Here is a 111,884-nt window from a genome sequence, read left to right as displayed (position 1 = left end):
TCAAGCTGCACGCCTTCCTGGCCCTGACCATCGGCTCGCTCGCGCTCGGCGCGTTCGCCGGGGCCCCGCTCGACAAGGCCATCGTCAGCTTCACGACCGGCCTCGGCTCCACCGTCGCCGGTGTGGGCGTCCTGATCGCGCTGGGCGCGATCCTCGGCAAGCTGCTGGCCGACTCCGGCGGTGCCGACCAGATCGTCGACACGATCCTCGCGAAGGCAGGCGGGCGGGCCATGCCGTGGGCGATGGTGCTGATCGCCTCCGTGATCGGGCTGCCGCTGTTCTTCGAGGTCGGCATCGTCCTGCTGATCCCCGTGGTGCTGATGGTCGCCAAGCGCGGCAACTACTCGCTGATGCGCATCGGCATCCCGGCCCTGGCCGGTCTGTCCGTGATGCACGGCCTGATCCCGCCGCACCCCGGCCCGCTGGTCGCGATCGACGCGGTCGGGGCCAACCTCGGCATCACGCTCGCGCTGGGGGTACTGGTCGCCATCCCGACCGTGATCATCGCGGGTCCGGTCTTCTCGAAGTACGCGGCCCGCTGGGTGGACGTGCCGGCCCCGGACCGGATGATCCCGGCCCGCGCCTCCGAGGAACTGGAGAAGCGTCCCGGCTTCGGCGCCACCCTCGCCACGATGCTGCTGCCGGTCGTGCTGATGCTGGCCAAGGCGCTCGTGGACATCGTCGTGGACGACCCGAAGCACATGGTGCAGCGCGTCTTCGACGTCATCGGCTCACCGCTGGTCGCGCTGCTCGCGGCGGTGATCGTCGGCATGTTCACGCTGGGCCGGGCGGCGGGCTTCACCAAGGAGCGGCTGTCGACGACTGTCGAGAAGTCTCTGGCCCCGATCGCCGGGATCCTGCTGATCGTGGGAGCGGGCGGCGGCTTCAAGCAGACGCTGATCGACTCCGGTGTGGGCCAGATGATCCTGGACATCTCCAAGGACTGGTCGATTCCCGCTCTGCTCCTGGCCTGGCTGATCGCGGTGGCGATCCGGCTCGCGACGGGCTCGGCGACCGTCGCCACCATCTCCGCGGCCGGTCTCGTCGCACCGCTCGCGGCCGACATGTCGACCACGCACACCGCCCTCCTGGTGCTGGCGATCGGCGCGGGCTCGCTCTTCTTCAGCCATGTCAACGACGCCGGGTTCTGGCTGGTCAAGGAGTACTTCGGACTGAGCGTCGGCGAGACCCTGAAGACCTGGTCGGTCATGGAGACGATCATCTCGGTGGTGGCCGGCGGGCTGGTCCTGCTGCTGTCCCTCGTGATCTAGGGAGTGCCCGCAGCGTCCCGTTGGCCGCCGACGACCGCGCGGGCAACCTCGTGGTCAGCCGTGAGATCGAGCTCCGTGGCGGGTTCCGCTTCGACACGGAGTTCGACGGCGCGATCGCGCTGCTCGCGGCGGAGCCCGCATCGACGCGCTGATCAGCGCGGTGGTGCCTCTTCGGGAGGCGGAGCCGGCGTTCGCGCCGGCCGCGGACCGGGGTCGTTCGTGCGAGGTGCTGCCGGACTTCGCGGCGTGGCCTCCGCGTCGGACGGGTCGGGGTGCGGCCGCCAGAGTGCGTGCTCGCGCTCCGCCCAGTCGCGGCTCACGGATCCGGTGCGCAGACCCCGGCGGGACTCCGGGTCGGCGAGGGCCATGCCGATGTGGCCGGCCAGGACGACACCGACGGTCAGCGCGAGCCAGTCGTGGACGAAGGTGGCCGAGGTACGCCACATCAGGGGCGTGAGGTGGGTGAACCACATCAGGAGGCCGGTGCCGAGCATGACCAGGCTCGCGCCGGCGATCCAGGCCGCGTAGGTCTTCTGGCCCGCGTTGAACTTGCCCGCGGGGCGGGAGGAAGGGCGGGCGTCGCGGCGCAGCGCCGCCCGCAGCCACGTACGGTCGTGCGGGCCCCAGCGGTTGAGGCGGCCGAGGTCGGCGCGGAACGCGCGGGAGGCCAGGCCGGCCAGGACCGGTACGGGCAGCAGCAGGCCCGCCCACTCGTGCACCCGCACCACGAGCTCACGCCGGCCGACGAGCTCCGCGAAGGTCGGCAGGTAGAGGCAGGCCGCGGTCACCACACAGACGCCCATCAGCGCGGCCGTGCTGCGGTGCACCCAGCGCTCGGCGGGGGTGAAGCGGCGGACGCGCGCGGCGAGGGCCGGGGCGTCAACTCGTAGGTTCATCGTCGCGTCCGTTCGAGCGGCCGACCCACGCGTCGACGTCGTAGCCCCGGTCCTCCCAGTAACCGGGACGGACGTCCTCGGTGACCGTGATGCCCGAGAGCCACTTGGCGGACTTGTAGAAGTACATGGGCGCCACGTACAGGCGGACCGGGCCGCCGTGGTTGTGGCCGAGGTTCTTGTCCTGCATGCGCAGGGCCACCAGGACGTCCCGGCGGCGGGCCTGGTCGAGCGTGAGGCTCTCGGTGTAGGCACCGTCGAAGCAGGTGAAGCGGATCGCGCCGGCCGACGGGCGTACTCCCGCGAGGTCCAGGAGCCGGGAGAGCCGGACTCCTTCGAAGGGGGTGCCGGGCACTCGCCAGCCCGTCACGCACTGGACGTCGTGCACCAGCCGGGTCTGCGGCAGGGCGCGCAGGTCGGCGAGGGTGTAACTCTTCGGGTGGTCGACCAGGCCGTCGATCGTGAGGCGGTAGTCCGTCGCGTTCTTGTGCGGGACCGACGAGGTCACCGAGTAGTAGCGGAAGCCGCCGCCGTTGGGGAGCAGGCCGGTCAGGCCGGTGGGGTCCTTGTCGGCGGCGCCGCCGAGGAAGCCCTCCATACCGCGCTGGAGTACCGGCGCGGTCACCACGCCCAGCGCGCCGAGACCGAGCGTGCCGAGCAGGACGCGCCGTCCGATGGGGGTTCCCCGCTCTTCCGGTGGCGTTTCCCGGCCTTCCGGTGGAGCTTCCCGGTCCTCGGGTCGTTCAGAGTTCACCTACTGATTCCAACACCCGTGACCCCCATCCGGCCAGGGCTCACGGGTGTCCGTCAGAATTCGGTAACCAGTCGTCCGCAGCGACGCGCTTCCTCAGGAAGCCGTCTCCGCCGCCTTGTCCAGCTGGAAAGCCTCGTTGCCCAGCCCGATCCGGGCGTGCGCCTCGGGCTTGCGCGAGCGCAGGACCAGTCCCTGGACCAGGCCGAGGACCAGGGCGGCCCCGATGATGCCGGGCAGCGCCCAGCTCAGTGCGGAGTCCGGCCCCGCGCCGACGAGCAGGTCGAAGTCCTTGACGGTGTAGCCGGCGATCACGAGGAGCGCGACGCCGGCGATCACGGAGGTGGCGAGCCGCCAGGCCTGGGCCCGGGCGGCGCCGCGCCGGACGAAGAAGACGATCACGGAGAGCGAGGCGGCCGCCATCAGCAGGATGACGCCGAGCGCGCCGACGTTGCCGCCCCAGGTGAACAGGTGCAGCACGGGTGCGGTCGGGTCCCCGGCCGGCTTGTCGTCGGCCACCGCGAAGGCGATCACGATGACCACGGACACGATCGTCTGGAGCAGCGAGCCCGTGCCGGGAGCGCCGCTCGCTCCGGTGGTACGGCCGAAGGCGGCCGGCAGCAGGCCCTCACGGCCCATGGCGAAGGCGTACCGCGCGACGACGTTGTGGAAGCTGAGCATCGCCGCGAACATGCCGGTCACGAACAGGACGTGCAGGACGTCCGTGAACGTACCGCCGAGCCGGGATTCGGTGAGGTTGAACAGCAGGCCCGCGCTCTGCTTCTGCGAGGCACCGACGATTCCCGAGGGTCCCGCGGCCACGGTGAGGGCCCAGCAGCTGAGCGCGAAGAACACGGCGACGCCGGCGACCGCGAAGAACATCACGCGCGGGACCAGAATGTGCGGCCTGCTGGTCTCCTCGGCGTACACGGGGGCCTGCTCGAAGCCGAGGAAGGCCGCGATGCAGAAGCAGAGCGCGGTGCCGACGCCCGCGCCGGTCAGCGTGTCCGGGTTGAAGGCGTGCAGCGACAGGCCCTCCTTGGCGGGGTCGGCGACAGCCGCGATGTCGAAGATGACGACGAGCGCCACCTCGACGATCAGCAGCACGCCGAGCACCCGCGCGTTCACGTCGATCTTCAGCCAGGCGAGCCCGCCGACGATCAGCGCGGCCAGCAACGCGGGTATCCACCAGGCGATCTCGAGGTCGAGGTAGGTGGCGCAGAGCCCCGAGACCTCGAAGCCGAAGATGCCGTAGATGCCGACCTGGAGCGCGCTGTAGGCGACCAGCGCGACCAGTGCGGCGCCCGCGCCCGCGGTGCCGCCGAGGCCGCGGGAGATGTACGCGTAGAAGGCGCCGGCGTTGTGGACGTGGCGGCTCATCTCGGCGTATCCGAAGGAGAAGAGAGCCAGCACCACACCGAGGATGACGAAGAGCAGCGGCTGCCCGACGATCCCCATCACTCCGAATGTGGTGGGCATGACACCCGCAACGACCATGAGGGGCGCGGTCGCGGCCAGCACGGACAGCAGGAGGCCCGCCGTGCCGAGCCGGCCGGCACGCAGCGCGCGGTCCTGCCCCTTGAAGGTGCTGATGCCGGATTCCGCGGTGGTTCTGCTGCGGCTCGTGCTCGAACTGCCCGTCGTCATGGCGGGGTTGTCCTCTCGGATGATGGCGGTCGGTCAGGCCGTGCCCAGCGCGCTCTCGCGTGCGGCACGGAAGGCTTTGTACGGGTCCCGGTCCGGATACGACCACGGCGCCGGGGTGGCATGCGGACCGATCCGGTGGAAGAGGGCGGCCGCCTCGGCGCCCCGGCCCTCGCAGAACTTGGCGTGGGCGAGGAAGTTCAGGTCGACCAGGCGGCGCGGGTGGTCGTCGTGCTCCCACTCCAGCCACCAGTCGAAGGCGGTCTTCATCACCTGGCGGGCGCGGCGCCCCACCCAGTGCCCGGAGGCGACCGGGTCGGCGGGCTCCACGCCGGCGGCGGCCAGCACGCGGTAGCGCTCGGCGTGCGCGACCACCGGGAGGATCGCCAACGGCGAGTCGGCGGGCGCCTGTTCCGCGGCCCAGTTGGCGAAGTCGTAGACCTCGTGCAGCGGGTCCTGGCCCGCGTCGGCCCGGCGCTCGGCGAGCCGGGCCACCATCAGATGGTGGGCGTGATGGTGGTCGGGGTAGCGGTGGCGGACCTCGTCGAAGAGCTGGACGACGTCCTCCTCGCTGCCGATCGAGCGCTCCAGCATCAGCAGAGCGAGCCACGGGGTGGGGTCGGCGGGCGCGAGCGCGGCCGCGTGCCGGCCTGCCTCGCGGGCCCGGTCGGGACGCTCCTTGCCGTCCAGCGCGCGCTGGACGGTGGCGCAGGCGAGCAGCACGGAGGCGCAGGCCGAATCGGGTTCGGCGAGCAGCCAGTCGCGGGACCAGGCCAGCGCGGTGGACTCCCGCGCGAGCACGGTGACGCGGTGGCCGCGACGGTCCCAGTCCTCTCCCGTCGCGGCGAGCAGCGAGCGGACGGCCGTCCACCGGCCCTGTGCCAATGCGCTGCGAGCGGCGACGAGTTCGGCGTCGTCGAGCGCCGCGTCGAAGGCCTGTGCCGCGCGCTTGCGGCCACGGCCCAGGGGTGGCGGGGGTGGGGCCACGCGGGTGGTCCTTATGTGGATTGGTCCGTACGAAGCGGCCCGTCAGAGCCCGATCACGCACAGCAAACCCGCAGCCAATGCTTGGCGTCAAGGGCCGCCTGAAATACGACACGTGTCAACTGCCCGTGGGGGCCCCGGGGTTGCCCCCTTGGCTCCGCTGGGCTCCCCATGGACCCGCTGGGCTCCCCATGGACCCGGTTGGCTCCACCGCGCTCCTGCCGCGCGCCCGGCGAACGGACGCCTCACAGGCCTCGACCGGCCCGCGGCCCGTGCACCCGGCCCAAGGAGTTGGGAGCGCGGACTCAACCCGTGGAGTCGGACCGCGGACCCAGCCGCCGGACCCGGCTCGCTCCTCAGTCCACGGCCTTCGCCGCCGCCCGGCCCGCCGTACGTCCCGAGAACAGGCAGCCGCCGAGGAACGTGCCTTCGAGGGAGCGGTAACCGTGGACACCGCCGCCGCCGAAACCGGCGGCCTCGCCTGCCGCGTACACGCCCGCCAGCGGGTCGCCGCCCTCCGTCAGCACCCGCGAGGAGAGATCGGTCTCCAGGCCGCCGAGGGACTTGCGGGTGAGGATGTTCAGCCGCACCGCGATCAGCGGGCCCGCCTTGGGGTCGAGGATGCGGTGCGGGGCCGCCGTACGGATCAGCTTGTCGCCCAGGTAGTTGCGGGCTCCCCGGATCGCCGTGACCTGAAGGTCCTTGGTGAACGGGTTGGCGATCTCGCGGTCGCGCGCGACGATCTCGCGGCGCAGGGCGGCCTCCTCGATCAGCGGCTCCTTGGTCAGCGCGTTCATGCCCCGGACGAGGGCGCTCAGGTCCTTCTCGACGACGAAGTCCGCGCCGTTGTCCATGAACGCCTTCACCGGCCCGGGGACATCGGCGCGCGCCCGCTCGAGGACTCCCCGTACGGATTTGCCCGTCAGATCGGGGTTCTGTTCCGACCCCGAGAGCGCGAACTCCTTGCCGATGATCTTCTGGTCGAGGACGAACCAGGTGTAGTCGTACCCGGTCCGCATGATGTGTTCGAGGGTGCCCAGGGTGTCGAAGCCGGGGAAGAGCGGCACCGGCAGCCGGTTGCCGCGGGCGTCCAGCCAGAGGGACGAGGGGCCGGGCAGGATCCGGATGCCGTGGTTGGCCCAGATCGGGTTCCAGTTCTGGAGGCCCTCGGTGTAGTGCCACATGCGGTCGCGGTTGATGAGGTGCGCGCCCGTCTCCTCGGCGATCGCGAGCATCTTGCCGTCGACGTGCGCGGGCACACCGGCGACCATCCGCTCGGGCGGGGTGCCCAGGCGCTCCGGCCAGTTGGCCCGTACGAGGTCGTGGTCGCCGCCGATGCCGCCCGAGGTGACGATCACGGCCTGGGCCCTCAGCTCGAAGGCGCCGGTGACCGTACGGCTGCTGGCCTGGCCGCGCTCGATGGCCGACGGCTCCAGCACCTCGCCGGTGACGGTGTCGACGGCGCCCGCGCTGCGGGACAGCCCGGTGACACGGTGGCGGAACCTCAGCTGTACGAGGCCGCGGTCGACGCCGGCCCGCACGCGCCGCTCGAAGGGCGCGACCAGACCGGGTCCGGTCCCCCAGGTGATGTGGAAGCGCGGCACGGAGTTGCCGTGCCCGTTGGCGTCGTAGCCGCCGCGTTCCGCCCAGCCGACCACCGGGAAGAAGCGGACGCCCTGCCGGTGCAGCCAGGGGCGCTTCTCGCCGGCGGCGAAGTCCACGTATGCCTCGGCCCACCGCCGGGGCCAGTGGTCCTCGGGCCGGTCGAAGGCGGCCGTGCCCATCCAGTCCTGGAGGGCGAGGGCGTGGCTGTCCTTGATCCGCATACGACGCTGCTCGGGCGAGTTCACGAAGAACAGGCCGCCGAAGGACCAGTGCGCCTGGCCGCCGATCGACTGCTCCGGCTCCTGGTCGAGAAGGATCACCGTGCGACCCGCGTCCACGAGCTCCGCGGTCGCCGCGAGCCCCGCGAGGCCCGCTCCGATGACGATCACATCTGCGTCGTAGGCCATGGGCCCGTCCTCTCGGCGTCCGGCCGGCCGGATCGGCGCATCACGGACCGGCGGCAGCGGCACAGGTTGGTGAGACAGTGGTAACAGTCGGCCAGCAGTCGTCAGACGTTGTTACTGGTCGGTCAGATCCTTCGGCAGAAGAGTGACCGAGTCAACTGCCCGGTTCCGGGTACTCCCATGGGCGGGGCACAGGTACGGACGCTACAGTCGGCGGGATACGCAGCCCGTGGCCCCGTCCGAGTTATCGAGGTACGCAGCGTGTCGGTTCTGGTTCTGGTTCTAGCCGTGAGTGCGGCCTGCTGTCTGGGCTTTGGCTTCGTACTCCAGCAGGACGCTGCCTCCCACGCGCCCCTCAGCGACTTCCTCTCCCCCCGGCTGCTGCTCGACCTCATCCGCGTGCCCGTCTGGCTCGGCGGCATCGGGCTCATGGTCGTCGGCATGGTGCTCGGCGCGGTCGCGCTCGGCCGCGGCGAGGTGTCCCTGGTGGAGCCGCTGCTCGCCACGAACCTCCTCTTCGCGCTCGCACTCTCGCGACGGCGGAGCAAACAGCCGTTGGGACGACAGGGCTGGGCCGGGCTCGCGCTGCTCGCGGGCGGTGTCACCGCGTTCATCGTGGCCGGTCAGCCCAAGGGTGGTGACGCGGTCACCGATCCGACGCGGCACTGGCTGATCATCGGGATCATGGTGGGGCTCGCGCTGCTGCTCACCACGTATGCGAAGCGGTCCCGGCTGAGCGCCGGGCCGGTACTGCTGGCGCTGGCCGCGGGGCTGCTGTACGGCGTACAGGACGCGCTGACGCGGGTCACCGGGCAGCGGTTCTCCGAGGGCGGCTGGACCGAGGTGGTCACCGGCTGGCAGCCGTACGGCGTGCTGGTGCTCGGTGTGACGGGCCTGGTGCTGGTGCAGAGCGCCTTCGAGACGGCCCCGCTGCGGATGTCCCTGCCCGGCCTCACCGCGGCTCAGCCGCTGGCCGGGATCGTCTGCGGGGTGGGTTTCCTCGGGGACCGGCTGCGCACGGACGTGGGGGCGCTGGCCTGGGAGGCGGCCGGGCTCGCGGCGATCGTGGCCGGCATCGTGCTGCTGGGCCTGCACCCGGCGATGCCGCGCGGCTCCGCGGACGTGGCGCGCACCCGGGATCTTCAGCCGCACTGAGGCGGGGCCGAGGGGCGTCGACGCGAGACTCCAGGGCCTCGGGCCTCGACCCAGGGCCTCCGGCAGGCCGGCCGCGCCGGTCGCGCGCTCCGGCGGGCTGATTGGATGGACCCATGAGCGCCGCCGACGAGATCCTCGACATCGTGGACGAGAACGACCAGGTCATCGGGCAGTCCCCCCGCGGGGAGGCCTATGCGCGGGGTCTGCGCCACCGCTGCGTGTTCATCCAGGCCCGCGACGCCGAGGGCCGGGTCTTCGTCCACCGCCGCACCCCCACCGAGCTGGTCTTCCCCTCGCTGTACGACATGTTCGTGGGCGGGGTCGTCGGTGCCGGTGAGACGTACGACGACGCGGCCCTGCGCGAGGCCGAGGAGGAACTCGGCGTCTCGGGCCTCCCCCGCCCCCGGCCGCTCTTCAAGTTCCTGTACGACGACGGGGCCGGGCAGACCTGGTGGTCGAGCGTGTACGAGGTGCGCTGCGACCTCCCGGTGCACCCCCAGGTCGAGGAGGTCGCCTGGCACGCCTTCCTCCCCGAGGACGAGGTCGAGCGGCACCTGGCCGACTGGACGTGGGTCCCGGACGGCGTGGCGGCGTACGAGCGTCTGAAGGCCCACCGCGCGCAGGGCTGAGCCCCGGTCCGCCACCGGCACCCGGCACCGGCCCCGCCCCCGGGTAGGGTCCATGACGTGATCGAATTCGTACGGAACGTCCGGCTGTGGTTCACGCCCGAGGAGATCCGGGAGGAGGGCCGGACGCCCGACTACCGGTTCTCGCTGGCCAACGAGCGGACCTTCCTTGCGTGGCTGCGCACGGCGCTGGCACTGATCGGCGGCGGGTTCGCCGTGGACCAGTTCCTGCCGGACCTGCGGTGGGGGTGGCGGGTCGGGCTCGCGTTCGCGCTGCTGGCAGCGGGGGTGCTGTGCTCGCTGCGGGCGGTCAACCACTGGGTGCGCTGCGAGCGGGCGATGCGGCGCGGCGACGATCTGCCGGTGTCCCGCTTCCCGGCCCTGCTCGGGATCGCGGTGGCGGTCGTCGCCGTCGCCATGGTCGTCGTCGTACTCGCCGGCTGGGAAGGGTGAGCGCGCCCGCCCGCGACCGGGACCCGGGCCTGCAGCCGGAGCGCACGCGGCTGGCCTGGCGGCGTACGACGCTGTCGAGCACCGCGGCGGCCGTACTCGCGGTGCGGGCCGCCGTGCACGGCGGTGTGTCGGCGCTCGGGGTGGTGGTCTGCGCACTGTGCTGCGCCCTCTGGCTGGGCTTCCTGGCCGTCGCCCACCTGCGCATTCGCACGCTCGCGTCGGACGCGGACCGGGCGCCGGCGCTGACACCCCTGCATGCCACGGCGGCGGCCGTGTGCACGATGGCACTCGCCGTGTGCGCGGTGGCCCTGCTGCTGTGACCGGTGGGGCACTCCGGCGGGCTCAGGCCCCGCCCCCGTCCCAGTCCACCGTGACGACGATCTTCCCGCGCGTAGGGCCCTCCTGGTTCAGCCGGACCCACGGGCTCAGGCCCCGCCCCCGTCCCAGTCCACCGTGACGACGATCTTCCCGCGCGTACGGCCCTCCTGGTTCAGCCGGTGTGCCTCGGCCGCCCGCTCCAGGGGGAAGGTCTCGGAGACGTGCACCGAGATCACGTCCTGCTCGGCGAGCTCCGAGAGGTGCCGCAGGTCGTCGGCGTCGGGGCGGACGAAGTAGTAGCGGCCGCCGTGACCGACGACGTCCGGGTCGGCGATGGACGCCAGCCGGCCCTCGGGGGCCAGCAGCTCCGCCGAGATCCGCAGGGTGTCACCGCCGATGGTGTCGAAGGCCGCGTCGACGCCCTGCGGGGCCAGCGCCCGTACGCGCTCGGCCAGGCCCTCCCCGTAGCTGACGGGCTCGCCGCCCAGGGAGCGGACGTAGTCGTGGTTCGCCTCGCTCGCGGTGCCGATGACACGGGCGCCCCGATGACGGGCGAGCTGGACGGCGATCGAGCCGACACCGCCCGCGGCCGCGTGCACCAGGACGACTTCGCCCTCGCGCACGTCGAGGACCTTGGTGAGCACCTGGTACGCGGTCAGTCCGACCAGCGGCAGTCCGGCCGCCGCCTCGAAGGAGAGGTTGCGGGGTTTGCGGGCCAGCGTGCGCACGGGAGCCGCCACGTATTCGGCGAAGGTGCCGCGCGAGAGGAAGTCCTCACGCACGTATCCGATGACCTCGTCGCCGACCGCGAACTCCGTGACGGAGGCCCCCGGCTGGACCACGACGCCGGACACGTCCCAGCCGGGAACGACCGGGAACACGGATTCCAGGAGCCCGTCGAGGTAGCCCTCGCGGCACTTCCAGTCGACGGGGTTCACGGACGCCGCCCGCACCTTCACCAGGACCGAGTCGGGCCCGACCTTGGGGTCGCGTACCTCCCCGTACTCCAGGACGTCGGGCCCGCCGTACCGGCTGTAGCTGATCGCCTTCATGCCCTCGACCCTCCGGGGTAGCCGTGCGCCACGCAAGCCGAAAGCACTGGATTAGCCGGGAATAGGATGGTTTGTACCGCTAGCCTGAGCCGTCATTCCCCGCACTTCGAAGGTGAGCGCCATGACCACCCTCCACCAGGAGCACACCAGCCACGAGCACGCCCACGGCCCCGCCTGCGGCCATGCCGAGGTGCCCCACGGGGACCACATCGACTACGCCCACGACGGTCATCTGCACCGCGAGCACAGCGGCCACTGGGACGAGTGCGAGCCGGGCGGGCACACCGCGCACCAGGAGCACGAGCATCGGCACGGCGACGACTGCGGCCACCAGCGGGTCCAGCACGGCGACCACGTCGACTATCTGCACGACGGCCACCGGCACGCGGAGCACGACGGCCACTGGGACGACCACTGACCGCAGCGGGTCCGGCCGACCCCCCAGCCCCCTGAGTACACGTCAAATGGCAAGCTGACACACGTCAGTTGACGACTACTCAGGGGGCCGCATGACCGCGGAAGATCCTTACACCGTCCAGCTCGCCGACGACGTGTACGCCTATGTGCAGCCGGACGGCGGCTGGTGCCTCAACAACGCCGGGTTCGTCAGCGACGGTTCCTCGACCCTGCTCGTCGACACCGCGGCGACCGAGCGGCGGACGCGGGCCCTGAGCGCCGCGGTCGCGGCCACCGGCACCCCGGCACCGCGCTTCGTCGTCAACACCCACCACCACGGCGACCACACCTACGGCAACGGGTTCTTCGCGCCGACGGCGACCATCGTCTCGCACGCCGACTGCCGCAAGGAGGCCCTCGCGGTCGGGCGGCAACTGCATCTGATCTGGCCGCAGACGGACTTCGGGGACATCAGCATCACCGCGGCACACCTGACGTACACGGACCGCACGACCCTTCATGTCGGTGACATCGAGGCGGAGGTCATCCATCCGGGGGTCGCGCACACCGTCGGGGACTCCGTCGTGTGGCTGCCGCACCGGCGGGTGCTGTTCACCGGGGACCTGGTCTTCGAGGGCGGCACGCCGTTCGTCCTGATGGGCTCGCTCAGCGGCTCCCTGCGGGCGCTGGACAGGCTGCGCGCCCTGGGCGCCGACACGGTGGTGCCCGGGCACGGGCCCGTCACCGACCCCTCGGCCTTCGACCGGACCGAACGCTATCTCCGCTTCGTCGGCGAGATCGCGGAGAAGTTCCACGGCGCCGGGCGCACACCGCTGGAAGCGGCCCGCGCGACGGACCTCGGGGAGTTCGCCGCACTGCCCGAGAGCGAGCGGCTCGTGGCGAACCTGCACCGCGCGTACGCCGAGCTGGACGGGCTGTCCGAGGGCGGGCCCGTGGACGTGAGTGCCGCGATAGCGGACATGGCGGCGATGAACGGCGGGAGGATGATGGCCTGCCACGCATAGGCTCCGTGTACGGCGCCGTGGCGAGGCCGGTCACCGTGGCGCCCGTCACGTTCTGCCCGCACACTGGACGACATACCGACCGGTCGGCATCATATGACTGGGCCTGTTTCCGAGTGCGTAGGAGCAATGATGAGCCAAGACCATCCGCCAGGTCTCGATCTCGACCGGCTGCGCGGCCTGCTCGACAGCGAGCGGCCCGGTCTGGTGAACGGCCCGCTGACCGGCCGGCTGATCGAGGGCGGACGGTCCAATCTCACGTACGTGGTCACCGAGGGGACCACGAAGTGGGTCGTACGACGGCCTCCGCTGGGGCACGTCCTGGCCACCGCGCACGACATGAAGCGCGAGCACCGGGTGATCAGCGCGCTGCATCCGACGGCCGTGCCGGTGCCGCGTCCGGTGCTGCTGTGCGAGGACGCCGCGGTGCTCGGCGCCCCCTTCTACGTCATGGAGTTCGTGGAGGGCACCCCGTTCCGCACCGCCGAGCAGCTCGCCCCGCTCGGCCCGGAGCGCACCCGGGACGCGGTGCTCGGCCTCGTCGACACGCTGGTCGAGCTGCACGCCGTGGATCCCGCCGAGGTCGGCCTCGGTGACTTCGGCCGGCCCGAGGGCTTCCTGGAGCGGCAGCTGCGCCGCTGGGGAAAGCAGCTGGCCGCCTCCCACACCCGTGAACTGGCCGGGATCGACGAGCTGCAGACCGCGCTCGCCCGCGCACTGCCCAAGTCCCCGGCACCGGCGGTCGTCCACGGTGACTACCGGCTGGACAACGTGCTGATCGGGCCGGACGACCGGATCAACGCCATCCTGGACTGGGAGATGTCCACGCTCGGCGATCCGCTCACCGACCTCGGGCTGCTGGTGATGTACAGCGCGCCGCTGGAGTCGCTCAACTCCCCCATCAGTACGACCGCTTCGGCTGCCGGGCACCCGGCGCCGGCCGAGATCATCGAGCGGTACGCCGCGCGCTCGGGGCGCGACGTGTCCGCCGTCTCCTGGTACACGGCGTTCGCCTGGTTCAAGCTCGCCGTGATCCTCGAGGGCATCCACTACCGCTACACGCTCGGTCAGACGGTCGGCGCCGGCTTCGACCGCATCGGCGAACTGGTCCCCGTCTTCATCGAACACGGCCTGACCACTCTTCAGGAAGGCTGATCCGCAATGGACTTCGCATTCGACGCCCGCACCGAGGAGCTGCGCCAGAAGCTGCTCGCCTTCATGGACGAGTACGTCTATCCGGCGGAGGCCGTGGCGGAGGAGCAGCGCGCGCTCCTCGACTCGCCGTGGGACACCCCGGCCGTGGTCGGCGAGCTGAAGGCCGAGGCCCGCCGCCAGGGGCTGTGGAACCTCTTCCTGCCGGACGCCGAGTACGGTGCCGGGCTCACCAACCTCCAGTACGCCCCGCTCGCCGAGATCACCGGCCGCAGCCCGCACCTGGCGCCCACCGCGCTGAACTGCGCGGCCCCGGACACCGGCAACATGGAAGTGCTCGCGCAGTTCGGCGACGACCAGCAGAGGAAGCAGTGGCTGGAGCCGCTGCTCGCGGGGGAGATCCGCTCGGCGTTCGCGATGACCGAACCCGAAGTCGCCTCGTCCGACGCCACGAACATCACCACGCTGATCGAGCGGGACGGCGACGACTACGTCATCACCGGCCGCAAGTGGTACATCTCCGGGGCGATGAACCCGGACTGCAAGATCTTCATCGTGATGGGCAAGACGGACCCCGAGGGTGCCGATCCGCGCCGCCAGCAGTCGATGGTCCTGGTCCCGCGCGACACCCCGGGCGTGAACGTCCGGCGCGCCATGCAGGTGTACGGCTACGAGGACCACTCCCACGGCGGGCACGCCGAGGTCGTCTTCGACCGGGTCCGGGTCCCCGCGGGCCATCTGATCGGCGAGGAGGGCGGCGGGTTCGCCATCGCCCAGGCGCGGCTCGGTCCGGGCCGGATCCACCACTGCATGCGGCTGATCGGCATGGCCGAGCGGGCGATCGAGCTGATGTGCCGGCGGTCGGTGACCCGTACCGCCTTCGGCAAGCCGCTGGCCCAGCAGGGCGTCGTGCAGAACTGGATCGCCGACGCCCGGGTGGCCGTCGAGCAGCTGCGGCTGCTGGTCCTGAAGACGGCCTGGATGATGGACACCGTCGGCAACAAGGGCGCGCACACGGAGATCCAGGCCATCAAGATCGCCACTCCGCGTACGGTCGTCGACATCCTCGACAAGGCGGTGCAGCTGCACGGGGCCGGGGGCGTCAGCCAGGACTTCCCGCTCGCCGAACTGTGGGCCGCCGCGCGCACTCTGAAGCTCGCGGACGGCCCCGACGAGGTCCACCAGCGGTCGCTGGCGCGTCGGGAGATCAAGAAGTACGTGTGACCGTGCGGTCGGTAGGGCGGTGGCGGGAATTCCTCGCCCCCGCCGCCGCTGCCCGTCCCCGGGGCTCCGCGACGGACCCCGTTCGCGCGGTTCCCCGGGCCGCCCCTACGGGCGCAGCGCGCGCAGCAGCAGGTCCGCCAGATGGTCGGCGACCTGCTGCGGGGTGAGCGGGCCGTCGGGGCGGTACCAGGTCGACAGGTGGTGCACGGACCCGAAGTGATAGTCGACGACGAGGTCGGCCGGCGTGGCCGTGGAGAAGACGCCCTTCTTCTGGCCCTCCTCGACCAGTGCCCGGAACCGCTCGTGATAGCGACGCCGCTCGGCCCGCACCTGCTTGTCCTTCTCGGGGCTGAGGTGATGCATCGAGCGGAAGAAGATCGACGCGTCGTCGAGGTTGTCGATCGTCGTGACGACCACGTCGGCCGCCGCGCCCCTCAACCGCTCCTCGACCGGCGCGTCGGCGTCCGCGAAGGCGTCCAGCCGCTCCTGCTGGAGACGCAGCACGCGCGCGTACACCTCGTGCAGCAGGTCGTCCTTGGAACCGAAGTAGTGGTACAGCGCGCCTTTGGTGACGCCCGCCGCCTCGACGATCTCCTGCACGGAGGTGCGGTCGTAGCCCTGCTCGGCGAAGAGCCGGGTGGCGGCGGCGAGGAGCCGCTGCGGGACGGGCGTGCCGTCTCCGTCCGTAGTCCTGGGCACTGCCGCCACCTGCCTTCCGATTCGCGGTATCTGCCGAGTTGCGTCGCCTTGCTGTCGCGCCGCCCGGCTGTACCTGTTGTCACGCGTCGTTCTGGCGAGAACGCAACTCCCGCCGGAGGATCTTCCCACTTGCCGTCTTCGGCAGATCCGGCAGGATCTCGACCTGCCGCGGATATTTGTAGGCGGCCAGTCTCTCCTTGCAGTACGCGGCGAGCGCGCCGGGGTCCGTCTCGCTGCCCGGGCGCAGGCTGATGTAGGCCTTGACGGTCTCTCCGCGGTAGCCGTCGGGTATCCCCACGACGGCCGCCTCGCGGACCGCGGGGTGGGTGTAAAGGACGTCCTCGACCTCGCGCGGCCACACCTTGAATCCGGACGCGTTGATCATGTCCTTCTTGCGGTCGACGACGTAGAGCCAGCCCTCGGGGTCCATGAAACCGATGTCGCCGGTGCGCAGCTCGCCGTCCGGGAACGTCTCGGCGGTGGCCTCGGGGCGGCGCCAGTAGCCGGGCACGACCTGCGGGCCGCGGACGAGGATCTCGCCCTGCTCCCCGAAGGGCACCTCCTGGCCCAGTTCGTCGACGATGCGCACCACCGTGTCGGGGCCCGGCACGCCCACGGCCAGCGTCCCGGAGGCCGGGTCCACGGGTGCCTCGCGGCCCGGCGGCACGGACGCGCAGGGTGCGCTGCACTCGGTGAGCCCGTAGCCGTTGTGGATGTACGGCCCGAAGCCGGCCCGGAACTTCTCCACCAGCGCGGGCGGCAGCGGCGCCCCGCCGGAGGAGATCATCAGGAACGACGAGAAGTGGCCGGGGGTGACGGAGGGGTGCGCGGCCAGCGCCATGAAGGCGGTCGAGGGGCCCACCGTGTACACGGGACGGTGTTCCGCGAAGGCGTCGAGGACCACGCCCGCCTCGAAACGGTAGGCGAGCACGAGGGTGCCCGCGCTGTTGAGGCACCCGGCGAGCTGGGCCACCATGCCGGTGATGTGGAAGAGCGGCGCCATGGCGAAGTACACCGGCGCCTCGGGCAGGGGCAGACCGCGGCGCTGCCGTTCGGCGTTGTACATCAGGTTGGCGTGCGTGTTGGTGGCCCCCTTGGGGGTGCCGCTCGTGCCCGAGGTGTAGCTGATCAGCGCGATGCCGGACGGGGCCGGGTCCCGGTCTCCGGGGGCCTGGTGGCCCTGCCGGGCGACGGTCACCAGGTCGTCGGCGTCCTCGGCGAGGGGCTGCCGCTCGAAGCCGAGCACGCGCGCGTCGTTGCGGGTTTGGAGGTCCAACTCGCAAGCCGTGAGGGCGATCCGTACCGGCGAGCCGGCAGTCGTCTCGCGCAGATACGACTCCCACGCGCGGTCGGAGCAGACAAGGGCGCTCACCTCCGCGTCATGCAGGACGTGACGGACCTCGCCCGACTTGTACATCGGGTTGACCGGGACGACGACCGCGCCCGCCTTCCACGCGCCGACCAGGGCGAGCACGAAGTGCGGGGAGTTCTGCAGCAGGATCGCGACCCGGTCGCCGCGCTCCAGGCCGCGGGCGGCGAGGTACCCGGCGACGGAGTCGCTCAGCTCGTCCACCTCGCGGTAGCTCAGCCGCCCGTCGAAGTAGGCGAGGGCGGTGCGGTCCGGGGTGGTCGCAGCGGCCCGGCGCAGGGCGTGCACCAGTGAGTCGACCGGGCTGACCGGAGCACGCTGGGCCTCACTCAGCAGGGCCAGCCAGGGGCGGTCCGCGTAGCGGGAGGCGGTCACTGGGACGCCTCCCACTTCTGCTGGATGTGGTTCATGTTCGTCAGCCAGCGGTCGGGGTCCGCGGCGCGCGCCTGGTAGTACCCGCCGACCTCGGGGTGCGGCAGGATCAGGAAGCGGTCCTCGGCCATCCCGGCGAAGAGGGCGGTCGCGACGTCCTCGGGCTCGATGGCCGTCGGCTGGAGCACCAGCTCGCCGGCGCTGCCGGTGGCGGCGAGCATGTCCGTGCGGACGCCCTGCGGACAGATCGCGTGGACCTTCAGTCCGCGGTGGCGGTAGGTGAGGGAGAGCCACTCGGCGAAGGCGTACGCACCGTGCTTGGTGACGCTGTACGGGGCGGCGCCCACCATGGTGAGCAGCCCGGCGGCCGAGACGGTGGAGACGAAACGGCCGCTGCCGCGCTCCAGCCAGGCGGGGAGCAGCTCCTGGGCCGCGCGGACGTGTGCCATCACGTTGACGTCCCAGGCCTGCGCCCAGACCGTCTCGCCGGCCGCCTCGGTGCCGCCGGAGCCGAGGCCCGCGTTGGCGCAGTAGGCGTCGACCGTGCCGCCGAGGGCGTCCCTGGCCTCGGCGACGATCGTGGACGCGTCGCCCGGGACGGCGATCCCGCCGATCTCGTCGGCCACGGCCTTCACCTTGGCGGCGTCCAGGTCGTTGACAACCACCCGGGCCCCTGCGGCGGCGAAACGGCGGGCCAGCGCGGCACCGATGCCGCCCCCCGCTCCGGTGACGACGACTCCGGCATCCTGCACGGCTTCCACCATCGGTCTCCTTCGACGCGACGAGAATCGGCTCTGCTGCGACATCAGACTAACCGGTCGGTATGTAACGACGGAAGGGCGGCCCCGCCGGTGCCGCACCGGTCAGGGCACCGGCCGCCCCGCGGCAGAAGCGTACGTCCGCGCGCCGGGAACGAAGCGGGCGCGACGAGCCCGGTCCGGTTCGTTCCGCGGCGCGCGCCCGAGCGCTAGCGTGCGTGACCATGACAGTTCCGTCGATCACGGGGGTCACCGCATGAAGCTGTCCCGACGCGGCCTGCTCGCCGCCACCACGGCCACGCTCGCCGGCTCCGCGACCCCGGCGGCCGCCGCGCCCGAGGGCGGCGGACGGCTGCGGACCGGCTTCGAGCGGCTGGCCGCGGACGGCTACGCCCTGCTCGCCGGCCGGAAGGTCGGCATCGTGACGAACCCGACCGGGGTCACCCGGGACGTACGCCACATCGTGGACGTGATGCACGCCGACGACCGTGTGAACCTGACCGCCGTCTTCGGACCCGAGCACGGATTCCGCGGCACCGCCCAGGCCGGCGGCTCGGAGGGCCGCTACGACGACCCGGCGACCGGACTGCCCGTCTACGACACGTACTTGAAGAGCGGCCGGCCGCTGGCGGACGTCTTCACCGCCTCCGGTGTCGACACCGTCGTCTTCGACATCCAGGACGTGGGCGCACGCTTCTACACGTACATCTGGACCCTGTACGACTGCATGGAGGCCGCGCAGCTCGCCGGCAAGCGCTTCGTGGTGCTGGACCGGCCGAACCCGGTGACCGGGCGGGCGGCCCTGGGGCCCGTCCTGCACAAGGAGTTCGCGACCTTCGTCGGACGGCAGCCCATCGCGCAGGCGCACGGGATGACGGTGGTGGAGCTGGCGCGGCTGTTCAACGCGGAGTTCCTGACGACGCCGGTGCCCTTGGAGACCGTCCTGATGACCGGGTGGAAACGGTCGGAGTTCTACGACGCCTCGGGGCTCCCCTGGGTGCCGCCCAGCCCGAACATGCCGACGCCCGACACCGCGCTCGTCTACTCGGGGACGTGTCTCTTCGAGGGGACGAACCTGTCGGAGGGGCGCGGCACGACCCGGCCGTTCGAACTCCTCGGCGCCGAGGGCATCGACCGGCGGTGGGCGTCGGAGGCAGCGCAACTGGGGCTGCCGGGCGTGCACTTCAGAGAGGCGTACTTCGCCCCCACGTTCTCCAAGTTCCAGGGAAAGACCGTCGGCGGGGTGCAGATCCACGTCCACGACCGGGCCGCGTTCGACCCCGTACGCACCGGCGTCGCCCTGCTGGTGACCGCCAAGAAGGCCTGGAGCGGCTTCACTTGGCGCTCCGACAACTGGATCGACAAGCTGACCGGTTCCGCGCTGGTCCGCACGATGATCGACGCGGGGGCGACGGCCGACGAGGTCGTGGCGGCCTGGCAGGGCGAACTGGCGGCGTTCCGGCGGATGCGCAGGGAGTATCTCGTCTACCGATGAGTCGTGACGCAGGCCAACTCCCGGCCCCCGCAGGGCGATGCGCCCGGCGCAGCGTCCCACGACCCACCCGCCGGCCTCGCGGATGGCTGGTGCCGGCGGCGGACCGTGGTCATCGGCCCGCCGCCGTTCAGGAGTTACGCATGCCCGCGGTCAGCGGTGCGACGTGTACTCCACCACCTGCTGGAAGGTCGGCCGGTTCTGCCAGCTGATCTTGCCGTGCTTGATGCCGCCGAGCGCCCGCTGGACGATCGAGTCGGCACACCACTGGTCACCCGCCGAGCACTGGTCGTCGCCGGGGTAGACCTCGGCCGCGGTCTTGCCCGCGGCCTCCTTGAGCGTGCTGATCAGGGCGTCCCGGCAGGCGGTCAGGCTGCCGTTGCCGCAGTACTTCTGGGACAGACCGCCCTGCACGGACTCACCGAGGACCGCCCGGATGTCCTTGTCCACATAGCTCCACCAGCCGTACTGGAAGGAGCTTCCCGCGTGCGAGCCGGTCGGACCGTGGCCGGCCGAGGGCGCCTCGTCGACGGGAAGGTTGTTGGTGAAGGCGGTGTAGAGATCACTGCCGAGTCCGGGTGCGAACTCGGCCTTCACCAGCAGCGGCCACCAGGCGTCCAGGATGCGGACCGCGTCGGCATTGGCGTAGGTGTGCGAACCGGCCGCGGTCTCCTTGCGCTGGGCCCCGGCCGTCACCCACTCCGACAGCTTCGTCACGGCAGCGGCGGCGGTCGTGTCCGTGACCGGCTGGCTGTTGACGACCTTCAGCAGGTCGGGCAGCACATCCTCGGCCCGCAGATCGGCCAGGGCCGCGTCGGCCATCGCCTTGACGAGCGCGGACCTGGTCACCCCGCCCGCTGTCACGAGCTTCTTGACGCGGTCCTCCAGCAGGTTGCCCCGGTGGACCGAGCCGTCGCCCCAGGAGGCCGTGGTGTAGTCCTTGGCCTGCTTGTTGTTCCAGGAGATGTAGTAGTCCTGGTCGATGGAGTTGGGGTGCGCGGACGCCGGTGTGTAACTGGCGGTGTTGGTGCTCGCGTCCCAGCCCTTCCACTCGTACGCGGCCTGCGCCCACACCGGGAACTCGGCGTCGACGCCGGTGGCCCGCACCGGGTTGTTGCCGCTGTTGTAGTACGCCGTGTGCGAGGAGTCGGCATAGAACCAGTTGAAGGTGTAGTTGATGTGCTGCGCCGCGCTCTGGAACGTCTGCGGACTCTTCACGTAGTCCGGGTCGTTGAGCATCATGAAGCCGATGATCGAGTCGGCCTCGTGCATGTAGGAGGAGCGCAGGGTGGTGTACGCGACCTTCTTGCCGCCCACCGTGGCGCGGTACTCCACCGGGCCGTACTTCGTCCGGTAGACCTGCATGCGGTAGGAGCCGGCCGCGGTCGCGTCGGCGACGGTCGGCTTCCAGGCGTTGGTCTGCTCGATCTTGTCCATGGCGGTGCAGGCGCCGTGGTAGAGGTAGTGGTAGTCGTCCTGGCACAGCTCGACGGCGTAACTGTCGATGATGTCCTGGCCGGACGTCGTGGCACTCCAGGAGTAGTCCTGGCCGCGGCCCAGTTCGACGTACATGCTCAGGCCCGCGAACGAGGCGCCGCGGGCGCTGATGCCCGGGCCCTGGATCTCCTGGAGCAGGAGCAGCTGGGGCGCGAAGTAGCCGGTCTGCGGACCGAAGACGGCGATCGGGTGGCCGCTGGCGGTGGCCTTGCCGCTCACCACCAGGGCGTTGGACATGCCGCGCTTGGCCGAGGTGACGGTGTTGGCGGACGCCGCGGCCGAGGCCTTGGTGGCACCGGCGGTGGCAGCGCTGCCGGTGCGGTCGTAGACGAGCGGCTCGCGGGTCACCGAGCCGGCGTCGGGCAGTGCCTCTCCCTTGGCGTCGGCGGGCTTCGGGGCGTACGGGAAGCTCTCGCCGTTATGGACGGTGAGTGCCGCCTCGGGGTCGTTGCGCTCGCGGAAGGACTCCCAGACCTTGGTGCCCTCGGTCACGCCGTACTTCGACTGGGCGGCGAGCAGCGAGAGGGCGTTGTTGACCTCGCCGCCGCCTCCGGAGCCGAAGAGCGAACCGATGACGGAGGCCAGCGCGACCAGGTCGGTGAGCTTGAAGTGATCGATGGTCCCGGCGTTGGTGACCGAGTCCTTGTGGCCGGTCAGGACGTACTCGCCCGGGAAGTAGCGGCCGCTGTCGGAGGCGTCGATGTAGGCGTTGACGCCGTCGACGTAGGCCTTGGCGTCGGCGAGGGCCTGCTGGCCGCGGGCGCCGTTGCTGTTGGCGACGGAGTCGACCTGCGCCTGCAGTTCGGCCTCGCTGTACGGCGCGGTGCGCCAGAACTCCTGCTCCAGGCCCTGGTTGGAGGGGGCGCCGCCCGCGAAGGGGGTCACCTGGCCGCGTCCGACGTGCCGGAAGACGTCCATCAGCCACAGCCGGTCCTGGGCGGCCGCGTATCCGGCGCCGTACTCGGTGCCGTAGCGGGTCGTGCCGGTGATGTGCGGCACTCCGGTCTTCTTGTCGCGGACGATGGTCACGTCGGTGCGGCCGGAGGGCTTCGTGGTCGAGGCGACCTGGTCGGCCGGGACGCCGAAGGACGCGTCGTTGAAGAAGTCGTTGATCTTGGCATCGGTGAGCGTGGGGTAGCCCGAGGCCAGGTTGGAGTAGGGGCCGAGCTGGTCCTCGGCGTGCGCCGGCTGAGTGCCGAAAGCCTGGTTGAGCAGGACTTCGGCGAGGGTGGCGTTGCCGTTCTCACCGGGCGGGAGGATGTCCGAACACTGGCCGCCGCAGTAGTCGTTCGCGGCTGTGGTGGCTGTCGATTCGGCGGCCGCTTGGGTAATGGGTGACAAAAGACCGGCAATAAGGACGCATATGGATGCGGCCTTGAGGAACTTGGGGAATCGGCGGGGAGTTCTCAGTCTGTCGAGGGTGGTGTGTGAGGTACGCCGTTGCATGGGGGGGTCCTCCCGACGGGGTGTGCCGGACGTTACCGCCGGTATCCCCTCGTTGGAAGGTGAACATGCGTCACTTTTCAACGAACCCGGCTCACCCGGGTCCGTTTGGTGTCAACGCGCCTTGCCCGCCGCCGACTTCGACAGGCGGCCGGCAGCGTCGGGAGGCAGGCCGTGAAGGGATCGGTGGATGGCTTATGGCGGTCATCGGAAATCGGATGGAGCCGAATCGCGTGTCGATACGTCTATTCGGCGACGTCCGTATGACGACGCCGCCGAAGTGACCGAAGTACAGGTGCAGGTGTGACGGAGGTGCAGGGCGATGGCCGGTTTCCGGAGTCTGGCGAGACAGGTGCGCGATCCGAGGTGCGATCTGGCACTGCGGCGGTACTCACTGCGCAAGTGCCTTGAAAGGTTTGCCCCGTACGGGCACCGGGCGACCTGGGACCATCTCTGCTCCCGGGCCGGGTTCGGCCCCGAGGACCGGTCCCCGGACCCGGCGCGGCTCGTGGCCGCGCTGGACGAGCTGGAGGAAGCCCGCAAGGTCTGGCTCGCCTACGAGGTGGCGTTCGCCCAGCGCCGCAAGAAGGAGAAGCACGACGGGCTGCGCAGGCCGGGCACGGTCGACGACTGGCACCGTCTGACCTGGGGCGGATTCGGAGTCGCCTGGTGCGACGACCCGCGGGTCCACCCCCACGAGCCGCTGGCCGAGGTGCTGCGACGGCTGATCGCCGCGCTGGAGCGCGAGCCGGGCGCGGTCTGCCCGGTGTGCACCGGCGAGCGCCTCATCTGGAAGTACGACCTGGCGCACGAACCGTCGTCGGGTCCGGTCTGCACGGGCTGCGGCATAGTGGTGCCCCGGCCCGTCCTGACGCCCGAGGCCCTGGCGGAGGCCAGGCGCGGACGGCTGCTGGTGTCGGCGTGAGCACGACGGGGGTGCGCCGAAGGGGACGCACCCCCGTGCAGGTGTCTACGGCGTCTTGACGTCCGTGTGAATGGCGAGCTTGAACTCGGCGAGCGTGACCGGGGTGGTGATCTTCGCGTCCCCCGCCCCCCGCGCCGATATCTTCAGGCCGACGGGGGTCCCCGGATGCACGAACATCTGCCACAGATAGGTGCGGTACTGCCCGCCCCGGGTGAGCGTGGTGTCGTTCGTGGCGGTCGAGTCGTATCCCGTCGAGGCGTCCAGCGGGTCGCGCACGAAGCGCGCCCGGTATTCGAGAGCGCGGGCGTCGGCCGCCCAGAAGACCATCGCCGACAGCACGCCCCAGCCGTCGTGGCTCGGCCAGATGAGCCCCGAGCGCTCGTCGGGGAACTTCGACGCCTTGGCTCCGCCCTTCGCCGGGTCGTGCATCCCCCAGGGGTCGTACGACTCCTCGCTGTCCTCGTACGGGAAGCGGACGAGGTGGTAGCCGTCCTCGTCGTACGTGATCTTCTGCCCCCCCGAGCGCGTGGCGTCGTATTTCAGCGAGCTGATGACCACACTCATCCGGGCTCCTCCCTCTCCGCGGCGCCGGTTTCGCCGGGCCGCGGCCGACTGTCAGTGGCGACTGGCACCATCGGGGCATGGTGCAGGTGTGTGTGAACGGGGCCCGGGGGGCCGGTGACGGTGCGCTCGTGCCGATGTCGCCGGGGGCCATGGCCGACTCCGCGGCCCGTGCTGTCGCGGTCGGGGCGTCGGACATCCATGTCCATCCCAAGTCCCCCTGTGGACAGGACACATTGTCCGGGAAAGCGGTTGCGGCCACAGTCGAAGCGATACGTTCACAGGTTCGCGTTCCGGTCGGCGTCACGACGGGCGCGTGGGCCGAGCCCGATCCGCACGCACGCGTGGAGCGCATCCGCGCCTGGACCGTCCTGCCCGATCACGCCTCGGTCAACTGGCACGAGCCGGGTGCGGAGGACGTCGCCGCGGCGCTGCTGGAGCGCGGGGTGGGCGTGGAGGCGGGCATCTGGTCCGGCACGGACGGCGCCGCGCGGTTCGCCGCCTCGCCCTGGGGTCCGCGGGTGCTGCGGGTCCTGGCGGAAGTGACGGACCAGTCCGCGGAGACGGCCGAGGAGTCGGCCCGGGCTCTCCTCACCGACCTCGGCACCGCCCACGGCCGCCCGGTACTGCTGCACGGCGAGGAAGGAGGCGCCTGGCCGGTCCTGCGCCTCGCCGGGCGGCTGGGACTCGCTACGCGGATCGGCCTGGAGGACACCTTGGTCCTGCCGGACGGCCAGCGGGCCCTCTCCAACGCCCAGTTGGTGGCGGAGGGCCTGCTCCAGTACGGACGGCCCAGGCGCTCGGGGTAGCGGGGGCCGGCGAGGCGGAGTGGCCTGGCGGTCAGCCCGGCGTATGCGACCCGCCAGGGCGGCAGGGAGTACGAGTAGACGCGCGGACTGGGCCAGGGCCGGCGCTCAGCGGCAGTCCTCGGACTCCGGCCGGCGTGCCCGGTGTGCCGGGCGGTCGGCGTCGGGCTGCTCCACCATGAGACGGGAGCCGGCCCGGCGCTCACCGAAGACGTCGTCCGGGTTGGAGAGCACACAGTTCCGCAGGGACAGACAGCCGCAGCCGATGCAGTCGGTCAGATGGTCGCGGAGCCTGCTCAGCTGCTTGATGCGGTCGTCGAGCTCCGACCGCCAGGCCTCGGACAGCCGCGCCCAGTCCTCCCGCGTCGGCGTGCGCTCCTCGGGGAGTTCGGCGAGCGCCTCGCGGATGGTGGCGAGCGGAATACCGACGCGCTGCGCGGCCCGCACGAAGGCGACGCGGCGCAGCGCGTCACGGTGGTAGCGGCGTTGGTTGCCCGGTGTGCGGCGACTGCTGATCAGGCCCTTGGACTCGTAGAAGTGCAGAGCGGAGACGGCGGCGCCGCTGCGGGCCGACAGCTGGCCGACCGTGAGTTCGTGGATCTTCTCGGGAATCTGGGGCACCCCTCGAACCCTACCCACCCCGTCACCCGTGCGGTCCGTTGACATCGACCCCCACCCCGTCCATGCTAAGCAGTCGCTTAGCATGGACAACGGGCAACGCTCAGACATTGACACGCGGGAGGCCAGCGACATGGCAGAGCCGAGGATCTTCACGTCCGCCGACGAGCTCAAGGCGGCGGTGGGCGAGCAGTTGGGCCACAGCGACTGGCTGGAGATCGACCAGAAGCGGATCGACCTGTTCGCGGACGCGACGGGCGACCACCAGTGGATCCACGTGGACCCGGAGAAGGCGGCCGCCGGCCCGTTCGGCACCACCATCGCGCACGGTTATCTCACCCTGTCGCTGCTGCCCGTGCTGGTCCCGCAGGTGCTGCGGGTCGAGGGCCTGAAGATGGGCGTCAACTACGGCACCAACAAGGTGCGCTTCCCCGCTCCCGTGCCGGTGGGCTCCCGGCTGCGCGCGACGGCGGTTCTCACGGAGGTCACCGAGGCGGGCGGCGGCGTCCAGGTCACGGCCGCGGTGACGGTCGAGCGCGAGGGCGGCGACAAGCCGGTGTGCGTGGCGGAGTCGGTGTCCCGCTACTACTTCTAGGTCCGGGTTACTGCTTCCAGGTCCGGGTTACTACTTCCAGGTCCGGGTTACTACTTCCAGGTCCGGGTTCCGGACCACGGAGGGACCGTTCTGTTCCGCTCCCGCGCCCCGGAGGGCTACTTCGCCCCCACCATCCGCAGTACGAGGTCGGCATAGAGGGCGCCGACCTCGTCGGGCGTCCGGGGGCCGTCGACGTTGAACCAACGCGCCACGTCGATGCACAGGGAGAGGACCGCGAGGGTGGTGCCGGGCACGTCCGGGACGTCGAAGTCGCCCGCCGCCACACCGTCCTCGATGATCCCGCGCACCTCGGCGTCGACCTGGCGGCGCAGGGCGATGATCTCGGCGCGGGCGTCCGGGCCGAGCGAGTCCAGTTCGTACTGCACCACCCGTGCGGTGGTGCGCCCGCCGGCATGCCAGCGGACGAAGGAGCTCACGGCGTCGGCGAGCCGGTCGGTCGCGCCGCCTTCGCCGCGGGCCGCCGTCCGCAGGATGTCGAGCGCCCGCTCGTGGCCGATCCGGCTGATGCGGTGGAGCAGTTCTTCCTTGGTCTTGTAGTGGATGTAGAGCGCGGCGGGGCTCATGCCCGCGCGGCCTGCGATGTCCCGGGTGGTCGTCGCGTGGTAGCCGCGCTCGGCGAAGGCCTCCACGGCGGCCACCAGCAGCCGCCGGGCCGCGTCCGGGGTGACCTCGTCCCACGGCTGCGTCTCGCCGCCGGCCGTCTCCTCCGCCGTACTCATCGCTCGCGCCCCTTCCAGTGGCAGGACGCACACCATACCCCCGAAGGTGAGCGGGCGCTTAGATTGCCCGCTCAGCGGGGCGCGAAAGTGTTCAGGCCTTCTCGTAGGGGTCGTACTCGGCGAGCAGTTTCTCGAGCCTGGCCTGGTCGACGCGGCTGACGATCTGGCCGGCCTCCTGCCGGTCCCGGATCACCTTGGCGAGGGTGAAGGACGAGGTCACGAGATACAGGACGGCGATGGCGAGGAAGCCGCGCACCCAGGCGTTGGCGTCCAGCCGGAAGATGCCGATGGCGGTCGCGGCGATGGCGACCGAGAAGGAGGCCACGGCCTGTCCGTAGAAGGCCGCCGTGGACTGCTGTTTGACCGGTGTCTCACTCATGCGGCCAAGCTTCGGCGGAAGCGGCCGCGGCCACATCCGCCGGGATACTCAGGCCCGCCGGGAGGACGTACTCAGAACGCGGAGACGCCCGTCAACGCCCGCCCGATGAGCAGCTTCTGGATCTGGCTGGTGCCTTCGTAGAGGGTCATCACCCGGGCGTCGCGCAGCAGTTTCCCGGCCGGGTACTCGTCGATGTAGCCGTATCCCCCGAAGACCTGGAGGGCGTTGTTCGCGGCCCGGACCGCGGCCTCCGAGGCGAAGAGCTTGGCCTTGGAGGACTCGGCGGCGAACGGCTGCCCCCGGTCGATGAGATCGGCGACCCGCCAGGTCAGCAGCCGCGCCGCGTCCACGTCCACGGCGATGTCGCTCAGCAGCTCCTGGACGAGCTGGTGGTGGGCGATCGTCCTGCCGAACTGCTCGCGCTCGGTGGCGTACTTCACCGCCACGTCCAGCGCGGCCTGCGCTATGCCGACACAGCCGGCGGCGACCGACATCCGGCCCTTGGCCAGCGCGGACATGGCGACGGAGAAACCCTTGCCCTCCGGCGCGAGCATCGCCTCGGCGGGGACGCGCACATCCTCCAGGACCAGTTCGGCGGTGGCCTGGCCGCGCAGGCCGAGCTTGCCGTGCAGGGTGCGGCGGGTCAGGCCGGGGGTTTCGGCCGGCACGAGGAAGGCCGAGACGCCCTGGTGCCCGGGGGCGTCGGTGGAACGGACGAAGAGGAGCACGACGTCGGCCCAGGTGCCGTTGGTGATGAACATCTTGGTGCCGTTGATGACGTAGTCGTCGCCGTCGCGCACGGCCCGTGTCGTCAGGTTGCCCGCGTCGGAGCCGGTGCCGGGCTCGGTCAGACCGAAGCAGCCGACGTACGCGCCGGAGGTGAGGCCCGGCAGCCAGTGCCTCTTCTGCTCCTCGCTCCCCCAGTACGCGATGGACTTGGCGACGAGCCCGAGGGAGACCGAGACGATGCCACGGACCGAGGAGTCGCCCCGGCCCAGTTCCTCCGTCACCAGGCAGTACGCCAGATGGTCGCCGCCCGAACCGCCGTACTCCTCGTCGATGGTCAGCCCGAGGAAGCCGACGGCGCCGAGCTTCTTGACGATCGAGCGGTCGACGTCCTCGGCCCGGTCCCAGGCGATCACGTGCGGGGCGATCTCACGGTCCACGAAGTCCTTGGCGAGCTGCCGGACCGCGGTCTGCTCCTCGCTGAGCTCCAGGTTCATGACGTCACTCCAAATGCCTGCCGAACGCGAACACCGCACACGCCTGACGAACTTGAATGCGGGACATTTAAATTAGCACTGCTAGTTTCTATCCGCAGCCCTACTATGTGCGCCATGGCCCGACCGCGCAAGCCCCTGCTGAGCACCGACCGCATCGTCGAGGCGGCGCGGGCGCTGGTGGACGCCGAGGGTCTCGCGGCCGTCTCGACCCGCCGGCTCGCCGCCGAGCTGGGGGTCAGCGGGCCCTCGCTCTACAACCACTTCCGCACGAAGGACCAGATCCTGGAGGCGGTCGCGGACTCGGTCAGCGCCCAGGTCGACCTGTCGGTGTTCGAGGACGGGCGGGACTGGCGCACGGCGCTGCACGACTGGGCCGTCTCCTACCGGGCCGCCCTGCGCGACCACCCGAACATCGTTCCCGTCCTTGCGCGCGGTCCGGGGCGCAGGCCCGCGGGACTGCGGGTCGCGGACGCCGCCTTCGGCGCGATGGTGGACGCGGGCTGGCCGCCCGCGCAGGCCACGTCCATCGGTGCGCTGATGCGGTACTTCATCATGGGCTCCGCGCTCGGGTCGTTCGCCGGGGGCTTCGTGGACGACGAGACGGCGTACGACCCGGCCGACTACCCGCACCTCGGGCAGGCGCACCTCCTCGCCGACCAGCAGGAGAAGATCGACGAACGGGCTTTCGAGACCGGGCTGACCGCACTGCTGGACGGACTGGCCCTGCAGTACGAGCAGTTGGGGCGCACCGCGTAGCGGTCCCCGACCGGCCGGCCGGCCGGCCGGGGCGGCACGGCACGGTGTGGTGGGCGTACGGCAGGGCTCGGTGGACGTCCGGAACAGTTCGGTGACTGCCGAACCGTGCGTGCCGCATGCTGGAGCACATGACGAGCCGACGAAGGTCCCGGGAAGCGCAGGCGCCACAGCTGGCCCGGCTCGCCGGGCTGATCGCCGACGAGACACGGGCCGCCTTCCTGCTGGCCCTGCTCGACGGGCGGGCGTGGACGGCCGGTGAGCTGGCCCGGCACGCGGGAGTCGCCGCGTCGACCACGAGCGAGCACCTCGGCAAACTGATCGACGGCGGGTTGCTCGCCGAGGAGCGGCAGGGGCGGCACCGGTATGTACGACTGGCCGACGCGCGGGTCGCGCAGCTCGTCGAGGATCTCGCCGCGCAGGTGGCGCCCGGGGCCGCCGAACGGCCGCGCACGCTGCGGGAGGCCGGTGCGGGGTCCGCGATGGCGCGCGGCCGCACCTGCTACGACCATCTCGCCGGGCGGCTCGGCATCGCCGTCACGGACGCGCTGACCGCGCGCGGACTGCTGCGCCAGGACACCGGGTTCGCGCTCACGGACGACGGACTGGACTGGTTCACGTCCGTGGGCATCGGCCTGACCCCCGGCGGCCGGCGCCCGCTGGCCCGGGCCTGCCTCGACTGGACCGAGCGCCGGCCCCATCTCGCGGGCGTCGCCGGCGCGGCCCTGTGCCGGCACGCCCTGGACGCCGGCTGGTGCGTACGCATCGGCTCGGAGCGTGCGGTGAAGGTCACCGAGCAGGGCGAGCGGACCCTGGCCCAACTCCTCGGAATCGAGGCGGCGGCACTGCGCTGAGCGCCGGGGCGACGGGAGGCGGAGGCGCGGGACCCGCCGGCCGAAACGGCGGGGCCGAGCCGAACACCACACGCGGCCCGGTGCGACAGCACTCCCCCGCACAGGACCTGGCCGACACAGCGGGGCCGGCCCGAACAGCGACATCCCCGCCGACGCAGCGATACCGCCCCCCGCGGCCCACCCTCCAGCCGCCCATGCCCCCAACCGCCCGCCCCTCACCACCGCGTCCAAAATCCGCGAGCCCTTCTCCGAACCCACCTCTAGCCTCGGGAGCATGATGAACACCTCCCCGTCCGCCCCGGCCCGTCGTGCGGAACTGCTTGCCACCGGCGCGGCCACGGTCACTGTCGTGCTGTGGGCGTCCGCCTTCGTGTCGATCCGCAGCGCGGGTGCCGCGTACTCGCCGGGTGCGCTGGCGCTCGGCCGGCTGCTCGCCGGGGCCCTCGCGCTGGGCGTGCTGTGCCTGGTGCGCGGGGAAGGGCTGCCGCCGCGGGCGGCCTGGCGCGGGATCGCGATATCCGGGCTCCTGTGGTTCGGCTTCTACATGGTGGCCCTCAACTGGGGCGAGCAGCAGGTGGACGCCGGCACGGCGGCCCTCGTGGTGAACACCGGGCCGATCCTGGTCGCGCTGCTGGGCTCGCGGCTGCTCGGTGACGCCATGCCGCCCCGGCTTCTCGCGGGTATGGCGGTGTCGTTCGCCGGAGCCGTCGCCGTGGGCCTGTCGATGTCCGGCGGGGGCGGGTCCTCGCTCCTCGGTGTGGCCCTGTGCCTGCTCGCGGCGGTCGGTTACGCCTGTGGAGTCGTCGCCCAGAAGCCCGCGCTGGGCAGCGCGAGTCCCCTCCAGGTGACGACGTTCGGGTGTCTCGTCGGCGCCGTCGCCTGTCTGCCGTTCGCCGGGCAGCTGGTCGGCGACGCGGCCCACGCGCCCGCCTCGGCGACCCTCAACATGCTCTACCTGGGCGTCTTCCCGACCGCGCTGGCGTTCACGACGTGGGCGTACGCGCTGGCCCGTACGACCGCGAGCCGGATGGGCGCGACCACCTACGCCGTGCCCGCGCTGGTCGTGCTGATGTCCTGGCTGTTCCTCGAAGAGATCCCGGGGCTGCTCACGCTCGGGGGTGGCCTGCTGTGCCTGGCCGGCGTGGCGGTCTCGCGCTCCCGGCCGCGTACCCGCACGACGTCGGTCGCCGAAGCGGCCGCGGTCCCGAAGCCGCCGGCGGTGGCGGAAACGGCCCCCGTCCCGGAACCGGCCGCGACCGCGCAGCCGGCTCCGGAACGGCAGCCCGACCAGGCCTGACGGCCGGCCTCAGCCCTCGGCCGGCACCTTCGGGCCGTCGTGCGAACGCGCCCTGTCCGCAAGGACTTTGATGGAGACGAGCGCGATCACGGCGAGGCCGATGACGTAGGCGGCGACGGCCAGCGAGGTGCCCGTCGCCTCCAGGAGGAGCACCATCACGAAGGGGGCGAGGCCGCCGCCGAAGACGGCCGCGATCTGGTAGCCGAGCGAGGCGCCGGTGTAGCGCATCTCCGGCGTGAACAGTTCGGCGAACAGGGCCGCCTGGGGCCCGTACATGATGCTGAGGAAGCAGCTCGCGACGAAGGTGCCGACGGCCAGCCACAGCAGTGAGCCGGTGTCGATGAGCAGGAACATCGGCACCGCCCACAGCGCGATCCCGGCGGCCCCGAAGGCGTAGATCCGGATGCGTCCGATGCGGTCGGAGAGGGCGGCCGACGCCGGTATCAGGACCAGTTGGGTCAGGCTGACGCAGAGCGAGACGGTGAGTACCGCGCCGCGCTTCATGTCGAGTTCACGGGTGGTGTAGTCGAGGACGCCCGTGATGAGGATGTAGAAGGTCGCGGTGTTCACCGCGAAGGAGCCGCCCGCGAGGAACACCGTGCCGAGGTGTCCGCGCAGGATCCCGCGCAGCGGCGAGCCGCGCTCCCCCTTCTCCTTCTCCGCCAACGCCCGCTCCGCGGCCCGGAATTCGGGGGTCTCCTCGACGTGGGTGTGGATGTACCGGGCGAGCACCAGCACCAACAGGCCCACCAGGAAGGGCAGTCGCCAGCCCCAGGCGGTGAACGCGCTCTCGCTCGTGGCGGCCCCGGCGACGAGGAACACGGTGTTGGCGGTCACCACGCCGATGGGGACGCCGAGTTGCACGAAGCTGCCGTAGATCCCGCGCTTCCCCTCGGGGGCGTACTCGGTGGCGAGCAGCATCGCGCCGCCCCACTGCGCGCCGACGGCGATGCCCTGCACCACTCTCAGGAGGACGAGCAGCACCGGCGCGGCGACGCCGATGGTCTCGTACGTGGGCAGCAGACCGATGCCGGTGGTGGCCAGGCCCATCAGGGTGAGCGCGAGGACCAGCATGGGTTTGCGGCCGTGCCGGTCACCGAGGTGGCCCGCGATGACTCCGCCGAGCGGACGGGCGAGGAAGCCGACGGCGAAGGTCGCGAAGGAGGCGAGGACTCCGGCGGACGAGCTGCCGGCGGGGAAGTAGAGGTCGCCGAGTACCAGAGCGGCGGCGATACCGAAGACGAAGTAGTCGTACCACTCGACGGCCGAGGCGAGCGCTGCCGCGGTGGCCACCTTGCGACGGTTGCGGGGGTCGGGCACGGGGGTGGTGCCGGGGAGAGCGGATGGTGCCGTGTCCATGGGTGCACACTCCGGTGGGTGCGGGGACGGTTCGGGGGGCGGCGCCGTGACTGCGGAACATACTGACCGGACGGTACGGTGGTCAACGGGTCGCGCATCAGCAGTTTTTGCCTGTCCATGGCAACGAAGGGCGGTCCGGGACGGCCACCCGGAGTCCGGGCGGAAAACGGCCCCTGGACGTCCCACCCCAGCGCCGGTGACGGGCCCGGGCAGGCCTCGGACCCCGGCCGCGAGGTGCGGCCGGGGTCCTGGTGGCAAGGGTCAGGAACCCTGGTGGCAGGGGCCAGGAACTCTGGCAGGGGCTAGAAAACCACCAGCGCCCGGCCGCCCTTGCCCGCGATCATGTTGTCGAACGCCGCCGGAATCCCGTCGAGGGCGATCCTTTCGGTGACCAGCGCGCCCAGGTCCAGCCGGCCGGCCCGGACGTGCTCGGCCAGCACCGGTACGTCCCTGGCCGGGTCCGAGTTGCCGTACACACAGCCCGCGAGGGTCCTCCCCCAGTGGAAGATCTCCAGGGCGTTGAAGGTGACCTGCTGGTCCTTGCCGCCGATGCCGACGACCGTGGTGCGGCCGCCGCGGCGGGTGGAGTCCCAGGCGGTCCGGATGGTGACGGCGCGGCCGACGCATTCGACGGCCACGTCGACCCCCTGCTTGCCGGTGAGGCCGCGGATCTCGCGGGCGGTGTTCTCGGAGGCGACGACGTAGTCGGTGGCTCCGGCCGCCCGGGCCAGCGATTCCTTCGCCGGGGAGACATCCACCGCGATGATCTTCGAGGCGCCGGCGATCCGGGCGGCCTGGAGGGTCGCGAGGCCGACTCCGCCCACGCCGAACACGGCCACGGTCTCGCCCTCGCGCACCTTCGCCGAGTGGTGGACGGCGCCGTAACCGGTGAGCACGGCGCAGCCGAGGAGGGCCGCGTCGGTGAGCGGGACCCCGGCGGGCAGCGGGAGGACACAGGCGACCGGCACGACGGTCTCCTCGGCGAACGCGGCGACGTTCAGACCGGGGTGGAGGTCCGTGCCGTCCGCGCGGCGGGCGTACACGTTCGCCGCGCCGGCCAGGGCGTTGGCGCACAGCCAGACCTCGCCGAGCGAACAGGCATGACAACGACCGCAGGACGGGGCCCAGTTGAGGACGACCTCGTCGCCGGGTGCCACCTGGGTGACGCCCTCGCCGACGGAGACGACGGTGCCGGCGCCCTCGTGGCCGAGGACGGCGGGGACCGGCACCCGCATGGTGCCGTCGGACAGCGACAGGTCGGAGTGGCAGACCCCGGCGGCGGCGAGCCGGACGCGGACCTGGCCGGGGCCGGGCTCCGGCAGTTCGATCTCGGCGATCTCCAGGGGAGCGCCCACGGCGGGAAGTACTGCGGCGCGAACCACGTGCATGCTCCTAGAGCCTAGAACTGCAGGGACTTGGTCTGGAGGTACTCGGACAGGCCGTGTGTGCCCAGCTCGCGGCCGACGCCCGACTGCTTGTAACCGCCGAAGGGCGCCAGGGGGTTGAAGCGGCCGCCGTTGATGTCGACCTGCCCGGTGTCGAGCCGGCGCGCGAACGCCACGGCCTCCGACTCGTCGCCGGCCCACACCGCGCCCGCGAGCCCGTACACCGTGCCGTTCGCGATCCGCAGGGCGTCCGCCTCGTCCTCGTACCGGATGACGGAGAGGACCGGGCCGAAGATCTCCTCCTGGGCGATGGTCATCTCCGGCGTCACCTCGGCGAAGACCGTCGGGCTCACGAAGTACCCCTGCTCGCGCGGGGATTCGGGGCCGCCCGCGACGAGCCGGGCGCCTTCCGCGACGCCCTTCTCGATGTAACCCCGCACCCGTGCCTGCTGCTTGGCGTTGACGACCGGGCCGATGCGGTCGCCGTACTTCGCGGCGGCCGCGGCGGCCAGCTCCACCGCCTCCTCGTACTGGGAGGCGTGCACCAGCATCCGGGTCCAGGCGCTGCACGTCTGACCGGAGTTGGACATCACGTTGGCGACCCCGACGTTCACGGCCTTGGCCAGGTCGGCGCTCGGCAGGATGACGTTGGCGGACTTGCCGCCGAGTTCGAGGGCGACCCGCTTGACGGCCGCGCCGGCACTCGCGCCGATCCGCCGGCCGACCGCAGTCGAGCCGGTGAAGGAGACCAGGTCCACGTCCGGGTGCTCGGCCAGGGCCTGACCGGCGACCGGGCCGAGGCCGGTGACCAGGTTGAAGACACCGGCCGGGACGCCCGCCTCGGCCACGGCCTCGGCGAACAGCTGGGCGGTGAGCGGGGTGTCCTCGGCGGGCTTGAGCACCACCGTGCAGCCGGCGGCGAGCGCCGGGGCGACCTTGGCGACGATCTGGTGCAGCGGGTAGTTCCAGGGCGTGATCGCACCGACGACGCCGACCGGCTCGTGGTGGACGGTCGAGTTCCCGACCTTCTCCTCGAAGGCGTACGTGGCGGCCAGTTCGGCGTACGAACCCGCGACCAGGATGGGGACGGCCGCGTGTACCGCCTGCGAGAAGGGCAGCGGAGAGCCCAGCTCGGCCGTGACGGTCTCGGCGACCTCGTCCTTGCGGGCCACGAGCACATCGCGCAGGGCCGCGAGCCGGGCGGCGCGCTCGGCGGGCGGAGTGGCGGCCCAGCCCGGGATGGCGGCACGCGCGGCGCGTACGGCGGTGTCGACGTCCTCGGCGGTGCCCGCCGGGACGCGGCCGACGATCTGCTCGTCGACCGGGTTCACGACCTCGATCGTGTCCGTACCGGCGGCGGGGCGCCAGGCACCGTCGATGTACAAGCCGTCATGTGCCTTCATCGTGTTCCTCCCGGAGGGGCGGCGTCGTCCGCACCCTAAACTAGCGATGATAGTTTTCGGGCGCCAGAGGGGTCCGGGCCCTGGGCCTCCTCGGGTCCTCCAGGGCATCCGCGGATCACAGGACTCAGAAGTCGGCCTCCGCCCGGTCGTCCACCCTCGCAACGGCCTCCTGGCCGAAGGCCTTCACATAGGCATGTCGGACCTTCTCGATCTTCCGGTCGTTCGCCCCCGCCGCGGCCTGCGGATACAGCAGGATCAGCTCGTAGGAGCGCTCGTGCTCGACCCTGCCGGAGGCGTCCCGCCACTGCCCACGGCCGTCCTGCACCGTCAGCCCGTCCGGAAAGGCGGGCGTGACCTCCCGGTCGACGAAGTCCATGAACTGGGCGTCGGTCACGGCCGGCCCGCCGTCGGGCCGTTCGGTGCCGAAGAAGAGCTGCGTCTCGATGTACGCCGTCCCGCGGACCTCAGGCCGCGACGCCCCGTCGCCGAACCCGGCGTACGCGACCGGAGCGCCGGCGACGACGAGGACGGTGGCGACGGTGGCACCGGCCCGGGAGCGCATGCTGTGAGTGATCATGCGGACAGGTCCTAGCGGTCTCACTCGTCCAGATCCGGCAGCCGCGCCGGAGCGGGGCAGATGCGTTCGCCGCGCTGGTCGAAGACGAACAGGTGGGCGAGATCCACGAGGAGCGGGATCTGCATGCCGTGCTTGAGCTCGATGTCGGGGGTCGTGCGGACCACGAGGTCACCGGGGAGCCGGCCCTCGGGCGGCGCCGGGTCGACGGGACCGGGTTCCGTGTCACCCGGGTGCTCCAGGACCACCACGGGCCCGGCCCGCAGCGATCCGGCCCGCTCCCGCAGACGGCCCAGGACCCCGCCCTCCCGTCGGCGGCGCCGGGCCGGCCGCACCGGGCGCGGCGCCTCCAGATCCGGTACGACGGCGGGCCGGGAACCGGTGTTGAAGTGCACGAGGACCTCGTGGCCCTGGAACTCGACATGCTCGACAAGCCCGGTGAGCACCGCCTCACCCGGCCGCGCGGCGGACGGTTTGGCGAGCCGGATCGCCTCGGAGCGCAGCCCCACGATGACCTCCCGCCCCTGCTGCACCCGCAGCAACTGGTGGTCCAGGCACAGGGGTTCGGGCAGCCGCAGGAACTGCTTGCCGAGACTGATCGTCATGGCACCGTCCAGCGGCGCCCGCACGAGTCCGCGCAGCAGATTGATCCGGGGGGTGCCGATGAACGCGGCGACGAAGATGTTCGCGGGCAGCGCGTAGACGGTCCGCGGTGTGCCGAGCTGCTGGAGGACCCCGCCGCGCAGCACGGCGACCCGGTCCCCGAGCGACATCGCCTCGGCCTGGTCGTGGGTGACGTACACCGTGGTGACGCCCAGCTTCCGGGTGAGCCCGGATATTTCGGCTCGCAGATGGTTGCGGAGCTTGGCGTCCAGGTTGGACAGGGGCTCGTCCATCAGAAAGACGGAGGGATGGCGGGCGATCGCGCGGCCCATGGCGACGCGCTGGCGCTCCCCGCCGGAGAGCTGATGGGGGAAGCGGTCCAGGAGATCCTCGATGCCGAGCATCCGGGCGGTGGCGTCGACGCGTGGGCGGGGGTCGGCGCCGGGCGTCTCGATCCGCAGCGGGAAGCCGATGTTGTCGCGGGTGGACATGGTCGGGTAGAGGGCGAAGTTCTGGAAGACCATCGCGATGTCCCGCCCGGACGGCGGCAGGTCGTTGGCGTACTCGCCGTCGAGGCGCACCACTCCCTCGGTGACCTCCTCCAGTCCGGCGATCATTCGCAGCACGGTCGACTTGCCGCAGCCGGAAGGCCCGAGGAGCACCAGGAACTCACCGGGCCGGATGTCGAGGGACAGCCGCTCCACCACGCGGACGCCCCGCGTGTACGACTTGCTGACGTGGTGCAGGGAGATGGCGCGTGTCATGAGGCATTGCCCCCCGGGGGCTCACAGGACGCGGGTTCTCCGCGGTCGGACGTCGCCTGCGGGTCGTGCGGGACGCCTGAGTCACGGAAGCTAACGGACCGCACACGCCCGGGGGAAGACGTGCGGCGGGATCGGGCGCGCGCAATCAGCGCCCCGTCGGGGGCGCGCTCGGCGCGCCGGCCTCCCGGGTGCCGGTGAGGTGGGCGAAGACGACGACATTGCTGGCGTAGCCGGTCTTGCGGTTGTACGTGCCGCCGCAGGTGATCAGACGCAGCTCGGGGCGCCCCCGGCCGCCGTACACCTCCTTGTCGGGGAAGTGGGCCTTCTCGTACGTCCGTACGGCGTCCACCGTGTAGACGGCGGTGCGTCCGTCGGCGCGCCGGGCCTCGATGAGCCGGCCGGTGCGGAGCATGCCGAGGCCCGCGAAGACGGCGGGGCCGGTCCGGGTGTCCCGGTGTCCGACGACCACGGCCGTGCCGTTCTCGCCCGGGGACGGCCCGCTCTCGAACCAGCCGACCAGCTTGGGGTTGTCGACCGGCGGCGTGGCGAGCTCACGGTTGCGTTCGAGGCGGAGCTGGACGACCGGCACGTCCAGGCCGAGGTACGGAATGCGGAAGCCGGTCGCCAGGGACCGCGACAGCGGCCGGGGCGGGGGCGCGGGCCTCGGCGGCGGGGTCGGCCGGGCCGGGGGCGCGGTCCTGGCCGGGCTGACGCGCGCGGCACGCCGTGGCTGCGCGCCGCGCGCGTCGGAGCCGCCCCGGGCGGCGGGGCCGGAGGACGCCTCGGCGCCTCCGTGCCCCACGCCGTCGGCGGCGACGGGTCCCACGGGCTCGTCGTCCCCCGCCCAGCAGACGCCGCCCACCACCAGGGCGACGAGAATCGCGAAGGTCCTCGTCAGGCGGTAGGCGCGCGTCCGGTACCAGGGCCTGCGGCGACGCCTACGCGGCGCCATCGGTGCGGCGGCGCAGCAGCCGGAAGTACACGACTCCTCCGACCACGACCAGTCCGACGGCCGCCGCACCGGCTACCGGCGAGAACGCCTCGGTGGTCTGGGCGAGGCCACCACCACCGGCGTGCACGCCACCGTGTGGGCCGGGGCCGGGGCGGGGGTCGTGGACCTCCGCCGGGTTCGGGCAATTGACCCGGAAGACCTTCTCCTTGCCCGCGGCGGCCCCGCCGAGGACCTTGTACGTCACCTTGTACTGCCCGTCGGGCAGCGCCAGCGGGTCGGTGTGTCCGATACCGGACGCGAGGGTGATGGCACCGTTGAGGGTGGCCGTGTTGGGCAGCGGGGGCTGCGGCTCGATGGTGTAGGTGATGCCCTGGGCCACGTCGAAGCCGGTCGCGTCGAGGTAGAACTTGCAGACCCTCGGTGTGTCCTTCGGGTCACCGAAACGCGTGCCCACCGGGTGGATCTTGATGTCGCCGTTGTCACCGGGTGCCGCGACGGCGGCCGGGGCCCCGATCAAGGCGGTGCCGGCCAGCAGAAGAGCCGCCAGGGTGGCGGTGGCGCCGGTGCGCACACCGACGGGGCGTGGAAGTGACGAGGTGAGCATGCGAGTTCCTCCGAGTCAGACGATTTTCATACAAATCGCTCTTTCACCTGACTCTCTTTCACATCCGCGTCACCGAACACGGCAGCAGGGCCGGACGAATCGTCAGATATCCCCCGCCCGGCCCAATCGCGCCCCCGGCCTCCGTGGTGCGCCGGGCGGTGCCTGCCCCGGCGCCCGCTTGCCGGGCGAGCGCAGCGCGATTCCCGACGACAGCAGCAGCAACGCGCCGAGCAGGACGAACGGTGCGGCCACGCCCGCGACTCCGGCCACCAGACCCGCGCCGGCGGGCGCGGCGACCTGGCCGAGCCGGTTGCCGGTCAGCCGCAGGGCGAGGGCAGTGGAGCGCGCGTCGTCCGGGGCCGCCTGGACGACCGTCGTCATGGACAGCGGCTGGCCGACACCGAGACAGAACCCGAGGACGACGAGCATCGCGGCCAGGGCCCACACCGGTACGGGCAGCGCGATGCCCGCGCACAGGACGCCGGCCACCAGACACGTCACCGTCAGCAGCGCGGCCCGGCCGAGCAGCCGCAGCATCGGTGTCATCACCAGCCGGCAGGCGATGGTCGCGGCCGCCCGCAGACTCAACAGCAGACCGACCACGGACGGCGCGATGCCCCGGTGCTCGCCGACGACGGGAAGGTAGGCGGTGAGGATGTCCGTGGCGGACAGGACGGCGAGGCTGATGAAGATGCCGGCGGGGACACCCCGGGTGCCCAGGATGCGGTGCACGGGGACGCGTTCGCCTTGCGGGGCACGGGAGTTGACCGTCGTACGGTGCTCGATGCGCCACAGCGAGGTGAACGAGACGGCGGCGACCGCGCCCGCGACCAGCAGTGCCAGCGCGCTGCTGCCCGCCATGTCGGGCCCGCCGATCAGGGCGCCCGCGGCGATCGGTCCGACCAGCTGGCCGAGAGACGCGCCGATGGTGAAGTGGCCGAAGTTCCGGTCCTGTTCGTGCGGGGCGGACTGGCGGGCGACGATGGACTGGGCGCCGATCACGAAGCAGAGGTGGCCGAGGCCCATCACTCCGCTCCACGCCGCCATGGCCGCGAGGGAGTCCGCCCGGCCGCTCAGGGCGCAGCCGCCCGCGATGAGGACGACGCCGACGGGCAGCAGCGGGGCACAGCGGCCGTGGTCGGTGCGGCGGCCCAGCGGGACGGCGGCGAACAGCGGGAGCAGGGCGTACACACCCGCGATCACACCGATCGCCCGTTCGTCGGCGCCAAGGGCGAGGGCCCGGTAGGAGACGGCGGGCCGCGCCATCGACACCGCCCCCTGCGCGAAGCTGAAGGCGATGACGAGGCGCAGCAGCCAACTCCTGCCGGGCCGCTCGGGGTTGGACGGCTCCGACATCAGATGATGCCGAAGAGGATTCCGGCTCCGAGCACCACCAGTGAGGTCAGCGCGGCCCACTTGACCACGAACCGGGTGTGGTCGCCGAACTCGACCTTGGCCATGCCGACGAGCACGTACACGGCGGGCACGAGCGGGCTCGACATGTGCAGCGGCTGGCCGACGATCGAGGCGCGGGCGATCTCGAGCGACGAGACACCGTGGGCGTGGCCGGCCTCGGCGAGGACCGGGAGGATGCCGAAGTAGAAGCCGTCGTTGGACATGAAGTACGTGAGCGGGATGCTCAGGATGCCGGTGACGAGGGCCATGTGCGGACCCATCCCGTCGGGGACGTTCGTCACCAGCCACTTGGCCATGTGGTCGACCATGCCGGTGCCCTGCAGGACGCCGGTGAAGACGGCGGCGGCGAAGACCATGCCGGCGACGTTGAGGACGTTCTCCGCGTGGGCGCCGAGCCGGGCCTTCTGGTCCGGCATGTGCGGGAAGTTGACGGTGAGGGCCAGCGCGGCGCCGATCAGGAAGAGGACCGGGATCGGCAGCCACTCCATGATCATGGCGGTGAGCAGGACGACCGTCAGCAGCGCGTTGAACCAGTAGAGCTTGGGGCGCAGGGTGGGGCGGTGGGGGTCGAGGCCCGGGAGGACGTCGTCGTCGGGGGCCTCGGGGGCAGCGGCGCCGGATCCCGCGCCGCCGGTGAGGGTGCCGGTGCCGGAACCGCCGCCGGTGCGCGCGGAGTTGCCCTTGCCCGTGGAACCGCCGGTGCCCACCAGCACGGTCTCCGTCTCGCGCTCCTCCTCGACCAGGACGTCGTCGAGGGTCAGCACACCGAGCCGTTTGCGCTCGCGGCGCCCGAGGACGTACGAGAGGGCGAAGACGCCGAGCAGGCCGACGGCGAGGGCCGGGATCATCGGCACGAAGATGTCGCTGGCGTCGACCTTCAGGGCGGTCGCGGCGCGTGCGGTCGGGCCGCCCCACGGCAGGGTGTTCATCACGCCGTTGGCCATCGCGGCGACGCCGGTCATCACCACGAGGCTCATCTTGAGGCGCTTGTACAGGGGGTACATCGCGGAGACCGTGATCATGAAGGTGGTCGAGCCGTCGCCGTCCAGGGAGACGATCGCGGCGAGCACGGCCGTACCGATCACGATGCGCAGCGGATCGGCCTTGCAGAAGCGCAGGATGCCCCGCACGATCGGGTCGAAGAGCCCGACGTCGATCATCACTCCGAAGTAGACGATCGCGAACATCAGCATCGCCGCGGTGGGGGCGAGGCTGGTGACTCCGTCGAGGACGTAGTCACCGAGCTTGGCGCCCTTTCCGACGAAGACGCAGAACAGTGCCGGGATCAGCACGAGCGCCGCGATCGGCGACATCTTCTTCAGCATGATCAGGACCAGGAAGGTCGCGATCATGGCGAAGCCGAGGATGGTCAGCATGTGTGGATACCTAACGTTCGCCCTTGAACTCCCACCAGGGCCGGCGGTAGGGGCGACGTTAGGTCGGGTCCGCAAGTGTTAACAAGATGTTGACCCGCGAGCAATAAGCGCAAAACTCCAGGTCACAGCTTTGCTCAGGTCACGGGGGCCAGCTCGATGGGGACGCCGTTGAGGACGGAGGTCCCCGACAGCGGGTCCAGGAGGCTGCCGTCGAGGAGCTGGTTGACGTTGACGCCCGGGTCGACGGCGGCGTGGCTCATCCGGGTACCGGGACGGTTGTGTCCCCACCCGTGCGGCAGGCTCACGACTCCGCGCCGCACCCCCTCGGTGACCTCCGCGGGGGCGACGACCTCACCTCCGGCACCGGTGACGCGTACGGCCGCCCCGTCGACGACGCCGAGCCGTGCGGCGTCCTCGGGGTGGATGTGCAGGGTGCAGCGGTTGGTGCCGCCGGTGAGCGCCGGGACGTTGTGCATCCAGCTGTTGTTGGACCGCAGATGGCGCCGGCCGATGAGCACGACGGCCGCCGGACGCTCGCGCAGCGCCACGCGCAGCCGCGGCAAATCGGCCACGATCGGCGCCGGCAGCAGTTCGATCCTTCCGCTGCGGGTCTTCAGCGGCTGCGGCAGCCGCGACCGCAGCGGGCCGAGGTCGATGCCGTGCGGGTGGGCGAGGAGCTTCGCCAGGCTGAGCCCGTCCGGCCGGGCGCCGAAGCCGTCGCCGTACGGGCCCAGGCGCAGCATCATGTCGAGCCGCCGCTCGGGCCCGCTCTCCCCCGTCAGCTGTCCCGCGAGCTCACCCGCGTCGCGGCCGTGCACGGGCGAGTGGGGCTCGGTGACGGACTTGCCCAGGGTGCTGTCGATGACCATCGCGTCCACGGCGGACGGATCGGCGCCGTGCATGCCGGTCGCGGCCAGGACGAGCCGCGCGAGGATCTCGGTCTCCACCATGCGGCCCGGCTCCAGCGGGACCGGGGCGCGGGTGTAACGGACCTGGTTGCGTACGGCGAAGGCGTTGAAGGCGAAGTCGTGGTGGGCGCTCTGCGAGGGCGGGGGCGGCGGCAGGACGACGTGCGCGTGCCGTGAGGTCTCGTTCAGATACGGGTCGACGCTGACCATGAAGTCCAGCGAGCCGAGCGCCTTGTCGAGGCGGTCGCCGTCGGGCGCGGAGAGGACGGGGTTGGCGGCGACCGCGATGACCGCGCGGACCGGGCTGCCCTCGTCGGTCGCGGTGTCGATCTCCTCGGCGAGGGCCGAAAGCGGCAGCTCGCCCTTGGCCTCGGGGTGAGAGCTCACCCGGCTGTGCCACCGCCCGAGCGAGAAGCCGCGGCCGGGTCCTGCGGGCCGGGGTGTGCGGTCGGTCGCGGCGAGCGGGAAGAGGGCGCCGCCGGGCCGGTCGAGGTTGCCGGTGAGGATGTTGAGGACGTCGACCAGCCAGCTGGCGAGGGTCCCGTGCGGGACGGTGCAGCTGCCGATGCGGCCGTAGACGGCGGCCCGCGGCGCGGCGGCGAGTTCGCGGGCGAGTGCCCGGATGGTGGCGCCCGGCACGTCACAGGCCTCGCTCGCCGCCTCGGGGGTGAAGTCCCGCACGGCGTCGGCGAGCGCGTCGACGTCCTGGACGTGCGGGGCCAGGTCGCCCAGGTCGACGAGCTTCTCCTCGAAGAGGACGTACGCCATGGCGGCGAGCAGCATCGCGTCGGTCCCGGGCCGGATCGCCACGTGCCGGTCGGCGAGCCGGGCGGTGCGGGTGCGCCGGGGGTCGATGACGGTCAGGGTGCCGCCGCGGGCCCGCAGCGCCTTGAGCTTGCCGGGGAAGTCGGGGGCGGTGCACAGGCTCCCGTTGGACTCCAGGGGGTTGGCGCCGATGAGCAGCAGATGGTCGGTGTGGTCCAGGTCGGGCACGGGGATGGCCAGGGCGTCGCCGTACAGCAGTCCGCTCGACACGTGCTTGGGCATCTGGTCGACCGTGGAGGCGGTGAAGACGCTGCGGGTGCCCAGCGCGCTGAGCAGCACCTGCGGGTAGAGGGCGCCGGCCATGGTGTGCACGTTCGGATTGCCGAGGACGACCGCGACGGCGTTCGGCCCGTGCTGCTCGACGACGGGGCGCAGCCCCGCGGCCACCGCGTCGAAGGCCTCCTCCCAGGTGGCCTCGCACAGCTCGCCGTCCCTGCGCACGAGCGGCGCGCGCAGCCGGTCGGGATCCCCGTCCACCGCCCCGAACGAGGCGCCCTTGGGACAGATGAATCCCTGACTGAACACGTCGTCACGGTCGCCGCGGGCGCCGGTGACCCGGGTGCCCTCGATGGTGAGGGTCAGCCCGCAGGTGGCCTCGCAGAGGGGGCAGATGCGCAGGGCGGTGCGGGAGTCTGGGGTGGCGCCGGTGGTGCGGGACACGGGTCCTCCCGGAGGACGGTGGCGGCGGTGACACACGGACGCGGCCGAGCATACCGACCGGTATGCACACGGGGGAGGGCCCCCGGGGGGTCAGGTCGGAAATCCGCGGGCCGCCCGCCGGGGCACGGGCGGTTCAGCCGGGCGGTTCACCAGGGCGGTTCACGAGGCGCGAACGGTTCAGTCGAGCACCCGGGCCAGATACGCCCGCAGCAGCGCGCGGGTCTCCTCGATGATCCGCTCGTCCCCCTCCGGGGCGACCCGGAAGGCGAGGTGGACCAGGGCGTCGGCGGTCTCCACCGCGACCAGGAAGGTGCGGCGGAGTTCTTCGTCGGGGTTGCGGGCGAGATACGAGGAGAGCAGCGCGGTGAGACGGTCGGCGACCCGGGTGTTGGGCTCGCCGTGGCCGGAGCCGACCGGGATCTGGTTGCCGAAGTCGACGAGCGAGAAGCCGGGTGCGGTGCGCTTCATGGCGAGGTACTCGTCGAGCACCACGTCCATGGCGCCGCGCCAGTCGCGTCCGCCGGTCTCCCGGAGGCGCTCGGTGACGCGCGCGGTGTACTGGTCGAGGTTGCGCTGGGCGAGTGCGTCCGCCATGGCCCGTTTGTTGCCGAAGAAGCGGTAGACGGACCCGATGGGCACGCCGGCGCGCTGGGCCACGGCCCGGGTGCTCAGGTCGTCGTAGCCGACCTCGTCGAGGAGGTCGGCACAGGCGTCGAGGATCCTGGTCAGCCGTTCGGCACTGCGCCGCTGGACGGGCGCACGGCGCAACGAGTTCGCGTGGGGCACGGTCTTCATGATGCCTTTCCGCCGGGATCCGGTGAACCTCGCCCGTCTGTACGGAAACCGATGCCGGTACCACTCATCGCCGGCGTCCAGCCGTGGCGCCGTACCGGAAGACGCCCGGTCACCGCCGGCACCCGGCCTGCCGCCGACCGGAAAATGCTCGGTCACCCTCGGCGCCCAAGCCCTGCCGCCGTACCGGGACGGCTTCCGGCCCTCCCGGGCCCCGGGCCGTCACCCGTCGCCGGCCGGGTTGCCGGTGTCTCCGGCGCTCGCCGTCGGGGTCGCCCCGGACGCGGTGATGTCCGCTGTGCACTCGACAGGCTTGCCCTGGACCGCCCAGACCGTCCGGTCGTCCGCGTAGAGGCGGGCGGTGAGGTGGTGGGTGCCGCGTGGGACCAGGTCGCCGGAGAGGTGGTAGCCCGTGGCGCGGAGCCGGGTGAGGGTCCGGCCGTCCAGCGAGAGCACCGCGGTGCCACGGCCGGCCACCGCCAGGGCGCGGGCGCCGGCCGGCGAGAAGCGGAAGTTCCGGACGGTCAGCCGTACGTCCCAGCCGGCGTCGGAGTCCGGCTGGACCTCGATCGCGACGTCCGGCGCACCCTTCTTGTCGATCTCACGGTAGTGCCGTCCCTCCTCGTCCGTTTCGTCCAGCACCTTGCCCACGGGAGAGGCGGACACTCCGTCCGCGTCCCCGTGCGTATCACCGGTGCCACAGCTCGCGGATCCGCCGAGCAGCGCACAGACCGCGAGCGCGGCGAGCAGTCCGCGCAGCCACGACATGCCGGGGAGAGTAGAACAACGCTCCGAAACCCGGATCCCCCTGGAGTCGGGTCTTTGAGTCCTCCGCAGGTCCTGGGCCGTACTACCCGAGGAGACGGCCCGCTCCCGGGCCCGCACCGCGATGGCCGATCCGTTGCGCTGTCGGCGCCTCCCTCTTGCGCGGGCAAAAACCGAATCCTACGGTGATGCATAGGAATCGGAACGAGGGAGCGATCATGAGCGGGGACGCACGGAAGACCGCCGAGGGGCTGGCGTATCTCTCCGGCTTCGGCAACGAACACAGCTCGGAGGCGGTCCCGGGCGCGCTGCCGCACGGCCGCAACTCGCCCCAGCGCGCACCACTCGGGCTGTACGCGGAGCAGCTGAGCGGCAGCGCGTTCACCGAGCCGAGGGCGCACAACCGGCGCTCCTGGCTCTACCGGATCCACCCGTCGGCCGCGCACCCCGCCTTCAGCCGCACGGACAACGGCGCCCTCCGCACGGCCCCGTTCACCGAGACCGTCCCCGACCCCAACCGGCTGCGCTGGAACCCGCTGCCGGAGCCCCCCGAGGACACCGACTTCCTCGCCGGCCTGTGGACCCTGGGCGGCAACGGCGACGTGACCCAGCGCACCGGCATGGCCGTGCACCTGTATCACGCCAACTCCTCGATGGAGCGGGTGTTCAGTAACGCCGACGGCGAGCTGCTGATCGTGCCCGAGCGCGGCGGACTGCTGCTGCGCACCGAGTTCGGGCTGCTGCATGTGGAGCCCGGCCGGGTCGCGCTGATTCCCCGTGGTGTCCGCTTCCGTGTGGTCCTGCTGGACGACTCCGCCCGGGGCTATGTGTGCGAGAACTATGGGGCGCCCTTCCAGCTGCCCGACCTCGGTCCGATCGGCGCCAACGGGCTCGCGAACGCCCGGGACTTCCTCGCACCCGTCGCCGCGTACGAGGACGTCGAAGGCCCGGTAGAGGTGCTGAACAAGTTCTGCGGCAACCTCTGGACGGCGACGTACGACCACTCCCCGCTGGATGTCGTCGCCTGGCACGGCAACCATGTGCCGTACGTCTATGACCTGCACCGTTTCAATGTGATCGGCACCATCAGCTACGACCACCCGGACCCGTCGATCTTCACCGTGCTGACCTCGCCGTCGGACACTCCGGGACTGGCCGGGGTGGACTTCGTGGTCTTCGCGCCGCGCTGGCTGGTGGGCGAGGACACGTTCCGGCCGCCCTACTTCCACCGGAACGTGATGAGCGAGTACATGGGGCTCGTCGAGGGCGCGTACGACGCCAAGGCGGAGGGCTTCGTGCCGGGCGGCGGCTCGCTGCACAACATGATGTCCGCGCACGGACCCGACCGGGAGACCTTCGACCGGGCGAGCGCCGCCGAGCTGCGTCCGCAGAAGGTCGACGACGGGCTCGCCTTCATGTTCGAGACGCGCTGGCCGGTGACCGCCACGGCGCAGGCGGCCGGCGCGGAGCATCTGCAACGCGGCTACGACGACGTGTGGCAGGGCCTCCAACGGCACTTCCGCCCGGTCGACTGAACGTCACCGCCCGTTGCACTGAACGCCCGCGACCGGTACGGATACCCTCGTGACCTCCTTCGCTCCGGACTCGATCGTCCTGAACCGCAAGCTGCCGCTCTGGTATCAGGTGTCGCAGTCCCTGCGCGCCTCGATACTCGGCCGGTCGCCGCAGGACTCGCTGCGCCTGCCCACCGAGGAACAGCTGGCGGCGCACTACGGGGTGAGCGTGCTGACCATGCGGCAGGCGCTCAAGGAGCTGGAGGACGAGGGACTCATCACGCGCCATCGCCGGCGCGGCACGTTCATCGAGCCGAGCGCGCAGCGGGGCGCTCCCGTGCGGCTGCTCGGCTCGGTGGACGCGATCGTGGCCCAGCAGTCGGGGATGACGACGGAGCTGCTCGGCCACGGCACGGTGGCCGTCCCCTCGGGTCTGGCCGGGCACTTCCCGCAGGACGCCGAGGTGGCGACGTACCACCGGCTGCGCAGCGAGGAGAAGACCGGGGAACCGACGAACCACGCGCGCAACTACGTCAGGCCCGACCTGGCCGAGCGGATCGATCCGGCCGATCTGATCCGCTGGCCGATGACGAAGGTGCTGCGGGACGTGGTGGGCGCGAGCATCAGCCGGATCACCGACACCGTGGAGGCGCGCCTCGCGGATCCGGAGACGGCCCGGCTGCTCCAAGTGCCGCTGCTCAGCCCGATCCTGCACTACACGGGCGTCACCTACGACGAGGAGGGCCAGGCACTCGATGTGGCCGTCATCCACTACCGCGGCGACCGCTTCTCCTTCACCGTCACCCTCGACGCCCACTGAGCACCCGACCGCGGACAGTGCGAAGCCGGACGGCAGGGGTGGCGCTCGCCTCCCCAGTCGTACCCGTCCGGCGCTCAGCTCCCACGTCGTACGATGCCGAGCGTGACGCACGACGACGCTCCGCTGCTCGCGGACCTCATGCCGTGGTCCGTCGCACCGCCGAGGAGAGGCCGGGGGTGGCCGACGGCGCCCGACGCGGCGTCCCTGAAGGCCAGATGGGACACGCTTCTGAAGGCCGAAGGGCCGGACCGCGAGGCGTTGTTCGAGCCGACCCGCTCACGCACCCTGCACTCTGCGGTCGGCCAGCTGCCGGGACAGTCCGGCGGGACGGCCCGGCTGGCCCGCGCCTCGGGTCCCTGTCCGGAGCCGGTCCGGGTGCTCGACGGACCCTTCGACGAACAGTGGCTGATCCCCGACCACCGGCTGATCGACGCGGCGCGCCCCGAGCTCTGGCGGGTGGCCGACGAACGCCAGGTGTTCGCGGTCGAGCAGACGGTGGTGCCCGATTCGCCGGGGCCGGTGCTGCTGGCTTCCTCCGTACTGCCCCTGAGCGCGGGGCGCGGCGGCCGCGTCCGGCCTCTGTACCGACGGCCCGGTGGTCTCGAACCGAACCTGGCGCCAGGCCTGTTGACCCATCTGGGCACCCGTCTGGGCCACTCCCCCGAACCCCTCGACGTCCTCGCCTGGACGGTCGCCGTCACCCGGGGCGGCCGGGGCGGACATGTCGTGCCCCTCACCGCGGACCCCGAAGTGTGGGCGAGCGGAGTGGAGTTGGGCCGCCGGATGCTGTGGCTGATGCGGCGTGACGGCGAACGCCCCAGACTGCCCGGCGGCCGTCGCCCCTACGTCCGCGCTCCCCTCCCGGCGCGCCCGCTCGACCTGCACTACGACCGGGACGAGGAGACGCTGCTGTTCGACGAGGGCCGGATCTCGCCGGTGCCGCCGGAGGCGTGGGACTTCGAGGTGGGCGGGGTGCGCGTCCTGGAGCAGTGGCTCGCGGCGAGGACCGGGCCTGCGGAGCCGGGCACCCTGTCGGCGATCCGGCCCGCCGCCTGGCCGCAGCCGTGGACCTCCGAACTCCTCGAACTGATCACGGTACTGGCGCTCCTCGCCGAACTACGGCCGCAGCAGGCCGAGTTGAGGGTGGAGACGCCGATCACCGCGGCCGAGCTGCGCAAGGCGGGCGTCCTGCCGGCGCCGGACGCCGCCCGCAGGCCCGCGTCCGTCCTGGACCATCACGAGGAGGGCCCGGAGGGCCAGTTCGCGCTGCTCTAGCGGCGACAGGGGCGTACGCCGTCCGGGCACCCGGGCACAGAACACTCGGGCACTCGGGCACTCGGACACCCGGACATCCCCTAGGTCCGCGGATCGAAGGCGTCGAGGACTCGTTCCAGCGCCCGCTCGAACACCGCCTCCAGGTCGATCGGACCGGCGTCCTCCGTGAAGGCCGCCGCCAGCCGCGGGTACGCCCCGCTCGCCACCTGGCTCCCGAGATAGCCGATCCGGATCGCGTTCTCCTGCTCCTCCGACCAGGGCAGGGCGCGGACTCGCTCGGCCGTCGCCAGTTCGTTCGCGACGTACGTCGTCACCAAGCCGTTGACCATGGCGATCAGCTCCATCCGGGTGCCGTACGGGACGTCGAGCGGGTCCAGGCAGGCGAGGCAGTGCTCCAGATAGCGCAGGGCGTTGGGGCTGAAGCCGTAGACCGGTGACATCAGGCGCGGCACCCAGGGATGCCGGTGCATCAGGGCCCGGGTGTCGCGGGCGAGCCGGAGCATGTCGGCCCGCCAGTCGCCGGACGGTTCCGCGAGATCGTGCTCGGCACTGATGGCGTCGAACATCAGCTCGTGCAGATCCTCCTTGCGCGGCACGTAGTTGTAGAGCGACATGGTGCCGCAGCCCAGTGCGGCCGCGACATGCCGCATGGAGACCGCGTCGAGCCCCTCCGCGTCCGCGATCCGCACGGCGGCGGCCGCGATGTCCGCGCGGCTGTGGGCCGGCCGCGGGCCACGGCCCGCCCGCTCGGGACGGGCCCAGATCACTTCGGGTACGGCGCTGCGCCCTGCCATTGGTCGATCACCTCACGACCATCGTAGTTACGTACACCGTACGTAGTGCGCTATGGTCTCCCCATGACTACTACGTACGCTGTACTTAGTGAAGGTCTGGAGAAGCGCTTCGGCACCGTGCGCGCTCTCCGGGGGTTCGATCTGGCGGTGGCCCGGGGCACGGTCTGCGGGGTGCTCGGGCCGAACGGCGCGGGCAAGACCACGGCCGTCCGGCTGCTCACCACGCTGCTGCGGCCCGACGCGGGGTCCGCGCGTGTCGCCGGGCACGATCTCGTCCGCGAGCCGGACGCCGTCCGTCGCGCCATCGGGGTCACCGGGCAGGGTGCCTCGGTGGACGGCGACCTCACCGGACGAGAGAATCTGCGGCTGTTCGCCCGGCTCCACCGGATGCGGGATCCGGCGGCACGGGCCGCCGAACTCCTCGACCGCTTCGGGCTGACCGAGGCCGCCGACCGGGCCGTCAGCACGTACTCGGGCGGCATGCGGCGGCGTCTCGACCTGGCGGCGAGCCTGATCCGCCGCCCGGAGGTGCTCTTCCTCGACGAGCCGACCACCGGCCTCGACCCGGCCAGCCGCAACCAGATCTGGGCGGCCGTCCGCGCCCTCAAGGACGAAGGCACGACCGTCCTGCTGACCACGCAGTACCTGGAGGAGGCCGACCAACTGGCCGACGACATCGTGCTGGTGGACCGCGGCCGGGTCGCCCACACCGGATCCCCCGCCGAACTCAAGGCAGTCATCGGCTCGTACGCGGAGGTCGTCGTCGGCCACGCGGACGCGCTGTCCGGCGCGGCCGCCGTCCTCGACCAGCTGACCGGCAAGGAGCCCTCGTTCGACCGGGAGCGGCACTCGGTGGGCGTCGTCACCACCGACCCGACGCTGACCCTTCCGCGCCTGGTCCGTGAACTCGACGCCGCCGGGGTGCCGTTGCTCGACGCGAGTCTGCGCCCGCCGACCCTCGACGACGTCTTCCTGCGCCTGACGGACACCTCGGCGGGCAGTTCTCGCGAGGACGGGGCCGGAAGTCCCGCCGACGGACAACAGGACACCGGGCCGGTCCATGGCCCGAACGACCACAAGGAGCTGGTGACATGAGCGCGTTGGCGTACGACGGGACCGCGATGCTGGGCCGCCATCTGCGGCGCGTCCGGCACAACCCCGGGCTGCTGATCCTCACCCAGTCGATGCCGGTCACGATGCTGCTGTTCTTCGGCTACGTCTTCGGCAGCGCCCTCGCGACGCCCGGGCAGGAGTACCGCGCCTTCCTCGTGCCGGGACTGATGGTGGCGACGGCGGCCAACGGCATCATGACCGGGATGTTCCAGGCCGCCCAGGACTCGCACCGGGGCGTGATGGACCGCTTCCGCACGCTGCCGATGAGCCGGGCCGCCGTACCGCTGGGGCAGTCGGCCGCCGACCTGGTCGTGACAGCCGCCGGCCTGGTCCCGCTGATGCTGGTGGGCCTTGCGGTCGGCTGGCGGGTCCACGGATCAGCGCTCCAAGCGGTGGGAGCTGTCGGCCTGTTGCTGCTGTTCCGGTTCGCGACGACATGGATCGGCATCCTGCTGGGGCTGGCCTCGGGGAGTGAGGAGGCGGCCGGGCAGCTGGGCGCCGCGACCTTCCTGCTGCCGCTGCTGTCGAACGCGTACATCCCGACGGACCATCTGCCGGGCTGGCTGCGGGTGGTGGCCGAATGGAACCCCATCAGCGCGGTGGCCACGGCGCTGCGGGACCTGTTCGGGAACGCGCCGGTGCCGGCCGACGGCGCCTGGCCGGTGACGCATCCCGTCGCCGGGGCACTCGCCTGGTGCGCGGTGCTCATCGCCGTGTTCCTGCCGCTCGCCGTCCGCCGCTACGCACGCGGCGGACGGTGAGGTCCCAGGGCAGCGTCCGCCTCCGGGGGTGAGGTTGGGTGTATCAGGCACATGAAGCGTGCAAACGATCAGCAAACCCGGCCCTCGAAGGTTGCCTCGCCAACCTTCGTGCATGACAAAGGTGTCACGCACAGGACATGATCCCCCGCATGCAGCCACAGCCCACGGCCCCTGCGGCCGGTCGGCCCCTGCCCCTCGAGGGCATCACCGTCGTCTCCGTCGAGCAGGCCGTCGCCGCGCCCTTCGCGACCCGTCAGCTCGCCGATCTCGGCGCTCGGGTCATCAAGGTCGAACGGGTCGACGGCGGGGACTTCGCCCGCGGCTACGACACCGCGGCGGCGGGCCTCGCCTCCCACTTCGTGTGGTGCAACCGGGGCAAGGAGTCCATCGCCCTCGACCTGAAGGACCCGCGCGGCCTCGAGGTCGTACGGCGACTGGTCGCGGAGGCCGACGTGTTCATGCAGAACCTGGCGCAGGGCGCGGCGGCCCGGCTCGGCCTGGACGCGGCCACGCTGTGCGCCGCCCACCCGCGGCTGATCGCCGTGGACATCTCCGGGTACGGGGCGACAGGGCCGTACGCCGACAAACGCGCGTACGACATGCTCGTGCAGTGCGAGGCGGGGCTCGTGTCGGTGACCGGGACCCCCGAGCAGCCGGTGAAGGCGGGGATTCCGGCGGCCGACATCGCGGCGGCCATGTACGCCTTCTCGGGGGTGCTCGCGGCGCTGGTGCGCCGGGGCACGACGGGGCGCGGGGGTCCGGTGGAGGTGTCGATGCTGGAGGCGCTCGCGGAGTGGATGGGGCATCCGCTGCACCATGCGATGCACGGGGGCGCACCCCCGGCGCGCACCGGTCTCGCGCACGCCGTCATCGCGCCGTACGACGCCTATCCCACGGCGGACGGGGGACGCGTGCTGCTGTCGGTGCAGAACGACCGGGAGTGGCGGCGACTGGCCGAACAGGTCCTGGGGACGCCGGAGTTGGGCACCGAACCGGCGTTCGCGACCAATGCCGCGCGGGTCGCGAACCGGGACCGTACGGACGCTCTCGTGGGCAAGGCGCTGGCCGCGCTGACGGCGGACACGGCGGTCGCCCGGCTGGAGCGCGCGGGCATCGCGTGCGCACGCCTGAGAGACGTGCGGGAAGTGGCGGAGCATCCGCAGCTGGCGGCCAGGGACCGGTGGCGGGAAGTGGAGTCACCAGTCGGGCCGCTGCGGGCGCTGTTGCCGCCGATCACACTGCCGGGCGGGGACACGGCACGGATGGGGGCCGTACCCGCGCTCGGGGAGCACACCGAGGCGCTGCTGCGTGCCGTGGGGATGACGGACGATGAGATCGCAGCACTGCGCCGGGACGGTGTGGCCGCCTGAGCGCGGGTCGGGAACTACTGACCGACCCGCCGCTCAGCGACTGCCGAAGAGCGAACGGCGCAGCCGCCTCAGCGGCGCGAAGAGCGAGACCCGCCTCACTCGCGCACCCCTGGCGCTGCGGTCGTGCGCGGCGTCACGCGAGGTGAGCTCACGCATCAGTGACGTCGCCTCGGCCGTCTCGCGCTGCGGGACGGCAGGGCCGCCCAGCACCGAGAGATGGCGGTCGAGGCGCGAACTGGTCGCGCTGCTCCCACACGTGATCGCAGGGACTCGTGCCCTGCTGCGCACTGTTATCTGTTCCATGTCACTCCCCACCCATACGAGGGCACCCGGCCCGGGCAGGCTAACCCTATCGCTCCCCCGTGGCACTCGTGTATCTCGGGCACAGGATTCACCTACCCCGTAAGGGCGTTGACGATTACTCTCCGAATCCAACCGATTCCAGGGCGAGTTGGACAACTGGGGCGGTTGTGGGCTGGGCCGAGCCGCCGTCGGGCTCGACGGTGACAGCGAGTGACGTGGCGCTCGTATTGAGTCCGTCCGCGACCAAGGGCGTGTCGCCTTGCAGCAGGCCGAGGGAGCGCGGTTGCACGCCCGGGCGCATCAGCCACAGCTGGTGCACGCGTCCCGCAGCGGGCGCACCGAGACCGCGCACGGTCACGACCGCGCGCCGCTCGGACGCGGAGGCGACCACGCCGATCCCGCGCCCCTGCGCGTCCCGGTCACTGGTGGCCCGGGCGTCGGGCGCCGCGAGAACGTGGGCGATCTCACGTGCCTGCGCCCGCTCCTGGTCCAGCTTGTCCTGGGTCCGCGTCGCCTGGACCGCGAAGAGCGACGCGACGACGAGCGCGGCGGCGGCCGTGGCGGTGGCGAACGGGACGAAGAGGGGGCGTCCACGGGGCGCGTGGGCGCGGGCCGGCTGGTGAACGGGACCCGCGCGGAGGGCTCCCTCGGCCGGCGCCTCCTGCGGAGTCGTGCTCACGGCGGCGAGGACCCGGTCCCGCAGGGCGGCCGGGGCCGGGGAGGCCGTGGACCAGGCGAGCCGGACCGCGTCCTCGGCGAGGGCCCGTACCTCGGCGGCACACCTCGGGCAGCGCCACAGGTGCCGTTCGAAGCGCCGGCGTTCGGCGGGATCCAGGGCGTCGAGGGCGTACGGAGCGGCCAGCGAGTGCGGGTCGCGGCCGAACAGACGGTCGAGGACACTCACGCGACACCTCCGAGGCAGTCGCGCAGCCGAGTGAGTCCGTCGCGCATCCGGGTCTTGACCGTGCCGAGCGGCAGGGAGAGCCGCTCGGCCACTTCGCGGTACGTATAGCCGTCGTAGTAGGCGAGGGTGACGGACTGTCGCTGCAGGGCGGTGAGCCGGTCGAGACAGCGGCGCACCCACTCGCGTTCGAGCCCGGCCTCGACCTCCTCGGCGACCTGGTCGAAGGCGGGCCAGTGCTGGCGCCGCCCCTCGCGCCGCTCGCGCTCGGTGGCCGCACGGGCGGAGCGCACCCGGTCGACGGCCCGGCGGTGCGCGAGAGTGAGGACCCAGGACAGGGCGCTGCCGCGGCCGGGGTCGAACCGGGCGGCGGAGCGCCAGAGTTCGAGCAGCACCTCCTGTGCCACCTCCTCCGACTGGGCCGGGTCCCGCACCACCCGGCGCACCAGACCGAACACGGGTCCGGACACCAGTCCGTACAGCTCCTCGAATGCCTTCTGGTCCCCTCCGGCCACGAGCACCAGAAGCTCGTCCGCCTCCACTCGCCCCCCTCTCCGGCCGCGTACGGCCTGTTCCCGTCGCCCATGTGTTCGTGGCGAGCGCGCCTACGGATGGGGTTACGGATCGGCGGACCGAAAACGCGGGTCCGCCGCCGAGGAAACCGGCGAAGGAGGGCCCGGCGCCGGCGGGGCGGGCGAAACACGTGGCCCCGCCGGTGAAACAAGACGTGCGAGCCGCCGTAAGAACGTTTGTGATTCCACCAATCCACCGCGGCGACGGCTCCGAATGGCGTGCGTCAGGCAAGTTGGACGTGAGGACGGACGGCATGACACCTATTTCCAGGAGTGGCGCGGGACGCAGGAGCTTCGCGGCCCTCGTCTGCGGAGCGCTGGCCGCCGGGGGGCTCGCAGCCGCCGGTGTGACCGCGCTGGAACCGGGGGCGGCCGCCGCCTCCAGCCACCGGGAGGCCCCGCTGATCTCGGGGCAGCCCCAGTACGACAACACGGACGTGTACGCGTTCGTGAGCCCGGACAAGCCCGACACGACGACGATCGTGGCGAACTGGATCCCCTTCGAGGAACCGGCCGGCGGACCGAACTTCTTCACCTTCGCGGAAGACGCCCACTACGACCTGCACATCGACAACAACGGTGACGCGCAGGGTGAGTTGATCTACCGCTACACGTTCAAGACGCACCGCAAGAACGGTGACACCTTCCTCTACAACACGGGTCCGGTCACCAGCCTCGACGACCCCGACCTCAACATCACGCAGTCGTACGACATCGATCTGCTGCGTCTGCACGACCAGAAGCTCATCTCCAGGACGAAGGTCGCGGACGACATTCCGGTCGCGCCCTCGAACGTCGGCAAGGCGTCGATGCCGCACTACAGCACGCTGCGCGACCAGGCGGTGTACAAGCTCGCGGGCGGTTCGACGACGTTCGCCGGCCAGGCGGACGACCCGTTCTTCCTGGACCTGCGCGTCTTCGACCTGCTCTACGGCGGTGACCTCTCCGAGGTCGGCCGGGACACGCTCAAGGGCTACAACGTCAACTCCATAGCCCTGCAGGTGCCGACCGACATGATCCAGGAGTCGGCGGAGCAGCCGATCGTCGGGATCTGGTCCACCACGGAGCGCAAGGACGCGCACGGCGACTGGACCCAGGTGTCCCGCCTCGGGATGCCGCTGGTCAACGAGGTCGTCAACCCGCAGAAGGACAAGGACAAGTTCAACGCGTCCGCGCCCTGGGACGACGCCCAGTTCCTGAAGAACGTGACCAACCCCGAACTGCCGAAGCTCATCGAGGCGATCTACAAGATCAAGGCGCCGACGGAGCCCCGGAACGACCTGGTCGACGTGTTCCTCAAGGGCGTCGAGGGACTCAACCAGCCCCCGCACGTGACTCCGGCGGAGGAGCTGCGGCTCAACACCTCGATCAAGCCCACCGCTTCCCCCAAGCGGCTCGGTGTGCTCGACGGCGACAACGCGGGCTTCCCGAACGGGCGGCGGCTCACCGACGACGTGATCGACGCCTCCCTCCAGGTCGTCGAGGGTGAACTGGTCGGCTCCAAGAACGACTTGGGCGACGCGGTCGACAAGAACGACAAGAAGTTCGGTCACTCCTTCCCGTATCTGGCCCAGCCGACCTCGGGTTCGCGCGGCGCGACCGCCAAGGGCACCGGCAACGACGTCCGCAACCAGCTGAGCGGCGGACTGACCGGGGCGAGCACCACCGGCGGCACGGACACCGTGCTGATCGCGGGCTCGGCGGCGGCCGGCGCGGCCGGGTTCCTGCTGATCGGGACCGCCGTCATGTGGTGGCGCCGGCGGATGAGCAACCGCGCCTACTGACCGCCGCATCGCCGGGCCCCGGCCCGGCTCACCGACCGGCGCGGCCCGCTCGTACTCATCCCCCACGGGGCGGGCCGCGCCTCCGGAACCCCACAACGACCGTTCCCGACCTGGACTTTGAGGAGAGGGCATGTCCCCGCGTACGAACGAGAGCGCGCCGGAGAGCGAACGCGGCGACGGCCCGACGGCCGAGCCCACGCCCCGCGCCGCGGAGGCCGTGCCCGAGCAGGCCGAGACGACGGAAAAGGCCGAGAAGGCAGACGCGGTCGCGACGACCGAAGCCCCGGCTCCGGACGCACTCGACGAGAAGGCAGACGCGGTCGCGACGGCCGAGGCATCGACCCCGGACACACTCGACGAACGCGTGGCCGCCGTGCGTCGCGTGGCCGCCGCGGGTCGGCGCCGGCGGGCGGCGCAGCTCGCCGGGTGCGCCGCCCTGCTGGCCGTCGCCCTGACCGCCGGCGCCGTCGTGCTCGGCGCGCACGACGGGGGGCCCACGACCGTCGCGGCCGCGCCCGCCGGACTCTCCCCCGAGGTGCTCGGCGGTGACATCGACGCGAGCATCAGGTCGCTGCAGTCCCATCTCCGCGCCCAGCCGAAGGACTTCGGGTCCTGGGCGACGCTGGGTCTCGCCTATGTCGAGCAGGCCCGCACGAAGGGCGACCCCTCGCGCTACCCGCAGGCCGGGCGCGCACTGGACCGCTCGCTCGAAGTGCGCCCCGACAACGACCCGGCTCTGGCCGGCCGCGCCGCCCTCGCCGCGGCCCGGCATCAGTTCCCCGAGGCGCTCAAGTACGCCGACAAGGCGCTGGCCCAGAACCCGTACAGCGAGCGCGCGTTGTGCTCACGGATCGACGCCCTGGTCGAACTGGGCCGCTACGACGAGGCGTCGAAGGCCGCCGACCTGGCGGATTCCCGGCGCCCGGGCGTGCCGGTCTTCACGCGGTACGCGTACGTGCGCGAGCTGCGCGGCGACGTGAAGACGGCTCGCCGCGTCCTGGAACAGGCCCTGTCCACCGCGACCTCGCGCGGCGACGTGGCCTACGTGGCGACGGCGCTCGGTCAACTGGCCTGGAACCAGGGCGAGTACGGCAAGGCCCTGCCGTACTACGCGCGGGCCCTGGCGGCCGACGACGCCTACCTCCCCGCGCTGGAGGGGCGGGCCCGCGCCGAGGCCGCGCAGGGCGACCGAGCCGCGGCGATCCGCGACATGGAGGCGCTCGTGGACCGCTATCCGCTGCCCCAGCCACTCGTGGAACTCGGTGAGTTGTACGAGGCGCGCGACAAGGAGGGCGACCGGCAGAAGGCCCGCGACCAGTACGCCCTCGTCAACGCCTGGACCTCACTGGCCCGAGCCAACGGCGTCAACGCCGACCTCGACACGGCTCTCGCCGCCGCCGACCACGGCGACCACCAGGCCGCGCTCACGGCGGCCCGCGCCGAATGGGACCGCCGCCACACCGTGCACACCGCGGACGCCCTCGCCTGGGCCCTGCACGTCAACGGCCGCGACGACGAGGCCCTTCCGTACGCGCGCCGGGCCACCGCCACCGGCTACCACAACGCGTCCTTCCTCTATCACCGCGGGATGATCGAGCGCGCCACGGGCCACGCGGAGGAAGCCCGCGACTCCCTGACCGCGGCCCTCGATCTCAACGCGGGCTTCTCCCCCCTGGGCGCCCGCGCGGCCCGTACGGCGCTCCAGGAGGCGAAGTGAGCCTCCGTACGACGCTGCGGCGCGCCGTCTCGTGCGGCGCGGCCGTTCTCGTCGGGACCTGCGCGCTGGTGCTGCTCCCCGCCGGGACGGCGAGCGCCCACCCGCTCGGGAACTTCACCGTCAACCGGTACGACGGTCTCGTGGCCGCCGCGGACCGGCTGCGGGTCGACCATGTGGAGGACCTCGCGGAGATCCCCGCCACGCAGGCCGGACCGGACATCAAGCGGCTGGGGATGGAGCGTTGGGCCCGGCAGCGCTGCACGACGGCGGCCCGGGACAGCAGGGTCACCGTCGACGGACACGACGTCGCGCTCACGGTGGGCACGAGTCTCGCGCGAGTGCGCCCCGGGCAGGCGGGCCTCGACACGCTCCGGGTGGAGTGCCGGCTGACGGCCCCGCTCTCCGAGGGTGCGGAGTCCGTGCGCTTTCACGCCGCCGTCGACTCGGGGCCCGGCTGGCGCGAGATCACCGCGCGCGGCGACCGGATGACGCTCACCGCCTCGGACGTACCGAGGACCTCCGTGTCCCGGCGGCTGACCAGCTACCCGAAGGAACTGCTGTCGTCGCCGTCCGACACGGCGTCGGCGTCCCTGCGGATCCGCCCGGGCGGACCGGCCCTCGGTGAGGAGGACCGCGACGCACCCGCCGCCTCCGTGCTCCCGCGCGGCGCCGACCACTGGACCCGGGCACTCGACGATCTGGTGGCCCGCCATGACCTCACCCTCGGTTTCGCCGCGCTCGCCCTGGTCATCGCCGTCGGTCTGGGCGCCCTGCACGCGCTCGCACCGGGCCACGGCAAGACGCTGATGGCCGCGACCGCCGCCGCGCGCGGACGGGCGACGCTCCGTGACGTCCTGCCGCTCGCCGCCTCGGTGACGGTCACCCACACACTCGGCGTGGTCGCGCTCGGCCTCCTCGTCACCGCCGGCTCGGCGGCCGCGCCCTCCGTGATCGCCTGGCTGGGCCTCGCGAGCGGCATCCTCGTCACACTGGCGGGAGCTTCCCTCGTACGACGGGCCTGGCGACACCGCGCTCACCCGCACGGACACTCCCACGGTCCCGGGCCATCCCCCTCCCACGGACACGAGGAGGCGCACCGTCACGCCGACGCGCACGACCACGACCACGACCACGACCACTCATCTGGGCATGACCACGACCACTCAAACGATCACGCGCACGGCCACGATCACGATCACGCGCACTCTCACGCCGGCGCACACCACGAAGACCGCGCCCCCGAGCCCGCCGGAGCGCACTCGCACGGTGGCTTCACCCACACCCATCCCACCTCCCCCACCCTGCGCGGCACGATCCTGCTCGGCTTCGCGGGCGGGCTGGTGCCCAGCCCCTCCGCCGTCGTCGTCCTGGTGGGGGCCGCGGCCCTGGGACAGGCGTGGTTCGGTCTCCTGCTCGTCCTGGCGTACGGCGTCGGTCTGGCCCTGACGCTCACGGCGGCGGGATTCGCGGTTGTCCGGCTCGGCGGGGGCATGGCCAGGCTGCTGGCCGGGCGCCCGCGGTGGACGGGCGGGCCCATGGCGGGCCTGATGCGCAGGGCCGCGCCCCTGGGATCCGCGGTCGTTGTCGTAGCTCTTGGGGCTGGATTGGTGTTCAGGGGGGCGGCATCCGCACTCGGCTGAGCTACTTTTGTGGAGAAATCACGCGGATGCGAAGGGGGGACGCCCGTGTCCGAAGTGCCGGGCAGTGAACGTGTGATCGCGGGCCGCTACCGGCTGCTGTCCCCCTTGGGCGAGGGGGGCATGGGCACCGTCTGGCGGGCCCGCGACGAAGTGCTGCACCGCGAGGTCGCGGTCAAGGAGGTGCGTGCCCCCGCCGGTATCCCGTCGAGCGATGTCGAGCGGATGTACGCCCGGCTGGAGCGGGAGGCCTGGGCCGCGGCCCGGGTCGCCAACCGCAATGTCGTGACCGTCTACGACGTGGCGACGGAGGACGGCCGGCCGTGGATCGTCATGGAGCTGATCCGCGGTCTCGCCCTCTCCGACCTGCTGGACGCCGAGGGCCCGCTCTCCCCGCAGCGCACCGCGCACATCGGAGCCGAGGTGCTCTCGGCCCTGCGCTCCGCGCACGCGGCCGGAGTCCTGCACCGTGACGTGAAACCGGCGAACGTGCTGCTGTCGAACGACGGCCGGGTCGTCCTCACCGACTTCGGCATCGCCACGGTCGAGGGCAGTTCCGCGCTGACCATGACCGGCGAGGTCATCGGTTCGCCGGAGTTCCTCGCCCCCGAGCGGGCGCTGGGCCGTACGCCGGGTCCGGAGTCCGACCTGTGGTCCCTGGGCGTGCTGCTGTACGCGGCGGTGGAGGGCAACTCGCCCTTCCGTCACGACACTCCGCTGAGCACCCTGCGGGCCGTCGTCGACGAGGAGCTGCCGCCACCGCACCGCGCGGGCCCGCTGGCCCCGGTCATCGAAGGGCTGCTCCGCAAGGACCCGGCGGACCGCACACCCGCCGAACAGGCCGAGCGCGATCTGCGCCTGGTCGGCGCCGGCGGCTCCCCCCGTACGGGCTCGTCGCCGGTCGCCGCGCCGTACGCGCCGACGGTCGCCGGTCTCCCACAGGAGCCGCCGACCCCGCCCCGGCCCGTTCCCGCCGTCACCCCCGCGAGCCCGTACTCGACCGCGACCGGCACGGCCCCGCCCGAGCGCAACCGCCGCGGCACGGTCGTCATGATCGCGGGCCTCCTCGCCCTCGCGCTCGCCCTGGCCGGACTGACGTACGCCCTGATGAACCGCGACGACGGCGGGGACGACCCGAACTCGGCCAACAGCGGAGGACCCAACAGCCCTTCCGCTGGAGCGAGTTCGGAGAGTTCCGGTCCCGACAGCGGCAATGGAGCGGTCGGCGGCAACTCCACCGAGCCGAGCAGCGACCCCACGACCACCGCGCCCAAGCAGTCCGTGAAGGTGACGGTCGCGGGGGCGCACACCGAGTACTCCGGGAGCTGTCCGCCGGCCCAGGCCCAGGCGCCCACGTTCACGGCGACGTTCACGGTGGGTGTCGTACCGGTGGAGGTCGACTACCGCTGGGTGACGAAGAAGGGCGAGGTGTCCGACCCGGGGTGGAAGACCCTGTCGTTCCCCGCGAGCGGCGGCAAGACCAGGCAGAAGACGGTCGTGGTGACGACGTACGACGCGGGCGGGACCTACGAGAACGAGATCGGGGTGGAGGTCCGCAGTCCGCTGGACACGAAGTCCAACTGGGTGCCGTTCTCGGTGACGTGCGAGACGGAGACCCCGACGGGCGGGGTCTCCTCCTCCGCTTCTCCCTGAGGATCAGACCTTGCCGGTGAAGGCCGGCAGATAGCCGCCGGACTGGCCCGACGCGGTCGGGTGGTACGACTCGCCGATGTTCAGCCAGTTGACGCTGTTCAGCCACGATGCACCGGAGCAGATCTCGTGCCCGGTGAAGGTGCCCCTGACATCGCCGAACGCGAAGCCGTGGTCGGCGGCACGCTTGGCGATCGCGCTGTCCAGGTAGTCGGCCGCGCCGTTGATCGCGGACCGCTCGGTCTCCGAGAGCCCCGCCACGCAGTTGCCGTTGAGCTGGTAGAAGCGGGGATAGCCCAGCACGACCACATGGGCCGACGGGGCCTTCGCGCTGATCGCCGAGTAGACGGTGTCGAGCTTGCCGGGGAGCGTGGAGTCGACGTACGCCTTGGCGGTGGCGATGCGGGCCAGGCAGTTGCTCTCCGACTGGAGCACACACGTCGTCATGACGTCGGAGAAGCCCGCGTCGTTGCCGCCGACGCTGAGGGAGACAAGGCCGGTGGAGGAGCTGAGCGGACCCAGCTGGTTGGCCACAACATCACCCGTACGAGCGCCGGAACAAGCCGTGAAGCCGAACGACGAGGGTGAATGGGCGGCCGCCCAGAGGTAGGGGTACGCCTTCGTGCTGCGCTTGCAGTCGCCGCTGGAGCTGATGTAGCTGCCCGAGCCGACGCCGGAGGAGTAGGAGTCACCCAGGGCCACATACCCGGTGGCCACTGCGGTCTGGGACGCCTGCGCCGTCGCTGCCCCGGTGAGGGCGAAGCCGGCGGCGAGGAGGAGTGAGGTCACGTATGCCGTAATTCGGGAACGTCTCATGGAACCTCCCTTTAGCAGGATCTCTGCCATAACTTTCGTAGCAGCTACGCGTGTTGACAGGAAGTGTTCATGCCAAGACTTTTCGGCACTTACGGGGTCCCACTCTGTGTGTTCACCATGTGTTTGATTGCGTGCCCATGACAGGGTCGTGACAAGGGCCCAACTCCCTTGAGCAACACCCGCGGATGACCGACTCTTTACTCGGTCCTGGGTGGAACGCGACGCTCCGGACCGTGCGCACGATCACCCGCGCACCCCCACACAGCGCGCGCCCCACCCCGGCGCGCGCCGCCTTGAGGAGGACCCCCTCGTAATGGCACAGCTCCGTAGCAAGAAGATCCGGATCGCCGCGATAACCACCGTCGCGACCGCCGCCCTCGTGGGCGGGATCACCGCACTTCCCGCCCAGGCCGCGGCACCGGCCGAGGGCAAGGTGCTCGCCGCCGGCTCCCCCACAGCCGTCAAGGGCAGCTACATCGTCACGCTCAAGAAGGCGGCCGGCTTCAAGGCCGCGTCGAGCCGGGGCAAGAACCTGATCAACGAGTACGGCGGCTCGGTGAAGAACACGTTCAGCACCGCGCTGAACGGCTACACGGCCGATCTCTCGGCCACCGAGGCCAAGAGACTCGCCGCCGACCCCGCGGTGGCCGCCGTCGAGCAGAACCAGACGGTGCACCTGACCGACACCACGCAGTCCAGCGCCCCCTGGGGTCTGGACCGCATCGACCAGAGCGCGCTTCCGCTGTCCGGCACGTACACCTACCCGGACTCCGCGGGCAGCGGTGTGACGGCGTACGTCATCGACACCGGCGTCCGCATCACGCACACCCAGATCAGCGGCCGGGCCACGTACGGCTATGACGCCGTCGACGGCGACACCACCGCCGATGACGGCAACGGCCACGGCACCCATGTGGCCACCACCATCGCGGGCTCGACCTACGGTGTCGCCAAGAAGGCGAAGATCGTGGCGGTCCGCGTGCTCGACAACAACGGCTCGGGCACCACCGCGGGCGTCATCGCGGGCGTCGACTGGGTGACCAACAACCACTCGGGTCCCTCGGTCGCCAACCTGTCGCTCGGCGGCGGCGCCTCCACGACGCTGGACACGGCCGTCTCGAACTCCATCGCGAGCGGCGTGACCTACGCGATCGCGGCGGGCAACAGCAACGCGAACGCCTCCTCGTACTCGCCCGCCCGCGTGGCCGCGGCCATCACGGTCGGCGCCACCACCAACACGGACGCCCGGGCCAGCTACTCCAACTACGGCTCGGTGCTGGACATCTTCGCCCCCGGCTCCTCGATCCTGGCCGGCTACAACACCAGCGACACGGCCACGGCCACGCTCTCCGGTACGTCGATGGCCACTCCGCACGTCGCGGGCGCGGCCGCCGTCTATCTCGCGAGCCACACCTCCGCCACCCCGGCGCAGGTCTCCACCGCCCTGGTGAACGGCGCCACCTCGAACGTCGTCTCCGGCCCGGGCACAGGCTCGCCGAACAAGCTCCTGAAGATCGTCCCGTAACGCGACCGCGCCCCCAGGCGCCCGCGTTCCGAACACGTTTGGCCTGAAGGACAGTTCCCCGGAGGCAGCCGGCGCCTCCGGGGAACACCCGTTTGAAAGGGCAACCGAACTCGTGCGGCCGCCCTCGGCACCTTGACGGCCGGCCGCCGGCTGCGCGACATTGAAGCCCGGCATCCGGCGCTTCGGGGGGCAAAGTCGCCAATGCAGACCTTACGCATCAAGACACCTTCAACAGACGGCGCGGAGCGTCCACGAGCCCGTCCGGAGAGGGACCTGCTGCCGCTGCTCGCGGGCGCCGCGACAGCGATCGGGGGCGTCGGCGCGGTCCTCGCGCTGGCCGACGTGGACTCACCCCTGCGCGGCCCGTTCACGCTGTTCTTCCTGTTCGCGGCACCGTCGGTGGCCATCGCGGCCGCGCTGCGCGGGCTGGCACCGTTCGGCCGCGTGCTGGTCTCGGTGGCGGGGGCGATCACCGTCAACATGCTGGTGGCCCAGGGGATGCTGGCCGTGCACCACTGGTCGATGCACGGCGGGGTCGCGGCGGTGACCGCGCTCAGCGCCCTCGTTCTGCTGCTGGTGGCGGTACGGCGGCTGCGCCGGCGCACGGCGCGGGAACGGACCTCCTGACGTGGACATCTGCGTGTACCGCCCCGGCGAGCTGAGCGCCGCCGACCGGGTGGCCTGGACGGCCCTGCAGTCGAAAGCCCATCTGAACGGCGCGCCCGGACTGGCGAACCCGTTCCTGTCTCCGGAGTTCACGCTCGCCATGGGCCGGTGCAGACGCGGCGTGCGGATCGCGGTCGTTCGCGAGGACGGCGAGCCCGCCGCGTTCTTCCCGTTCCAGAGAACCGCCACGGGAGTCGGCCGGGCCGTCGGCCTCGGCCTGTCGGACTGCCAGGGGCTGGTGCACGGCCCCGGCTTCGGCTGGGACGCCCAGGAGCTGCTGCGGGCCTGCGGGCTCGCCGTATGGGAGTTCGACCACCTGGTGGAGGGCCAGCCGCCGTTCGAGGCGGGCGCCTCCGGCACCTTCCCGTCCCCGGTCATGGACGTCGACCAGGGCTACGAGGCTTATCTGAGCGGACTGCGGGAGCGGTCCCCCAAGTTCACCCGGACCACCCTCGCCAAGGAGCGCAAGCTCGCCCGGGACTCGGGCGAGGTGCGTTATGTGCACGACGAACGCGACCCCGCGGCCCTGCGCGCCCTGATGGAGTGGAAGTCCGCCCAGTACCGCAGGACCGGGCGCAGCGACCGCTTCGCGCACGCCTGGATCAGCCGGCTGATCCAGCAGCTCTTCCACACCCGCTCCGAGCCGTTCGCCGGGATCCTGTCCGTGCTGTACGCGGGCGGCCGGCCGGTCGCGGCGCACTTCGGGCTGCGCAGCGAGCGCGTCCTGGCGTGCTGGTTCCCGGCGTACGACCCCGATTTCTCGAAATACTCCCCCGGGCTGATCCTGCATCTGCGGATGGCCGAGGCGGCCGCCGCCGACGGCATCGCCTATCTGGATCTCGGCCGGGGACAGAAGGAATACAAAGACTCCCTGAAGACACGCGAACTCGCCGTGTCCGAAGGGTGGGTGACACGGCGTCATCCGATTGCCGTCGGACACCGGGCGCGCCGCGCCCCGGTCCGGGCACTGCGCAATGCGGTGCTGTCCCGGCCGGAGTTCTTCGATCCGGCCGACAGAGTTCTCAAACGGATGGGCAAGATCCGTTCGAGGAGTCAGGTAACGGCCAAAACAACAAAAACGTGAGGCCACGTTCCAGGTCTTGCCATACTGACGCAATCATCAATACCGTCGTACATCTCACCCGCATCGGTCCATCATCAGGCGGCTCCAGGGGAGGGCTCAGGACCGCGATGGTCCCGGCGCGGGCGCGGTAGGGGGGTGCCGTGCTCGGTGACCACACCTGTGCCGAGTCGTGCCGCGAGACCGTCCTCGATGTCGTACTCCGATGTCGGGACGGCCAGAATTGCCAACTCACCCTGGCATGCCCGGAGATTCATTTCGGCATGCCGTAAGTGAGAACCCCCCTTTCGAACCGGACACATGCCGGACTGCCCGTGGGGCGGGCGGTCCACCGGACGAGAGGGACCAGACTCATGAGCTCAGTCCTGCGCCCAGCCTTTTCGGGCCAAGATCCGTCAACAACCAGCAAGTACCGGCCGATCTCCTCTCACCTGGCCATAGCACCGCCGGTGAGTGTGGTGATTCCCGCCATGAATGAGGCGGAGAATCTTCCGTACGTCTTCAAGACACTTCCCGGATGGATTCACGAAGTGGTTCTCGTCGACGGAAATTCCACCGACAACACGGTCGAGGTGGCCCGCGAGCTGTGGCCCGACGTCAAGGTCGTCGAGCAGCGCGGGAAGGGCAAGGGGGACGCCCTGATCACCGGATTCGAGGCGTGCACCGGCGACATCATCGTGATGGTCGACGCGGACGGCTCGGCCGACGGCCACGAGATCGTCTCCTATGTCTCCGCGCTCGTCTCCGGCGCGGACTTCGCCAAGGGCTCCCGGTTCGCCAACGGGGGCGGCACGGACGACATGACACCGATCCGCAAGTTCGGCAACTGGGCCCTGTGCACAGTGGTCAACAAGAAGTTCGGCGCCCGCTACACCGACCTCTGCTACGGATACAACGCGTTCTGGCGGCACTGCCTGGACCAGATCGACCTCGACTGCACCGGCTTCGAGGTCGAGACCCTGATGAACATCCGGGTGGTCAAGGCCGGCCTCAAAGTCCAGGAGATACCGAGCCACGAGTATCTGCGGATCCACGGCACCAGCAATCTGCGTGCCGTGCGGGACGGGTTCCGGGTCCTCAACGTGATCCTCAAGGAGCGCAACAACCGGCGCGCGCTGCGCAGATCGCACGCGGCGGCGCTCAACACCGCCCGGGGTGAGGTGTCTTGAGCCGGACCGCCATCTCCGTGGTGGTCTGCGTGTACACCGAGGACCGCTGGGAGGACATCCTCGCGGCGGTCGCCTCGGTGCGCGCGCAGTCGCGGCCTGCCCTGGAGACGCTCCTGGTCGTGGACCACAACGCCACACTCCTGGAGCGGCTGACCACGGAGTACAAGGAGACGGACGGGGTGCGGGTGCTCGCCAACGCGGGCCCCCGCGGCCTGTCCGCGGGCCGCAACACCGGAATCGCGGCCTCGCGCGGCGAGATCATCGCGTTCCTCGACGACGACGCCGTGGCCGAGCGGGACTGGCTGCGGCACTTCGCCGCGGGATACGCGGATCCACGGGTCATGGCCGTCGGCGGCCGTACGATGCCGATCTGGGCGTCGGGCCGCCGGCCCGCCTGGTTTCCCGAGGAGTTCGACTGGGTGGTGGGCTGCACGTACAAGGGCCTGCCGCCCGGCCGGGTGCGGGTGCGCAATGTGCTGGGCGGGAACGCGTCGTTCCGGCGCACGGCGTTCGAGGCGGCGGGCGGCTTCGCGACCGGTATCGGCCGCGACGGGGACAAACGCCCGCTGGGCTGCGAGGAGACGGAGCTGTGCATCCGGCTCACCAACGCCCGCCCGGACGCCGTCCTGCTGATCGACGACCGGGCGGTCATCCACCACCGGGTGCCCGAGGCGCGCGAGCACTTCGGGTACTTCCGCACGCGCGCGTACGCCGAGGGGCTGTCCAAGGCGCTCGTCGCGCGCAGTGTCGGCGCCGGGAAGGGACTCGCGTCGGAGCGGCGCTACGCGACGCGGGTCCTGCCCGCCGGAGTGGCCCGCGGGGTGCGCGACGCCCTGCTCGCCCGGCACGGCGGCGCGGGCCGCGCGGGTGCGATCGTCGCCGGGGTTCTGACGGCGGCGGGCGGGTACGTACTCGGCAGCGTCCGGGCCCGCAGGGGTGGCGCGGTGTTCTCGGTGGTCTCCGTCGGGGAGGGCGAGGGGCAGCCGGGCGACAAGGGGGCTCCGGGATGAGCGACATCCGGCTGCCGGTCCGGGCCGGGGGCGGTGCCGTATGACGCCGCCCGTCCCGATCCTGATGTATCACTCCGTCGCGAGCGCGCCGAACGCGGCGACGCGAGGTCTTTCGGTGTCCCCCGAGGCGTTCGCGGAGCAGATGGCGCTGCTCGGGGACCTCGGCCTCACGCCGGTCACCACCGCCCGCCTGGCCGCGTCCTGGCGCACCGCGAGCTTCCCGCCGCTGCCGTCGCGCCCCGTCCTCATCACCTTCGACGACGGCTATGAGGGGGTGCACCGCCACGCGCTGCCCGTGCTCGCCAAGCACGGCTTCGCATCGACGCTCTTCGTCTCGACGGGCTGGCTGCGCGGCCCCCACGACACCGGGGGCGGCCTCGACACCATGCTCGACTGGGACCAGGTGCGCCAACTCAGCGCCGAACAGGTCGAGATCGGCGGACACAGCCATACCCACCCCCAGCTCGACCAGATCCCGGACGACGCGCTCCGGTCCGAGCTGCGGCGCTGCCGGGAGATCATCGCCGACGAACTGGGCGCCCGGCCGGCCTCGTTCGCCTACCCGTACGGCTACTCCAGCCGCCAGGTACGTCACGCGGTGCGCGAGGCGGGCTTCACCCAGTCGCTCGCCGTCGGCAACGCGCTGGCCCGCCGCCGCCAGGGGCCGTACGCCCTGCAACGGGTCACCGTGCGCCGTAGCACCGGAATCGAGGAGTTCGAGCGGCTGGTCGAGGGCCGCGCGATCGCCCGCACCTTCGCCGGGGAACGCGCCCTCACCAAGGGATACGCCCTGGTCCGCAGAGCACGACAGGTCCGCCGGAAGGCCATCAGTTCCCGTGTCTGACACGACCACAGCCAAGGCCGCGACGCCCACCGCCGAGGCGCCCGGACAGCAGTCGGGGCGTCGCCTCCGCCTGCCCCTGCCCGGCCGGGGCAAGGGCGCGGCGGGCGGCGGCCAGCTCTTTCGCAACGCCTACGCCCTGATGCTCAACACCGGGATCTCCGCGGTGCTCGGCCTCGGGTACTGGCTGGTGGCCGCCCGCTACTACTCCGAGTCCGCCGTCGGCCAGGGTTCCGCGGCGATCGCCGCGATGAAGCTCCTGGCGGGTCTCACCGCCGTGACGCTGACGGGTGCCCTGGCCCGCTTCATCCCCGTCGCGGGGCGTGCCACCGGACGCCTGATCTTCCGCACCTACGCGGGCAGTTCGGCGGTCGTCGCGCTGGCCGCGGTCGTCTTCCTCCTCACCCTGAACGTGTGGGGGCCGTCGTACCGCTTCCTGCACGGACCGCTCAACGGGCTCGGGTTCATCCTCGCGGTGGTCGCCTGGTCGCTGCTGACGCTCCAGGACGGCGTACTGACCGGTCTGCGCAACGCGTTGTGGGTGCCGGTGGGCAACACCGTGTTCTCGGCGGTGAAGCTGGCGCTGCTCATCGGCCTGGCCGTGGCGATCCCCACGAGCGGTGTCTTCGTCTCATGGGTCCTGGCGATCGCCCTGTCCGTGGTGCCGCTGGGCTGGCTGGTGTTCCGGCGCCTGGTGCCCCGGCATGTGAAGGCGACCGCGGACCGCACCACGCCCCCGACGCTCAAGGAGATCGGGCGCTTCCTCGCGGGCGACTACACCGGCTCCCTGTTCTCGCTGGCCGTGGTCTATCTCGTGCCGGTGATCGTCGCCTCACAGGTCAGCTCCACCGACAACGCGTACTTCTACATCACCACGACCATCGGCGGCACGGTCAACCTGCTGGCCATCAACATGGGTGCCTCGCTGACCGTCGAGGGCTCGCACGACCCGGCTCGGCTCGCCGCGAACACCCGGGCCGCGCTGAGCCGGATGGCACGGCTCATGGTGCCGGTGTGCGGGCTGCTCTTCCTCGGAGCGCCGTTCATCCTCCATGTCTTCGGCCAGGGCTATGCGGACGCGGCCACCCCCCTGTTGCGCTGGTTCGCCGTCGGCGCGGTGCTGCGGGTCGTCATGGAGACGTACTTCGCGGTCCTGCGCGCCCAGAGCCGTACCGCCGGACTCGCCTATCTCCAGGGCCTGCTGTGCGCCCTGGTCCTCGGGCTGACGGTGATCCTGCTCCCGCGTATGGGCCTGACCGGCGCGGGTGTCGCGGAGATCTCCAGCCTCGCGGTGATCGTGGCGATCGCGGCACCGAGGCTGTACAAGATCGTGCGGGCCGCGCCGGCCACGCCTTTGCCCGAGGACGCGGCACCGGACGGCGACCTCGCCGACCTCGGCGCGCGCGAGTCGTCCACGACGGCGTCCCGGCCTAGGCGCGGCCCCGCCTGGGCGCTGGACTCGGACACCATCGCGCTCGGCGTCCACGTCGACTTCGACCACCAGGAACGCAGGCCCGACGTCCGGCCGGGTCCCGGCACCCCGCCCACCGGGACGCCTCGGGTGCGCGCCGACCACCGGCCGACCTGGGCCCTCGAGCCCCCCGTGGCGGACGGGACCTCGCCTCGGGAGCACGTGGGGCTGCCGGTGGAGGCCAGGGAGCCCGGTTCGGAGGCCTCGCTGGGGCCGGCGGAGGTGATCGACGCGGCTGCGGAGTCGCGCGAGCCGTCGGGGTCCCCGGAGCCTCCGGAGTCCTTGAAGCCGCCGAAGCCCCCGGAGTCCCTTGAGTCCTCGGAGTCGCCGGAATCGCCGGAGTCCCTGGAGCCCTCGGAGTCGCCGGAGTCGGCCCCTTCACCCCGCTTGCCGCAGTCGCCCGAGTCGCCGCAGTCGCCGCCGTCGCTGCGGGAGCGGCCGGCGCATCCCACCCGCCCCGGTCTCGTCCTCGGCGCCCTGCTGGCCGTCGCACTCCTGCTGTACTGGGTGCCCGTGCTGGGGCTCGGCGAGGCCGACCTCGACCGGATGGGCGGGCTCGGGCTCATCTCCGTCCTGCCCCCGGCCACCCTGGTCGGCGCCGCCCTGCTCATCGTGGTGTTCGCCGCACTGCTCTGGCTGAACAGCGAGCACAAGGGGCTGTTGCTGGTCGTGCTGCTGGCGACCGTGGTGTCGCTGCACGCGCTGCCCGCGGTGATCGAGACCGAGCCGCGGTTCGCGACGGCCTGGCAGCACCTGGGCTTCATCGACTACATCGACCGGACCGGCTCGGCGGTGCCCGACCTCGACGCGCGCTGGAGCTGGCCGGGCTTCTTCGCGGCGGCCGCGTTCATCGCGAAGGCCTGCGGTGTCACCGATCTCACGGAGGTGATCCGCTGGTGGCCCCTGGCCATTCAGCTCCTGTATCTGGCACCGATGTTCCTGCTGGTGCGCTCGATGCGGGCGGGCTGGCGCGCCAAGTGGACCGGGATCTGGATCTTCGTACTCAGCGGCTGGGTCGGTCAGGACTACTTCTCACCGCAGGGTTTCACCTATCTGCTCTATCTCGCCTTCGTGGCGATCCTGTTGGTGTGGTTCCGGGCGCCCCGCGTGCTGTGGGCGAAGGCGCGCCCGGGCGAGGCCGAGGTCGAGCCGACCGACCGCCGGCAGCGGGCCGTCCTGCTGATGGTCCTGATCGGGCTGTTCGCGGCGACCGTCCCGGCCCATCAGCTCACCCCGTTCGTGATGCTGGGCGTGCTCGCGGTACTCGTCCTGGTCGGCCGCTCCGAACTGCGCGGTCTGCCCATCCTGTTCGCGGTCGTCGTCGCCGCCTGGATCGGCTTCATGGCCGAGCCGTACTGGTCCGGGCACTTCGACGACCTCTTCGGCGGGGTCGGTGGCGTCGGCAGCAATGTGTCGACCTCCGTCTCCGGCCGTATCCAGGGCGGCAGTTCGACCCACAAACTCGTCCTCTACGCGCGCGTGCTGCTCGCCGGCGGTGTGATGGCCTTCGCCTGCCTGGGCTGGTGGCGCCGCCGGGTCCACAAGTACCGCGAGCGGTCGCTGCTCGTCCTGACCTTCGTCCCGTTCCTGGGCTTCGGCATGCAGTCGTACGGCGGCGAAATGGCCCTGCGCGTCTTCATGTTCGCGCTGCCCGGCGCGGCCCTGCTCGCTGGGCTCGCCCTCTTCCCGCGCACCGGCGTCACCGCGAAGGAGCGGGAGAAGGACCGGGTGAACCTCGCGCCGCTGGCCGCGCTCATGGCGGGCCTGGTGCTCATGGGCGGCTTCCTGGTGGCCCGTTGGGGCAACGAGCCCTTCGAGCGGATCAGGCCGGGCGAGGTCACGGCCATGGACTACGTGTACGCCCACGACGATCCGACCGTACGGCTGCTGTGGCTGAGCAACGACACCCTGGACAACGTCACTCCGGCGATGCCGTGGGGCGCGCGGGACATGGAGAAGGTGGAGTACGTGCCGACGCTCGCGCCGGCGGACCCGGTCCTGGTGTCCGGGCTCGTCAAGGCGCTCAAGGACGCCGGCCCGAACTCGTATCTGATGGTCAACCGCAGCCAGGTGGTCTATCTCCAGATGGACGTGGGCTACGCGCCGACCTGGGACACCCGGCTGATCCACCACCTCGACGGCCGGCCGGAGCTGAAGAAGGTCCTCGTCAACGACGACGTCACGATGTACACGCTGCGCAAGCAGCCCGCGGGCGAGGTCCCGAAGGCGGAGCCGGGGCCCATCGGACCGCAGGTGACGTGGACGCCGTGGTCGGTCGTCGGGGGGTTCGCGGCGATCGCGCTCATCGTCATGCTGACGGCGCGGGAGATCGTACGGGTCGCGATGCGGCCGGGCGTCCGGCAGCTGCGGTGGCTGCAGAGCAGCTTCTGGTTCTCGCTGCCCCTGCTCGCCGTGCTGCTCGCCTCGCTGGTCCAGCGGTTCATGACAATGAAGTAGCCGCCGCACGAGGGTACGGCGGACCCGAGCAGGAATGCGGTTCGGGAGCCGGACGGCCTGCGCCGGGGTGAAGTGGCTTACCGGCTGAGCCACTTCACCTGGTAGGCGGCCATCTCGAAGCGCTTCCCGTCGACCTTCGCGCTGATGGACCGGTCCAGTGTGTTGACGACGAGAACGGCCTTGTCGTCGGCGAGAACCCGGACGTTGGGCCGGTCGTCCGCGGCGACGGAGACCGTCTCGTAGGTCGTACCGGGCGGGAACTCCCGGCTGAAGCGGGAGATGAGACCGAGCATGGGCAGTTCGGCGCCCCCCGCCGCCCGGTCGGTCGGCGTCCACAGACAGCCGGCGCAGCCGGAGCCCTGTTCCTTCTCCGGGTTCCAGTAGAAGCCGGAGGAGGCACCGCCGCGGGCCATCGCGATCATGCCGGAGGCCTGGACCGCGACGCGGTGGGTCTCGGACCAGCCCTGGCGTTCGTCGTTGCCGTCGGCCGGTTCGACGTAGTACTCCGCCCACCACAGCGGCAGGTCGTGGGTCTGCTCGCGCACCCACTTCCCGACGGCCGTGAGCTTCTCGGTGGCCCCGAACTCGTCGGGCAGCAGATCGTCGTCCTTGGTGTAGCTGGAGCCGTCGACGACGACGAAGTCGGCGCCCGCCTTGTGCTTGTTCCAGTAGGCGAAGGCGTCCAGGACCCGCTGGTCCATGGTGCCCCAGGCGCCCTTCACGGCCGGCGAGGCGTTCTCGGACTGCCGCGGGTCGAGGCTGTCCATGACGAGATAGGGCCCGCCGACCATGATGTCCTTGTCGACCTTCTTGAGCGCCTTGTAGACCAGGTTGTAGAGCTCCGTGTAGCCCTCGTAGTCCCAGCGGGCCTCTGAGTCGTTCCAGAAACCCTTGAACTCGTTCCAGACGATGAAGTGGCGTACGTCCGGATAGCGCTTGGCGACGGTCGCGGCGAGCGCGGCGAAGTCCTTGTAGTGGGCGCGGTCCGGGGCGGTCTCCAGGGCGGTCTGGCTCCAGTCGGTGTTGCCCGCGCCGGACTTGCCCCCCTTCATCCAGTCCGGGGAGCAGCACAGGGTGACCACGGGCGGTCCGCCGGACTTGCGGACGAAGTCGATCCGGCGGTCCATCTCCTCGAAGTTGTAGCGCCCCTTGACCGGCTCGGGGTTGCCCGCGCCCCAGCCCATGATGTGCTGGATCTGGGGCAGCGGCTGCTTGGCGAGCAGGCCCTCGACGCGCTCGGTGGCCGCGCCGGGGCCGTGGTCGGCGCTGTACTGGGTGTGCGTGAAGCCCCAGCCCACCTCGGGGTCCGCCGCGCCGGACGGGACGGCGGGTGTGCCGTGCACCTTGTCCCCGTCCCGGGTGGTGCCCGCGGTGTTGTCGCCGTCCGAGGGCAGCGTGTTGAGCAGCGTCACCAGCAGGGCCAGCGCGGCCACTCCCACGCCGAGCAGCGCGGTGAGCCGCCACCGCCGTGCCCCCGAATTCCACTCATGACGTCCCATCATGGGCAACAGTAACGGCGCGGATCGAGAAGCGGACAGCACTCGTAGGACCACAGCCCTGTAACAGGACGCCAGGGGCGCACCGGCTGCTCCGGACCCGGACGACACTCGCGACGCACTGCGGAAACCGGGTGCACGGGGACCGTGCGTGACGGATCATGGCGGCATGTCTGCGAACCCACACGACGCTCTGCCGATCCGGCTCAACGTCGACGACAGCGACTCCCCGTCCGATGTCGTCGACGCGCTGTTCCTCGGCCGCTTCGCGACGGGCGAGCAGCCGCACTCGCACGCGGCCAACATCGACCGCGTCCGGTCCGGGGCCACGCTGCTCCCGCCGGGCGCCCGTGTGCTGCGCTCCGCCCGTGACGACGACCGCAGCGCGACCCTCGCCGAGGGCGACGGCTGGACACTGCTCGTGTCCCGCTGGAACCGCGGCGCCGACGTCACGGTCACCGCCACCAGCGCCGAGCTGGCCGAGAAGGTCCTCGACCAGGCCACCGACGGCGCGGCCGACGAACCCGAACCGCAGCCGGACAACGTGACGATGGGCTTCTGGTACGTCTCCCCGCGCCGCGGCCCGCACCGCACCACCCGCCAGATCTCGGCGGGTACGTGGGAGGAGGTCCGCCCCAACTACACGGCACCGGTGGCAGACGCGATGGACGGCCTGATGAAGACGACGCCGGAGGACATCGCCGGCCGGCTGCTCCTGCTGCACGGCCCGCCGGGCACGGGCAAGACGTCGGCCCTGCGGACGCTGGCCAGGTCCTGGCGCGACTGGTGCCAGGTGGACTGCGTCCTCGACCCCGAGCGGCTCTTCTCCGACGTCGGCTATCTGATGGACATCGCGATCGGCGAGGAGGACGGCACGGGGAAGAGCCGCTGGCGGCTGCTCCTCCTCGAGGACTGCGACGAGCTGATCCGCGGCGAGGCGAAGCACACCGCTGGACAGGCCCTGTCGCGGCTGCTCAACCTGACCGACGGTCTGCTCGGCCAGGGGCGCAACGTGCTGGTCGGCGTCACGACGAACGAGGACCTGGAGCGCCTCCACCCCGCCGTCGTCCGTCCCGGCCGCTGCCTGGCCCGTATCGAGATCGGCGCGCTGACCCGCCCGGAGGCGGTGAGCTGGCTGGGCACGGAGGAGGGCGTCGGCCGCGAGGGCGCGACCCTGGCCGAGCTGTACGCGCTGCGGCGGGGGACGTCGCCGACGTCGGTACCGGACCAGCGCGAGGGGGCGGACGCGGGGCTCTACCTGTAGGCCGGGGCACCCGTACCTGTTGTTCCCGGGCGCCCGGTACGCGTAGCCCCTAGCACACCGTCCGGTGCTTTGATGGACATATGACCCTGTTCGTCGGCACCTCGGGGTGGCAGTACAAGGACTGGCGTGACGTCCTCTATCCGGCCGGGATGCCCGTGCGGCTCTGGCTGGAGGAGTACGCGGCGCGGTTCGCCACCGTCGAGATCAACAACGCCTTCTACCGGCTGCCGTCGCGGGAGACCTTCGAGGGCTGGCGGGAGCGCACGCCCCCGGACTTCGTCGTCGCCGTCAAGGCGAGCCGCTATCTGACACACATCAAGCGGCTGCGCGAGCCCGAGGAACCGGTGCAGCGGCTGATGAGCCACGCCGCCGGTCTCGGCGACCGGCTCGGGCCGGTGCTGCTCCAGCTCCCGCCCACGCTGCGCGCCGATCCCGGGCTCCTGGACGACTGCCTCGGCTGTTTCCCGTCCGGCACCCGGGTCGCCGTCGAACCGCGCCACGACTCCTGGTGGACGCCGGCGGTGCGCGAGGTGCTGGAGCGGCGGGGCGCCGCGCTCTGCTGGGCCGACGTCCTGGCCCGGCCGGTGGCCCCGCTGTGGCGGACCACCGACTGGGGCTACGTACGTTTCCACTCCGGACGCGCCCGGCGCCGGCCGCACTACGGCCGGCAGTCCCTTCTGACCTGGGCCGGGCGCATAGCGGACACCTGGACCGACGACCACGAGGTGTACGCGTACTTCAACAACGATCCGAACGCCGCGGCGGTCCTGGACGCGGCGTTGTTCGCCCGCGTCGCGACGGCAGCGGGAATGACCGTCACGCGCACGCCGCGGGGTCTGCCCCCTGTGCCGACGCGCACCGCGCGGGCGGGGACGCCATAGGGCCATGCGGGGTGCGGTGACGGCCCCGGGGCGGGGCTGGCGGCTCAGCCCCGGGCGCTGCGGGGCGCGTGGCGGTCGGAGGTCGGAGGTCGACCTGGTCTGGTCAGCCCCGGGTGCTGCGGGGCGCGTGGCGGTCGGAGGTCGGCGGTCGACCTGGTCTGGTCAGCCCCGGGCGCTGCGGGGCGCGTGGCGGTCGGCGGTCGGCGGGTGACCCGGTCTGGTCAGCCCTGGGCGCCGTAGGCCGCGCGGAGGGCGTCCCGGGCGGCGGCGAGGGCAACGTCCTCGGCGAGGCCGAGCCGGCGGACGCGGTCGGCGTACGCCTGCGCCGCCGTAGCCGCCTCGCGCTCGGCGGCCGAGCCGGCAGCGGCGACGAAGGTGCCGTTGCGGCCCCGCGTCTCGATCACCCCGTCCGCCTCCAGGGCCCGGTACGCCTTGGCTACCGTGTTGGCCGCGAGCCCGAGCGACTCGGCAAGGCCCCGCACCGTGGGCAGCTTGTAGCCGACGGGCAACGCGCCCGACCGGGCCTGCTGGGAGATCTGGGCACGCACCTGCTCGTACGGCGCGGCTCCCGCATCGATATGGATCTTCAGGGTCACGGGGTGATTGTCCCGCACCGGACGGGGACCGTGCGCCCGGCGCGGGCCAATCGCCCGGCGCACGCCCCGATCCTGTGTCCCTCGCGGACCGCCCCGCACCCGTCGGAAAATGGGAGGCATCCGTGCGCGGCCCCCGCGTAGCGTGCGGCCCCATGACTGTGATCGTTCGTGACCTTCGTCCCGCCGACCGGACGGATGCCGAGGGCTTCGCCCGGATCCGGAGCCTGGCCCTTCCCTACATGCTGTCCACCCCCGAGTCGGTCGCGTACGACATCACGCATGCCCACCCCGACGGGCGCAACCGCTCCCTGGTCGCCGAGCGGGACGGCGAACCGGTCGGCACGGCGCAGATCGGCGTCGTGTACGACAGCCCCGAGCCCGGCCAGGGGTTCCTCAACGTGTACGTGCACCCGGACCGCACGCGTCTGGGCGCGGGCTCGGCGCTGGTGCGCGCCGCCGAGGAGTATCTGACGGCCCTGGGCGCGACGAAGCTGTTCGCCTGGGTCCTGGACGCACCCGAGAACCGCGCCTTCGCCGAGCGGCACGGCTATCGCGCGCGCCGCTCGGCGCACTTCCTGCGCCTGGACCTGGCCCACGGCACCCTGCCGCCGCTCCAGGAGCTCCCGCCCGGCGTCGAGCTGCGTACGGCCGCGGACTTCGCCGACGACCCGCGCCCGCTCTTCGACCTGGACGCGGAGACGACGACCGACGAACCCAGCGACATCGCCCATGAGTTCACCGACTACGACAACTGGCTCGGGGAGACCTGGCGCCACCCGCTGTTCAGTCCCGAGCTGACGTCCGTCGCGGTGGTCGACGGCCGCCCCGCCGCCTTCAGCGCGGCCCGCACCGACGGCGGCCGCCGCTACGGCACCGTGATGACCGGCACCGGCCGGGCCTTCCGCGGCCGCGGCCTCGCCAAGCTGGCCAAGAACGACTCCCTGCACCGCGCCCGCGCGGCCGGTCTCACCGAGGCGTTCACCGGCAACGACAGCGGCAACGGGCCGATGATGGCGATCAACAAGTGGTTCGGCTACGACATCTGCGCGACGGAGGTGCGGTATGTCCGCGAACTCGGCTGACGCACCTGACACTGGCCGGGCCGACGCGAACTCCCCCACGCCCGGGGGCCAGGTGGAGGTCGTCCTCGTCAAGGCCGGCCGGATCAAGATCCGTTACCCGGCCGAGCTGCTCCAGGACGACGGCACCCGTGTCACCGTGCGCGCACCATGGGCGGGCGACGGCGTCCGCGACTTCGGCTTCGTGCGGTTCGAACCGGGCGATGTCTTCACCGAGTACTACTGGCGGGACCGCTGGTACGCGGTGAAGGAGGTCCGGGACGCCGGTGGCGCACTGAAGGGCTGGTACTGCGACATCACCCGCCCCGCCGTCGTCTCCGCCGGCGAGCTGGTCGTCGAGGATCTCGACCTGGACCTGTGGCGCTCCGCCGACGGCACGGCCGTACTCCGCCTCGACGAGGACGAGTTCGCGGCGAGCGGACTTGCCACCACGGATCCGCGGGCCGCGGCCGCCGCCGAGGCCGCCCTCGACGACCTCGAACGCCTGGCCCACGAGGGCGACTTCGGCACCCTCTTCACGGAGACCTAGGACCGGGGCGCGAGCCCGTCGGCCCCTCAAGGCCGCGCCACGACCACATACCTCTCGTCCTCGACCTCTCTCCCCCACAACCGGGCGTCGTCCGACAGCCGCTCCGTGCGTATGTCGTCCGCGAGGGGGGCGAGCAGGGCGGCCAGTCGCTCGGACGGTATGCCCACGGGGCTCACCGTGCCCCACACGCCCTCGACGAGCACCAGTCGTCCGCCGGGGCGCAGGAGCCCGCGCCAGTGGCGCAGTACGCGACCGGGGTCGGGCAGGGTCCACAGGACATGGCGGACCAGGACCACGTCGAACCGCTCCTCGCCGACCGGCGGAGCAGCCGCGTCACCGACCAGGAACACCGCGTCACGTCCGGCCAGCTTCGCGCGGGCGAGACCGATCATGGCCGGGGAGAGGTCGACGCCGGTGACCCGGTGCCCCCGCTCGGACGCGAGGAGTGACAGGCTGCCGGTGCCGCAGCCCAGGTCGAGGACATCGGAGGACCGCTCGGGCAACCAGTCGCGCATACGGGCCGCCCAGGCCTCGCGCACCACGGGATCCCGCAGACCGTGGTCGGGCTCCTCGTCGAACGAGGCGGACTCCGCTTCCCAGTTGACGTCCGCCCACGCGTCACGGTTTTCACTGGACATGTTTGCCGCCGCTGTCATTGGTCATGCTGCTGTCACTGGCCATGTCGCCAGGGTGACACCTACCACTGACAGTCGAAGTGACCGCCGCCACTGACAGATCGCGACCGATGAGGAACGCTCCCGGAAAGGGTCTACCTCCGTGGCATCACGGAACTCGGTAGGCACAAGGAGGCAGCCATGCGCCGTGTGACCATGCAGAAGCCCCTGAAGAGGTCGGACACCCGACGCGTGCGGGACGAGGCCGACGAGCGTCCGGCGGAGCGTCCGGAGGTCCGAAAGGACATCCAGCGCACCTGGTGGCCGGACGGCTGATCCGCGCCGCCGGGACTCCCGGCGGCCCAGCTGCCCCCTCGCGCCGGCTCCCGATCACCCGACGAGAACGACGACGCACGACGACGCACTGACGACCCGCGAGTAAGCCTCAGCGCAGCCGCTTCCGGTAGTGGATGCGGTCGTACGGACCCTCGACACGGCGCTCCACGACTTCGTATCCGTACTTCGGATAGATCTTCTGGTTCTCCCACATCATGGCGTTCGTATAAAGCCTGACCTCCCGCAGACCGAGCGCACGCGCGTGTGCCTCCACGAAGGCGAGCAGCCGGCTCCCGACGCCCTTCCCATGGGCGTCGGGGTGCACGGCGATGCTGTCGAGGAACAGATGGTCCTCGCACGCCTCGACCACCACGAGCCCGGCCACGGCCCCCGCCGGCGCTCCCGGGCCGCCTGACTCCGCCGGTTCCACCGGCTCCGCAGGATCCGCCGACTCCCCCGGGATACCCGGGATCCCCGGCTCCCCCGTGACGAACACCCGCCCCGCCGCCACGTTCGCCGCGTGGTCCGCCTCCATGGGCTGCGGCACCACACCGATGCGCTCGATGTAGTGGCGGTACGCCGCATCGGTCACGGCCTTCACGGCCGCGACGTCCGAGGCGACGGCCCGGCGGATCTCACGGCCCTCATGGGCCCCTGGGTCGATCGAGGCATCAGTCATGCCCGGCAGCCTATGCACGGCTCCCACGACCACCGTGTCCGAGGCCGGTCCCGTGCGGGAGCCCTCCTTCCTGAGCCCCCGGTTAGCGCTCCCTTAACCGCACCATAAAGATCGCCATCACCCGTCCCCAGCAGGCGATTTCGCGGTTTCCAGGGGCTAGCTTGCTGATCACCCCCACGCAGTCGAGGACCGTTCCGAGGAGTTCCGCATGTCCGCTCGCCGCAAGGCCGCCACGATCGCCGCCGTCGGTGTCGCCCCACTCGCCCTGACCGCGCTCGCCGCCGCGCCGGCCGCAGCGCACGGCACGATGGGTGACCCGGTGAGCCGGGTCTCCCAGTGCTACGCGGAAGGCCCCGAGAGCCCCGATTCGGCCGCCTGCAAGGCGGCTGTCGCGGCCGGCGGCGCCCAGGCGCTCTACGACTGGAACGGCATCCGGATCGGCGACGCGAACGGCAAGCACCAGCAGCTGATCCCGGACGGCAAGCTGTGCAGCGCCAACAGCGAGGAGTTCAAGGGCCTGGACCTGGCCCGCGCCGACTGGCCCGCGACCAGCGTGAGCAGTGGCTCGTACACCTTCAAGTACCGCGTCACCGCTCCCCACAAGGGCACCTTCAAGGTGTACATCACCAAGGCCGGTTACGACCCGTCCCAGCCGCTGGCCTGGGACGACCTGGATCTGGACCACCCGGTCGCCACGAAGACCGACCCGGCCGCGACGAACGGCTTCTACACCTTCTCCGGCACCCTGCCGCAGCGCTCCGGCAAGCAGCTGCTGTACGCGGTCTGGCAGCGTTCGGACAGCCCGGAGGCCTTCTACTCCTGCTCGGACGTCACGTTCGGCGGAAGCGGCGGCGGAAACGGCGGCGGAAACGGAAGCGGCACCGGCGGTGCGAGCAGCGCCACCCCCGCCCCGAGCGCCTCCGCGCCCTCCGAGGAGCAGATCGAGGACGGTGCCGACAAGTCGACCGTCGAACACCACGGTCACGGTGACTCCGACGCCAGTACGTCGGCGGAGCCCACCGCGGCGGCCGTCGCGGACGACAGCGAGCCCACGGCCGACGCCGCGAACACGCCCGCGGCCGCGGGCGCTTCGGAGAACCTCGCCGAGACCGGCGGCGACCCGTCGACGTCGTACCTCGCCATCGGCGGCGCGGCCGCCCTGGCCGTCGGGGCCACCGCCCTGTTCGCCTCGGTCCGGCGCCGCGCGGCAAGCGGCGCTCGCCACGGCCGCTGAGGCGTCGCACGACCGGGGTCTGTCCGGCGGCTCAGGCCGGACAGACCCCGGTCGTGTGCTCAGTTGAACACGGACGCGCAGGTGGTGGCGGTGGCGTGCGCCGGGTCGAGGGCGTTCGCCACTTCGTGGTAGGCGATCCGGTCGAGCACGCCGATCGCGACGTGCTCGGAATAGTCGACCGCGCACAGGTTCTGCAACAGGACGTTGTGGACGTCGGATCCGCTCAGGAACTGCGAGCTGTACGGCGTGACCACCTCGTCGTACTTGGTGGCGATGACCGTGTAGTGGACGCCGGGGACGGTGTCGCCGCCGGCGTTGAGCTTGGTCAGGAACGCGGAGCCGGCCACCTGGTCGGCGAGACCGGGGGTCGCCGCGGTCAGCAGGTCACCGGCGCCCGGGAAGTACGGCAGCAGGTTGGCGAGTCCGCTGAGGGTGGTGCCGTGGTTGTCCGGCGCGATGCCCACGAGGGCGTTCACCTTGGCGGCTCCGCCGAGGAACTTGAGGTAGTAGCGGGGCATCAGGCCGCCCTGCGAGTGGCCGACGACGTCGGTCCTCGCGGCACCGGTGGCCGCGAGCACTTTGTCTACGAAGACCCGGAGCTGCTCGGCCGACTTGTCGATGGGGCCGAGGCCGTTGAAGAACGGGACGCCGGGCAGCTGCCCGTAGTCGAGGGAGTAGACGCAGTAGCCGCGGTCCACCAGATAGGGCGCGAGGGCCAGCCAGTTGTCGACGGAGTTCCCGAGGGTGCCGTGGACGAGGACGACCGGGCGGGGATGGGCGGCGGAGGGCTTGCAGGAGTAGTCGTTCCAGCCCCGGCTGGGGGCGGAGTCGGCCTGGGCGGTGACGGCGGGGCCCGCGGTGACGGCGGCGGCCAGTAGCAGGGCGGCCAGGGGTCTGAGTGCTCGCTTCCAGGGCAGCATCGGGTGATCTCCTTGCGGCTCAAGGGAGTTGCGACGGCGTACGCCCTGTGATCCGGATCACGAGGATGCTGTTCACTTGTCAAGTTACGAGCGAGTAGTGCAAGTGTGAAGTTACGCGTCAGTAAAAACTTCCAGTGGTAACCGGTGCCTGTGATATCGGGTCACCAAGTGCGCCCAAAGGGGGCGACCTCACCTCACCAGGTGGGCCTGATCGGGCCGTGCGGCGCGATGCGCGACAACTGCGCCCGCAGCACGCCGGCTTCACGCTCGCCGAGCAGGTCGGCCCACGGCCGCACGGCCTCCGCCGCCGCCTCCTCCGCGGCCCGCGTGCAGGCCCAGCCGCGCTCGGTCAGCACGATCAGCCGGGCGCGGGCGTCATCGGGATGCGGGCGGCGCTCGACATACCCCTTGCGCACCATCTCGTCGACGAGCTGACTCGCGGCCTGCTTGGTGACCCCGAGATGGGCCGCGAGATCGGTGGCCGTCGCGCCGTCCGGAGCGAGCCGGGTGAAGGCGAAACCGTGCGCGGGCCGCAAGCCCTCGAAGCCACGGGCGACGACGCCGGCATGAATGCGTTGCGTCAGGTCACCGGCGACGGCGAGCAGGGCGGCGGACAGGGCCATGGCCTCGGAGTTCTGCACGGAAGCATTGAAACACCCTTGACGAAGCAGTCAAGCTGCTTGACTATATGGTCAAGCAGCTTGACCATCTTCCCAGGTGTCCATGGAGGCCCGCCATGCCCGTAGTCCGTTCGTCCGAAGCCGTCGTCCACGAGATCCACGGCGCCCGTTTCGTCTCGTACGCCACCCCCCTGACCGGCAGCAAGGAGCTGTGCGCCTGGCGGGGCGAGATCCCCGCGGGCACCAGGGCCCCGCTGCACACGGTGAACCGCGAGGAGATCTTCCATCTCCTCTCCGGCGAGCTGCTGATCACGCTCGACGGCCGCACCGAGCGGATCGTCGCGGGTGACACCGTGATCATCAATCCCGGCGCGACCCTCGGTGTCGAGAACCCGACCGGGACGACCGCGACCTCCTGGGTCACCACCTCCATCGGCCTGGAGGCCGAGCTCGCCGACGGCACGCGCCTCACACCGCCGTGGGCCAACTGAGCCGGCGCCCCGGGGCGGCCGCCCCGAGGTCACGCGGCCAGCCTCCCCGGCACGATCACATGCGGTCCGAACTTCGCCCGCGCCCGGTCCGCCGCCGCCTCGATCCGGCGGACCTTCTCGTCCACCGGGTCGAAGGTGAGCTGGTAGGAGGCCTGTTCGGCGGGGGCCAGCCCCTCGGCGCGCAGGGCGATCGCGCGCACCCGGGCCCGCTGCAGACCGAGCGCCTCGTACATCCGGTACGCGACCGCGGTGAGCGCCGAGGAGTGGGCGGTCGGCTCCTTGAGCGTACGGCTGCGGGTGGTCGAGGACCGCTCGGCGTAGCGCACGGTGAGGGTCAGCGTGCGGCACACCTGTTCCAGGGAGCGCAGCCGGGTGCCCAGCTCCTCGGTGGCGGAGAGCAGCGCCCGCCGGTGCAGCTCGGAGTCCAACTCGTCGCGGGAGAAGGGCCGTTCGGTGGCCAGTGAGCGGGACACGGCGTTCGGCACGACGCGGCCGCGGTCGATGCCGGACGCCTTCTCGTGCAGTTCCCGGCCCGCGCGGGCACTGGTGAGCCGTTGCAGTGTGGACAGGGGCGCGGCGGCCACCTTGCCGATGACGTCGAGACCGTACTCGCACAGGGTGCGGGCGGTGGCGCTGCCGACGCCGGGCAGCGCGGCGACCGGCTGCTCCGCGAGGAACTCCCGGACGGCGTCCGGGTCTTCGGGCACCACCCGGGTCGCCCCGATCCCGGCCTCCCGCAGGGCCATGCGTGCCAGCATCGGACCGGGCCCGGCCCCGATCACACAGTCGACCCCGTGGTGCGCGAGTGCCCGCACCCGGATCACCGAGGCCAGCTCCACGACGCCCCGGCCGAAGTACCGCTCGGCACCCCGCAGATCCACCAGCGCCCCGTCGGGCGGCAGCGCCTCGACGACCGGGGTGAACTCCTCCAGCATGCCGAGGAGTTGGGGCAGAGCGGCCTCGTGCATCGGAGGCAGCTGGAAACGTACGCAAAGGATGGTCATCCCGCACTCCCCGGACTCTGGTGCCACAACTTCTTTCCACCCGCGGGCCCTTCGCCCGCGGGACGCAGGTCGGCCCAGGGGTGCATCTCGTACCCCGTGGACATCCGGATCCGCCGGCCCTCCGCCGGATCACCGTCACCGGTCTTCTCCGGCAGGGGCTCCGCCAGCCGGGCCGCCACCACCTCGAGGCCGCCCTCCTGGCGCAGCTCGGCCAGCTCGGCGAGGTTCCAGGCCGCCGCGCCCACCACGCTGAGGCTGCGCGGGCCGCGGCGCTGCACCACTCCGCGCACGAGCAGCAGCCAGGAGTGGAAGACGGTGTGCGCGCAGGCGTCGTGGGAGTCGTCGAAGAAGGCGAGGTCGACCAGGCCGGTGCCGTCGTCCAGGGTGGTGAAGATGACGCGTTTGCCGGAGCGGATCGGCGGGGTCTGGGTGGCCGCCTTGGCGCCCGCGACCAGGACCGTCTCCCCGTGCCGCGCCTGACGCAGCCGGCGCGCCGTCGCCACGCCCAACTCCCCCAGGAACTCCCGGTGGTCGTCCATCAGATGGCGCGAGGTGTCCATCGACAGCACCCCCAGTTCGGCGCTCAGCCGCTCCGCCGCGTCGAGGTCGGGCAGCCCGGCCGAGGCAGTCTTCCGCCCTCCGGACAGCGGGAGTTGGGCGCCCGCGCCCCGGCCGCCGCGTGCCCCGCGGTGCAGTTCCGTCAAGTGCAGTTGCAGATCACGGCGGTTGGCGCCGAACGCGTCGAGGGCGCCGACCTGCGCGAGCCGTTGTGCGAGCGGCCGGCTCGGCCGGGCCCGTTCCCAGAAGTCGAGCAGGGAGGTGTACGGCTGCCCGTCCGCGATGCGCGCGGCCTCGGCCTCGCTGATGCCGTGCACGTCGGAGAGCGCCAGCCGCACACCCCACGCGCCGGACGACTCCCCCGATTCAGACACCAGTTCGATACGATGGGCGGCCGCCGACCGGTTCACGTCCAACGGCAGGATCGGCACCCCCCGCCGCCGCGCGTCCGCCAGCAGCAGCCGCTTCGGGTACATCCCGGGGTCGTGCGTGAGCAGACCCGCGTAGAACGCGGCCGGGTGATGGGCCTTCAGCCACGCCGACTGGTACGTCGGCACGGCGAAGGCGACGGCGTGCGCCTTGCAGAAGCCGTACGACCCGAAGGCCTCGACGATCTCCCAGGTGCGCGCGATCGTCTCCGCGTCGTACCCGCGCGCGGCCGCGTGCTGCGCGAACCAGAAGCGGATCCGGCCCTGCGACTCGGAGTCGGAGAGCCCGCGCCGCGCCCGGTCCGCCTCGCCGCGCCCGCAGCCGGTCATGATGTCGATGATGTCGATGATCTGCTCATGGAAGACGACGACTCCGTACGTCCCCTTCAGCGGTTCCTCCAGGTCCGGGTGCGGATAGCGGACGGGCGCCCGGCCGTGCCGCGCCTCGATGAACGGCCGCACCATGTCGGCGGCGACCGGTCCCGGACGGAAGAGCGAGATGTCGACGACGAGATCGTGGAAGGTCGCCGGCTGAAGGCGTCCGACCAGGTCCCGCTGGCCCGGCGACTCGATCTGGAAGCAGCCCAGCGTCTCGGTGGACTGGATGAGCCGATACGTCGCCGGGTCACCCGGCGGCACGGAGTCCAGGTCCACGCGGTCCCCCGTCGCCCGCTCCACCTCGGCCACCGCGTACGCCATCGCGGACTGCATCCGCACGCCCAGGACATCGAGCTTGAGCAGTCCGAGATCCTCGACGTCCTCCTTGTCGAACTGCGACATGGGGAGGCCCTCGCCGCTGGTCGGCATGACCGGCGTACGCGCGAGAAGTGAGGCGTCTGAGAGGAGCACCCCGCACGGGTGCATGGCGACTCCGCGCGGGAGGGCGTCGAGCGCCTCGACCAGTTCCCAGAGGCGGCCGTACTTCGCCCCTTCCTGCTGGGACTCCTTTGCCAGTTCGCGCAGTTCGGGCAGCTCGTCCAGCGCCGTACGGGCGTCGCGGGCGCGGATGTGCGGGAAGGACTTGGCGATCCGGTCGATGTCGGCCGGGTCCATCGAGAGGGCGGCGCCCACATCGCGGATGGCGTGCCGGACGCGGTAGGTCTCGGGCATCGCGACGGTCGCGACCCGCTCGGTGCCGAACCGGCCGATGATCGCGCGGTAGACCTCCAGACGGCGTGCCGACTCCACGTCGATGTCGATGTCGGGCAGCACCGAGCGGCGCTTGGACAGGAAGCGTTCCATCAGCAGCCCGTGCTCGACGGGATCCGCGTGCGCGATGCCGAGGAGGTGGTTCACCAGCGAACCCGCGCCGGAACCGCGCGCGGCCACCCGGATCCCCATCTCCCTTACATCGTCCACTACTTGAGCCACCGTCAGGAAGTAGGAGGCGAAGTTGTGGTGAGCGATGATGTCCAGCTCCCGGTGCATCCGCTCCCAGTACGCGGGCCGGCCGGCATAGCCGCGCCGCACCATGCCCGCCGCCGCCCGGGAGGCCAGAGCGCGCTGGGCGGTGCGGCGGCCCGCGCCGACGAGGTGCGGCTCGGGGAAGTGAACGGTCCCGATGCCGAGGTCGTCCTCGGGGTCGACACGGCATTCGGCGGCGGCCGACCCGGTCTGTTCGAGCAGACGGTACGCGGTGTCGCGGCGGAAGCCCGCGGCCTCCACGATCCGTTCGGCGACGCCCAGCATGGCGGTCCCGTCCTTGAGCCAGGCCTCACCGGAGTCCAGCCCGCGCCGGGGGTCGACGGGGACGAGCCGGCGGGCGGCGTCCAGGACGTCGGCGACCGGGCCCATGCCGGGGTCGGCGTACCGGGCCGCGTTGCTGAGCACCGGGCGCACCCGCTGTTCGGCCGCGAAGCCGACGGTGCGGGCGGCCAGCCGCAGCGAGCCGGGGCCGGTGCCCTCGCGGCCGTGCCACACGGCTTCGAGGCGCAGGGCGTCGCCGTAGACCTCCCGCCAGGGCGTGAGCAGTCTCGCGGCCCGGTCGGGGCGGCCGGCGGCGAGTGCGCGGCCGACGTCGGAGTCGGGTCCGAGCAGGACGGTCAGACCCTCGCCGTGATGGGCCGGCCAGGGCACCAGCGGTCGGTCCGCGCCGTCCGCGTGGGCTGCCGTAACGATTCTGCACAAATCGGCCCAGCCCGCCGCGCCCTCCCGGGCCAGAAAGGTCACGCGTGGTGCCGACTCGTCGATGAAGGCACCGCCGCGGACCGGAGCGCGCCTTCTCCCGCCATGCTCGGCCTCCCCCGCGCGCCCCGCCTCCTTCGCCGGAGCCACCGCGAGCTCGGCGCCGAACAGCGGACGGATCCCCGCCCGCGCGCAGGCCTTGGCGAACCGGACCGCACCCGCGAGGGTGTCCCGGTCGGTGAGCGCGAGGGCGTCCATGCCCCGCTCGGAGGCGCGCTCGGCGAGCCGCTCCGGGTGGGAGGCCCCGTACCGCAGGGAGAACCCGGAAACGGTGTGCAGATGCGTGAACCCCGGCACACGCACCTCCCGCTCCCGCGGGCCCTACCCGGACCCTCGAACATTAGTTCCCAACTGCCTCACCTCCACCATAGACCAATTTTCGAACGTGTGTGCGACATCCGTTCGGACCCACCCCACCTGCGCAAACGCGGTACGGCCCGGACCGTGGGGGCATGACGCAGACAGCCGGCACCGATGCCCCGCGCGCCTCTTTTCTCGCCGAAGTGAAGGACGCGGTCACCCCACGGGCCACGCTGCTCGTCATCGGCGTGATCGCTCTGCAGCTGCTCTTCATCGCCTCCTATGTGGGAGCGCTCCATGACCCGAAACCGAAGGATGTGCCCTTCGGAGTCGTCGCGCCGCAGGCGGCGGCCGAGCAGGCCGTGACCCGGCTGGGGCAGATCCCGGGCAAGCCGCTGGACCCGCGCACGGTCGCCGACGCGGCCACGGCGCGCCGGCAGATCATGAACCGGGACATCGACGGCGCCCTGGTGATCGACCCGTCCGGCACCACCGACACGCTTCTGGTCGCCTCCGGCGGAGGCACGGTCCTCGCCAACGCGCTGAACGCGCTCAGCGCCGCGCTGGAGCAGAGCGAGGGGCGCACGCTCAGAACCATCGACGTCGCCCCGGCCTCCCCCCAGGACTTCGACGGGCTCTCGTCCTTCTATCTGGTCGTCGGCTGGTGCGTGGGCGGCTATCTCGCCGCGTCGATCCTGGCGATCAGCTCGGGCGCCCGGCCCGCCAACCCGCGCCGGGCGGTGATCCGGCTCGTGGTGATGGCCCTCATCGCGATCGTGGGCGGGCTCGGCGGCGCGGTCGTCATCGGGCCGATCCTGGGCGCCCTGCCCGGCAGCGTCTGCGCCCTGTGGGGCCTGGGCGCGCTGATCACCTTCGCGGTCGGCGCGGCCACGCTCGCCCTCCAGGGCATCTTCGGGATCGTCGGCATCGGCCTGGCCATCCTGCTGATCGTGATCGCGGGCAACCCGAGCGCCGGCGGCGCCTTCCCGCTGCCGATGCTGCCGCCGTTCTGGAAGGCGATCGGCCCGGCGCTGCCGCCGGGCGCGGGCACCTGGGCGGCCCGCTCGATCGCCTACTTCAAGGGCAACGACATCACCGTCTCGCTGCTGGTGCTCTCGGCGTGGGCGGTGGTGGGCAGCGCGGTGACGCTCCTCGCGGCCGCCCTGCGCGGCAAGCGGCACGCTCCGGCCGAGGTCGCCCCTCAGGTCCCGTAACCCGCCGCTTTCCACACCGCCTTGCCTACGGCGAAGAGTCCCGCCCCCGGTGTACAGGGACGGGACTCTTCGCCGAACCGGTGAGCCGACAGCCGGCCCCCGGTGAGGCCCTGTGGCGCTCGGTCAGCCGATCTCGGCGCCGAACGTGGACAGTGCCTCGGTGACCGGCTGGAAGAAGGTCTCGCCGCCGGAGGTGCAGTCGCCGCTGCCGCCGGAGGTCAGGCCGATCGCGCTGTCGCCCGAGAAGAGCGAGCCGCCGCTGTCACCGGGCTCGGCGCAGACGTCGGTCTGGATGAGGCCGTTGACGATGTCGCCGTTGCCGTAGTTGACGGTGGCGTCCAGGCCGGTGACCGTGCCGTCGTGCACCTGGGTCGTCGAGCCGCTGCGGGTCACCTTCTGTCCGACGGTCGCGTCGGCCGCCTTGGTGATCGCCTGCGCGGAACCGTTGTAGAGGTCGACCTCGCTCGGGTGGGCGACGCTCGAGGTGTACTTCACCAGGCCGAAGTCGTTGTCCGGGAAGCTGGACTGCTCGTTCGTGCCGATCTGGTTGCCGCTGGAGTCGGTCCAGGTCGAGATCGCCTCGGTGCAGTGCCCGGCGGTGATGAAGTACGGCTGACCGCCCTTGACCACGTTGAAGCCGAGCGAGCAGCGCCCGCCGGAGCCGGTGATCGCGTCGCCGCCCGCGATGAAGGGCTTGAACTCCCCCTTGGTGCGCTGGAGTTCAGCCTTGGCGCCGAGACCGTCGACGACCTTGGTCAGCTTGGCCAGTTCGGTCTTGGAGACCGTGCGGTCCGCGGTGACGACGACCTGGTTGGTCTGCGGGTCGGTCGCCCACGAGGTGCCGGGGATGGTCGCGTCCTGCTTGAGGGTCGTGCGGGCGCTCTTCAGCTCGGCGAGGGAGTTCTGCACGACTCTGGCCTTGGCGCCGGCCGCCTGGACGGTCTTCGCGCTCGCCTCGTCCAGCACGTTGACGACGAGCTGCTTGGCCTTCGCGTCGTAATACGTTCCCGCCGCGTCGGCGCCGAGGTCCTTGCCGAGGGTCGAGGCGAGCTTTCCGGCCGCCGTGATCGACAGCGGCTGCGGAGCTGGAGCCTTGGTGGCCTCACTGGCGTTCGCAGTCTGGAAGGTGACTCCCGCGGCCACCAGTGCGGCGATACCCGCACCTGCCACGGCTGCACGCCGCTTGGTTATGCGTCGGTGCTTCAACTCACGTCCTCCTGTGGAGGGTCGGCCGGGGAGGTTGTGGGGACCCCTCCGGCCGGAAGGCGTACGGGCAGGGACGCGGCGCACCACAAAAAGCCGCGTCCATGCCAACGGTGTGGCGCCCACTATTCCGAGATCCACAGGGGGCACACAAGGTCGACTTCAGGACGCGGGTACGACAAGAGGTGTGCGCCCCCGGCGCCTTGACCCTGCGTGGTCGCGCCATGTGAGTTCCCAGTGCAAACACTGGGAGCGAGTGATCCGTGTGCAGCGGGTGAGGTCTAGTCCTGTCCGGATTTCGACCCCGTGATGTCCGGCTCCACCGGGGGCTCGGCGGGCGGGAGTTGCTCCTGCACCGGTTGCTGAGGAACTTCCGCCTGCTGCCGGGGAGGCTCCGCCGACGGGGGCCGGGGAGCCGGCGGACCGGGTTGCGCCCGTTCCAGGAAGCGGAGCAGCTCCACCGGGAAGGGCAGGACGAGGGTGGAGTTCTTCTCGGCGGCGACCGCGACCACGGTCTGCAGCAGGCGCAGTTGCAGGGCCGCGGGCTGCTCGGACATCACCCCGGCGGCCTCCGCGAGCTTCTTGGAGGCCTGGAGCTCGGCATCGGCGTTGATGATCCGGGCCCGCCGCTCCCGGTCTGCCTCCGCCTGGCGGGCCATCGACCGCTTCATCGTCTCGGGCAGCGACACGTCCTTGATCTCCACCCGGTCGATCTGCACACCCCACCCGATGGCCGGACTGTCGATCATCAACTCCAGCCCCTGGTTGAGCTTTTCCCGGTTGGAGAGGAGGTCGTCGAGATCGCTCTTGCCGATGATCGAGCGCAGTGACGTCTGCGCCATCTGGGAGACCGCGAAACGGTAGTCCTCGACCTGGATGACCGCGTCGGCCGCGTCGATCACCTTGAAGTAGATGACCGCATCCACCCGGACCGTCACGTTGTCCCGGGTGATGCCGTCCTGCGCCGGCACCGGCATCGTCACGATCTGCATGTTGACCTTGCGCAGCTTGTCGACGAAGGGCACCACCAGGGTGAACCCGGGGCCGCGCACCTCCGAACGCAGTCTGCCGAGCCGCAGGACCACACCGCGTTCGTACTGCTTCACGACACGGGCTCCGGCCGTCACATAGACCAGCCCCACGGACGCGACGGAGATTCCCGCCGCGAGCAGCTCCTCGACCATCACGGCCCCCAGGGTCCGAAGTGGGCGCATCAGGCGTGTACTTCGACGGTAACTCCGTCACCTGAACAAGGGCGAGCCCCCGCACACTGGTTGCGTGCGGGGGCTCGCCTGCTGCCTGTTGCCGGCCGGGCTGTGGGGGGTTGTGGGGGGTGTGGGGTGCCGCGTCCGTCAGTAGACGTGGACCCCGTAGGCGCTCAGCGCCTCGGTGACCGGCTGGAAGAACGTCGTACCGCCGGAGGAGCAGTTGCCGCTGCCGCCGGAGGTCAGGCCGTAGGCGGTGGAGCCGCCGTACAGCGGGCCGCCGGAGTCGCCGGGCTCGGCGCAGACCGTGGTCTGGATCAGGCCGTAGACGACGTCGCCGCCACCGTAGTTGACCGTCGCGTTGAGCGCGGTGACCCGGCCGCTGTGCGTGCCGGTCGTGGAGCCGCGACGGTAGACGGTGGTGTTGACGGCGGGCGTGGCGGCACTGGTGATGTCCTGGCTGCCCACCGCGCCCGACTTGGTGCCGGTGTAGCTGCTCGAGTACTTGACGATGCCGTAGTCGTTGCCCGGGAAGCTGGAGCCGGTCGTGGAACCGAGCGTGGTGGTGTGGCCGGAGTTCGACCACCAGGTGCCCGCCCCGTCGGTGCAGTGACCGGCGGTCAGGAAGTAGTAGGCACCGGCGTTGTCCTGGACGTTGAAGCCCAGGGAGCAGCGCCAGCTACTCGCATAGATGGCGTCGCCGCCGGAGATCAGCTTGTTGAACTTGCCCGGGGTGTGCTTGATCGTGAGGGCGTCGGCGTTACTGCCCGCGTCCTTCTTGATCTGCGCGATCTCCGCCTTCGAGACCGTGCTGTCGACGGTGACGACGACGCGGTTCGTCTTGCTGTCGACGGCCCAGGCGGTGCCCGGGATGTCGGAGGTGAGTACCGACTTGTTCACCGCGCTCAGCTGGGTGGAGCTGAAGGTGTGCACGTCGGACGCGCTCGCGTTGGGGACAGCGAACGAGGCAGCGGCCAGGAGACCGGCGGAAACGGCGATCAGCCGGGTCCGTCTCGCTATGCCGCTGCGGGGGGTGGTGCGCTTGATCCTCACGTTTCGTTCCTCCGAAGGGAAGTCGGGGGCCCGCGTGGGGTCGGGGCCCGTGAGGCGCAGCCAGAGACCCCTGTCCGGATTCCGGACAAGCCGAGCCCCTGACAAGCGCTGAGGGGGAGTATTCGGCCGCACGGCCGACCGGCGCAAGGGCGCCTTTCGGCCGTGCAGCGTTCAACTTGCCTACTCCTCAGAGCACTTGACCTCAACCTCTCCGGAGAGCTTTCGGCGCCGGCCGGCGCACTCAGAGCAGCTTGCGCTCCCCCGCCTCGATGGCGGTGACCAGCGTGTTCCCGGGCGGCGGGAAGGGGCAGAGGAAGTGATCGGCGAAGGCGCACGGCGGCAGCAGGGACCGGTTGAAGTCCACGGTCGTGTTCCCGTCGGCGTCCGGCGCGGCGGGCCGCAGGAACCGGAAGCGGTAGCTGCTGTTCCCGCTGGTGGCGTCGGCGAACACCGCCCAGAGCGAGCCGTCGCCCTCGACCGACACCTGGAGGGTCAGGTCCTCCCCGTCGAGCGTGAAGGCGAGCACGCCTCCGAGTCCGAGACCGCGCGCCTGCCCGTCCACGTTCTCGACCCGGACGGTGCGGCTCTCGCCGTACGGGGTGAAGTGCCCCGCGACCGACCAGCGCGGATCGTACGGGGTCGCGTCGATGCCCTGGAAGGCCCGCCGTGCGGGGGAAGCGGGGTCGAAGTCGCGCACCCCCCAGATCCCTTCGCGGACGAGGACGACCAGCCGGCGCTCGCCGTGGCCGACCCGGGATCCGGTCACCGGCCCCGAGTCGGCCACCAGCCTGATCTCGCCGCTGAAGGGCTGCCCGTCGACGGTGAGACCGTCGCTCTCCCCGGCGGTCAGCACGACCGCGTCGGTCTCGGCCGCCCAGTGCCCCGGGATGTCCGGAAGTCGACCCTCCGTATAGTCCTCGAGCCAGTGCGTGCCCCTGAGCGCGAGGGGCCCGTGCGGCGCGGCGACCGTCTCGGTGCGCTGCTCGTGCCAGTGCTTCCAGTCCTCGGGTGCGTCCGTCGTCATGTGATCAACCCTTCCATACGGGCACTGGCAACCCGAGGTGTGAGCGCAGCGTCGTGCCCGTGTATTCCGTACGGAACGACCCGCGCTCCTGGAGCAGCGGCACCACTCGGTCCACGAAGTCGTCGATCCCGCCCGGCGTCAGATGCGGCACCAGGATGAAACCGTCCGCGGCGTCGGTCCGCACGAACTCGTCGAGGTCGGCGGCGACCGCCTCCGGGGTGCCGATGAAGGACTGCCTGCCGGTCACCTCGATCACGGTCTGCCGGATGGACAGGCCCTTCTCGCGCGACAGGGCCCGCCACTTCCCGGCGATGACGAAGGGGTCGCCGCGCCGTGTCCGGCCCTGTGTGAGCCCGGAGTCCGGCACCGGGTCGATGTCGGGAAGGGGCCCGTCGGGGTCGTACGCGGAGAGGTCGACGCCCCAGACCTGCTCCAGCGCGAGGAGGGCGTTCTGCGGCGAGACCTGCCGGCGGCGGATCTCGGAGGCCCGCTCCTGCGCCTCGGCGGCCGTGTCCCCGAGTACGACGGTGACCCCGGGCATGATCTTCAGATCCTCGGGGGCGCGCCCGTACCGTGCGAGCCGCCCCTTCACGTCGGCGTAGAACTCACGGCCCGCCTCCAGGGTTCCGTGCCGCGTGAAGACGACGTCCGCGGAGGACGCGGCGAACTCGCGCCCTTCCGGGGAGTCCCCTGCCTGGATGACGACGGGGTGCCCCTGCGGCGAGCGCGGGACGGTGAACTCGCCGGCGATGTCGAAGTGCCGGCCCCGGTGGGCGAAGGGCCGGGGCACGCCGTCCGGTGTCCACGAGTCCCACAGCTCCCGTGCCACCTCCACGAATTCGGCGGCGCGTGTGTACCGGGCGGACCGGTCGAGGAATCCGCCGCGCCGGAAGTTCTCCCCGGTGAACGCGTCGGAGGAGGTGACCACGTTCCAGGCGGCCCGGCCCTCGCTGAGGTGGTCCAACGAGGCGAGCCTGCGGGCGAGTTCGTACGGCTCGTTGAATGTGGCGTTGACCGTGGCGGCTAACCCCAGCCGCTCTGTGACGCCGGCGAGCGCGCTGAGCACGGTGAGGGACTCGGGCCGCCCGACCACGTCCAGATCGTGGATGCGTCCCTTGTGCTCGCGCAGCCGCAGCCCCTCCGCGAGGAAGAAGAAGTCGAACAGACCGCGTTCGGCGGTGCGTGCCAGATGCTCGAAGGAGGTGAAGCCGATCTGCGACCTCGACCGCGGGTCGGTCCATACGGTGGTGCTGTTGACGCCTGGGAAGTGTGCGGCGAGATGGATCTGTTTGCGCGTGCTCGGACGTACGGTCATGGCGTTCTCCCCGCCGCTGCGTACTGGTTGGCGGGCCGCCCCAGACCCAGGTGTTCCCGGAGCGTGCTGCCCGGATAGAAGGTGCGGAACAGGCCGCGGTGCTGGAGCAGCGCGACCGTGCCGTTGACGAGCCGCTCCAGGTCACGGCGTGGCTCGACCGGTGTGAGATGGAAGCCGTCGGCGGCTTCCGCCTCGTGCCAGGAGGCGATCAGTTCGGCGAGATCGACGGGACCGCCGCGGTAGAGCGGACCCTGCGCGGTCTGCCGGGGGCCGCCGCCGCCGTGGCCCGGCTCGGCCGCGTGCTCGCCGTCACCGAGGTCGACGGTGAGCCCGGCGAGCACACGCAGCGAGTCCGGGTTGCGGCCGAACTCGGCTGCCCCGTCCCGCAGTTCGGTACGCAGCGCCCTGGCCTGTGCGGGGCCCGCGACCCGGATGACCGCCACGTCGGCGTAGCGGGCCGCGGTCCGCCGGGCGTGCCGGTCGGTGGCGTCGACGACGCGGACGGGGTGGCCCTGCGGGGGTCTCGGCACGATCGAGGGGCCCTTCACGGAGAAGGTGCTCCCCTCGAAGTCGACGTAGTGCAGTTTGTCCCGGTCGATGAAGCGGCCGGTCGACTCGTCGCGTATCTCGGCGTCGTCCTCCCAGCTGTCCCACAGCCGGGCCGCCACGTCGGCGACTTCACCGGCCTCCTGCCACAGCGTGTCGGCGGCCGCGGCATGGCGCCGTCCGAAGAGCCGGGCCTCGCCCTCGGAGGTCGACACGTCGAGCTGCCAGCCGGCCCGGCCGCGGCTGACCCAGTCGAGGGTCGCCACGGCCGCCTGGACGTGGAAGGGCTCGGTGTGGGTGGTGGTCACGGTCGGCACCAGGCCGATCCGGCCGGTGGCGGGCGCGATCCGGGACAGCACGGCGAGCGCGTCGAGTCCGGGCCGCGCGAAGGTGTCGCCGAGCGTCACGAAGTCGAGGGCGCCGTACTCCGCGAGCCGGGCCAGATCCACCGACGAGGCGGCGTCGTAGGCCCCCTGCTGATCGAGGGCGGCGGCCAGGTGCAGCAGCCCCCGGCCGTTCCGTGCGGTCATGCGTGAGCCTTTCTGAGGGGGGTGGCTTCGCTCCGCCTCGGGGGCGGATCACCGGGGCGTGCCGTGCCGGGCCCGGTGACGCCGGTGGCTGTGCCGGGCCCGTTGATCCCCGGTGGCTGTGCCGGGCCCGTTGATCCCCGGTGGCTGTGCCGGGCCCGTTGATCCCCGGTGGCTGTGCCGGGCCCGTTGATCCCCGGTGGCTTCGCTCCGCCTCGGGGCGGAGTACCGGGACGCACCGAGCCGGCGGCCCGCGCCCGACGCGTCCCGGGCGGTCCGGCCCTAGGTCTTGGGCAGGCCCCGGGGGTTGATCTCCGACTTCGTGACGGCCTCGCTCGACAGACCCCAGCGCTTCAGCACGCGCCCGTACGACCCGTCCTTGATCACGTGGTCGATCGCCGCCGCGTAGGCGTCCACCAGGCCGCTGTCCTTCTTCGTGGTGGCGGCGATCTTGCCCTGGATCTGGTCACCGGCGCCGGAGAGCGTGCCGATGACCTGCGTCTGTCCGGCGGACGCGACGTGGTAGGCGGCGGACGGGCTGGGGCCGAGGTAGGCGTCGATGCGGCCGGACTGGAGCGCCAGGTAGTAGTCCGTCTCCTTCTGGAAGTACTTGATGTCGACCGGCTTCAGGCCGGCCTTCTCGTCCTGCTCGCTCCAGTCGACGAGGATCTTCTCCTGGTTGGTGCCGGAGGACACGGCGATGGTTTTGCCCGCCACGTCCTTGGGCTCCTTGACTCTCCAGGACGTGCCCTTCTGCGCCTCGAACGCGATGTTGTCGAGGCGGTAGGTGGCGAAGTCGTACTTCTCCTTGCGCTCCTCGGTGACGGTGACGTTGGAGAAGACGGCGTCGAACTTGCCGCTGTCGAGACCGACGAAGAGGTTCTCCCAGGAGACCTCGTCGTTGTCGAGCTGCAGACCGAGGGTGTCGGCGACGAGGGACGCGAGATCGATCTCGGAGCCGATACGCGTCTTGTCGTCGGTCGCGAAGAAGCCGAGCGGCGGCGAGGAGTCGGCGCTCTGCCCGAGCTTCAGCGTGCCGCGCTTGCGGATGGCGGCCGGCACCAGCGCGGCGATCTCGTCGACCTTCTTGCCCCGGATGCGGTTCTGGTCCGGGCCGATGTTGATGTTGCCGACCTTCTTGGTGCCGGAGCCGCCCGTCCCGGTCGCCGCGTCGCTGTCACCGCCGCAGGCGCTGAGCAGAGGGGCGGCGACGAGCGCGGCGAGAGAGGTGGCGAAGACGCGTCGGGACAGCATGGGTGAACTCCTCAACGAACGGTGGAACAAGGGGCTTGGGGCGGAAGGGTCAGAGGACCTTGGAAAGGAACGCACGGGTGCGTTCGTTGCGCGGTTTGTCGAGTACGTCGCCGGGGGCGCCCTGCTCGACGATGCGGCCGTCGTCCATGAAGACGACCGTGTCGGCGACCTCGCGGGCGAAGCCGATCTCATGGGTGACGACGATCATGGTGGTGCCCTGGTGGGCCAAGTCCTTGATGACGTCGAGGACTTCGCCGACCAGCTCGGGGTCGAGCGCGGAGGTCGGCTCGTCGAAGAGCAGCAGCTTCGGTTCGAGGGCGAGCGCGCGGGCGATGGCGACCCGCTGCTGCTGTCCGCCGGAGAGCTGCTTCGGGTAGGCCTCCGCCTTGTCGGCGAGCCCGACCCGGTCGAGCAGCCGCCGCGCGGTCGCGAGGGCGTCCTTGCGTGGCCGCTTCAGCGCCGAGACCGGGGCCTCGACGATGTTGTCCAGCACGGTGAGGTGCGGGAAGAGGTTGAAGTTCTGGAAGACGAAGCCGATCCGGGTGCGCTGCTTGAGGATCTCGCGCTCGCGCAGCTCGTACAGCTTGTCGCCGGAGCGCCGGTAGCCGACGAGCGCGCCGTCGACGCTGATCCAGCCCTGGTCCACCTTCTCCAGATGGTTGATCGTGCGCAGCAGGGTCGACTTGCCGGAGCCCGAGGGGCCGAGGATGACGGTGACCTCTCCGGTCCGCACCGAGAGGTCGACGCCCTTGAGCACCTCCAGCGTCCCGAAGCTCTTGTGGACGGACTTGATGTCGACCATGGCGGAGGTGGTGGGCGCGCTCATCGCACGGCTCCCTTGGCGTAGTGACGTTCGACGTAGTACTGGACGACGGAGAGCGCGCTGGTCAGCAGGATGTACCAGGCGGTGGCGACCATCAGGAGGGGCACCACCCGGCCGTTGCGTCCGTAGATCACCTGGACCTGGTAGAAGAGTTCGCCGATCGCCATCACGGAGACGATCGAGGTCCCCTTGAAGAGGGAGATGACCTCGTTGGCCGCGTTGGGCAGGATCGAGCGCATCGCCTGCGGCAGGACGATCCGCCGGATCTGCCGGAGCCGGGGGATGCCGAGCGCGGCGGCGGCCTCCAACTGTCCGCCGTCCACGGCGAGTACGCCGCCGCGCACGATCTCGGCGGCATACGCGGCCTGGTGCAGCGCGAGGCCCAGGACGGCCGCGCTCATCGCTCCGACCAGACCCATCGTGTCGAAGGAGAAGAACCCCGGCCCGAAGGGGATCCCGAACTGCAGCTCCTTGTACAGATAGGCCAGGTTGAACCAGAACAGCAGCTGGACGATGAGCGGGATGGAGCGGAACGCCCAGATGTAGCCGAATGCGACGGTCCGCAGGAACCGGCTCTGCGACAGCCGCATGAAGGCGAGGACGATCCCGAGGGCGAAGCCCAGCACCGTTCCGTAGAACGTGAGTTGAAGGGTCGTCCAGACCGCCTTCAGGATGACTTCGGCGGTCAGGAACTCGGCGAAGACCCGCCACTCCCAGCCCGTGTTGGTGGCGAGTCCGTGCACGAACTGCGCGAGCACGATCGCGGTGGCGGCGATGGCGACCCAGCGCCAGGGATGCCGGACGGGCACCACCTTGAGCGTGCTGAGATCCTCGGGCTCCGCGACGGTCTTGGCGAGAGGTGGATCACTGGTCAGGGACATGGGTTCCTCTGGGCGTGGGTGTGGGTGGCTGCGGTCGCGCCGGGGCGCGGAGGAGGAACGCGTCAGGCCGCGACGCGACAGGAGATCGCGCGCAGGAACGCCAGTGCGGCGCGGGCCGTCGCGTCGTTCTGCCGGAAGGCGGGGCCGCCGGTACGCGGCCGGGTGAACGCGCCGGACCCCCGGGCGTCGGTGTGCGGGCCGAGCGCGAAACGCCGGGGGTGCGGGGTGCCGGAGCGGTCCAGGACGCGGCCGTCGGCGGGATCCACGGCGAGCAGTCCTTCGGGGGTCGCGGCGGCTCCGTCGGCGTACAGCTCCGCCAGCAGCGTGTCCCGGGTCCGCTCGACGGTGGGGTGCGGCAGCCGCGCCTCGACGAGGGCGCGGGCCTCGATCGTGGCGCCGGGCACGGTGACACTGCCCGCCCGGAAGACCCCGTCCTCGGCGGTGACGGTCATGCCGGCGCCGACGAACCTGAGGATCCCGGCCCGCGACAGGGCCTGCATCTGCCGCAGCCGGGGTCCGGGCGGCCCGGACGCCATGAAGCTGAAGAAGCCGTGCCACCAGGGGCCGATGTCGCCGAGCCGCACCAGCTGTCCGTAGACGGAGAGCAGACCGAGGAAGACGGCCGAGTCCGGGCTGTGCGCGGGGTCGTGACGCCGGGTCAGGTCTCTCGCGATGTAGGCACGCAGCCCGTCCTGGAGTTCCTCGAACGAGGTGTGCCGCACCCCGTCCAGCGGGTGGTCCAGCGCGGCGAGGTCGAGCCGGTCGGCCGGGTCGGGCACCGCCGACGCCACCAGGGCCTGGATCTCGGCGCCGTCACCGGCCGCGTACTTCTCCTCGAAGTCCGCCCAGGCGATCGCCGTCCGCTCCGGGTGGGCCGTGAACAGCCGGTGGTAGTGGGCGAACCCGAGCTCCTTCTCGACCAGCGGCCAGACGTCCCGCCGGAAGTCGAAGCCGCCCGGGCGGGCGAGCAGCGCCTCGGTCTCGGCGGGCCCGAAGAACCGTGGCAGCGGCGGCCGTTCACCCGTCCAGTCGTAGCCGATCTTGGAGTGGTAGGGCACCCCGCGCCGCGAGCCGACGTACAGCACGGGCTCACGCCCGGACGGCACGTACACGTCTCCCTCGTGGCGCCCGCCGCGGCCCTCCGTCAGCAGCACCATCAGGTCGACGAAGGCGAGCCCGAAGCCGCGGACGAGGACCGGTTCGCCGGGTGCGAGCGCGGACAGATCGCTGTCGGCGGTGAAGTCCGGCGGCAGATGCACCAGGCGGTGTTCCCGCGCGTAGGCGCCCAACGCCCGTTGCTCGTCGTCGAGTTCGGCGTCCAGGTGGCCGAGGGTCAGCACGACGAGGTCGGCCACGAGCGGTTGGGCCCGGCCCTCCAGCCACACCTGCTGGCGGCCCTGACGGGAGCCGCTGACCCGCAGGGCGCGGCGGGCGTGATGGCGGACGGTGATGTCCGGCGGCAGGGCGGCCACCGTCCGCTCGTACACCCAGCGCAGATACGTGCCCTGCCGCTGCCGGTCCGCGAAGCTGCGCCCGTCGAGGGCGGCCCACTCGTGCAGCGTGGGCCCTTCGAGGACCGGGCCGGCCATGTCCACCGACTCGTCGGTGAACATCGTGACGTCCTGGGCCTGCGAGTTCATCCACAGCAGCGGCGACTGCTCCTCGCGCCAGATGCGCCCGCCGCCCGGCGGATAGGGGTCGACGAGATGGATGTCGAGGCCCGAACCGGCGTACAGCTCGGACGCGTTGGCGGCGATCCGCTCCAGCAGACCGGTCCCCCGCGGCCCGGCCCCCACGATCACCAGCGTGGGGCGCCCGGTACTCATCGGCGGTTCTCCGCACCGCGCGCGTAGTACTTCTCGACGTAGTACTGGCCGACGCTGAGCACCGAGGTGACGATGACGTACCAGAGTGTGGCCACCATCAGGAGCGGGATGACCTGGTAGGTGCGGTGGTAGACGAGCTGCACCGAGTAGAGCAGGTCCTGTACGGCGATGACGCTGACGATGGAGGTGCCCTTGAGGGTGCCGATCAGCATGTTTCCGGCCGGCGGCACGATGGAGCGCATCGCCTGCGGCAGCACGATCTTCGACCAGCGGCGCAGCCGGCTCAGCCCCAGCGCCTGCGCGGCCTCGATCTGGCCGCGGTCGACGGAGAGGATGCCGCCGCGCACCACCTCGGCGGCGTACGCGGCCTCGTGCAGGGTCAGTCCGACGATGGCCACGGTGACCGGGCCGAGCAGATTCACCGTCTTCACGCCGAGGATCTGCGGGTACAGCGCCCCGATGTTGAACCAGAACAGCAGCTGCACCAGGATCGGCATCGACCGGAAGAGCCAGACGTATCCCCAACTCACCGCACGCAGCACGGGGTTGGCGGAGAGCCGGAACGCGGCGAGCAGGGTGCCCAGCGCGAAGCCGAGCACCATCACGAGCGCGGTCAGCCAGAGGGTGAGCCAGAGACCGCGCAGGACCGAGGCCGAGGTGAAGTAGTCACCGACGACGTCCCACTGGAACGCCTTGTTGCGGGCGACGGAGTTGACGGCGAGTCCGAGCAGGACGAGGACGACGAGGGCCGCCGCCCACTGGCCGGGCCGGCGCCGCGGGACGATGCGCAGCGGCTCCGCTTCGTGCGGTGCGCTCACCTTGGTGGCGGTGTCGGAAGACATGCGAAGGCTCCCTGACGCGTTGCGTCGCTGGGTGTCCCCTGCTCGGAACGGGCCGAGACTCTCGGGGAGGGTGATGCCTTCACACGGAGGCGTACGGACAACAGGGGCCGTACGCGTCACAACAGGGCGCCGGAAGACGCCGTACGGCCGAGCCCCTCAGCACGACCGTCCGTCGAGAGTACGGGGGCGTTTCCCCTCACTGTCAAGGCTGTCCACACTGTGAGCCGTTCGTCTCAGGTCAGTTGACGAAGAAACGGATGCCTGTTCCACTTGGCCCATGCATCCGCAGCAGTGGCTGGTCAAGCGCTCCCACATCGACTTCGGTCGAGTGTGGTCCTCTTCCTGTTGAGCTGACCTCCGGCGCCCCTTCCTGCGGGCGCCTTCTGCGTTTCTCCGGCGCCTGAGCGCCGTCACCCACGCCTTCACACGCGTATCGCGCCTCCCCTCCCCTCGCGCACCTCGGCTCACGCTGCCTGCCTTCTGCCTGCCTTCTGCCTGCTCAGGAGATCCGTACGCCATGAGTACGTCCTCGCGGCCCCGTCGCCGCCTTTTCATCCCTTTTGCCCTGATCACCTCCACCGCGCTGCTGCTCACGGCGTGCGGTTCAGGCGACTCGGGGAGCACGGGCGCCGGCGGTGGTGATGCCCGGGCGGCGGGCGTCAGTGACGGGATCCCCACCACGGACGTGGTCTCGTCGGTCAAGAAGAACGCGGCAGCGGCCAAGTTGGTGCCGTCCGGTGTCCACAACCTCACCGCCGCGATCAGCGTCTCCGGCCAGCCGCCGGGCACCTCCTATCTGGAGGACGGCAAGACCCTGGCGGGCCAGGACGTCGACTTCGCCGAGGCGGTCGCGAAGGCACTCGGCATCCGGCTGAAGCACGAGGCCGCGAGCTTCGAGGCGATCCTGCCGGCCCTCGACAGCGGCAAGTACGACTTCGGCGCCAGCAACTTCGGGGTGACCGACGAGCGCCGCAAGACCATCGACTTCGTCACCTACATCAACGACGGCCAGGGCTTCGCCACCCGCACGGACAGCACGCTGAAGAAGGTCACCGACCTGAAGCAGCTGTGCGGGCTGAACGTCGCGACCACCGCCGGCACGACCTTCGAGGCGACGCTGGAGGCGAACAAGAAGGTCTGCGCGGACGCGGGCAAGAAGGCATACAAGGTGCAGACGTACAGCGAGCAGGGCGCGGTCTGGTCGTCGTTGCAACAGGGGCGCAGCGACATCGTGATGAGCACGATCAACGGACTGCGCTACGCGGTCGCCCACCAGGAGGGCGTGAAGTTCCTCAACGAGTTCCACCGCCTCGACGTCGGCTTCGCCTTCAAGAAGGGCACGAAGCTGGCGCCCGCCTTCCAGGCCGCGGTGAACGGGCTCATCGCCGACGGGACCTACCAGAAGATCCTCAAGAAGTGGGGGACCTCCGGCTCGGGGATCGACACGTCGCAGATCTCGCCGCCGGAGATCAAGGACTAGATTCCGTCAAGCCCGGGTTCCGTCCCGTACGGGTGGCGGGACGGAACCCAGCCTTCACGGTCAGGCCCCCGGCAGCCGGCTTCCCGGCCGCCGGCTCCCGGACCCGCCCGCCACGCTCTCCCGGTCAGCAGTCGCAGCAGGAGCAGCACTCACAGCATTCGCAGGCCTCACAGCAGTCGCAGCCATCGCAGTCGCAGTTGTCGCACCAGCCCTCGCGCCGCTTCCGCGACCACGCGCCCTCGTACTCGTCGGCGCAGCACACCTTGCAGGTGCAGCACAGCCCGATCGCCACCGCGCAGCCCGCAAGGAAGCCCCGCTTGTCGGGGCGCGGGGGCTCACCGCCGTACGGATTCCGCGGATCGTGCGGGCTCCCCGGGCTGTGCGGGCCTTGCGGCGCGTACGGCCCCGGCTGCTGCGGCGGCCCGAAGGCGCCCTGCGTGCCGTGCGCGCCCTGGCGGGAACAGGCCTCCGTGCCGAAGGCCCGGTCCACCGACCGCCCCAGCTCGTGCGCGAGCAGCACGTGCGCCAGCTCGGCGTCGGTGAACTCCGCGTCGCGCAGCGCCAGCCTGATCCCGTGCAGCGCGTCGTCGGCGAGCCGCCGTGCCTCCACGAGGGAGGTACCGGTAGCCGTCAGCGGGTTCCACGCACCCGACGCGGCGTCAGTTTCCCTGTCCTCCACGGCGTCCAGCAGATGCGCGAGCCGGCCGAAGAGGCGGCCGGCCTCCGCGAGGGGCGCCGCGTTGCCGGGCCGCCCGGCGAGCACGGCGGTGTGCGCGAAGGCCGCGGCGGTCGCGGTCTCGGTCGGCTCCGTGACCGTCAGCAGCGGTGTGCCGGGCCCCGCGAGCGCCTCGACACCGACCTGCCGGTCCACCGCGTCGACGAGGACGGCGGTGTCGAAGCCGACGTCGGAGCCGGTCCGCGCACCGGCCCGGCCCCAGCTCGCGGCGACCCGGCGAGCGGCGAGCGCCACGGGCCTGCGCGCCAAGAGCCCGTCCTTGTCGGCGACATGGTCACGTACCTTCGCCGAGGCCAGCACCAGCGAAACGGCCGCCGCGAGCCGCGCGCCCTCCCCCTGCGCGACGGACGCGGTGCGCATTCCGCGCAGCGGACAGGGCCCGGCGGTCCGCCGCCCGCCCGCCGAAGGCGCCGCCTGAGCCTCCGTCAAAACCGATATCAGCAGCCCGTCGTAGTTGGTCACGACTCTGGCGAACTGCCCGTGATCCCCGCGCAGCGCGAGGCAGAGCCCGCACAAGTGCGCCATCCACTGCGTTTTCAGACCCTCCGTCAGGCGATGACGACAGGGCCGCACGATTCCGAACACGACATTCCCCCGTGGCTCGTACGACGTTGAGCCGCACCCCGGCTCGACCGCGCCGGAGGCGAACCGGAGGACAGAGTAACGACCCCTCCGTTCACCCGTACGCCCCGACCGTCACCCGGACGCCGTGAAGAATCATATTTCACTCCTAGTCAGCAGCGGTTTACAGCAGGACCCTTGGGAAACGCGGGCTCTCGACGGATTCGCTGTGCACCAGTACCGTCACGAAACCCCCGCGCGGCGTCTAACCACTTGGCGCGACCTCCGCATCATGGACGACCATGGGGATGCGGACGTAAGAAAGACCGCTGTGAGAGGAGGCGTCCATGGGATCGGTGCGCAAGGCGAGTGCCTGGCTTGGCCTCGTCGACGACAACGATGACGAGCGTTACTACGACGACGACTACGCCGAGGGACAGGAGTCCGGCGAGGCCTGGGTCACCGACCCGCGCGTGAAGGTCGCTTCCGAGACGGCCGAGGAGAAGGGCCGGCGGATCGGCACGGTCACCCCGGACAGCTTCCGGGACGCACGCGGTATCGGTGAGCTGTTCCGGGACGGCGTCCCGGTCATCATGAACCTCACGTCCATGGAGCCCGCCGACGCCAAGCGCGTGGTGGACTTCGCGGCCGGCCTGACCTTCGGCCTGCGCGGCACGATCGAGCGGGTCGCCAACCGGGTCTTCCTGCTGACGCCCGCCAACACGGAGATCGTCAGCGGCGAGGCGCCCAGCCGTCACTCGGACGGTTTCTTCAACCAGAGCTGAGGCAGGGCCGCTCACCGGCGCCGCCTTCCGGAACTGCCGGACCGGCTACCGGAAGGCGTCGAGACCGGTGAGCGCCTTGCCCAGCACCAGCTGGTGCATCTCGACGGTGCCCTCATAGGTGAGCACCGACTCGAGGTTCGTGGCGTGCCGCATCACGGGGTACTCGAGCGAGATCCCGTTGGCACCCAGGATCGTCCGCGCCGTGCGGCAGATCTCGATCGCCTCCCGCACGTTGTTCAGCTTGCCGAAGCTGACCTGTTCGGGGCGCAGCCGGCCCGCGTCCATGCGCCGCCCGAGATGGTGGGCGAGCAGAATCCCCTTGTGCAGCTCGACGGCCATGTCGGCGAGCTTGGCCTGGGTGAGCTGGAAGCCGCCGATCGGCCGCCCGAACTGCTCGCGCGTCTTCGCGTACTCGACGGCGGTCTCGAAGCTGGACCGCGCGGCGCCCATCGAGCCCCAGACGATCCCGTAGCGCGCGTGCGAGAGGCAGCTGAGCGGCCCCTTCAGCCCGGTGACCGCCGGCAGCACCGCGTCGGCGGGCAGCCGTACGTCGTCCAGGACCAGCTCACTGGTGACGGACGCCCGCAGCGACCACTTGTGCTTGATCTCGGGCGCCGAGAACCCCGGCGCATCGGTGGGCACCACGAATCCGCGGATCCCGTCGTCGGTCTGCGCCCACACGACGGCGACCCCGGCGACGGACCCGTTGGTGATCCACATCTTCCGCCCGTTGAGCACCCAGTCCCCGCCGTCGCGCTTGGCGTAGGTCCGCATGGCGCCCGGGTCGGACCCGTGGTCGGGCTCGGTCAGCCCGAAGCACCCGATCACCTCTCCGGCGGCCATCGAGGGCAGCCAGCGCTGCTTCTGCTCCTCGGAACCGAAGCGATGGACGGCGTACATGGCGAGCGAGCCCTGTACGGAGACGAGCGAGCGGATCCCGGAGTCGGCGGCCTCCAGCTCCAGACAGGCGAGCCCGTACTGCACGGCACTGGCCCCCGCGCACCCGTACCCCTGGAGCGACATCCCGAGCGCCCCGATCCCGCCGAGCTCCCGCGCCAGCTCCCGGATCCCCGGCAGCTCCCCCTTCTCGTACCACTCGGCGACATACGGAAGCACCCGGTCCGCCGCCCAGCTGCGCACGGTGTCGCGGATCGCCAGATCCTCCGCTTCCAGCAGATCGTCGAGCCCCAGCGGATCTGCGGGATCGAACGACGGCAACGTCGAGGACGCGGACATGGCAGAACCTCCGGCACGCGAAAACTAGCAGCGTTAGTTACGGCTTCGAGCCGACGTTACGAGCCAGTCTCCCGCAAGTCCAGAGCCCGGACCCACGACCCCTCGGGCGCCGATGGTGGTGCGCCCCCGCTGGGGGCCTAGGCGGACACGCGGGTCTGCCGGGACCGGGACTCGGCAGCCTCCCGGGGCGCCGGCACGTCGGAAACGCCCGCCGCAGGCGCCTCGCAATCCATCACCCGCGGCAACCGCAGCGCCATCACCGCCCCCAGCAGCAACAGCCCCGCGCTCACCAGCAGAGTCACATGCAGCCCGTGCACAAAGGAGTCCCGCGCCGCGTGGCGCAGCGCCGCCCCGGGCGCCCCACCGAGCCGCCCGGCCACCTCGTACGCCTCGCCCAGCGAATGCCCCGCGGCAGCGGAGTCGGCCGCCGGCACCCCGGGCACGGACGACAGACCGGGCGCGTACGCCGCGTTCATCACGCTGCCGAGCAGCGCGATGCCGATGCCGGCGCCCAGCTGATAGGAGGTCTCGCCGATCGCGGCGGCCCCGCCGGCCTGCGCGGCCGGCGCCTCGCTGAGCATGGACTCGTACGCGCCGAAGAGCGTGATCTCCAGGCCGAACCCGAGCAGGACGAAGCCGAAGAGCAGCAGCCCGGTGTTGTCGTGGCCGCCCATCGCGGTGAGGGTGACCACCGCGGCCGCTGTGACACAGAACCCGAAGCAGACCATCGTGCGCGGACCGAACCGCCGCAGCATGTTCGCCCCGGCGAGGCCCGCCGCCATCGCCGCGACGGTGAGCGGCAGCAGCCGCAGGCCCGTCTGCAGCGGCGAGAGGCCCAGCACCAGCTGGAGGTACTGCGCGGCGATCAGTTCGAGGCCGACCAGCGCGAGCATCGCGAGCACGATGCACCCCACCGACGTACTGAACGCGGGCCGCGCGAACATCCGCAGGTCGACGAGCGGGTGCTCACGGCGCCGCTGCCGTCGTACGAAGCCGGCCAGCAGTGCGCCGCCCACCACCAGCGGCACCAGCGTGACGGGGCTGAGCGGCGCCTCTCCGCCGCCGAGGCGCTTGACCGCGAACACCATGCCGAAGAGTCCCGCGGCGGCCATCAGCGCGCCGACGACGTCCCAGGGGCCGTTGCGGTCACCGGTCGACTCGGGCAGCATCCAGCGGCCGACCGGCAGACTGACCAGCATCAGCGGGATGTTGACGAGGAAGACGGAACCCCACCAGAAGTGCTCGAGCAGGAAGCCGCCGAGCAACGGGCCCACGGCCGCACCCACGGCGGCCACGGCGCTCCAGATACCGATCGCGAGGGCACGCTCGCGCCGGTCGGGGAAGACCTGGCGCAGGATCGAGAGGGTCGCGGGCATGATCATCGCGCCGCCGACGCCGAGCAGGGCGCGCGCGGCGACCAGCACCTGCGCGGTTTCGGCGAGGGCCGCGATCCCCGAGGCGACGCCGAAGAGGGCGTAACCGAGGAGAAGGATCCGTCTGCGGCCCACGCGGTCGCCCAGCGTGCCGAAGAGGATGAGCAGCGAGGCGCAGACCAGCGGGTAGACGTCGACGATCCAGAGCAGTTCTATCGCGCCGGGCCTGAGGTCCTCGGTGACCGCGGGCACCGCGACATGGAGCACGGTGGCGTCGACGGCGACGAGGAGCAGGCTGGCGCACAGCACCACAAGGACGACCCAGCGGTTGGCACCGGCCCCGGCCTCCCGACGGCAACGCGCAGCGGCCGTGGTCGTCCCGGACATGTACTACCTCCCAGATGTTCCCTCGCGTTCGGCGGATCCGCTGGGTGGGGACTCCCTGCGGCTGCGGCCGGGGAGGAGCGGTCTCTCCCGGCCCACGCAACAAAGGCGAGTGAGCCGTCAGCGTACGCGAGTCCTCCGGCGCGTCACGTGGCGGACCTCTCACGTTTCCCCCAGGGGTGTGTGGCGTGCGCCACACGCTTTCATGATCGACTCCGCCGGGGCCGGTGAGCGCCCGGAGAATTCGCCCCCAGCATTCGGTGAACGAATTCGTAAGGGGGAATAAACGGCGACTCCAAATGATCAATGGAATTGAAGGCCGGCGGCGTCCATGAATAGGCAAACCACAGAAATAAACCTGCCGCTGAGAGCAATCCCACATCACATCGTCATCACAAAGCCAGTGAATCGGGCGGGAACAGAGCTCACTCGCTGTAACGTCGATTGAGTGCGTACCGAACGAAACCTCACCCGTCTGGACCGGGTCTTCGCCCGGCTGGACCGTGAGCCGGAACGACCGGCCAACATCTTTGTGCCAAGGATGAGCCGGCACAGGGTCGTGCTCCTCGTAGCCACCCTGGCCTTCTACCTGGCCATCGTGTGGGCCGTGGCGGTCACATCCTGGCTGGTCCGGTTCGACTGGCAGGTCATGTTCTTCCGCCCCTACCAGCAGTGGCCGGAGATTCACGCGTTCCTGGACTACTACGTGGTGCTCGGCCAGCGCGGCCCCACCGCCGTGATGGTCTGCGCCTGGCTGGGCTGGCGCTCCTGGCGCCAGCACACGCTGCGCCCGCTGCTGACGCTGGGCGCCTCGCTGCTGCTGCTGAACATCACGGTCGGCGCCGCCAAGCTCGGCATGGGCCGCCTCGGCCCGCACTACGCCATCACCATCGGTTCGAACGAGATGGGACTCGGCGGCGACATATTCCCGTCGGGTCACACCGCCAACGCCGTGGTGACCTGGGGAATCCTGGCCTATCTGGCCTCGACCCCGCGGGCCAGGCGCTGGCTCTCCGCCCTGTCCGCCGTCACCTCGCTCGGCGTCGGCCTCACCACCGTCTACCTCGGTACGCACTGGCTGAGCGATGTGCTCCTGGGCTGGGCCGCGGGTCTGCTGATCCTGCTGGCGCTGCCCTGGTTCGAGCCGCTGATCGCCCGCGCCGAGGCCTGGATCTTCCGCCTGCGCGACGCCGTACGCAGCCGTCGCGGCCGTACCGTCCCCGCTCCGGCCACCTCGCCGGTCGGTGCGCCGGTCATGGCCACGCAGCCCGCCTCCCCGGACGGGGAGGTCCCGGCACGCGAGGCGGTGGCCGCCGCCCGCTCGCCCCGGGCGCCCGCCTACCTGGCCCCGGGCCCGCACACGACCCGCTCGGAGCGCACGCCGGTCACCCCGGTCGGCAGCCGCCGGCCCCCGCACTCGGACCGCACGCCGCGCGCCGCGGGCACCTCGGCCCGCCCCGTGACGGGCAACTGAACACCTGAACCGCGGGGCCGGTACGCACACCTCTCCCCGCACCACGAAGGCCCCCGGATCCTCTCGATCCGGGGGCCTTCGCCGTACGTACGCCGGCCCTTGTGCCCGTCAGCCCTTCCAGCAGCGGGTCACCGTGCCGTCGGCCACCTCGAAGTTCAGCCGGCCCACGCGGTACTCCATGGTGATGATCGCGCCCGGCGGGAGCGAGCGCACCGTGGACCAGCCGCGCTCCCGGGCACGGCGCTCTGCGCTGGTGGCCTCGAGCCCGACGTAGGTGTCCGGGCTGTCCTCGGGCTCTGCGGGTGGGGTGGGAATGGGTGCCATGCCGGCCACGTTAGGCGCCGGACCGCGGCCGGGGAAGCCCGGACCCGCCACCATGCGTCACGCGTCCCCCTCCGGTCACGCTTCTGTCACAGGATCACGACACGCGTTTCGGCCTAACTCCGTCACACGTACGAGCGGTTCCGACCGTGTCCCGCACGACTTCGCGACTAATTCCCGGCTAACTTGACCGCGCCTCGAATTGCCCGGTGGAAAGGGCTACCACCGCCATACGACAGCGCCTTGTCCGGCCGAATCCGGGGCTGCTCACGGAAGCTGACGCCGCATAGGAAATACACGGTTCCAGCACAGAACCCCCGCACGCCCTCTGTCGGAGCGCGGGGCGACGCGAGCATCATGGCGTGAGCTTCAGCAGGCCCGGGGCGCGACGAGCGAGGGGGCGAGCGATGGGTACGGACACCGCGCAGGCGGCGGCCCGGCCGGTACCGCAGAAGCGGCCCGGCCGGCTGATCGTGGACTGGCTGACCACCACCGACCACAAGAAGATCGGGCATCTCTACCTGATCACGTCGTTCGCCTTCTTCCTGATCGGCGGCCTCATGGCGCTGCTGATGCGCGCCGAGCTCGCCCGGCCGGGCCTGCAGCTCATGGACAACAACCAGTTCAACCAGCTGTTCACCATGCACGGCACGATCATGCTGCTGCTCTTCGCGACCCCGACCTTCGCGGGCTTCGCCAACGAGATCATGCCGCTCCAGATCGGCTCCCCGGACGTCGCCTTCCCCCGGCTGAACATGCTGTCGTACTGGCTGTTCCTCTTCGGCGCCCTGATCGTCCTCGGATCGGTGCTGGTGCCCGAGGGCCCCGCCAACTTCGGCTGGTTCGCCTACGCCCCGCTCAACAGTCTGGAACGCTCGCCGGGCATCGGCGCGGACCTGTGGATCATGGGGCTCGCGCTGGCCGGCTTCGGCACGATCCTCGGCGCGGTGAACTTCATTACGACGATCATCGGTATGCGGGCCCCGGGCATGACGATGTTCCGGCTGCCGATCTTCACCTGGAACGTCCTCTTCACGTCGATCCTGGTGCTCTTCGCCTTCCCGGTGCTCGCGGCGGCCCTGCTGTGTCTGGAGGCGGACCGGCGGTTCGGCTCGGTGGTGTTCGAGGCGGCCAACGGCGGGGCGCTGCTGTGGCAGCACCTCTTCTGGTTCTTCGGGCATCCCGAGGTCTACATCATCGCGCTGCCGTTCTTCGGGATCATCACGGAGATCATCCCGGTCTTCAGCCGGAAGCCGATCTTCGGTTATCTGACGCTCGTCGGCGCGACGATGGCGATCACCGGTCTCTCGGTGGTCGTGTGGGCGCACCACATGTTCGCGACCGGCGCGGTGCTGCTGCCGTTCTTCTCCTTCATGTCGTTCCTGATCGCGGTGCCCACGGGCGTGAAGTTCTTCAACTGGACCGGCACCATGCTCAAGGGGTCGCTGTCCTTCGAGACCCCGATGCTGTGGGCGACCGGATTTCTGGTGTCGTTCCTGTTCGGCGGGCTGACCGGCGTGATCCTGGCCTCGCCGCCGCTCGACTTCCATGTCACCGACACCTATTTCGTCGTGGCGCACTTCCACTACGTGGTGTTCGGCACCGTCGTCTTCGCGACCTTCGGCGGCTTCTACTTCTGGTGGC

The 111,884-nt window shown here is 71.3% G+C and carries 99 protein-coding genes and 2 pseudogenes (2 of these 101 cut by a window edge); 46 read left to right on the top strand and 55 right to left on the bottom strand.

Going from position 1 to position 111,884, the window contains the following annotated elements:
• Together ACFVYF_RS31030 and ACFVYF_RS31025 are read left to right on the top strand one after the other, a co-directional pair.
• Nucleotides 1–1,271, top strand: partial view of a gluconate:H+ symporter gene (locus tag ACFVYF_RS31030; RefSeq protein WP_389460682.1) — the 3' portion only. The gene continues 127 nt to the left of window position 1, outside the view; the window shows 1,271 of its 1,398 coding nt (coding positions 128–1,398); its start codon lies off the left edge, out of view; it ends in the stop codon at nucleotides 1,269–1,271.
• 38 nt (nucleotides 1,272–1,309) lie between these two features.
• Nucleotides 1,310–1,512, top strand: a pseudogene (locus tag ACFVYF_RS31025) (L-idonate 5-dehydrogenase); the annotation flags it as partial.
• A gap of 34 nt (nucleotides 1,513–1,546) precedes the next feature.
• Here the strand turns inward: ACFVYF_RS31025 and ACFVYF_RS31020 are convergent.
• From ACFVYF_RS31020 to ACFVYF_RS31000, 5 genes and pseudogenes are all read right to left on the bottom strand, one after another.
• Nucleotides 1,547–2,167, bottom strand: a pseudogene (locus ACFVYF_RS31020) (cytochrome b/b6 domain-containing protein); the annotation flags it as partial.
• Nucleotides 2,151–2,918 (bottom strand): molybdopterin-dependent oxidoreductase, encoded by a 768-nt coding sequence (locus tag ACFVYF_RS31015; RefSeq protein ID WP_389460680.1) that lies wholly within the window; start codon nucleotides 2,916–2,918, stop codon nucleotides 2,151–2,153. The pseudogene ACFVYF_RS31020 and the gene ACFVYF_RS31015, both read right to left, overlap by 17 nt.
• A 93-nt stretch (nucleotides 2,919–3,011) precedes the next feature.
• Nucleotides 3,012–4,562, bottom strand: coding sequence for an APC family permease (locus ACFVYF_RS31010; protein ID WP_389460678.1), 1,551 nt, complete (start codon nucleotides 4,560–4,562; stop codon nucleotides 3,012–3,014).
• A gap of 33 nt (nucleotides 4,563–4,595) precedes the next feature.
• The gene (locus ACFVYF_RS31005; RefSeq protein ID WP_389460677.1) at nucleotides 4,596–5,546 is read right to left on the bottom strand and encodes a hypothetical protein; all 951 of its coding nucleotides are present in this window, start codon (nucleotides 5,544–5,546) and stop codon (nucleotides 4,596–4,598) included.
• Between the two features lie 353 nt (nucleotides 5,547–5,899).
• The gene (locus ACFVYF_RS31000; RefSeq protein ID WP_389460675.1) at nucleotides 5,900–7,555 is read right to left on the bottom strand and encodes an FAD-binding dehydrogenase; all 1,656 of its coding nucleotides are present in this window, start codon (nucleotides 7,553–7,555) and stop codon (nucleotides 5,900–5,902) included.
• Between the two features lie 258 nt (nucleotides 7,556–7,813).
• On the opposite strand from ACFVYF_RS31000, the gene ACFVYF_RS30995 reads away from it, so the two are divergent.
• The 4 genes from ACFVYF_RS30995 (at nucleotide 7,814) to ACFVYF_RS30980 (ending at nucleotide 10,106) form a co-directional block, all read left to right on the top strand.
• Nucleotides 7,814–8,707 carry a DMT family transporter gene (locus tag ACFVYF_RS30995; protein WP_389460674.1) on the top strand — a complete coding sequence of 298 codons (894 nt, stop codon included), beginning with the start codon at nucleotides 7,814–7,816 and terminating at the stop codon, nucleotides 8,705–8,707.
• Between the two features lie 113 nt (nucleotides 8,708–8,820).
• Nucleotides 8,821–9,336 (top strand): NUDIX hydrolase, encoded by a 516-nt coding sequence (locus tag ACFVYF_RS30990; protein WP_389460672.1) that lies wholly within the window; start codon nucleotides 8,821–8,823, stop codon nucleotides 9,334–9,336.
• A 57-nt stretch (nucleotides 9,337–9,393) separates the two neighbouring features.
• Entirely contained in the window at nucleotides 9,394–9,786 is a 393-nt protein-coding gene (locus ACFVYF_RS30985; protein ID WP_389460670.1) for a YidH family protein, read from the top strand.
• Entirely contained in the window at nucleotides 9,783–10,106 is a 324-nt protein-coding gene (locus ACFVYF_RS30980; RefSeq protein WP_389460668.1) for a DUF202 domain-containing protein, read from the top strand. Before ACFVYF_RS30985 ends, ACFVYF_RS30980 begins: the two co-directional genes overlap by 4 nt.
• A 105-nt stretch (nucleotides 10,107–10,211) precedes the next feature.
• Here ACFVYF_RS30980 and ACFVYF_RS30975 read toward each other — a convergent pair whose 3' ends face one another.
• Nucleotides 10,212–11,156 (bottom strand): NADP-dependent oxidoreductase, encoded by a 945-nt coding sequence (locus tag ACFVYF_RS30975; protein WP_389460666.1) that lies wholly within the window; start codon nucleotides 11,154–11,156, stop codon nucleotides 10,212–10,214.
• A gap of 121 nt (nucleotides 11,157–11,277) precedes the next feature.
• Here ACFVYF_RS30975 and ACFVYF_RS30970 point away from each other — a divergent pair, with 121 nt between their 5' ends.
• The 4 genes from ACFVYF_RS30970 (at nucleotide 11,278) to ACFVYF_RS30955 (ending at nucleotide 14,950) form a co-directional block, all read left to right on the top strand.
• On the top strand, nucleotides 11,278–11,574 hold the full coding sequence (locus tag ACFVYF_RS30970; protein ID WP_389460664.1) for a hypothetical protein: 297 nt from the start codon (nucleotides 11,278–11,280) through the stop codon (nucleotides 11,572–11,574).
• Between the two features lie 91 nt (nucleotides 11,575–11,665).
• Complete coding sequence (locus tag ACFVYF_RS30965; protein ID WP_389460662.1) at nucleotides 11,666–12,577, top strand: MBL fold metallo-hydrolase; 912 nt, start codon at nucleotides 11,666–11,668, stop codon at nucleotides 12,575–12,577.
• A 129-nt stretch (nucleotides 12,578–12,706) separates the two neighbouring features.
• Nucleotides 12,707–13,729 carry a phosphotransferase family protein gene (locus tag ACFVYF_RS30960; RefSeq protein WP_389460660.1) on the top strand — a complete coding sequence of 341 codons (1,023 nt, stop codon included), beginning with the start codon at nucleotides 12,707–12,709 and terminating at the stop codon, nucleotides 13,727–13,729.
• A 6-nt stretch (nucleotides 13,730–13,735) separates the two neighbouring features.
• Nucleotides 13,736–14,950: an acyl-CoA dehydrogenase family protein gene (locus tag ACFVYF_RS30955; protein WP_389460658.1), complete on the top strand. Its 1,215-nt coding sequence runs from the start codon at nucleotides 13,736–13,738 to the stop codon at nucleotides 14,948–14,950.
• Between the two features lie 105 nt (nucleotides 14,951–15,055).
• Here ACFVYF_RS30955 and ACFVYF_RS30950 read toward each other — a convergent pair whose 3' ends face one another.
• The 3 genes from ACFVYF_RS30950 to ACFVYF_RS30940 form a co-directional block, all read right to left on the bottom strand.
• Nucleotides 15,056–15,649, bottom strand: a complete 594-nt coding sequence (locus ACFVYF_RS30950; RefSeq protein ID WP_389460656.1) for a TetR/AcrR family transcriptional regulator — start codon at nucleotides 15,647–15,649, stop codon at nucleotides 15,056–15,058.
• Between the two features lie 79 nt (nucleotides 15,650–15,728).
• A complete protein-coding gene (locus tag ACFVYF_RS30945; protein WP_389460654.1) occupies nucleotides 15,729–17,393 on the bottom strand; it encodes a class I adenylate-forming enzyme family protein in 1,665 nt (554 codons plus the stop codon).
• Complete coding sequence (locus ACFVYF_RS30940) at nucleotides 17,390–18,154, bottom strand: SDR family oxidoreductase (protein WP_389460652.1); 765 nt, start codon at nucleotides 18,152–18,154, stop codon at nucleotides 17,390–17,392. Before ACFVYF_RS30940 ends, ACFVYF_RS30945 begins: the two co-directional genes overlap by 4 nt.
• 250 nt (nucleotides 18,155–18,404) lie before the next feature.
• On the opposite strand from ACFVYF_RS30940, the gene ACFVYF_RS30935 reads away from it, so the two are divergent.
• On the top strand, nucleotides 18,405–19,643 hold the full coding sequence (locus ACFVYF_RS30935) for an exo-beta-N-acetylmuramidase NamZ domain-containing protein (RefSeq protein ID WP_389460651.1): 1,239 nt from the start codon (nucleotides 18,405–18,407) through the stop codon (nucleotides 19,641–19,643).
• Between the two features lie 150 nt (nucleotides 19,644–19,793).
• Here the strand turns inward: ACFVYF_RS30935 and ACFVYF_RS30930 are convergent, their stop codons facing one another.
• Nucleotides 19,794–22,583: a penicillin acylase family protein gene (locus ACFVYF_RS30930; protein WP_389460649.1), complete on the bottom strand. Its 2,790-nt coding sequence runs from the start codon at nucleotides 22,581–22,583 to the stop codon at nucleotides 19,794–19,796.
• Between the two features lie 319 nt (nucleotides 22,584–22,902).
• Here ACFVYF_RS30930 and ACFVYF_RS30925 point away from each other — a divergent pair, with 319 nt between their 5' ends.
• Nucleotides 22,903–23,505 (top strand): hypothetical protein, encoded by a 603-nt coding sequence (locus ACFVYF_RS30925; protein ID WP_389460647.1) that lies wholly within the window; start codon nucleotides 22,903–22,905, stop codon nucleotides 23,503–23,505.
• A gap of 45 nt (nucleotides 23,506–23,550) precedes the next feature.
• Here the strand turns inward: ACFVYF_RS30925 and ACFVYF_RS30920 are convergent, their stop codons facing one another.
• Entirely contained in the window at nucleotides 23,551–24,069 is a 519-nt protein-coding gene (locus ACFVYF_RS30920; protein WP_389460645.1) for a hypothetical protein, read from the bottom strand.
• Between the two features lie 77 nt (nucleotides 24,070–24,146).
• On the opposite strand from ACFVYF_RS30920, the gene ACFVYF_RS30915 reads away from it, so the two are divergent.
• Nucleotides 24,147–24,875 carry a 3-keto-5-aminohexanoate cleavage protein gene (locus ACFVYF_RS30915; protein WP_389460643.1) on the top strand — a complete coding sequence of 243 codons (729 nt, stop codon included), beginning with the start codon at nucleotides 24,147–24,149 and terminating at the stop codon, nucleotides 24,873–24,875.
• 105 nt (nucleotides 24,876–24,980) lie between these two features.
• Here ACFVYF_RS30915 and soxR read toward each other — a convergent pair whose 3' ends face one another.
• A complete protein-coding gene (gene soxR / locus ACFVYF_RS30910; RefSeq protein WP_389460641.1) occupies nucleotides 24,981–25,493 on the bottom strand; it encodes a redox-sensitive transcriptional activator SoxR in 513 nt (170 codons plus the stop codon).
• A gap of 130 nt (nucleotides 25,494–25,623) precedes the next feature.
• Here soxR and ACFVYF_RS30905 point away from each other — a divergent pair, with 130 nt between their 5' ends.
• Nucleotides 25,624–26,085: a MaoC family dehydratase gene (locus tag ACFVYF_RS30905; RefSeq protein ID WP_389460639.1), complete on the top strand. Its 462-nt coding sequence runs from the start codon at nucleotides 25,624–25,626 to the stop codon at nucleotides 26,083–26,085.
• A gap of 116 nt (nucleotides 26,086–26,201) precedes the next feature.
• On the opposite strand, the gene ACFVYF_RS30900 is transcribed toward ACFVYF_RS30905, so the two are convergent.
• The 3 genes from ACFVYF_RS30900 to ACFVYF_RS30890 form a co-directional block, all read right to left on the bottom strand.
• On the bottom strand, nucleotides 26,202–26,825 hold the full coding sequence (locus ACFVYF_RS30900) for a TetR/AcrR family transcriptional regulator (protein ID WP_389460637.1): 624 nt from the start codon (nucleotides 26,823–26,825) through the stop codon (nucleotides 26,202–26,204).
• Between the two features lie 91 nt (nucleotides 26,826–26,916).
• A complete protein-coding gene (locus tag ACFVYF_RS30895) occupies nucleotides 26,917–27,204 on the bottom strand; it encodes a YiaA/YiaB family inner membrane protein (protein ID WP_389460636.1) in 288 nt (95 codons plus the stop codon).
• A gap of 71 nt (nucleotides 27,205–27,275) precedes the next feature.
• On the bottom strand, nucleotides 27,276–28,427 hold the full coding sequence (locus ACFVYF_RS30890; protein WP_389460634.1) for an acyl-CoA dehydrogenase family protein: 1,152 nt from the start codon (nucleotides 28,425–28,427) through the stop codon (nucleotides 27,276–27,278).
• 114 nt (nucleotides 28,428–28,541) lie between these two features.
• Between ACFVYF_RS30890 and ACFVYF_RS30885 the strand changes: the two genes are divergently transcribed.
• The 3 genes from ACFVYF_RS30885 (at nucleotide 28,542) to ACFVYF_RS30875 (ending at nucleotide 31,331) form a co-directional block, all read left to right on the top strand.
• Entirely contained in the window at nucleotides 28,542–29,183 is a 642-nt protein-coding gene (locus ACFVYF_RS30885; RefSeq protein ID WP_389460633.1) for a TetR/AcrR family transcriptional regulator, read from the top strand.
• Nucleotides 29,184–29,311: 128 nt separating this feature from the next.
• Entirely contained in the window at nucleotides 29,312–30,034 is a 723-nt protein-coding gene (locus ACFVYF_RS30880; RefSeq protein WP_389460631.1) for an ArsR/SmtB family transcription factor, read from the top strand.
• 277 nt (nucleotides 30,035–30,311) lie between these two features.
• Nucleotides 30,312–31,331, top strand: coding sequence for a DMT family transporter (locus ACFVYF_RS30875; RefSeq protein WP_389460716.1), 1,020 nt, complete (start codon nucleotides 30,312–30,314; stop codon nucleotides 31,329–31,331).
• Nucleotides 31,332–31,340: 9 nt separating this feature from the next.
• Here the strand turns inward: ACFVYF_RS30875 and ACFVYF_RS30870 are convergent, their stop codons facing one another.
• The 12 genes from ACFVYF_RS30870 to ACFVYF_RS30815 all read right to left on the bottom strand — a co-directional run bounded on the left by ACFVYF_RS30870 (nucleotide 31,341) and on the right by ACFVYF_RS30815 (nucleotide 45,720).
• On the bottom strand, nucleotides 31,341–32,690 hold the full coding sequence (locus ACFVYF_RS30870; RefSeq protein ID WP_389460629.1) for an MFS transporter: 1,350 nt from the start codon (nucleotides 32,688–32,690) through the stop codon (nucleotides 31,341–31,343).
• 302 nt (nucleotides 32,691–32,992) lie between these two features.
• Nucleotides 32,993–34,078, bottom strand: a complete 1,086-nt coding sequence (locus tag ACFVYF_RS30865) for a Zn-dependent alcohol dehydrogenase (RefSeq protein ID WP_389460627.1) — start codon at nucleotides 34,076–34,078, stop codon at nucleotides 32,993–32,995.
• An 11-nt stretch (nucleotides 34,079–34,089) separates the two neighbouring features.
• Nucleotides 34,090–35,478 carry an aldehyde dehydrogenase family protein gene (locus ACFVYF_RS30860; RefSeq protein WP_389460625.1) on the bottom strand — a complete coding sequence of 463 codons (1,389 nt, stop codon included), beginning with the start codon at nucleotides 35,476–35,478 and terminating at the stop codon, nucleotides 34,090–34,092.
• Between the two features lie 124 nt (nucleotides 35,479–35,602).
• Nucleotides 35,603–36,055 (bottom strand): DUF3574 domain-containing protein, encoded by a 453-nt coding sequence (locus tag ACFVYF_RS30855; RefSeq protein ID WP_389460623.1) that lies wholly within the window; start codon nucleotides 36,053–36,055, stop codon nucleotides 35,603–35,605.
• Nucleotides 36,056–36,075: 20 nt separating this feature from the next.
• The gene (locus ACFVYF_RS30850; RefSeq protein WP_389460621.1) at nucleotides 36,076–37,419 is read right to left on the bottom strand and encodes an ABC transporter ATP-binding protein; all 1,344 of its coding nucleotides are present in this window, start codon (nucleotides 37,417–37,419) and stop codon (nucleotides 36,076–36,078) included.
• A 145-nt stretch (nucleotides 37,420–37,564) separates the two neighbouring features.
• Nucleotides 37,565–38,371 (bottom strand): class F sortase, encoded by an 807-nt coding sequence (locus tag ACFVYF_RS30845; RefSeq protein ID WP_389460619.1) that lies wholly within the window; start codon nucleotides 38,369–38,371, stop codon nucleotides 37,565–37,567.
• Nucleotides 38,358–38,975: a hypothetical protein gene (locus tag ACFVYF_RS30840; RefSeq protein ID WP_389460618.1), complete on the bottom strand. Its 618-nt coding sequence runs from the start codon at nucleotides 38,973–38,975 to the stop codon at nucleotides 38,358–38,360. The genes ACFVYF_RS30845 and ACFVYF_RS30840 overlap by 14 nt, the downstream gene beginning before the upstream one ends.
• A 102-nt stretch (nucleotides 38,976–39,077) precedes the next feature.
• A complete protein-coding gene (locus ACFVYF_RS30835) occupies nucleotides 39,078–40,331 on the bottom strand; it encodes an MFS transporter (RefSeq protein ID WP_389460616.1) in 1,254 nt (417 codons plus the stop codon).
• The gene (locus ACFVYF_RS30830) at nucleotides 40,331–41,767 is read right to left on the bottom strand and encodes a CitMHS family transporter (protein ID WP_389460614.1); all 1,437 of its coding nucleotides are present in this window, start codon (nucleotides 41,765–41,767) and stop codon (nucleotides 40,331–40,333) included. Before ACFVYF_RS30830 ends, ACFVYF_RS30835 begins: the two co-directional genes overlap by 1 nt.
• Nucleotides 41,768–41,901: 134 nt before the next feature.
• Nucleotides 41,902–44,160, bottom strand: coding sequence for a molybdopterin oxidoreductase family protein (locus ACFVYF_RS30825; protein ID WP_389460613.1), 2,259 nt, complete (start codon nucleotides 44,158–44,160; stop codon nucleotides 41,902–41,904).
• A gap of 177 nt (nucleotides 44,161–44,337) precedes the next feature.
• Nucleotides 44,338–44,955, bottom strand: a complete 618-nt coding sequence (locus ACFVYF_RS30820) for a TetR family transcriptional regulator (protein ID WP_389460611.1) — start codon at nucleotides 44,953–44,955, stop codon at nucleotides 44,338–44,340.
• 219 nt (nucleotides 44,956–45,174) lie between these two features.
• Nucleotides 45,175–45,720 carry a hypothetical protein gene (locus ACFVYF_RS30815; protein ID WP_389460610.1) on the bottom strand — a complete coding sequence of 182 codons (546 nt, stop codon included), beginning with the start codon at nucleotides 45,718–45,720 and terminating at the stop codon, nucleotides 45,175–45,177.
• A gap of 215 nt (nucleotides 45,721–45,935) precedes the next feature.
• Here ACFVYF_RS30815 and hmgA point away from each other — a divergent pair, with 215 nt between their 5' ends.
• The 3 genes from hmgA (at nucleotide 45,936) to ACFVYF_RS30800 (ending at nucleotide 49,326) form a co-directional block, all read left to right on the top strand.
• Nucleotides 45,936–47,252 carry a homogentisate 1,2-dioxygenase gene (gene hmgA / locus ACFVYF_RS30810; protein ID WP_389460608.1) on the top strand — a complete coding sequence of 439 codons (1,317 nt, stop codon included), beginning with the start codon at nucleotides 45,936–45,938 and terminating at the stop codon, nucleotides 47,250–47,252.
• 49 nt (nucleotides 47,253–47,301) lie between these two features.
• The gene (locus ACFVYF_RS30805; RefSeq protein ID WP_389460606.1) at nucleotides 47,302–48,051 is read left to right on the top strand and encodes a GntR family transcriptional regulator; all 750 of its coding nucleotides are present in this window, start codon (nucleotides 47,302–47,304) and stop codon (nucleotides 48,049–48,051) included.
• 93 nt (nucleotides 48,052–48,144) lie between these two features.
• Complete coding sequence (locus tag ACFVYF_RS30800; RefSeq protein WP_389460605.1) at nucleotides 48,145–49,326, top strand: type ISP restriction/modification enzyme; 1,182 nt, start codon at nucleotides 48,145–48,147, stop codon at nucleotides 49,324–49,326.
• Between the two features lie 80 nt (nucleotides 49,327–49,406).
• Here the strand turns inward: ACFVYF_RS30800 and ACFVYF_RS30795 are convergent, their stop codons facing one another.
• The gene (locus ACFVYF_RS30795) at nucleotides 49,407–50,120 is read right to left on the bottom strand and encodes a TetR/AcrR family transcriptional regulator C-terminal domain-containing protein (RefSeq protein ID WP_389460603.1); all 714 of its coding nucleotides are present in this window, start codon (nucleotides 50,118–50,120) and stop codon (nucleotides 49,407–49,409) included.
• Between the two features lie 63 nt (nucleotides 50,121–50,183).
• Here ACFVYF_RS30795 and ACFVYF_RS30790 point away from each other — a divergent pair, with 63 nt between their 5' ends.
• The 3 genes from ACFVYF_RS30790 (at nucleotide 50,184) to ACFVYF_RS30780 (ending at nucleotide 53,364) form a co-directional block, all read left to right on the top strand.
• A complete protein-coding gene (locus tag ACFVYF_RS30790; RefSeq protein ID WP_389460601.1) occupies nucleotides 50,184–51,215 on the top strand; it encodes an ATP-binding cassette domain-containing protein in 1,032 nt (343 codons plus the stop codon).
• A complete protein-coding gene (locus ACFVYF_RS30785; RefSeq protein ID WP_389460599.1) occupies nucleotides 51,212–51,994 on the top strand; it encodes an ABC transporter permease in 783 nt (260 codons plus the stop codon). Before ACFVYF_RS30790 ends, ACFVYF_RS30785 begins: the two co-directional genes overlap by 4 nt.
• A 137-nt stretch (nucleotides 51,995–52,131) precedes the next feature.
• A complete protein-coding gene (locus tag ACFVYF_RS30780) occupies nucleotides 52,132–53,364 on the top strand; it encodes a CaiB/BaiF CoA transferase family protein (protein ID WP_389460598.1) in 1,233 nt (410 codons plus the stop codon).
• 33 nt (nucleotides 53,365–53,397) lie between these two features.
• On the opposite strand, the gene ACFVYF_RS30775 is transcribed toward ACFVYF_RS30780, so the two are convergent.
• From ACFVYF_RS30775 to ACFVYF_RS30765, 3 genes are all read right to left on the bottom strand, one after another.
• Nucleotides 53,398–53,667: a hypothetical protein gene (locus tag ACFVYF_RS30775; protein ID WP_389460596.1), complete on the bottom strand. Its 270-nt coding sequence runs from the start codon at nucleotides 53,665–53,667 to the stop codon at nucleotides 53,398–53,400.
• Nucleotides 53,668–53,782: 115 nt separating this feature from the next.
• Complete coding sequence (locus tag ACFVYF_RS30770; RefSeq protein WP_389460594.1) at nucleotides 53,783–54,571, bottom strand: anti-sigma factor domain-containing protein; 789 nt, start codon at nucleotides 54,569–54,571, stop codon at nucleotides 53,783–53,785.
• Nucleotides 54,568–55,110 carry a sigma-70 family RNA polymerase sigma factor gene (locus ACFVYF_RS30765; protein WP_389460593.1) on the bottom strand — a complete coding sequence of 181 codons (543 nt, stop codon included), beginning with the start codon at nucleotides 55,108–55,110 and terminating at the stop codon, nucleotides 54,568–54,570. Before ACFVYF_RS30765 ends, ACFVYF_RS30770 begins: the two co-directional genes overlap by 4 nt.
• A 284-nt stretch (nucleotides 55,111–55,394) precedes the next feature.
• Here ACFVYF_RS30765 and ACFVYF_RS30760 point away from each other — a divergent pair, with 284 nt between their 5' ends.
• From ACFVYF_RS30760 to ACFVYF_RS30745, 4 genes are all read left to right on the top strand, one after another.
• A complete protein-coding gene (locus tag ACFVYF_RS30760; RefSeq protein WP_389460591.1) occupies nucleotides 55,395–56,924 on the top strand; it encodes a DUF4331 domain-containing protein in 1,530 nt (509 codons plus the stop codon).
• 130 nt (nucleotides 56,925–57,054) lie between these two features.
• A complete protein-coding gene (locus ACFVYF_RS30755; protein WP_389460589.1) occupies nucleotides 57,055–58,641 on the top strand; it encodes a tetratricopeptide repeat protein in 1,587 nt (528 codons plus the stop codon).
• On the top strand, nucleotides 58,638–60,281 hold the full coding sequence (locus tag ACFVYF_RS30750) for a nickel transporter (RefSeq protein ID WP_389460588.1): 1,644 nt from the start codon (nucleotides 58,638–58,640) through the stop codon (nucleotides 60,279–60,281). Before ACFVYF_RS30755 ends, ACFVYF_RS30750 begins: the two co-directional genes overlap by 4 nt.
• 45 nt (nucleotides 60,282–60,326) lie before the next feature.
• Nucleotides 60,327–61,931 (top strand): serine/threonine-protein kinase, encoded by a 1,605-nt coding sequence (locus ACFVYF_RS30745; RefSeq protein WP_389460586.1) that lies wholly within the window; start codon nucleotides 60,327–60,329, stop codon nucleotides 61,929–61,931.
• Nucleotides 61,932–61,934: 3 nt separating this feature from the next.
• Here ACFVYF_RS30745 and ACFVYF_RS30740 read toward each other — a convergent pair whose 3' ends face one another.
• On the bottom strand, nucleotides 61,935–62,744 hold the full coding sequence (locus ACFVYF_RS30740) for an SGNH/GDSL hydrolase family protein (protein ID WP_389460584.1): 810 nt from the start codon (nucleotides 62,742–62,744) through the stop codon (nucleotides 61,935–61,937).
• 313 nt (nucleotides 62,745–63,057) lie between these two features.
• On the opposite strand from ACFVYF_RS30740, the gene ACFVYF_RS30735 reads away from it, so the two are divergent.
• The 7 genes from ACFVYF_RS30735 to ACFVYF_RS30705 all read left to right on the top strand — a co-directional run bounded on the left by ACFVYF_RS30735 (nucleotide 63,058) and on the right by ACFVYF_RS30705 (nucleotide 72,964).
• Entirely contained in the window at nucleotides 63,058–64,269 is a 1,212-nt protein-coding gene (locus ACFVYF_RS30735; protein ID WP_389460582.1) for a S8 family peptidase, read from the top strand.
• A gap of 201 nt (nucleotides 64,270–64,470) precedes the next feature.
• A complete protein-coding gene (locus ACFVYF_RS30730) occupies nucleotides 64,471–64,896 on the top strand; it encodes a hypothetical protein (protein ID WP_389460581.1) in 426 nt (141 codons plus the stop codon).
• Nucleotide 64,897: 1 nt separating this feature from the next.
• The gene (locus tag ACFVYF_RS30725) at nucleotides 64,898–66,019 is read left to right on the top strand and encodes a GNAT family N-acetyltransferase (RefSeq protein ID WP_389460580.1); all 1,122 of its coding nucleotides are present in this window, start codon (nucleotides 64,898–64,900) and stop codon (nucleotides 66,017–66,019) included.
• Between the two features lie 350 nt (nucleotides 66,020–66,369).
• The gene (locus tag ACFVYF_RS30720; protein WP_383284502.1) at nucleotides 66,370–67,185 is read left to right on the top strand and encodes a glycosyltransferase family 2 protein; all 816 of its coding nucleotides are present in this window, start codon (nucleotides 66,370–66,372) and stop codon (nucleotides 67,183–67,185) included.
• The gene (locus ACFVYF_RS30715; protein ID WP_389460579.1) at nucleotides 67,182–68,195 is read left to right on the top strand and encodes a glycosyltransferase family 2 protein; all 1,014 of its coding nucleotides are present in this window, start codon (nucleotides 67,182–67,184) and stop codon (nucleotides 68,193–68,195) included. The genes ACFVYF_RS30720 and ACFVYF_RS30715 overlap by 4 nt, the downstream gene beginning before the upstream one ends.
• 40 nt (nucleotides 68,196–68,235) lie before the next feature.
• The gene (locus ACFVYF_RS30710) at nucleotides 68,236–69,039 is read left to right on the top strand and encodes a polysaccharide deacetylase family protein (protein ID WP_389460578.1); all 804 of its coding nucleotides are present in this window, start codon (nucleotides 68,236–68,238) and stop codon (nucleotides 69,037–69,039) included.
• The gene (locus ACFVYF_RS30705) at nucleotides 69,032–72,964 is read left to right on the top strand and encodes a lipopolysaccharide biosynthesis protein (protein WP_389460577.1); all 3,933 of its coding nucleotides are present in this window, start codon (nucleotides 69,032–69,034) and stop codon (nucleotides 72,962–72,964) included. Before ACFVYF_RS30710 ends, ACFVYF_RS30705 begins: the two co-directional genes overlap by 8 nt.
• 77 nt (nucleotides 72,965–73,041) lie before the next feature.
• On the opposite strand, the gene ACFVYF_RS30700 is transcribed toward ACFVYF_RS30705, so the two are convergent.
• Nucleotides 73,042–74,463, bottom strand: a complete 1,422-nt coding sequence (locus ACFVYF_RS30700; RefSeq protein ID WP_389460714.1) for a xylan 1,4-beta-xylosidase — start codon at nucleotides 74,461–74,463, stop codon at nucleotides 73,042–73,044.
• 166 nt (nucleotides 74,464–74,629) lie between these two features.
• On the opposite strand from ACFVYF_RS30700, the gene ACFVYF_RS30695 reads away from it, so the two are divergent.
• The gene (locus ACFVYF_RS30695) at nucleotides 74,630–75,724 is read left to right on the top strand and encodes a DUF5925 domain-containing protein (RefSeq protein WP_389460576.1); all 1,095 of its coding nucleotides are present in this window, start codon (nucleotides 74,630–74,632) and stop codon (nucleotides 75,722–75,724) included.
• Nucleotides 75,725–75,804: 80 nt separating this feature from the next.
• Nucleotides 75,805–76,605 (top strand): DUF72 domain-containing protein, encoded by an 801-nt coding sequence (locus ACFVYF_RS30690; protein WP_389460575.1) that lies wholly within the window; start codon nucleotides 75,805–75,807, stop codon nucleotides 76,603–76,605.
• Between the two features lie 221 nt (nucleotides 76,606–76,826).
• Here ACFVYF_RS30690 and ACFVYF_RS30685 read toward each other — a convergent pair whose 3' ends face one another.
• Entirely contained in the window at nucleotides 76,827–77,201 is a 375-nt protein-coding gene (locus ACFVYF_RS30685; RefSeq protein ID WP_389460574.1) for a GntR family transcriptional regulator, read from the bottom strand.
• A gap of 152 nt (nucleotides 77,202–77,353) precedes the next feature.
• On the opposite strand from ACFVYF_RS30685, the gene ACFVYF_RS30680 reads away from it, so the two are divergent.
• Together ACFVYF_RS30680 and ACFVYF_RS30675 are read left to right on the top strand one after the other, a co-directional pair.
• Nucleotides 77,354–78,283, top strand: coding sequence for a GNAT family N-acetyltransferase (locus ACFVYF_RS30680; protein WP_389460573.1), 930 nt, complete (start codon nucleotides 77,354–77,356; stop codon nucleotides 78,281–78,283).
• Nucleotides 78,264–78,809, top strand: coding sequence for a DUF402 domain-containing protein (locus ACFVYF_RS30675; RefSeq protein ID WP_389460572.1), 546 nt, complete (start codon nucleotides 78,264–78,266; stop codon nucleotides 78,807–78,809). Before ACFVYF_RS30680 ends, ACFVYF_RS30675 begins: the two co-directional genes overlap by 20 nt.
• 26 nt (nucleotides 78,810–78,835) lie before the next feature.
• Here ACFVYF_RS30675 and ACFVYF_RS30670 read toward each other — a convergent pair whose 3' ends face one another.
• Nucleotides 78,836–79,447 (bottom strand): class I SAM-dependent methyltransferase, encoded by a 612-nt coding sequence (locus tag ACFVYF_RS30670; protein WP_389460571.1) that lies wholly within the window; start codon nucleotides 79,445–79,447, stop codon nucleotides 78,836–78,838.
• Between the two features lie 177 nt (nucleotides 79,448–79,624).
• Here ACFVYF_RS30670 and ACFVYF_RS30665 point away from each other — a divergent pair, with 177 nt between their 5' ends.
• Nucleotides 79,625–79,759: a hypothetical protein gene (locus tag ACFVYF_RS30665; protein WP_389460570.1), complete on the top strand. Its 135-nt coding sequence runs from the start codon at nucleotides 79,625–79,627 to the stop codon at nucleotides 79,757–79,759.
• Between the two features lie 109 nt (nucleotides 79,760–79,868).
• Here ACFVYF_RS30665 and ACFVYF_RS30660 read toward each other — a convergent pair whose 3' ends face one another.
• The gene (locus ACFVYF_RS30660; protein WP_389460569.1) at nucleotides 79,869–80,438 is read right to left on the bottom strand and encodes a GNAT family N-acetyltransferase; all 570 of its coding nucleotides are present in this window, start codon (nucleotides 80,436–80,438) and stop codon (nucleotides 79,869–79,871) included.
• Between the two features lie 208 nt (nucleotides 80,439–80,646).
• Here ACFVYF_RS30660 and ACFVYF_RS30655 point away from each other — a divergent pair, with 208 nt between their 5' ends.
• Nucleotides 80,647–81,672, top strand: a complete 1,026-nt coding sequence (locus ACFVYF_RS30655) for a lytic polysaccharide monooxygenase (protein WP_389460567.1) — start codon at nucleotides 80,647–80,649, stop codon at nucleotides 81,670–81,672.
• A 59-nt stretch (nucleotides 81,673–81,731) separates the two neighbouring features.
• Here the strand turns inward: ACFVYF_RS30655 and ACFVYF_RS30650 are convergent, their stop codons facing one another.
• Together ACFVYF_RS30650 and ACFVYF_RS30645 are read right to left on the bottom strand one after the other, a co-directional pair.
• Entirely contained in the window at nucleotides 81,732–82,592 is an 861-nt protein-coding gene (locus tag ACFVYF_RS30650) for an esterase/lipase family protein (protein ID WP_389460566.1), read from the bottom strand.
• Between the two features lie 194 nt (nucleotides 82,593–82,786).
• Nucleotides 82,787–83,233, bottom strand: coding sequence for a MarR family winged helix-turn-helix transcriptional regulator (locus ACFVYF_RS30645; protein WP_389460564.1), 447 nt, complete (start codon nucleotides 83,231–83,233; stop codon nucleotides 82,787–82,789).
• 95 nt (nucleotides 83,234–83,328) lie between these two features.
• On the opposite strand from ACFVYF_RS30645, the gene ACFVYF_RS30640 reads away from it, so the two are divergent.
• Nucleotides 83,329–83,703: a cupin domain-containing protein gene (locus ACFVYF_RS30640; RefSeq protein WP_389460562.1), complete on the top strand. Its 375-nt coding sequence runs from the start codon at nucleotides 83,329–83,331 to the stop codon at nucleotides 83,701–83,703.
• 29 nt (nucleotides 83,704–83,732) lie between these two features.
• On the opposite strand, the gene ACFVYF_RS30635 is transcribed toward ACFVYF_RS30640, so the two are convergent.
• Together ACFVYF_RS30635 and ACFVYF_RS30630 are read right to left on the bottom strand one after the other, a co-directional pair.
• Nucleotides 83,733–84,707, bottom strand: coding sequence for a hypothetical protein (locus ACFVYF_RS30635; protein ID WP_389460560.1), 975 nt, complete (start codon nucleotides 84,705–84,707; stop codon nucleotides 83,733–83,735).
• Nucleotides 84,704–88,174 carry a DNA polymerase III subunit alpha gene (locus ACFVYF_RS30630; protein WP_389460558.1) on the bottom strand — a complete coding sequence of 1,157 codons (3,471 nt, stop codon included), beginning with the start codon at nucleotides 88,172–88,174 and terminating at the stop codon, nucleotides 84,704–84,706. Before ACFVYF_RS30630 ends, ACFVYF_RS30635 begins: the two co-directional genes overlap by 4 nt.
• 155 nt (nucleotides 88,175–88,329) lie before the next feature.
• Between ACFVYF_RS30630 and ACFVYF_RS30625 the strand changes: the two genes are divergently transcribed.
• A complete protein-coding gene (locus ACFVYF_RS30625) occupies nucleotides 88,330–89,391 on the top strand; it encodes a DUF3533 domain-containing protein (RefSeq protein WP_389460556.1) in 1,062 nt (353 codons plus the stop codon).
• Between the two features lie 123 nt (nucleotides 89,392–89,514).
• On the opposite strand, the gene ACFVYF_RS30620 is transcribed toward ACFVYF_RS30625, so the two are convergent.
• The 11 genes from ACFVYF_RS30620 to ACFVYF_RS30570 all read right to left on the bottom strand — a co-directional run bounded on the left by ACFVYF_RS30620 (nucleotide 89,515) and on the right by ACFVYF_RS30570 (nucleotide 101,890).
• Entirely contained in the window at nucleotides 89,515–90,597 is a 1,083-nt protein-coding gene (locus ACFVYF_RS30620; RefSeq protein WP_389460555.1) for a S1 family peptidase, read from the bottom strand.
• A gap of 278 nt (nucleotides 90,598–90,875) precedes the next feature.
• Complete coding sequence (locus ACFVYF_RS30615) at nucleotides 90,876–91,778, bottom strand: slipin family protein (protein WP_389460713.1); 903 nt, start codon at nucleotides 91,776–91,778, stop codon at nucleotides 90,876–90,878.
• Between the two features lie 168 nt (nucleotides 91,779–91,946).
• Nucleotides 91,947–92,852, bottom strand: a complete 906-nt coding sequence (locus ACFVYF_RS30610) for a S1 family peptidase (RefSeq protein WP_389460553.1) — start codon at nucleotides 92,850–92,852, stop codon at nucleotides 91,947–91,949.
• A 241-nt stretch (nucleotides 92,853–93,093) separates the two neighbouring features.
• Entirely contained in the window at nucleotides 93,094–93,876 is a 783-nt protein-coding gene (locus ACFVYF_RS30605; RefSeq protein ID WP_389460551.1) for a DUF1684 domain-containing protein, read from the bottom strand.
• Nucleotides 93,877–93,880: 4 nt separating this feature from the next.
• Nucleotides 93,881–95,191 carry an NtaA/DmoA family FMN-dependent monooxygenase gene (locus ACFVYF_RS30600; protein ID WP_389460549.1) on the bottom strand — a complete coding sequence of 437 codons (1,311 nt, stop codon included), beginning with the start codon at nucleotides 95,189–95,191 and terminating at the stop codon, nucleotides 93,881–93,883.
• Nucleotides 95,188–96,267, bottom strand: a complete 1,080-nt coding sequence (locus tag ACFVYF_RS30595) for an LLM class flavin-dependent oxidoreductase (RefSeq protein WP_389460548.1) — start codon at nucleotides 96,265–96,267, stop codon at nucleotides 95,188–95,190. The genes ACFVYF_RS30600 and ACFVYF_RS30595 overlap by 4 nt, the downstream gene beginning before the upstream one ends.
• Nucleotides 96,268–96,546: 279 nt before the next feature.
• Nucleotides 96,547–97,518, bottom strand: coding sequence for an ABC transporter substrate-binding protein (locus ACFVYF_RS30590; RefSeq protein WP_389460546.1), 972 nt, complete (start codon nucleotides 97,516–97,518; stop codon nucleotides 96,547–96,549).
• A 49-nt stretch (nucleotides 97,519–97,567) separates the two neighbouring features.
• Nucleotides 97,568–98,344 (bottom strand): amino acid ABC transporter ATP-binding protein, encoded by a 777-nt coding sequence (locus tag ACFVYF_RS30585; protein WP_389460544.1) that lies wholly within the window; start codon nucleotides 98,342–98,344, stop codon nucleotides 97,568–97,570.
• A complete protein-coding gene (locus ACFVYF_RS30580; protein ID WP_389460542.1) occupies nucleotides 98,341–99,222 on the bottom strand; it encodes an amino acid ABC transporter permease in 882 nt (293 codons plus the stop codon). The genes ACFVYF_RS30585 and ACFVYF_RS30580 overlap by 4 nt, the downstream gene beginning before the upstream one ends.
• Before the next feature lie 62 nt (nucleotides 99,223–99,284).
• The gene (locus tag ACFVYF_RS30575; protein WP_389460540.1) at nucleotides 99,285–101,048 is read right to left on the bottom strand and encodes an FAD/NAD(P)-binding protein; all 1,764 of its coding nucleotides are present in this window, start codon (nucleotides 101,046–101,048) and stop codon (nucleotides 99,285–99,287) included.
• On the bottom strand, nucleotides 101,045–101,890 hold the full coding sequence (locus ACFVYF_RS30570; RefSeq protein ID WP_389460538.1) for an amino acid ABC transporter permease: 846 nt from the start codon (nucleotides 101,888–101,890) through the stop codon (nucleotides 101,045–101,047). Before ACFVYF_RS30570 ends, ACFVYF_RS30575 begins: the two co-directional genes overlap by 4 nt.
• A 517-nt stretch (nucleotides 101,891–102,407) precedes the next feature.
• Here ACFVYF_RS30570 and ACFVYF_RS30565 point away from each other — a divergent pair.
• A complete protein-coding gene (locus ACFVYF_RS30565) occupies nucleotides 102,408–103,370 on the top strand; it encodes an ABC transporter substrate-binding protein (protein WP_389460536.1) in 963 nt (320 codons plus the stop codon).
• Between the two features lie 124 nt (nucleotides 103,371–103,494).
• On the opposite strand, the gene ACFVYF_RS30560 is transcribed toward ACFVYF_RS30565, so the two are convergent.
• A complete protein-coding gene (locus ACFVYF_RS30560; protein WP_389460534.1) occupies nucleotides 103,495–104,691 on the bottom strand; it encodes a DUF5685 family protein in 1,197 nt (398 codons plus the stop codon).
• A gap of 323 nt (nucleotides 104,692–105,014) precedes the next feature.
• On the opposite strand from ACFVYF_RS30560, the gene ACFVYF_RS30555 reads away from it, so the two are divergent.
• Nucleotides 105,015–105,452: a cell division protein SepF gene (locus ACFVYF_RS30555; protein WP_389460532.1), complete on the top strand. Its 438-nt coding sequence runs from the start codon at nucleotides 105,015–105,017 to the stop codon at nucleotides 105,450–105,452.
• 45 nt (nucleotides 105,453–105,497) lie between these two features.
• Here the strand turns inward: ACFVYF_RS30555 and ACFVYF_RS30550 are convergent, their stop codons facing one another.
• A complete protein-coding gene (locus ACFVYF_RS30550) occupies nucleotides 105,498–106,688 on the bottom strand; it encodes an acyl-CoA dehydrogenase family protein (protein WP_389460531.1) in 1,191 nt (396 codons plus the stop codon).
• Nucleotides 106,689–106,825: 137 nt separating this feature from the next.
• Nucleotides 106,826–108,448 (bottom strand): MFS transporter, encoded by a 1,623-nt coding sequence (locus ACFVYF_RS30545; RefSeq protein ID WP_389460529.1) that lies wholly within the window; start codon nucleotides 108,446–108,448, stop codon nucleotides 106,826–106,828.
• A gap of 445 nt (nucleotides 108,449–108,893) precedes the next feature.
• Here ACFVYF_RS30545 and ACFVYF_RS30540 point away from each other — a divergent pair, with 445 nt between their 5' ends.
• Complete coding sequence (locus ACFVYF_RS30540; protein ID WP_389460527.1) at nucleotides 108,894–109,919, top strand: phosphatase PAP2 family protein; 1,026 nt, start codon at nucleotides 108,894–108,896, stop codon at nucleotides 109,917–109,919.
• A 108-nt stretch (nucleotides 109,920–110,027) separates the two neighbouring features.
• On the opposite strand, the gene ACFVYF_RS30535 is transcribed toward ACFVYF_RS30540, so the two are convergent.
• Entirely contained in the window at nucleotides 110,028–110,243 is a 216-nt protein-coding gene (locus ACFVYF_RS30535; protein WP_389460526.1) for an I78 family peptidase inhibitor, read from the bottom strand.
• 404 nt (nucleotides 110,244–110,647) lie between these two features.
• Here ACFVYF_RS30535 and ctaD point away from each other — a divergent pair, with 404 nt between their 5' ends.
• A protein-coding gene (ctaD, locus tag ACFVYF_RS30530; RefSeq protein WP_389460524.1) for a cytochrome c oxidase subunit I crosses the window boundary here: on the top strand, nucleotides 110,648–111,884 show its 5' portion. Its footprint extends 494 nt past the window's final position; only the first 1,237 of its 1,731 coding nucleotides appear in the window; its start codon is at nucleotides 110,648–110,650; its stop codon lies beyond the right edge, outside the window.

The sequence above is a fragment of the Streptomyces sp. NPDC058274 genome, from assembly GCF_042881375.1.
GTDB lineage: Bacteria > Actinomycetota > Actinomycetes > Streptomycetales > Streptomycetaceae > Streptomyces.
The sequence above is the reverse complement of the archived record's forward strand: the minus strand, read 5'-3'. Positions and strand labels throughout refer to the sequence as shown.

Bases quoted from the DNA above. Each gene is read 5' to 3' on its own strand.
- ACFVYF_RS31010 (WP_389460678.1), bottom strand. From the start codon at position 4,562: ATGACGACGGGCAGTTCGAGCACGAGCCGCAGCAGAACCACCGCGGAA.
- ACFVYF_RS31000 (WP_389460675.1), bottom strand. From the start codon at position 7,555: ATGGCCTACGACGCAGATGTGATCGTCATCGGAGCGGGCCTCGCGGGG.
- ACFVYF_RS30990 (WP_389460672.1), top strand. From the start codon at position 8,821: ATGAGCGCCGCCGACGAGATCCTCGACATCGTGGACGAGAACGACCAG.
- ACFVYF_RS30975 (WP_389460666.1), bottom strand. From the start codon at position 11,156: ATGAAGGCGATCAGCTACAGCCGGTACGGCGGGCCCGACGTCCTGGAG.
- ACFVYF_RS30970 (WP_389460664.1), top strand. From the start codon at position 11,278: ATGACCACCCTCCACCAGGAGCACACCAGCCACGAGCACGCCCACGGC.
- ACFVYF_RS30965 (WP_389460662.1), top strand. From the start codon at position 11,666: ATGACCGCGGAAGATCCTTACACCGTCCAGCTCGCCGACGACGTGTAC.
- ACFVYF_RS30960 (WP_389460660.1), top strand. From the start codon at position 12,707: ATGAGCCAAGACCATCCGCCAGGTCTCGATCTCGACCGGCTGCGCGGC.
- ACFVYF_RS30955 (WP_389460658.1), top strand. From the start codon at position 13,736: ATGGACTTCGCATTCGACGCCCGCACCGAGGAGCTGCGCCAGAAGCTG.
- ACFVYF_RS30940 (WP_389460652.1), bottom strand. From the start codon at position 18,154: ATGGTGGAAGCCGTGCAGGATGCCGGAGTCGTCGTCACCGGAGCGGGG.
- ACFVYF_RS30935 (WP_389460651.1), top strand. From the start codon at position 18,405: ATGAAGCTGTCCCGACGCGGCCTGCTCGCCGCCACCACGGCCACGCTC.
- ACFVYF_RS30930 (WP_389460649.1), bottom strand. From the start codon at position 22,583: ATGCAACGGCGTACCTCACACACCACCCTCGACAGACTGAGAACTCCC.
- ACFVYF_RS30925 (WP_389460647.1), top strand. From the start codon at position 22,903: ATGGCCGGTTTCCGGAGTCTGGCGAGACAGGTGCGCGATCCGAGGTGC.
- ACFVYF_RS30920 (WP_389460645.1), bottom strand. From the start codon at position 24,069: ATGAGTGTGGTCATCAGCTCGCTGAAATACGACGCCACGCGCTCGGGG.
- ACFVYF_RS30915 (WP_389460643.1), top strand. From the start codon at position 24,147: ATGGTGCAGGTGTGTGTGAACGGGGCCCGGGGGGCCGGTGACGGTGCG.
- ACFVYF_RS30905 (WP_389460639.1), top strand. From the start codon at position 25,624: ATGGCAGAGCCGAGGATCTTCACGTCCGCCGACGAGCTCAAGGCGGCG.
- ACFVYF_RS30900 (WP_389460637.1), bottom strand. From the start codon at position 26,825: ATGAGTACGGCGGAGGAGACGGCCGGCGGCGAGACGCAGCCGTGGGAC.
- ACFVYF_RS30895 (WP_389460636.1), bottom strand. From the start codon at position 27,204: ATGAGTGAGACACCGGTCAAACAGCAGTCCACGGCGGCCTTCTACGGA.
- ACFVYF_RS30890 (WP_389460634.1), bottom strand. From the start codon at position 28,427: ATGAACCTGGAGCTCAGCGAGGAGCAGACCGCGGTCCGGCAGCTCGCC.
- ACFVYF_RS30885 (WP_389460633.1), top strand. From the start codon at position 28,542: ATGGCCCGACCGCGCAAGCCCCTGCTGAGCACCGACCGCATCGTCGAG.
- ACFVYF_RS30880 (WP_389460631.1), top strand. From the start codon at position 29,312: ATGACGAGCCGACGAAGGTCCCGGGAAGCGCAGGCGCCACAGCTGGCC.
- ACFVYF_RS30875 (WP_389460716.1), top strand. From the start codon at position 30,312: ATGAACACCTCCCCGTCCGCCCCGGCCCGTCGTGCGGAACTGCTTGCC.
- ACFVYF_RS30870 (WP_389460629.1), bottom strand. From the start codon at position 32,690: ATGGACACGGCACCATCCGCTCTCCCCGGCACCACCCCCGTGCCCGAC.
- ACFVYF_RS30865 (WP_389460627.1), bottom strand. From the start codon at position 34,078: ATGCACGTGGTTCGCGCCGCAGTACTTCCCGCCGTGGGCGCTCCCCTG.
- ACFVYF_RS30860 (WP_389460625.1), bottom strand. From the start codon at position 35,478: ATGAAGGCACATGACGGCTTGTACATCGACGGTGCCTGGCGCCCCGCC.
- ACFVYF_RS30855 (WP_389460623.1), bottom strand. From the start codon at position 36,055: ATGATCACTCACAGCATGCGCTCCCGGGCCGGTGCCACCGTCGCCACC.
- ACFVYF_RS30850 (WP_389460621.1), bottom strand. From the start codon at position 37,419: ATGACACGCGCCATCTCCCTGCACCACGTCAGCAAGTCGTACACGCGG.
- ACFVYF_RS30845 (WP_389460619.1), bottom strand. From the start codon at position 38,371: ATGGCGCCGCGTAGGCGTCGCCGCAGGCCCTGGTACCGGACGCGCGCC.
- ACFVYF_RS30840 (WP_389460618.1), bottom strand. From the start codon at position 38,975: ATGCTCACCTCGTCACTTCCACGCCCCGTCGGTGTGCGCACCGGCGCC.
- ACFVYF_RS30835 (WP_389460616.1), bottom strand. From the start codon at position 40,331: ATGTCGGAGCCGTCCAACCCCGAGCGGCCCGGCAGGAGTTGGCTGCTG.
- ACFVYF_RS30830 (WP_389460614.1), bottom strand. From the start codon at position 41,767: ATGCTGACCATCCTCGGCTTCGCCATGATCGCGACCTTCCTGGTCCTG.
- ACFVYF_RS30820 (WP_389460611.1), bottom strand. From the start codon at position 44,955: ATGAAGACCGTGCCCCACGCGAACTCGTTGCGCCGTGCGCCCGTCCAG.
- ACFVYF_RS30815 (WP_389460610.1), bottom strand. From the start codon at position 45,720: ATGTCGTGGCTGCGCGGACTGCTCGCCGCGCTCGCGGTCTGTGCGCTG.
- hmgA (WP_389460608.1), top strand. From the start codon at position 45,936: ATGAGCGGGGACGCACGGAAGACCGCCGAGGGGCTGGCGTATCTCTCC.
- ACFVYF_RS30800 (WP_389460605.1), top strand. From the start codon at position 48,145: ATGCCGAGCGTGACGCACGACGACGCTCCGCTGCTCGCGGACCTCATG.
- ACFVYF_RS30795 (WP_389460603.1), bottom strand. From the start codon at position 50,120: ATGGCAGGGCGCAGCGCCGTACCCGAAGTGATCTGGGCCCGTCCCGAG.
- ACFVYF_RS30790 (WP_389460601.1), top strand. From the start codon at position 50,184: ATGACTACTACGTACGCTGTACTTAGTGAAGGTCTGGAGAAGCGCTTC.
- ACFVYF_RS30785 (WP_389460599.1), top strand. From the start codon at position 51,212: ATGAGCGCGTTGGCGTACGACGGGACCGCGATGCTGGGCCGCCATCTG.
- ACFVYF_RS30780 (WP_389460598.1), top strand. From the start codon at position 52,132: ATGATCCCCCGCATGCAGCCACAGCCCACGGCCCCTGCGGCCGGTCGG.
- ACFVYF_RS30775 (WP_389460596.1), bottom strand. From the start codon at position 53,667: ATGGAACAGATAACAGTGCGCAGCAGGGCACGAGTCCCTGCGATCACG.
- ACFVYF_RS30760 (WP_389460591.1), top strand. From the start codon at position 55,395: ATGACACCTATTTCCAGGAGTGGCGCGGGACGCAGGAGCTTCGCGGCC.
- ACFVYF_RS30755 (WP_389460589.1), top strand. From the start codon at position 57,055: ATGTCCCCGCGTACGAACGAGAGCGCGCCGGAGAGCGAACGCGGCGAC.
- ACFVYF_RS30740 (WP_389460584.1), bottom strand. From the start codon at position 62,744: ATGAGACGTTCCCGAATTACGGCATACGTGACCTCACTCCTCCTCGCC.
- ACFVYF_RS30735 (WP_389460582.1), top strand. From the start codon at position 63,058: ATGGCACAGCTCCGTAGCAAGAAGATCCGGATCGCCGCGATAACCACC.
- ACFVYF_RS30730 (WP_389460581.1), top strand. From the start codon at position 64,471: ATGCAGACCTTACGCATCAAGACACCTTCAACAGACGGCGCGGAGCGT.
- ACFVYF_RS30720 (WP_383284502.1), top strand. From the start codon at position 66,370: ATGAGCTCAGTCCTGCGCCCAGCCTTTTCGGGCCAAGATCCGTCAACA.
- ACFVYF_RS30710 (WP_389460578.1), top strand. From the start codon at position 68,236: ATGACGCCGCCCGTCCCGATCCTGATGTATCACTCCGTCGCGAGCGCG.
- ACFVYF_RS30700 (WP_389460714.1), bottom strand. From the start codon at position 74,463: ATGGGACGTCATGAGTGGAATTCGGGGGCACGGCGGTGGCGGCTCACC.
- ACFVYF_RS30695 (WP_389460576.1), top strand. From the start codon at position 74,630: ATGTCTGCGAACCCACACGACGCTCTGCCGATCCGGCTCAACGTCGAC.
- ACFVYF_RS30690 (WP_389460575.1), top strand. From the start codon at position 75,805: ATGACCCTGTTCGTCGGCACCTCGGGGTGGCAGTACAAGGACTGGCGT.
- ACFVYF_RS30680 (WP_389460573.1), top strand. From the start codon at position 77,354: ATGACTGTGATCGTTCGTGACCTTCGTCCCGCCGACCGGACGGATGCC.
- ACFVYF_RS30675 (WP_389460572.1), top strand. From the start codon at position 78,264: ATGTCCGCGAACTCGGCTGACGCACCTGACACTGGCCGGGCCGACGCG.
- ACFVYF_RS30670 (WP_389460571.1), bottom strand. From the start codon at position 79,447: ATGTCCAGTGAAAACCGTGACGCGTGGGCGGACGTCAACTGGGAAGCG.
- ACFVYF_RS30665 (WP_389460570.1), top strand. From the start codon at position 79,625: ATGCGCCGTGTGACCATGCAGAAGCCCCTGAAGAGGTCGGACACCCGA.
- ACFVYF_RS30660 (WP_389460569.1), bottom strand. From the start codon at position 80,438: ATGACTGATGCCTCGATCGACCCAGGGGCCCATGAGGGCCGTGAGATC.
- ACFVYF_RS30655 (WP_389460567.1), top strand. From the start codon at position 80,647: ATGTCCGCTCGCCGCAAGGCCGCCACGATCGCCGCCGTCGGTGTCGCC.
- ACFVYF_RS30650 (WP_389460566.1), bottom strand. From the start codon at position 82,592: ATGCTGCCCTGGAAGCGAGCACTCAGACCCCTGGCCGCCCTGCTACTG.
- ACFVYF_RS30640 (WP_389460562.1), top strand. From the start codon at position 83,329: ATGCCCGTAGTCCGTTCGTCCGAAGCCGTCGTCCACGAGATCCACGGC.
- ACFVYF_RS30635 (WP_389460560.1), bottom strand. From the start codon at position 84,707: ATGACCATCCTTTGCGTACGTTTCCAGCTGCCTCCGATGCACGAGGCC.
- ACFVYF_RS30625 (WP_389460556.1), top strand. From the start codon at position 88,330: ATGACGCAGACAGCCGGCACCGATGCCCCGCGCGCCTCTTTTCTCGCC.
- ACFVYF_RS30615 (WP_389460713.1), bottom strand. From the start codon at position 91,778: ATGGTCGAGGAGCTGCTCGCGGCGGGAATCTCCGTCGCGTCCGTGGGG.
- ACFVYF_RS30605 (WP_389460551.1), bottom strand. From the start codon at position 93,876: ATGACGACGGACGCACCCGAGGACTGGAAGCACTGGCACGAGCAGCGC.
- ACFVYF_RS30600 (WP_389460549.1), bottom strand. From the start codon at position 95,191: ATGACCGTACGTCCGAGCACGCGCAAACAGATCCATCTCGCCGCACAC.
- ACFVYF_RS30595 (WP_389460548.1), bottom strand. From the start codon at position 96,267: ATGACCGCACGGAACGGCCGGGGGCTGCTGCACCTGGCCGCCGCCCTC.
- ACFVYF_RS30590 (WP_389460546.1), bottom strand. From the start codon at position 97,518: ATGCTGTCCCGACGCGTCTTCGCCACCTCTCTCGCCGCGCTCGTCGCC.
- ACFVYF_RS30585 (WP_389460544.1), bottom strand. From the start codon at position 98,344: ATGAGCGCGCCCACCACCTCCGCCATGGTCGACATCAAGTCCGTCCAC.
- ACFVYF_RS30580 (WP_389460542.1), bottom strand. From the start codon at position 99,222: ATGTCCCTGACCAGTGATCCACCTCTCGCCAAGACCGTCGCGGAGCCC.
- ACFVYF_RS30575 (WP_389460540.1), bottom strand. From the start codon at position 101,048: ATGAGTACCGGGCGCCCCACGCTGGTGATCGTGGGGGCCGGGCCGCGG.
- ACFVYF_RS30570 (WP_389460538.1), bottom strand. From the start codon at position 101,890: ATGTCTTCCGACACCGCCACCAAGGTGAGCGCACCGCACGAAGCGGAG.
- ACFVYF_RS30565 (WP_389460536.1), top strand. From the start codon at position 102,408: ATGAGTACGTCCTCGCGGCCCCGTCGCCGCCTTTTCATCCCTTTTGCC.
- ACFVYF_RS30555 (WP_389460532.1), top strand. From the start codon at position 105,015: ATGGGATCGGTGCGCAAGGCGAGTGCCTGGCTTGGCCTCGTCGACGAC.
- ACFVYF_RS30550 (WP_389460531.1), bottom strand. From the start codon at position 106,688: ATGTCCGCGTCCTCGACGTTGCCGTCGTTCGATCCCGCAGATCCGCTG.
- ACFVYF_RS30545 (WP_389460529.1), bottom strand. From the start codon at position 108,448: ATGTCCGGGACGACCACGGCCGCTGCGCGTTGCCGTCGGGAGGCCGGG.
- ACFVYF_RS30535 (WP_389460526.1), bottom strand. From the start codon at position 110,243: ATGGCACCCATTCCCACCCCACCCGCAGAGCCCGAGGACAGCCCGGAC.